The sequence below is a fragment of the Spirosoma endbachense genome, assembly GCF_010233585.1.
GTDB classification, from domain to species: Bacteria; Bacteroidota; Bacteroidia; order Cytophagales; family Spirosomataceae; genus Spirosoma; species Spirosoma endbachense.
In genome coordinates this window covers 4,029,386-4,144,728 of sequence record NZ_CP045997.1, presented here as the reverse complement: position 1 = coordinate 4,144,728, position 115,343 = coordinate 4,029,386, and the positions used below count along the sequence as shown (strand labels likewise).

Below are 115,343 nucleotides of genomic sequence, written 5' to 3'. Positions count from 1 at the left end.
AACAACAGTAACTGGTACTGGCCCCGATAGACCCTGCGATTTTTAGTACCAACATTTTGTGGCGAGGTGGTCACATTCCACGAACTAAGCGCCCCGTGTCCAGTCGCGTTTTTTGCCTGTTGCTCTTTCAAGCTCAGCGCCCGCTTGTTTATGTCTAGCTGTTGTTATCTTATCCCCGATCCAGCCCAACCTTGTTTGGTCCATTCGACTTCAAATGGATCAACCGCATTGAATTAATAATACACAGGCGAAAGCATGTACAGAGTTCTGCGCAAGTATTCCTGTGGATCCTGTCCGGTCAACCCTTCCGCGCCAACCAAAGCCGAAGCAATTTCCTGGGAAGTGGCCTGATCGGGCCGGAATTTTCTTAATGTGCCCACTCTAGGCTGACTGAAAGCGGCTGATCGCTATGTTTGTCAGGACTCGATTATTGATCAGGTCTCTGATTTAGTGAAGGACTTTGCGGCCATGGTTCGAGCTCGTCAAGCAGAATTATTAAACGATTGGTTAGGCCGTTGCCAAACTTGTTAGGCCATGTTACTCCAGCAGTTTGTCCGCGCCACGGTGGCCTTCGGCTTCATCGGAACGCCGAAGGCCACCGTGGCGCGGACAAACCGAAGGGCAGGTAACCAGACTTAAACTGATCAAACGGCAGATGTACGGGCGAGCCAACCTCGACTTACTGCGTCAACGAGTACTTTATCGGTGGTGAACCACACAAAGTGCGTAAGAGCCAACAGTTTGGATGTAGCATACCCAAAACGCTCGATTGGTCAGAGCATATGCCGCTTGAGCATCTTCAGAAGCGTTAAGCTCTGCTGTTTGACATCGGCCATAAATAGCCTTTCTGAGGTTATGGCCGAATCGGGATTCTTTACCACCGATTTTATAAAAGCCTGCTCCGTGCTCGTACCTCTGGCTTGCTTACGCACCATGGCTATATATTCTTCCCGATCCATTGTACCCCGGTTGGCGGCCAGGATTGTCCGTTGTCCATCAACCCCCATTTCGTAGTTGGATAGTGTTACCCGGTATCGCCCTGGCTTGGCTTCAATGGTTACTGTGTGGTAAACAGTTATAGTCTCTGTTGTTGGTTGATCCAGGTAATAACTGGTTCGGGTTACCGGGAATTGGGTTTTTACAACGAGGATGCCCGATTTGGAATTATACTGCTGGATGGGATTCTTTGTGCTTGGGTAAGTTATGTCGACCCAGACTTTGGCTTTCCAAATGATTGCCTCCGTATTCATATCTGGTTCCAGAAAGACGACTTGCTGAAACTGAATATGCCCTGATGTACTATCGATCGGCATTTTTACCGGGCCAGGGTTCAACTGGCTATAGCCAGGAAAATAAATAGGTAGACAGAGTAAAATCAAGACTGTTTTCATGAGGTAGGCGAGACGGATCAGCCCGACAAATTACCAAAACGACTAGTAGAGAAAAGCTGAATTTAGTGAAAGGCCACAAAGTCTAGTGGCTGAATGTAGTCTTGTTCATAAGACCTCTTGCTGACAAACCTGGCATACGTTCAGGGCTGACAAAATGAATACCTGACGGGGCTAAACTTCTGAGCAAGAACTTATTCGAGCGATTGCACCCGGTTGCTGGAGTCTAAGCCTTTAGGGTAAAACTGCCTAAAAAGCAGGGGTATTGTTACGAACGTCCGGATTTTGATGAGATTGGGTGTTTTTTTTGTTTTTGCTCGCTTAATCACTACCTGGTCAATAGCTAAGGGAAGGAAGCTTGCCTAATTTCTCCAGCAACACTTCGCCAAAATGAGATTCAACAAGTATGTTAAGATTAAATAACCTTATACTTGTATTAGTACGAGAAAAGTTCCACCACATTGATCAAGTTTGATGCTATCTAATGGATTAGTGTTAATGAATGATCCTCTACCACTTATATAGCGTACTACTATGAATCAATCTTTTTGTTGTCTATTCGGGCAACACATTTGGTGCCTACTATTTGTCATCTTTTCCATTCTTTCAATTGTAGCTTCACTGTTGCACAGTCATAGTTATTTGTTGAAACTACTACTTTAATTTCTGACCCACCTGCTTTAAATTTTAGCTCAGCAGCTTGGGGCGATTATGACAATGATGGACGACTCGATTTGCTGCTCAGTGGCAAACTTTATCATAATCAAACTCTATCAAGCAATACGCCCCCTACAGCGTCCACCAATTTAACAAACACTTTCTCGTCAGATGGAAAGACGGTAACATTCTCCTGGAGCAAACCCACTGATAATCTAACGCTACAGGATGGCCTACAATACAATCTGTATGTACACATCTCTACGGGTGACCAAAATATAATAAGTTCGCTGGCAGATAAAAGTACTGGTTTTCGACGGGTAGTTCGTTTGGGTAATAGCCAGTCAACGAGCTATGGTTTGACTGGCTTACTCCCTAACCAGACTTACTATTGGGGTGTTCAGGCCATCGATGGCGGGTTTATGGGATCTCCTTTTTCTAATCAGCAACACTTTGTTACGCCTTGCACCAGCGCTCCTATGCTAGAGCCTAACGCACTAATTACGACCTAGCAGCCTATATCTGTAACAGCTTCAGGGTGCTCTGGAACCGTTAATTGGCTACCACAAGGAGGAGAAGGTTTGGCAACTGGCAATATATATAGCTTTTCCCACCCAGGCCAGGCAGCTATACGCTATCAGCTAGCTGTACCGTGGGCAATTGTACTGGAGATAGCTCAGTCGCATTAGCCCTGCAAATTCTGTCAGGCGACTTTGCCATTACTATCATTAACACTCTTAACTGCCAGGCACTGGATGAGGCAAAAAGTAATTATCTGGTTAGCTTTGCGCCCCAATATAATGGCCAGAGTAGCCAACCTATCTCCTTTTCAGTGGTCAATGAGTTGATTACTACGCTATCCCCACCTCCTTACGTACTGCATTTATAGATGTTAAGGAAACTTGGTTAATTTGATTCTACTAAAAATACTATGGTATGCCTCAAGTCGATGAACCCGCTCGGTTGCAAACCTTTATGAATAATCGGAGCCAATACAGCGACGATTTCAAAGCCCTCGCCCTTAAACTGATCCATCAAGGGCAATCCGTCGAACAAACTGCTCAACTGACAGGAGTCAGCCAACCCACTTTGTATGAATGGCTAGCCAACTGGACCGGGTCGCCGGAGCGATAAAAAAAAGAAGCTGGACTGACCAATCGCCAAGGACAGACAGGCGGAGCTAGGTGCCGACTGGATGTCAGCCAACAAGAGCACCTGCGCCACTTACTGAGCCAACAAGACTTCTGGACCTTGGCCCGCATCGCCCAACTTGTCCAGGATAGCTTCCACTTCAGCTACTCCCACCAAGGCCTTCGCCAACTCCTCAAACGCATGAACTTATACTACTACAAGCCCCAACCTCGGGATTACCGCCAAAGTCCGCTGGCTCAAGAGCAACTCCAACAACGGTTACGAGCTACGGTGGATGGGCTGACCTTGCGGGCTGAGTCGCTGAGCCAGTTGGCCTTTGGCTTTGCCGATGAATTTGCCCCGCAACTTCACCAGAATCGCGCTCGATTGTGGAGTTTATGGCCGGGTAAACATCGCTCGGTTAATACCAACCGGGTGAGTCAGTCCACGTTTGGCTTCTATGCCCTGCAAGGCCAAAGCATTGTTGAATTCATGGTCAATGGCAAAGCGGACACCATCAAAACCATGCTTCAATCGGTTCGTACCGTCAATCCGACCGCTCATCGGATTGTGCTCATTTGGGATAATGCCCGGTCTCATCTGGATCAGCAAGTCCAGCGTTTTGCCTGGCAGTTAGGTATTTATTTGGTGGCCTTGCCTCCCTATTCGCCTAATCTGAATCCCATTGAGCGTATCTGGAAATCTATTCGCTACCGCTTGTCACAAGTGGGCTTGATTGATTCGGTCACCAGTTTACAGGTACAAATCAAAGCCATTTTTGAGGAACTCAGCCAGAGTCATTCGTTTGCCAAGAGTTGGATTGAGCAGTTGCTGAATCCCCTTTATGAGTTAAGTCCTGTTCTGGCCTAAACCAAGTTTGTTTAAACTCTATATACAGTGATAACCCATCCATCGTTTCACAGGCACGACAAGGTGACAAATCTACTAGCTATACCTATAACTGTTTGGCTGCCTGTACTTCTACTGGTTCGTTTTTCATTAAGGAAGTAGAAATGGTAAGCTGTCTGAGTATCACAGCGAGTGAGCGCCAGTTAACGTTTTTACCTACCTATAGTGGCCAGACGAGTGCTTCAATCTCATTTTCAGTCGTTAATGTAATGCTTCCCACCACCACCGCTGGACCGTATAGTTTGCGTGTGTACACCGACAATCCCGGTATTACCCTGACTGCCCAACAGGGCAATTCTACGGCCAGCTATGTCTACAACTGGTTAGCGATGTGTAATAGCCCTGCCCGATTAGGTACGGGCGAAACAAGTACTGGTTTGCAGGTCAAGGTGCTGGGTAATCCCGTGGAGGGTAAGTCCGTAGAGGTAGAAATTCAGGGTGTAACAGGTCAGGCCGTACAATTGAATCTGGTGGACCTGAAGGGCAAAGTGCTGCATCAGCAACGGCTTGAGGAAGCGGGGTCATTGGAACGGGTGAGTGTGCCAGTTGGTACGGGCAAAGGGCTATTGCTCTTGCAGGTCAATACGGCTACCCAGCGGCAACAGGTGAAGCTACTTAAACCCTGATTAGTTAATCAATCGGGTGATCATACTCACTGAAGGCTACGTAGAAAATCTAGCCTCAAAAAGGCCGCGAGTTTCAGGTGTAGCCCAATGTGTTTATTAAGAAGCGAGCGCTGGATTTGGAGGATAAGAAAAATAGTTGCATAGTTTTTCTATCTAACGCCGTTAGACTAGTTTATCTATTATTTGCCTGTATTCTATGGGTAGTATCGATTAATGAAGAGCGTGTATGGCCACTCTGGTGAAAAAACATCCTAACGGATTGATCAGGGACTATTAGCCTCCTGTATCATACATTTATCCAATTGACAGCTGGGCTAACGGATGCTAGTTTTGACCCTGGCTACGGTTAATTCTAATCTGCCATACATATGCGCTTATGCTTTATGCTTTATTTTTTCACTGTTTCTGGTTTTCCCTTGCAGCTTATAGGCTCAGTCGAACTATGTGGTTACCACGCCTAACTCGGCTATCCCAGGTCATGCCAAGATTGAGGAATTAACGTTATACAGTATTCAACTGGAAAAGGCCAACAAACAACAGGCTGATGAGTTGCAGGTCGTTAAGCAAAAGCAAACCGAGCTAGAGCGACTTCTGAAACAGGTGCTAAAGCAGTCATAAACGCTTATTTTTTCTATGACAATACGCCACCCGCTTTCCACTTATTGAGGGAGTTCCACCTTGATTTGAAGAGAGCCCCAATTGCCCCGATTAGGTAGCGTCAGAGAATTGCTCAACTGTGAGTCTGGTGTAAACAAAAGCTGGGCCGATCCTACCGCCGAGATCGGTTTTAAGCCAAAATAAGGGGATACACTTGCATAGCGACCAACTGCTTCCAGACGAAGTTGTGGACCGTTCTTTAAGTTGGCTTTAAGGGTATAGCTGCCTACCGGCACATTCATCACCAGAAAGTTATAATTCAGTTGACTGGCTTTCTTGGTAATGATAAACGTCTTTTTCTCCCCATACAAACCCGCCCCATCCGGAACAAGAGTTACCTGAATTTCGGCATTGTCAGGAATATAGGTCGATGGATTATAGACTGAGGAGGGGTCCGCCACATTGTAGGTAATATAAAAGGATCCACCTGCATAATTGGTTGGATCGTTAGGTTTCTGACCTGCCAGGTCTTTATTCAAGACTCCATACGATAACAGAACGAAGTTTTTAACCAGCCCATCTTTGGAGGGAAAGCTTTCCAGTTTACCATCGGCAGAATACAGACTCATCGTAACCCGGCCCTGGCCGTAATCAATCGTATAGCCAGCCGCATAAAAATCGGCCGCTCCCCAGGGAACCGTCAGCTCATAGTAGCCCTTAGCGTCTGTCTGTGCGGAAACACCTGAATAATAGCCACCGGTAGCGGTTGATCGAACGCCAATTGTAGCTCCCTGAAGCGGTTTGCCACTTAGATCGGCGACATACCCCCGCACAAGGCCGGTCTTGGGTTGTAAAGCAGGAAAAATGGGCATTCTGGGAAGTGTATTCCCCATCACATTGACAAAATAATCCTGGGCCTCGAGGGTGAACCTGGCTTCGCCATTGACTACTGGAAGTTCAGGTTGCTGTCCCCATTGTGCCGGTTGTCCCGCATCCGTCGATATGGGCTTTTTACAGCCGAAGGCCACAAAAAAAATACTCATCAAAAGAAATTTAGTCTTCATCACCAAGCAGAGCTGTTAAGAAATGTGACTAAATCTATCAGCTCCCTGCTCAATAGGCTAAAGAGATGAAGCTCAATTGAGTGAAACGTGTGATGAACGAACGATTCGTGAGGATGAATTTTTCAACTCAATTGCCATACTTGAAGCAGTTCAACTATCCGTCAAACCTGGATCATCTTAGTAGGCTATATTTTTAGAAAAGGCCATACATCCACCACCCACATCCACCATGCGAAGTCGATAGAAACCCTTATTTTTATTGCCAGTACTGCCTGATTATTTTCCTGATCGTTTCGTTGACCTCCTCTTCGTCACCACTTGCATTTTTAAGTGCACGAAGACGTTCTTTAAGGGCTATGATTAGTGTTTTGTACTGAGGGTCATTGATCGCATTATGATCTTCTTTCGGATCTTTTTGTAAATCGTAAAACTCCTAGCCTGGGGCATATTTCATTTGATCCCGTTCGGTTTTCGTTCTTGATTGTCCATAAAATAGAGCCAGCTTATACCGATTTGTTCGTATCCCGAAATGAGCTGGCCTACTCGATTCATTTGCCCAATAGCGGTAATACATGTCTTTCCGCCAATCAGCCTGCGTTTTTCCGTGCAAATTCTTTCGAAAACTCCTGCCCTGCATGGAGGCTGGCTTATCAATCCCGGCATAATCTAAAAACAGAGGAGCAAAGTCGATATTGAGAATAATATCGTCAAGTCGCTTCCCGCTTTTTATTTCTTTAGGGTAACTGATGACAAAAGGGATTCGAAGCGAGGGTTCGTAAATAAATCGTTTGTCAAAAAAACCATGTTCTCCCAGAAAGTAGCCCTGGTCGTTCGTATAAATAATGATCGTGTTTTCCAGCTCTCCCGTTTTTTTGAGATAGTCAATCAACCGGCCAATGTTATCAACTATAGCGGCACCACATCGTAAAAAATCCTTGATAAACTTTTGGTAAATCTTCTTCCGGGCCGCCAAAGAATCTAGCCCCTTTAAAGTGAATTCCTTTCCGGGATACTGCTTGCCAACACTTTGTTCATAGCGTTCTCCAAGTAAATTTAGTGGCCAGCCATTATGTGTCCGGCCAGTTGTTGCCGCGCCCTTATCAGCAAAGTGTGAAGGGTAGGGGACTTCGGTGTTCTCGAGATAACTGGTATACCGCTCCGGGTAATCAAATGGCTCGTGGGTTGCTTTAAAGTGTGTAGAAAGATAGAAAGGTTTCGTCTTATCTCGACTCTTCAACCACTCAATGGATTGATCGGTGATTACATCGGTGGAATATCCTTTGTACACTTCCCCGCTGTTCTGGTCATCCTTCCAATTCGCTTTGGTCATCAAAATTGGATCCCGATAGCGTCCTTGTCCGGGTGTGTCCAGATAATAGTCGAATCCTGAAGGCTCTTTGCCCAGGTGCCATTTACCAACCAGGGCTTTCTGGTAACCGCCTGATTGCAAGAGCCTTCAAGATCGTAGACCCCGTTTTTATGACTGTATTGCCCGCTCAAAATCGACGCCCGGCTTGGAACACAAATCGAGTTGGTGCAAAACGCATTATTGAGCACGACACCGTTGACCTCCAGCCATTTAATATGGTCATTTTTAACGTAATCTTTTAAAATGTCACCATAAATCCCCTAAGCCTGGGAAGTGTGATCGTCAGCCATGATAAAGAGGATATTAGGCCTTTTCTTTGTTTGTGCAAAACATAGAAATGGAATGAAAGTCAGGAAAATAATGAGTCTGGCAATCATAATGATTGTTGATAGTGCCCAATCAATAAGGGTTATTTTTAATCGCATATGTTCAATTCCTACACCTTTATAGTTGTGATGTCCTTTTCCAGTTCCTGACTGGGTTGCTCCACAATTTTTCAAGCTTAGCTACCATTTCAGGGTATGTTAGAAACACATCGTATTGCTCACTGAGTAACCTATGGTTTAGGATGGAAGCAACTACCAGCCCGGATTTTGTTTAAGGTTAGGATTCAATGTTAGTTCATTTGTAGGAATAGATTCCAGATAATCCCGGCCTGCATTGAAATTATAGCCAGCGGGCAGATTGGTTTTAAATGGATCGACTAGTCCATCAGCATTGGTCGGTACAACTAGGTTTGCTGCATATTCGGACTGTAGAAAAGGAAAGCCGAGCGGACGTTTTCCGGTAAACAGGGCATGAGCTCGCCAACGTCGCCAATCGTCATAGCGAAAGCCTTCGCAGGCCAGTTCGACAGCACGCTCCCGGCGGATTTCATACAGTTCGTCAGTAAGACTGTACCCAAAATTGGCATATTTAGCCCGATTAGGGTCTGATTGAACCGTAAAGTCCGGCATTCCGGCACGCTTGCGTAATAAATTGAGCGAAACGCTGTAATCGACAACTTCACCCAGTTCACTTTTGGCTTCGGCATAGTTTAATAAGGCTTCTGCATATCTGAAAATTACAGCCCCTGTTTCGCACGCTGTGCTAAAACCCTGAGCTCCTCCAGCTGTTGGGTCTTTAGGATCAGCTCCTTTGTGCAACTGAAAGCCACTGCTGTTCGACAGATCTAAAAACGGCTTTGAGAATACCGATTTCCCGGCTGAGTTGTCCCACATGGTCTGGCCAGGCACCCATACAACCTGTTTGAGTCTGGGATCACAAGCGCTGCCGATTTCATCCAGAAAGGCCGACCCTTTCTTGACCTTGGCTAATCCCGCGTAATCGTAGAACTTACCGTCTTTTCCTAGGTAATTCTGAATAAGTTCATACGTAACGCTTATCGGATTGGTATAGGCAGTCACGGACTGCTGGAAATTGTGTGAAAGGGTATTCAGATTTTTATCAAATTTGGCCCAGAGTATAATCTCATTATTGCCAGACAGGTTCGTCGAAGAAAAAAGCCTGGAATAATCGTCGGCACTAGTTCCGGTAATCCCAACTTTATATTTGCCGGGTTTCATCAACTCGGCGGCTGCCTGTGCTGCCTGGGTGAAGTATTTTTTAGGATCGCCCCCGATGCTGCCAAATGCAGTTCCGGCATGATATTTCTGCCAGGAGCCTTCAAAGAGTGCCACTCTGGATTTGAACAACAAGGCCGCTTCTTTGCTCAGGCGGTTGTTTCCTCCACTGACCGAACTTAACGGGAACAGCTTATCGACAGCCTGATCCAGGTGCCATAGGATCGAGTCAACCACACCCGTTCTGGGTGTTCTGGGGTTATACAGCTCTTTTGAGTCAAGTTGTAAAGACGTACTATAGCTGGGTACGTCGCCATATTGCCGTACTTTTTCAAAATAGTACCATGCCTTAAAAAAATGCGCTTCTCCTACATATTGCCTGATATTTTCGGCTGGGGCATTAACCTTCGTATAATTTTCGAAAAAAATGTTGACCCCACGAATGTTATCCCAAGTCCAGTTTCCGCCCGAAAGAACAATGCTTTGAGTGCCGTTTAGGGCATTGACTGGTGTTTGCGTAATCTGATGATCCGAACCCTGAACGGCGTCCCTGCCGATGGTACCCAGAACGTTATTGGAGATACTTCTGTACGTTGGAAAACTTGGATAAAACTGATACATGTAGTTTTCAAGATCGCTCGGTGTTTTCCAATACTGATCATTAGAAATTTTATCCAGAGGTGGTTGATCCAATACTTCGCAGGAAACCACCATCGTACTTAAACAGATGAGTATAAAAAGTTTATTTCTCATAATTCCTGGATCGAAGGGAGTTAAAATTTAAGATTGATGCCCATTGTCAAAGCTTGTTGCGAAAAGTACGATTTACCGTTGCCTCTTACACCAACATTTGCCGTTTCGGGGTCAAAATGAGGGGGTAATTTGGTAAGGGTGATCAGGTTTTCGCCCGATAGATAGACATACACCTGCCGGAGTTTAATTTTTTCAAGAACGGATGCTGGCACTGTATAGCCCAGTTGAATGTTCTTCAATCGTGCATAGGCCCCGTTTTGCAGGTAGCGAGTCTGAATAAGCTGGTTTTTGTTATTCATATCCGCATTGAGGTAAGGGCGAGGGAAATAAGCGTCCATATTTTTTCCTAACCCTGCATACTTTGTAGCATCCGAATCCCGGTAATAATCCAGATGATCTGGGAAAATAGACCCTTGAACCGTGGTGGAGAATCCGTAAAGGAAATTGCCAGATAAATCGAGGTCGCGTTTGGCACTGCCTTGCCAGAACATCGAAAAATCAAATCCTTTCCATTTGGCGGCAAGTGTTAGTCCAAATTGATAGCGAGGGGTATTATTCCCAATTATTTTTCTATCGCCCGGATTATCGACGGTGTTATTCCCGTAGTTAATCACGCCATCGGCATTCAAGTCGCCGTATTGCATATCGCCTGTGTTCCAGACCTGACCTGAAATTGTCTTCTGCGTACCATTCCTGTTAATCAGATCGGCCTGTTCCTGCGTTCGAATAAGTCCTTCTGAAACGAGTCCCCAAATTTCGCCCTGTGTTTTTCCCGCATACGGATTCGTTAACAATTTAGTCGGGTTGTTGTATTTGGTAATTTTTGTCAGGTAATCGAACATCATACCCGTTATGGAGTAGCTAAAATCTTTGCCGATCCGGTCATTCCAGGTCAAGTTGAATTCCCATCCGTTGGTGGCTGTTTCCATGTTATTTGATTGGGGGATTGTCGCACCAAGGACCGCTGGTAAGGCTTGTGAAGGGCCTAACTGATCGGTTGTTTTCCGACGATATACTTCGGTGGTCAGTTGTAATCGGTTTCTGAGCAGCCCGATGTCGATGCCTAGATTGGAGGTCGTAACGGTTTCCCAGGTAATATCGGGGTTTATTAGATTGGGCGGAGTCGTATAACTTGGCCTGACTCCATTGATAATATACGCAAGGTTGCTACTGGTTCCAATGAGTGGAATATCCTGATAAGCAGCCGCCGTTAACTGGTTACCCAGTTGTCCCCATGATCCGCGTACTTTAAAGTTATTGATCGCATTGGCAATCGGCGACCAGAACCGCTCTTCCGACATATTCCAGCCAGCCGATAGCGACGGAAAGAAGCCCCACCGTTTGCCCTGAGCAAATTTGTAGGTACCGTCGTAGCGCGAGTTAAACTCGAACAGGTATCGTTCTTTAAAATTATAGGTAAGTCGGGAAAAGAATCCCTGTGTACCGTAGGGAGCAAGTGAATCGATGGCATCAACCGGCCCGGTTGATGTCCGTATCGAGGGAACTTCTGAAGATACCAGATTATTCCGTTTGGCATATAAATAGGCAGTTTTTGATTTCTCCTGCTGGTAGCCCCCCAAAACAGACACATGATGTTTATCCGCTATATCGAATTTATACGTCGTAAAGGCATTCAAGGTAGTATACAGATACAAATTCTGCGCTTTGGCAACGTAGGCAGGTGCGGTACTGCCCGACACAATTGGGGTCCCATTGACAGCATCTTCGTATACCGTAAAATTGTTCGATGTGAACTCACTGGCTGTTAGTTGGTATGTAAAATCAGCGTTTACCGTCCAGTTTTTGAGGGGAGTCAGTTCGAGAGCAAAACGTTGAACAAAATCGTTGATCCGTGTAGTCTCATTACCGGCGTTATTCGTCCAGGGAATCTTCGACTGGATCGAATAGACACCATTGGGCGATTTCATGTACTGAGAAGGAAAGGTTCGGGCAACCTGATGAAATAACAAATCGTAATTGCCCTGGTTGTCATAAGCCGGAACCTGGCGTGCCGTAGTATAATACCGACTATTGGAAGAGAGCTTTAGCCAGTTTGTCAGGTTAGCCTCGAATTTGGCAATGGTATTATAGCGCTTGTAATTGTCGGTTGCCACCTGAAGAACCCCCCCATCATACTGCCGACCAGCGGATAAGTAAAAGTTAAACGTCTTCGAACCACCGCTCAGTGCAATATTTTGCTGGTTACGATTTCCCTTGCCATAGTACACATTGAACCAATCATAATTGGCATTACTTTCATACAGGTTTGCCCAAAGTGCGGCATTGGCTGCACTCGGGACCGTTTCCGGCGTGTTTATTGGGTCTTTCTGATAGGCCAGAATCCGTTCAATCGTTGCATTAGTATAGATGGCAGGTACTTTCGTATTGGCAGCGGCTTCATTTAAAGCCAGTGCTGTCGTATAGGAGTCGGCCAAATGCGGCATACGATAGGGGGTAATACTGGTTGTACTGGCCGAAAATTCAATGTTTATTTTATTGCTGTTACTCCCCGATTTGGTTGTGATTAGGACTACGCCGTAAGGGGCACGGGCGCCATAAATGGCGGAAGCCGCTGCATCTTTTAATACAGAAATCGACTCAACATCATTTGGATTCAGCCCATTAAGTGAACCTACTACATTGTCGATCAGCACAAGTGGAGCGCCTTGTCCACGGATCTGAATGCCCAAAGCGGCTCCGGGTTCGAATCCATACGAGCCCGCGGAAAAATTAACACCCGATGTTTTACCCTGCATTGTCTGCGACAGAGTAGTGGTCGGTCTGTTGATCAACGCGTCGCCCTTAATGACATCAATGGCTCCCGTTTGATTGATCTTTTTCTGCGTACCATACCCAACGACCAGCACTTCAGTCAGGTTTTTATTATCCTCGGCCAGGAAAACCTCAATATCGTCGCGATTCCCAACGGGGACTTCCTGCGTCCCATAGCCCACAAATGAAAAAACTAGGACACTGTTATCGTTGTCGATGTTGATGCTAAATTTTCCATTTTTATCCGTTGTCGTACCCGACCGTGTTCCTTTTAGCAACACATTGACTCCCGATAAACCCGATTTTTTTTCGTCCATAACGGTGCCATTCACTAGTCTTCCTGTTGTTTTTAAGGAAGGGTCAGGTTCTGAGAGGCTGGATGATTTCGTATTTTTTCGGTCACTTTTCAACATGATCCGATTCCCTACCACACCATAGCTAATCGACAATGGTTTTAAGAGGTCATTCAGGACCGATTCGAGCTTCGTATTCGTTACTTTCAGGCTTACCGTCTGATTGACATCAATGTTACTGGTGCTGTATACGAAATGGATTTTCGCCTGATCTTCAATTAGCGACAGAATGCTTTTTAGGCTTGAGCTCTCAACCTCAAGTGAGATCGGTTTAGTCAGGATTTCCTGACCCGACACGTGATGGGCCATTGCCAATCCACTGCATAACAACCAGCATATTATCTGCTGTAACGATGTTTTCATGATTTTCCAAAATAAAGTTGGAAAAGATAACTTTTTGATCATAAGCTGGCTGACTTTCAGGTTTAGACGGAAAAGAAGTACGATTGGACAAAATTCAGATTGTTGTTGAGGCAACAAGGGGCCTGCCCGGCCACGATATGCATGGTCGACTTAAATAGTAGTAAGAAACGTAGGGCTTTAGATGGGTTCGCTATTGGGTAGAGCACCCATCCCCGGAGATAAATATGGTGGTGCCTCTGACTTCGAGCTGAGCATTAATTGCTCCACAAATAAGTTCAAGTTGATCGTACATGGGTAAGCCAGTTAAATTTCCGGTGAATACACACTGTTTTAAATTTGGATTAGCTACGACAATCTCAACCCCATATGCCTTTGATAGTAAGGGCAGTATCGTCTCGATCGTTTTTTCATTAAATGTTAGAACAGGTAGTAGGGTGGCGGCATTGATTAGCTCGGGATTGTCAATCAGATTGGGTGTAATCGTTTTACTTTGAGCGTCGTACAATGCTTTTTGATTCGATGTTATTATAACACCATTCAATTTTTTAGCATCTTTTCGATTGATTGTATAAACAGACACTTTCCCCGTTTTTACAATCACTTCAACTGTCTTTCCTGCCAATTGGGGTTTAATATAAAAACTGGTACCAAGGACCTCCGTTACCAGCTCGCCCACATGCACCAGAAACGGAAGCTGAGTGTTATGTTTGACATCAAAGAAGGCTTCTCCAGTCAAATAAACCGTACGGGTTTGTTTGCCATAACTCACATCCGTTGTAATACTGGCATTTTTGCCCAGAACAACAATACTGCCATCGGGTAGTACAGTGGTCTGTCTGGAATCCGCTACATTTTTGGTTTCAATACCACGTTTGGAATCAGTTGATTGATTTTGAAACAGATAAGGGAAAGCGAAAAAGAATAGCATTAAACTGGCAGCGATGCCTACTGCCCAAAGGTTTCTGGAACGTGTGAGCCAGTTTAATTTCCTTATGGGTACGGTATTCGACTGAATCCGGTCCCAAAGTTTACGTTCAGTTTGCTGGATGTCGGTCTCATTCTTAAATGCCAGCGTAAGATTGTCAGCAGTACAGTGCAAATCTGCCCATTCCTGCAAAAGAGAAATCTCATCTGGAGAGCAGTTTCCGGCTAAATAGCTTTCGGCAATTTTATCAAATTCTTGTTGAGTCATGGACCTTTTATTAATTATCGGAATTAAAATTCTGAAGTTGTTGACGTAAGATTTTTAGGGACTTTGTAATATGATATTCAACCGCCTTATCGGTCAGTTCCATTTTTAACGCGATGTACTTAACGGGCATATTGTCCATTTTGCTCATCCTAAAGATAGTCGCTGTCTTCTCTGGCATTTTTTTTACAGCGTTCTCAATTGCCTGATGTAACTCGGTGATATTTGAGAATTCATTAGGGCCAACCGTTTCAAAAACATCGTTTAAATACTTGTATTCAAGATATTTACGGAGGTTGATCCGGGACTTGATAGATTTGTTGACAAGATTTCGAGCCCCAATGAATAAATAGAGTTTCAGGTTCTGAATCTGGGACAGGGCTCGATTTTGCCATAGGCTTAGCATCAGATCATGTATGATTTCCTCGCAATCCTCTTTTGAGCCTAGTTGTTGAAACACAAATCCATAGAGCTGTCTCCAATACCGTTGATAGATTAATTCAAAGGCTGTTGGATCATCCTGCTGCAACAAATCGACCAGCGACTCATCAGATAGATTTTGATACTTCATCTACAAGATTTTCTTCATTTTGTGTAAGGTTCACTTAACCTAGCCAATCCCTAAAGAATTTTTTTATTTTTTTTGCGGTCACTGAAGGACGAAAGATGGTCCAGGCAGATTGTTCGAAATGGCTGATTTAAAGATAACTTGATAAAAGCCTGTATAATCGTATTGAAATGGTCAATTTGGGTCAAATGCATTCCATTCCCGCCCAGTGAATCATGGTCTCATTAGTAAAAAATAGGTTAAGTCTATGTGTATAGTGGCCCCTGAATTTGAACCACCACCTTAAGTTACCGGTATGATTCTAACCTGGTTAATCGCTCAGGCGGCCAACCAGTGATGCGCAATGATCGAACAAATTCATACTGAGCCAGCTATGGCGTACAAACGCTCAAGCAGCGTACTTGCCAGGAAGTCAATACCGAACGTACAAGATATACGTTGGCTTGTTTTCATATATATAAAATTCCTGCGATCCTACTCAAAGGTGAAAGAAGTAAATTCAAACCGTTTTGCATATCCGAGCAAAAGCCTCACCCGGTTGGCTTTACTGACCTTGAGAAATTTATGCCTATATTCTTTAAAAAGCTGCGTTTGATAGGAAACTCCTGCAAGGCAGACCATAATAAAAGCACCGCAGGGCATACGGTGCTTTCCAGGGATGATGCATAAATAGCTATTCGGTACGTAGACTCTTGACCGGATTCAGCAAGGCGGCCTTTATACTCTGGAAACTGACGGTTAGTAAGGCAATGCCCATCGCCAGCAGGCCTGCCAGTCCGAACATCCACCATTCGATATCGATTTTGTAGGCGAAGTCGTTCAACCAACGGCGCATGGTATACCACCCGATTGGGGTAGCAATAACCATCGCAATCACAACAAGTTTGAGAAAATCTTTCGACACCAGAGCGGTGATACTCATCACGGACGCACCAAGAACCTTGCGGACACCGATTTCTTTGGTCCGTTGATTGATCACGAAAAAAGATAAGCCAAAAAGACCTAAACAGGCCACGAAAATCAGCAAACCGGAAAATAACAAAAGGGCTTCGCCTAAAAGTTGGTCGTTATTGTATTGTTGATTAAACCGTTCATCAACAAACGCGTAGCCAAATATATCTTGCGGAAAGAAGGACTTGTAAACTGACTTAATAGCAGCCAGGGTGGCTTCAAGGTTTTGTGTTTCCACTTTCACCGAAATCGGAAAAGAAGTGCTATAGGTGGGTATTAGAATCAGCGGATCAACCGCGCTTCGTAGCCCTTTTTGATGAAAATTATCAACTACCCCCACAATGTCCCAATTTCGCCCAAACAGCTTTAGCTGTTTCCCAATCGCATCGTCAGGTTTGGAATAGCCCAGTTGTTTGATCGCTTTCTGGTTTAAAATTACGTTATGAAGCAAATCGAACTTGTAATTGTAATCCGTGAAAACAAAATTTCTTCCGGCCAGTAGTTTTACCTGGTAGACCGATAAAAACTCTCGACTCACGCCAAAATGCCGCATTGTCAGTTTGGTATTTTTATCGCCCCCTACGTTTTGTACATCAAATGTCCGGGCCATATCGCCCCCGATTTCCCGGTCGGTATAAGCAACCTCCATCACCCCACCGATTTGTTTGAGGCTTTGCTTGAAGGTTTCGGCCCGGATTACCCGCGACGAATCGTTGGACGCCAGGGAAGGAGCCGTAACCGAAAGAATTTGGCTGAAATGAATGCCCAGGTCTTTTTCACTCATGAATTTCAGTTGGCGAAACATCACGATCGAGGCAAACAGCAAGAAAATAGTGGCCGTAAACTGAAAGACGACCAAAGACTTTCGCACAGTAATCCCTTTGGTAGTAGTCATAAATTTTCCTTTCAGCACCGCCAGCGGCTGAAAGGAGGACAAAATAAAAGCTGGGTAATAACCCGACAGCACTACGCCCAATCCGAACGCAAGTAGTAAATAGAACGGAAAATAGGGAATTGTCAGACTTTGATTGAACAGGTTAGCCAGCGATAAGGGCAGGTTAGTCAGCCTGTTAAAACCCGTTTGACTGACAGCCAAAAACAGCAGGGTGAGGATCAGAGCAATCAAATTGAGGCCAAACGATTCAATCAGAAACTGCCTGATAAGTTGGCCACGTTGTGAACCTGCCACTTTGCGTATACCTACTTCTTTGGCTCGTTCTACGGCTTTGGCAGTAGACAAATTGACGTAATTAATCCAGGCAATTACTATCATGAAAACGGCGATGGCAAACAAGCCCCAAACCATTTGTCCGTTAGCAACCTTACCGATTTCATACTCAAAGTCTGAATATAGATGCACTTCGCTGAGGGGTTGCAGATAAAACTTTTCATCGCTGCCGGATACGGCGTTGCCTTGGAAATGCCGTTTACTAAACGCGTCGAGTTTGGCTTGAACGGCTCGATAGTCAATGTTGGGTTTGAGTTGTATATAATGCCAGAAATCGGAATCGGTGAAATTATAGTCAGCTTCTTTGTAATTGAAATTCCCACCGCTGTAAAGGCTCGAATAGGACATCAGAAAATCGAAATCTAAGTGCGAATTTTCAGGAATATCCGAACAGACACCGGTAAGCTTATAGGGATTGGGCGAATTATCAATTTTGACAGTTTTTCCTAAAATGGATTGGTAATCATTGTTTTTTATACCAAACATCCTTTTTGCCAGCCGTTCTGTAAGTACGATTGTATTGGGGGCTACCAATACACTTTTTTTATCGCCTGCCAATAATGGAAACGAAAACATGGAGAGGAACGAGTTATCAACGGCGATTTTGCTGGCTTTGTGTTTCGTATTATTGACATCAAGTACCATATCTCCCCACTTGACCACCCTGGAGTGGGTTAACACCTCATCCGGAAAATCATCTTTCATTGCTTTTCCAACGCCCGAATAAGTAATGGTGCCATGCTGAATAAGCTTGCCCTGTTGATAGCGGTCGTTTACGACCCGATAAATATGGTTAGCGTTCGTATGAAACGTATCGAAACTAAGCTGGAAACTCACCACCTCAAGAATGAGAAGGCAGGTAGTCATTCCAATGGCAAGTCCGAAAATATTAATCAGGCTAAATACGCGGTTCTTGGCGAGATTCCGCCAGGCGATTTTTAGATAATTACGAATCATGATCGGATGGAGTGATGAGAATTGAGGATACTTGGGTAGATTGTTGGTGCGGTAGTGCGGTTTTGCAAAGAAGGGGTTCAGGTAATGCAGGACGGCCCAGCCATACTCACGCCGAGCTTGCGCAATACCCACCTGAGCGACACGCTTATGAAAAATCTCCTGCAAGTCACCCTGCACATCTTCCAGCAGATAAGGCGAAACGAACCGTTCCAGGAGTCGATCAGCCCAGCGGGGTGGCTGCCGGGCCGACGTTCTGCGATCTGGTGGTCCAGTCTGTTCTTGGTTAGTAGCCATCGGTTGCGTCAGGAGTTGGGTTATTGACCAATCAATTGAAGTTTGCCATCCGGAATAGCCTGCCAGAGTTGTTGACGCATGGCCTGAATCTCCAGTAGGGCTTTACTGCCCAAAGCAGTCAGGGCAAAGTACCGCTTTCGCCTGCCACCCCGTTCGGCGGTGGCACCACCCAGCTGCGAGGATAAATAGCCCTTTTCTTCGAGTCGGTACAGCGTGGCGTGTACGGCACTAATGGTAATGCTGCGGCCGGTCTGCTGCTGAAGTTGCTCCCAGATAACGACTCCATAGGCATCGTCAGCACAGGCGGCTAAAACCAGCAGGACTACTTCTTCAAACTCCCCCAGAAAAGTTCTTTTCATTGGTTAAGTTAACGAGAACACTTAGTTATAATAAAGCAAAACAAATCCAGTGCCAATCCAGATGATAGGTCGATTGGGCTAAGTGAGACCATATTTATTGGAATTAAACGGACTATGTCTGTCCAGAAACGGACAGGGAGCGTACTATTGTGGACAGCAAAAGCGAAAGAGGTAGAGGGCGTGGTACCCCTTAATAACCGTATATAGTTGAACCGGAGACTGGTTTGAGTGGGGTAAAAACACGCTGTATGTAGTGGAGGTCAGCCAGCTGGCAGCGAGTTCGGGTGATTAGGTTTGCACACAAAGGCTACCAAATAAATGGCGATTTTTTGTTACCTCTGGCCGGACAATGGAATTAACCTATCGAGATGCAACTCACTGGAGTTCCCATCTGCAATTCTTTATTCCAAAATCAATCGACTAAAATCGTGAACACTAAAATTGTGTATAAACTTTTACCATTCTTCCTGTTAATGATTATTTGGGGTTGTTCAAAAAATGATGATGCCTCGACCATAGGGCCTACATCGACTGAATTAGCAACTGCGGCAAAAGGGGTATATCAGATAAGTTCGGTTACAGTGTCTGGTAATACAACCACGGTAACACCCAGCAGTACGAACACGATAGAAATCATTCCGATGGATACAAATCTTGTCTATATAGGTGTAAACGAAGGGAAGAATGTCATTGCGATGAGCAGCGTAAAGCTTACCGGAACAGAAAAGGCAATTAATTTTCAGGAAACATTCACTGCTGGAAGCACCAGTGGCAACATTACCAATGGCACCATAACGATTCGTGTTGCTACAGGGACGGTTACGGGTAATGCCCGATCTGCGAGTTACGAAGCATCAAAATAGGATTTGTTAGCATGAATTTTCTGCTGTATGATTGCTGTGGACAGTGGAGTTTTCAAGCCATGAAGGGGGATTGTAGCCGCTGATTTGGATTTGAACGGGTTCGGTTAAACCCGGTGTCTGGCCTTCCACTTTTCGTACTTTCCCCTTAATAGGTGGACGGCGTTCCGGCCACTTCGCTGCTGGCCAAAAAACTCCAGAAATAAAGTCGGCCGGCCCCGCTTATCCGTGGGTTTAGCCATACGAATGAACGCACAGCTAGCTCGTTGCTCGCCACACCGCCGATCACCACCTGCCGTAGAACCGGCCTCTAATGCGAGCATCAGAATTTCCTCGATCGGCAGGTTTTCGTTCTGACCTTTCACCACTGCCTGCATCACAGCGGCTAATACGTCCTGGCTAGCCAGCGTGTTTCCCTGGATGGAAACTCCCTTCATGGTAAGCGCTCCCGTATACGAATTCGTTGCTGATCCTGTATAGGTGCTGGGTTGCGCTAGGTGGTTTAGCGTAACAACCGCGTATTGTTGCTCTTCAGGGGTAAAAACTGGACTCCTTAGCGCCTGGATGATAGCTTGGGGCGTGTGTCCCGCCTGTATCATTTCGACGCCTTTTCGTCGGGCGTCAGCATTGCTCATTGCCTGAACAATGATTGCTCCCTGGCCCGGTATTAGTTGACCAATGCCGCTGCAATTGTAGGTGCAGGAAGCACCCGCCATCCCAATTGCTCCTGTTTTCGGATCAATGATAATAATCGACCAGGTGGCCCATGACCAGTTGGGCACGAGAAAAAGAACAACACAGGCGATGAGGAATCTCATTCAGGCTTTTTATGTAATTTTCTTACAGATGCCAGTTAGGAACTATAGGTTGCATTGACCGTTTTGTTGATGAAATCACCGCTCTGGCTGGCTGTACATTGATTCTGTTCTGTCGGTTCGGGCAAAACGTAGGGGCTTAGTCAAAAAGCCCTGTATTGTACTGCTCGCGCATGTGCCTTTCCACCACATCCCAGATTAAGCGTGTCACCTGTTCTGTCGTTAACCCATACTGCTTTGCCAACGCTTTGTTTAACGAATTACAAAGAAGCGAGATGGCACGAAGTTGCGGTTCACCAATCATAGGAATCGATCGGTTTACTACCTCTTCATAGGTCAGAAACGAAAAGTGGGTCTGAGGCTCGGGAGTGAGTTCTTCCTGATTGGTCAGCCAGGTACTTTTTCGGGTATAATTCAGCTTGGAGAGGCTGGCAAATTCGCTTCGATAGCCAGCACAGGCATAGACCTCTTCGACTAACTGTTGGTGTAAAGTGCCTATACTCGCCACAACTTCAGGGTTTGACAAGTCCCAAAACATCCAGTTGGCTGGATTTTGCTTTTCAGCTTCCAATTGCCGTTGATAGACTTTCTTAAAGAGTTGTAATAGTAACCGATATGACCGGTCAAGCTCAGCGTGTGCCAGACTTATTGGTAAACTTCGCTGTAGCCGATGGCCCTTGAAGACTAAATAGGAAAGAGCGGGAGCTGGTAAGCGGCTAGTTGCCAGGGCCTGCTCCAGGTCGGTATCGTCAGGCTTTGATTGCTGTACTAGGTCAAATAGCTCCACGACTCGTTGGATTTTTTTGAGCTCATCGAGTTGGTTAAATTGATCCAGCAGATCACCATCCGCACGATGCCCTTGCCCGAATTGGTAGAGGGTTATTTCTTCCGCTAAGCTCATGCCAGATAGGGTTAGGTGAACTCGCCAGGTCAATACAGGTCTTCTAGTGAAAGCCTAGTATTGAGTGAACTTACTCTTATTCAGCTTACAGGTTGGTTCTAGTAACCCTATTGGTCATAAACTCACCAGAACCCGTATCGTGAGGACAATAGGTCATCCCATTGACCGGATACGATTCGGTCTGGGCCAGCAAGTCAAATGTCGAACCCGAAACGGCGACTTGATAGGATCGTTTTGTGACGGGAAGCGGTATCCATTCGTTGAAAAGAGAACTAAAATAGTAGAATAGAGCCTTCAACTGATTTTATCAACAGTTCATCATTTACCCAAATCCCAGTTATGCGCACAGTTGCATCCTATGTGTTCATGAGTTTACTGGTATTCATCTTACCCATCGCTTGTATTGATCCAGAGGAAACGACCTTGTCTTCGACAAAGACAATTCTCCTGGTTGAGGGTACGCTGACCAACCTGGCGGAGCCCCAGATTATTAAGCTTAGTCAGGCACAGGCGGATCGACTAACCGGGCAATTCACGACAGTGCCCGTTACGAAAGCATCTGTGGACATCATGGTCGATTCTTCGCAGCTCATTACCTGTCATGAGACTCTGGATGGCAGCTATCAACTGCCTGGCGATTTCAGAGGGCAGGTGGGCCATGCCTATCAACTTCGCTTTACCCTCCCCGACGGAACCCGCTATGTATCCAGCCAGCAGGTAATGCCATTCGTCGCACCGATTGACAGAATAACCGCCCGCTTTAATCCTGCCAGCTTATCCCTGCAACAACTAAACGGCTATACGGCTGCTCATGACATATTTATTGACAGCCAGGACCCTGGCAGCGAGCGCAATTATTACCGTTGGGAATGGAAACTCTGGGAGCGTCAGTACTGGTGCCATAGCTGTCGGCAGGGTGTTTACTCAAAATACAAGGTGCTGCCTAATGTTTACAGAGCTCGTGATTACTTTGTAACAGGCACAGAACTGTATGAAGATTGTTTTAGTCCCCCGGCGGGTAAGGCAGGGGAAGAAGCGCCTGAAGTTCCAAAGGAGAACTGGATTTATGATTATGGATGCCAGACGCCGTGTTGGCAACTGATTTATGGGTATGATATTTTGGTATTTGACGATCAGTTCACCAATGGCAGACCTATCATCCAGCAACGCGTGGCTCAGATTCCCTATTATGATAACGGCCCTGGTCTGGTCGATGTACGCCAGTTATCCCTGACCGCTGATGCTTACCGGTATTATAAGCTCTTTCAGGAGCAGACCCAGCATACAGGTGGCTTGGCCGATACGCCACCTTCGGCTTTAGGGGGTAACGTGTATCAGGCAGATCAACCACAAAGTCGGGCAGTGGGCTACTTTTCGGCGTCAGCCATTTCGCTGGTTCACTATTGGCTGGATCGTAAAGATACGAAAGGTGTATCCTATGGTGCGACTGGGCCAGTGGATACGACGCGGGCCAATGGCTCCTACGGATCAGTCAGTGATGGTTTGTTCTATGCACTCAACGCCCGTCAGCCTACTTTAGAACCTTCTCCACCGTATCTGGGCGAGCGACAAAAAGCCAAGGTTCGCTTATGGCCAAACGCCGACCGGCCTCCCCTGGCACCCTGCCTGCAAAGTGACCGACAAACACCGTTCAAGCCAGAAGGGTGGAAGGACTAAAACCTGTCCTCTACTTAGCGTGGTTGTTATATGGACTAATTCGATCCGGTCAATATCAGTCGAAAGTGAAAGGTAGACTTTACATTTGCAATAGCTACCGCACGTAGATAACAGAAAAGTAGCCAATACCCGTATTCCTGATTTTAACTGGCAATACTTGTACTGCTTATAGTAGGATAGGTACAATCCGCGATGAATTGGAACGATGATTCGTAAGTCAAAGCGGTTGGTCTGATCAACCCAAAGAAATGCGGGTGACTCCCTAAAAACTAGTGCCCCAAAACATCAGTGAAAGCAGAAGTATGCCACTGCTCAGCATTAAACAGGAGGTTAATAAATTGCCAAACCGGGCTGGATGATCTAATTTATCGGAACTGAGCATGCTTTTGAAGAGAAAAGCGCCGACTAAAGCATCTACGATTCCGACACAGATAATAATGATTGTCATAGCAGAAAGCAGAAATAACAGGTAGTAAATATAATGTAATTCTCGGTTGATCTACTTGTTGAAATTCACTGGGGCAAAAACGTACCCACTCGGCTGTAGAGGGTAGTACCATCTTTTAGGATGATATAAGCCCGGAAATAATGGATTCCTTTTTCCGCAACGGTTAAGCTTATCCATGTGGGTAATACGAAGTTACCAACATTTTGGTATGTATAGCTGTGTGTATCCCATCGTACATAACAATTTTGCGTCCAGACTGACACTGGATTATTAAGATCTTGCCCAATTGGTACTGGCTCCAAAAGCAAATGCCGGATAGTGCTAATTGAGTAAACGGTAAATAACTACACGACAGAAAAGGTTAGCCAGAGACTAGCTATCGCCAAATGAGAGCAATGCCTACAGCTTACTGCAAACAGTGTTTCAACTATATATTCTCTATCTGCTGAGGGAGACTACACGAAAAAGAACAACAGGATGGAGATGACCAAAAAGAGGAATAGAATGCCGATAAAGACAAGCTTCCTGAGTCGGGTGTAATGAACGTAGCGGCTGTTGCCCGCCAACAGGTTCATCAGCTCGTTAATCCAATGGGAAATCATAGCCAGCAGTAATTACCCTGATTTGACTAGTCAAATTCCTGGCTGTCACCCCAAAACTGGTTATGAAATTGTTATGAAAATGACGCTTTTCTACATATTTACTTCCGAATGAAGTGAGGCTACAAGTTGATCTGTCGGTATCTAAATCGGGTGGTTCAGGCGAATTTTCCATTTTATAATATAGGCTTAACGTAGCCTTATTGGGAGCCAGCTACCTTTGCTGCGTAAACGACATGATGATTTACTATGCGCTTTATCGCTGTTTTTAATCAACTGCAAACCGTCCGTAGCCTTGGGTTTGAGAGCTTAGTTGACGCACTGGATTTTTTATTCTGGGGTTATGAAGACCATGAACTGATGCCACAGGGCATCTATGACGGTCTGACCGACAAGGCTACGCTCTATGACCATGCTGGCCAATTCATTGATGGAATAGCGTTGGATTCGATCCGTAAGATTGCCCGTGAATATTTGACCGCAATTTCTCCATTCGCGGGACTTATGCAGCCCAGCGACGGCTAGGCGTACAAGTAAGGCCGGTAAAGTGAGAATAAATGCAAATCACGTCTTCATCTTTTTCAATAAATGCAAGTACCGATGGCTCATCGAATGAAAGTAACTATCAGTAATATTATCGGGCTTTGGTTTGGGGCCGATACACCCATTCGCCAGTACAAAATTGTTACAAATCCGGAAGTTTGGGCAGCCTGCCTACACATTGCCGATGATTTTACGCCCGATTCAGGAGCTTTGTCTCCGGAACAATACCGAAAATCGGACAAAGTATCGTTTGCTCGGGCAGTACAGGCGAAACTGAGCGAGGCCGATGCAAGTGTAATGGCTTAGTTTACTATAAAAACACATACCGGCCTGTTTGCCGCAAATCAGGCCGGAAAAATTTATCCGTGCTTCAGTAAACCGAAAGCGCTCTGACCGTTACTGCTTTATCAGTAGGACGGCTTGCTAATCACTCAATGAAAAGTCCGCTGCTTTTGTCGATGCTGTTCTGGGCTCTCGTCGTTTCCAACGGCAGAGCCCAGTCAGCTAGTCGCTATACACCTGCCCAGGCCCACTCGCATAACGACTATGAACAGACGATTCCGTTCTGGCAGGCTTATGACCAGAAATTTGGGTCAATTGAAGCGGATGTTTACCGGCGGGACGGGCAACTCTACGTGGCCCATGATTCGGCCGATATAACCGCCAGTCGGACGCTGGAGGCTTTGTACATCAAGCCAATTGTGGAAAAAGTCCGGTCGGGTAAAGGACAAATTTATCCGGGAGCTACCTATGGCCTTCAATGGCTGATCGACCTGAAAACACCGGCTCGGCTGTCTTTACCACTATTGGTACAGGCGCTGAGTGCTTATCCAGACGTTTTTGGTACGGGTGGTCCGGTGCGGGTTGTCGTGAGTGGCAATGTGCCTGCACCTGATCAATTTAAGCAATACCCTGACTGGATTCTTTTCGATGGTCGACCTGAGGTCGATTATACGCCTGAACAGGCAGGCCACATTGGGTTAATTAGCCAGAGCTTTACCCAGTACAGCCGTTGGAATGGAAAGGGACTTATTGTCAAAAAAGAACGGGTCAGGATTCAGCAAGTAATTCAGCAGGTTCATCGTCAGGGGAAGAAGATTCGATTCTGGGCTACGCCCGATAACATCAACACCTGGAAAACGCTGATGAATCTGGAAGTTGACTTTATCAATACCGATCAGATCGCTCCGCTTGGTCATTTCCTGAGTTTACGCCCAACCGCCGAATATCAGAATCCTGCACCCTACCCGGTTTATCAGCCCATTTACCGCAACAATGATAGCCGTAGTCGTGTCAAAAATGTTATTCTGCTGATTGGTGATGGGATGGGTCTTGCCCAGATCTATGCCGGACTCACGGCTAACCGGGGAGATCTTAATCTGGCAAAACTGCTCAATATCGGGTTCTCTAAAACGAGTGCCGCCGACACGTATATTACCGATTCGGCCGCCGGAGGAACGGCCATGGCTACCGGTCAGAAAACCAACAACCGGGCCATTGGTGTCGATTCGACGGGCAGGCAGTGGCCTGCCATTCCGACTCTCATAAAAAAATGGGACATGGTCAGTGGCCTTGTTTCTGCGGGACCGATTACCGATGCAACTCCGGCAGTTTTTTATGCACACCAGCCAGACCGTGCCTTTGAACGGGAAATTGCGGGCGATTTTTTGAGAGAGCCCGTGCAAATTCTGATTGGTGGTGGTTATCGGTATTTTCAGGAAGAAAAAGTATTGGATACACTTCGTCAGCGAGGATACCAGATTGGTACGAGCTTTAACCAATTGGAAGGACTCAAACGCCCCTTCGTGCTGCTCGATGATCAGGCGGTCGTTCCGATAAAACAAGGTCGCCAGGATTTTCTGGTCAAAAGCCTTCAAAAAACGCTTACGGAGTTAAAAGAAAATAAGAATGGCTTCTTTATTATGGCTGAAGGCGCTCAGATCGACTACGGTGGTCATGCCAATGAAATGAGCTATGTCGTTCAGGAAATGCTGGATTTCGATCGAACCATTGGGGAGGCCATGCGTTTTGCTGATTCCAATGGCGAAACACTCGTAATCATCACCGCAGATCATGAAACGGGTGGATTGAGTTTGCTCGATGGCGACCTGAAGCGCGGTTATGTGGATGGTCATTTCAGTACCAATGATCACTCGGGAATAATGGTGCCTGTGTTTGCTTACGGCCCTCATTCACTCGACTTCCGGGGCGTTTATGAGAATACCCAGATTCACCATAAGATCATGTCTATTCTAAAGCGCTATCATTCCCGACCTCAAAAGCTAACGAACAAGGTCACCCACTGACTAGACGTTTTGGTGAAGTCGACTTAACCGGGATGCTGAACGTTAGCATGTCTGGTATTCACTAAGTCATTGATGATGCACAGTTTAAGTTGTTGGCATTACTGCCAGATCACGGCCGATTGACAACGTATTAATTTGTGAAATACGGTATATCGCCATCGCTGTGGCGTTGATTTCTGTGATGTGATATCGGTTTCTTAAAACCAATTGACGAGGTTTCTCAAAACCGCAGAGGCCAGGTTGAAGAACCTGACCTCACGTCAATACCCGCTAAACGCTGTTAAAGAAAGTAACGACCTCATCAACTTTACCGATTTAATCAACCATCAGTAAGTGCAGGAAGCCGATACAAGCAGGATAACTCGTCAAATGCGACTCCAAATGTTCAGTATAGAACTGTAGAATCATAACTGAACCTGGCAAACCAGCCATTGACTAAATACGAAAGCCCGACTTGTGCCGGGCTTTCGGGTAATGTGTAGGTGGAACTATAATGTCTGTCTTATTGCATGGCCACAACCCGGCTGGCTTGCTGCACGGGCTGAGAAGACAGATTCAATTGCTTCCGGATGCTGCCTTCTTTTGAGGCTACTTCCAGCTCATACTTGCCATCGACCAACTCATCAACATTTAGCTTCACTGCATATTTTTCGGCTTTCTTATCGATGCTCTGACGGAAAACAATCCGATGGTCTGAACTACGAAGCAGGATAACAACGGGGACGTCGGCAGACTTGACGACTGCAACGCGGATCTGGTTGTTGATCGTTACATAGGCACTTGCATCGAAAGAGAGTGTTTTTGGCGTAGTAGGGTTTACGAGGGTGGCAGTGCTCATCAGAATTGAAGCGGCCAATTTGTTCATCAATGGTAGTAACATGGTTGTATTGTTGTTTAGTGTTTGTGAGATTGAGTTGTTTATCTGTTCATTATAGATAAGCCAAAGGTTGTGCCAATGTAAGGCAACTGCTGATTATCAGTTAGTTGCGCTTTGTGCCAATACTTGCTACTGTCCGCATCTGGACAACCGTTGTTCACTTGCGGACAAAAGTAGATCAGGAATAGACCACGCGAAAAACTGCAACTGGTGAGGTGTAGAAATCAGGTAACTGGGCGTCGATAATGCTACACCAACTGTTTTATGGACTACACCAATTTACCTGGATAGGGTCAACCGTTCTGTGTATCCGTTGGATCGGTACCTGAGCGAAAAAAAATTAGTTAGCTACAACCCTTTCACATTTAATAAGGTCAACACATAAATAGATGACACAAGTAGAATACTGGACTTGTAGTCATTAATTGAGAAGACAGTCATTAATCAGAAACCGTTATGAAGTATCAGGTAATCTCAATGAGTTGGTCTCAGGATGTACCAATGGGAGAGAAGCGAACGGTAGTTCCTTTCGCAAATGGGTTAGATATGCTGTCGGCTTGCCGGCAATATGCCAATGAACATGGGTACAAGCTTCTGGCAGAGCGGTCTGATGGACATGTTGCTTTATACTGGAATGAGGTTGGAAGGTTGGTACGGCTGGCGATTGAGAAAGCTGACTAAGAAACGACAACGACATGCCATTTCAGGAATGATCTCTCCCTAAACAAAAAGCACGAATAGAATCCTGTAAAAAAAGCCAGCTTCTGACAGAAGCTGGCTTTTTTTACAGGATTCTATTCGTGATCTATCAAACGCTTCGACCCTGAATGAGTCGGAGCACAACGGCAATAATGGCGATAACCAGTAACACGTGAATCAGGCCGCCCATGCCAAAGCTATTAAACCCTAAAAAGCCCAGCAGCCAGATTATGATTAAAATGACAGCGATGGTGTACAGTAAATTGCCCATGACGTAAAGAAGCTTAAGTTGAGTATCAATGTGATATTGAAACTAGAACTTTCTCGTTACTCAAATGGCTAAAAACCTGAGCGAATGGGACAACTATCTGTACATATAGTCATGTTTTAACGGACATGCGATTAAATTATTTCCGAAAATTAATCGCATGTGATTGATTTACAGTACGTTGATTTTTCCGGCCCGGTAGGGTGCTAGTTGGACTGAATCAGCAGAGAGCTCCGTGACCAGATAATCAATCTGGCCCAGATCAGCTACTTTCATACGCATCACGCTATTCATTTTCTCGGAAATAGCCAGTACGGCCACTTTCTCAGCAGCCCGGATCATGGCTTTTTTTGCCTGCACCGTTTCCCAGTCTGAGTCAGTGAGACCTTCTTTCGGGTCGATGGCATTCGTACCCATAATACACAGGTCTACCTTCAATTCGGATAATCGCTGATAGACTTCACCACCAACGCTCATCTGGCTGTAGCGGGAGATTTGGCCACCAATCATAATGATTTCCAGGTTCGGTTTATCGAGCAGTTCAACCGCTGTCAGTGGATTCACCGTTATGAACGTTGCTTTTAAATCGGCCGGAATCATTTTGATAAACTCCCGGATAGTGGTTCCACCACCCATCAGAATCAGCATGCCATCGTGCAGCAGAGTCAGGGCTTTCTCGGCAATCGTAATTTTGCTTTGATGCGCATACGTTTCCTGCAATTGTGAGGAGTGATGGTAAGCCTTCGACATGGCTCCCCCGCGTATTTTTATCAGCTTCCCCTCATCTGACAAATCGTTAATGTCGCGCCGAACGGTATCTTCTGAAACGTTGAGTGTAGCGGCCAGATCAGTCAGACTCATGCGAGTATGAAGGCTTACCTGCTTTATAATCAATTCTTTACGCTCGTCCTTTAAAAAAGCAATTGACATAGAGTGATCGGAGATCAGTTATTCGACGTAAAAGCAAAAATAGGGCTAAATCTTACCCATCCGTATTATATCTTAACAAAAAGCCTGACACTTTACCGCAGTTTTTGCTATGAAGTTCGTAAATATTTCAAATGTCTTCTATAAAACATAAGTAAATCGTATCATTTGCATAGAATTGGTTGATTTGATGCAAAAAAATAAAATATTGTTTGCATATACTAGTTTTAGCTCCCTATATTGCGCAAAAATTGCAGATTAATATTGCAAAATTTGCAAACAGCAGTTGCTTTCGTCAGTATTAACCTATCTAGTCAACCATTAATGTGGCATCTCTATGAAATGTAAGTTACTACCCAGGCTTGCTCGTTTGGGCAAGCTCTTAACGGTACTTCTTGTGCTAAGTGCGCCAACCTTAGCACAGACGATTTCCGGTAAAGTGACGAATGCCGGTGATGGCGCATCATTACCGGGCGTTACAATAGTTGAAAAAGGATCGACCAAAGGCACTGTGACCGACAGCGATGGCAACTACTCGATCAATTTATCGAGTCCACAGGCAACGGTAATTTTCTCGTACATCGGATTTGTTGCGCAGGAGATTAGTGCGGCAGGACGTTCGACGGTCAATATCGGTCTGAAGGAAGATGCCACACAACTCGGTGAAGTCGTTGTGACGGCGCTCGGGATAGCCAAAGACAAAAAAGCGCTGGGGTATTCGGTTACGGAAGTAAAAGGAGCGGAATTTACCCAGGCTCGGGAAAACAACGTTGCCAATGCGCTCTCGGGTAAAATTGCGGGCGTCAATGCAACCGGATTATCAACGGGGCCGGGTGGCTCAAGCCGGATTATCATTCGGGGAAATGGCTCCCTGACGGGTGATAACCAACCGTTGTATGTGATTAATGGTATGCCCATCGATAATACCGTTCCGGGTGGTAGCGCGACGCCCAACGGTGGCCAGGGGAACGTGGACCGTGGCGATGGAATCGCCGGGATTAACCCCGATGATATTGAGTCGATCAGCGTATTGAAAGGCGGTACTGCTGCGGCATTGTATGGCTCCAGAGCAGCGAATGGGGTCATTTTGATTACGACCAAAAAAGGGAAAGCGCAGCGTGGTATCGGCGTAGAGTATAATTCGACGTTTACGATGGAAAATGCTGCCGTTTTTCCCGACTGGCAGTATGAGTATGGCCAGGGCGACGGAGCAGCCAAACCGACCACACAGGCACAAGGCATTGCCTGGGGACGGCGGTCCTGGGGTGCTAAAATCGATGGGTCGGATTTCGTAGCGGCCGATGGATTGACGCATCCGTATTCGGCGCAGAAAAATAACATCAAAAACTTCTACCAGACCGGTAAAACATTTACCAATACGCTGGCATTTACGGGTGGTAATGAGAAAGTTAACTATCGTTTTTCGGTTGCCGATCTGGACGCAAAAGGGATTCTGCCGACCAATACGTATAATCGTAAAACCGGCAACCTGAATATAAATGGTGCGTTTGGCGAAAAAATAGCCATTGAAGCATTGGCTCAATACACCCTGGAAACCGGCCATAATAAGACGGGCGCTGGCGATGCACTGGGTAATCCTAACTGGACTCCGTACATGATCGGAAATACCTCCGATATTCGGTGGTTAAGCCCGGGATATGACGCCAGTGGCAATGAAATAGCCTGGAATGACGCCGACATAGCCTCCAATAGTTATTTTGTTGTCAATAAATATAAGCAGGACGATACCAAAAATCGCTTCATCGGCCAGTTAGGACTGACGTACAAAATCCTGAAAAACCTGTCAGCGAAAGGGACCGTTAGCCGTGATTTTTACAACTACAATTATACATACGTCCTGCCAACCGGAACCCGCTATATTCCGAACGGACAGTATAATCAGCTAAAAACCGACGTGAGCGAAACAAATACGATGCTCACGGCTAATTACAATACAACATTTGGGCATTTTGGCCTGTCGGCACTGGCTGGTATGAACCAGCGGAGTTTCAATTATAATCAGTTGAATTTGTTCGGTTCGACCTTCACGATTCCCTATTTCTACAGCTCTACTAACCTGGCAACGACCAGTACCGTACCGCTCAATCAGCATACCCGGACCAACTCTGTATTCGGATCGGTTGACCTCGACTATAAAGGCGTGGCCTTCCTGACCATGACCGGGCGGCAGGACTGGTTCTCGACGTTGAGTCCAAAAAATAACACGATATTCTACCCATCCGTTGGCGGAAGTTTTGTGCTGTCGCAGGCGATTCAACTACCCCGACTGATTGATTATGCTAAAGTACGGGCATCCTGGGCGCAGGTGGGTGGTGCTACTCCTGATCCGTACGTGGTAAACCTGACTTATTCAATGGTGCCAAGTTCAGGGCAGCCACTTCAGAATGTAACCACCAATACAGTTGTGAATGGAGGGCTCACGAATTCAGACCTGAAACCATTGACTTCGACCACGTTTGAAGTTGGCGTCGACCTGCAGTTTTTAAATAAACGGCTGGGCCTCGATCTGACTTACTATAACCGGGCCACCACGAACGATATCGTTCAAACCAGTACGTCGCCAACTTCAGGTTACAACTCCGTATACCTGAACGTTGGGAAACTCAATAACCGGGGTATCGAAGCGCTGGTAACGGTCAACCCGATCCGGACGTCGAATTTCGGCTGGAACCTGAGTTACAACGTGGCTTATAACGACAGTAAAGTCATTAAACTGGCCGATGGCATCAGTTCGATGCAGATGGCTACATCGGTTGGGAACTGGGCTTACATTAACTCCATCGAAGGCCGCTCTTATGGCACAATCGTTGGAACCACCCGCGTTCGTGATGCGAATGGTAACATCGTGTACGACCCGACAACAGGGTTTGCCCAAAAATCGGCCCTTCAGGAATTAGGGAAAGGCGTTCCCCCGCTGACGATGGGTCTGACGAATGAGTTTCGCTACAAGAATTTCTCGCTGAATATTCTGCTCGATGGCAAATTTGGCAACAAGGTATTCTCGGTGATGGAGGTGTATGCCAACCGCATGGGTAAATTGAAACGGACGCTGGATGGCCGCGAAAACGGGCTGACCGTAACGGGTGTGACAGCCAAGGGCGATGTATACACAAACAAAGTTGCCAAAGAAAACCTGCGTACGTATTACGACAACGACAAAAACTACACGGACCTGTTTCTGCATGATGGCAGCTTCGTGAAGCTTCGTCAGGTGATTTTTAGCTACAGCATCCCGGTCAGTACGCTAAAGTTTGTTCGGCTTCAGTCGGCTAGTGTTTCATTCGTGGCACGTAACCTGTTGACCCTCTACAAACAGACCGACAACTTCGATCCGGAGCAGAGTTTCACCAACAGCTCGAACCAGGGCTTTGAATCCTTAGGATTACCGCGCACCCGTAGCTATGGCGTGAACCTCATCGTAAAATTCTAATGACACCCATGAAAAATCGACTTTATAAATTCACCTATTGCCTGGTGGCACTCTGCACACTGCAAAGTTGCGACAAGGGGCTGGAAGAGCTCAATATCAACCCCGATGCATCCAGTACGGTAAGCCCGGATTTTGTATTCACCAAAGCACAGTACGACGCCGTTGGGAACGTCATTACGGGGTTACAGGGAACCATGCAATACACGACCAGCTACAATGATGTTGCCAGCTGGGGATCAAAATACATTTTCAATCAGGGAACCGCGCCCTATACGGTTTTCAGCAATGCGTATCCGAACGAAATCAATGAAATAGGGGAGGTGATCCGGGGATTGGAAAAAGATCCGGCGATGGTGAACAAGCTCGCTATTGCTAAAATATGGCGTGTTTACAGCTTTTCCAAGATTACAGATTTATATGGTGACATTCCGTATTCGCAGGCTGCTTTGGGCTATACAAAAAGTATATTCAAGCCGACCTACGACGCGCAGAAGGATATTTACGCCGATATGCTGAGCGAACTTGAGAAAGCTATTGCTCTCTTCGATCCAGCGAAATCGAGTTTTGGCGCAGCTGATCTGGTCTACGGTGGCGACACGACGAAATGGAAAAGGTTTGCCTATTCGCTCATGTTGCGGATGGGGATGCGCATGACGAAACCCGATATGGCGCAGGCCGAAACCTGGGTGAAAAAAGCCATTGCGGGAAGCCTGATCACCGAAGACGCCGACATGGCCAGGATCACCTATCTTTCCTCCGGTCAGATCATTAACCAGAATCCACTGGCTTACTGGATGCTGAACAGCGATTACCTGAAAGCCGATGGTGTAAGCAATCCGGAAGGGGGTAAATACTACGACACGTTTATCAACTACCTCAAAAAGACGAACGATCCACGGCTCCCTGTTTTGTCGGTCGTTTATGTGAACGGTAAGCCCAACACCGATGTGAGCATTCAGAAAGGAATGCCTGCCAACATACCTAATACCAAACCAGCTGATTTTGTTACCTACTCAGAACCGAACCAGAATACGATTCTGAAGCTGAATTCACCCATGTTGATTCTGAGCAATGCAGAGGTTAATTTCTACCTGGCAGAAGCCGCGGTTCGGGGTTGGTATTCGGCCAAATCGGCGACGACATTGTATGATCAGGCCATAAAGGCAGCCATGCGGCAATGGGCCCTGTATGGGGCCGATGGCGTAATTCCTCAGGCCAGTATTGATACCTATGCTGCGGCTAATACTCTGGTAACCAGCGCTACGGTGGCAAAACAGCTGGAACAGATCTATACGCAATTCTGGGTGTCGGTTTTTCCTAACTCGCAGGAAGTGTTTCTGAACTGGCGTCGTACGGGTTATCCGGCATTGATTCCCAATAATTACGTCGGGAATATAACGGGTGGGAAAATCTTTCGCCGGATGCTTTATCCAGCAACCGAAGAGAACCTGAACAAGGAGAACTATAATAGTGCCGTTTCCCGGCAGGGAGAAAACAATTTCCTTACCCCGATTTGGCTGGATAAACAGTAGTCTGTTTAGGCACGGTTCTGGGCGTAAGTCCGAAAGATAGTTAATGACAATTATTTGGTGTAGTAGTGAGCAAATGGATAATCCACAAAAATTTAATCCCTTTTCTCATGTATAGTATTGGCTGGACCGTCTTGAGTCCAGCCAATTTCCTAACCGTGAAATGAACGAAGTATAAATGCGCGTTTCGTTAACGATAGTAATCATATTGCTTAATGCAGGGAATCTGCTCGCACAGAGTGGACTGATCCCTGAGCCGGTAAGCTATAGCCTGAAATCAGGTGAATTCCTGCTTACGAAAACTGTAGGAATTTCGGCTGGTCCTGGCGTGTCGCTAGAGACAGTAGCGATCACTCAGGCGCAGATTCGGGCCTGTACGGGTTTGACGCTGGTTGCGAAAAAGACAAAACAAGGCATTGATCTGCGGATCGATAGCCTTCAGGTGACACAGCCAGAAGGCTATACACTGCAAATTCGGCCTCAGGGAATTAGCCTGACCGGCCACGATCAGGCAGGTCTATTTTACGGTTTGCAATCCCTAACCCAACTTATTGCTCAATCGAAATCAGCAGACCTTGCGGCTTGCGACATCAGTGATTACCCCCGATTTTCGTATCGGGGAATGCATCTCGATGTCAGTCGTCATCTGTTTCCAATTGCGTTTATTAAGAAATACATCGACCTGCTGGCGTTGTATAAATTCAATACGTTTCACTGGCATCTGACCGACGATCAGGGCTGGCGGATCGAGATCAAACGATACCCGGAATTACAGCAGAAAGCCGCTTACCGGACCGAAACCCTCATCGGTCACAAAAAGGAACTGCCTCACCGGTTCGATGGAAAGCGTTATGGTGGCTATTACACCCAGGCCGAAATCAAAGACATTGTTCGGTATGCAACCCAACGCCATGTTACGGTCATTCCTGAAATTGAAATGCCGGGCCATGCGATGGCAGCGTTAAGCGCCTATCCGCAATTCGGCTGTCTCAAACCCAGTGGACAACCGGGAGGGCCCTACCAGGCCGCAACGTTCTGGGGTGTATTCGATGAGGTATTCTGCGCCGGGAATGATAGTACGTTTACATTTCTGGAAAACGTACTTGACGAAGTTGTCAGCCTGTTTCCATCAACGTATATCCACATTGGTGGCGACGAATGCCCAAAAACCCGCTGGAAGACCTGCTCAAAATGCCAGGCTCGTATCCACAAAGAACACCTGAAAGACGAAGACGAACTACAGAGTTATTTTATTCGACGGATTGAGCAGCATCTGACTAAAAAAGGCAGGCAGGTGATTGGTTGGGACGAAATTCTGGAAGGGGGACTATCTCCGGGAGCTACAGTTATGAGCTGGCGTGGGATCGAGGGTGGTATTGAGGCTATTCGGCAAAAGCACAATGCCATTATGACGCCCGAAAGCCATGTCTACTTCGACTACTACCAATCGCTCTATCCGGAAGAACCGTTGGCCGCTGCTGGCTATACACCCTTAAGCAAGGTTTATGGGTATGAACCCGTTCCTGCCGATCTCCGTGCGGAGGAAGCCGTTTACCTGAAAGGCGTTCAGGGTACGGCCTGGAGTGAGTATCTGACTAGCCCGGATCAGGCTGAATACATGATTTTCCCGCGGGCTATTGCCGTAGCTGAAATCGGCTGGAGCCAACGGCAGCATCGGAACTACTCCGATTTCTTACGACGATTACGGCAACAGGTACCCATGCTGAAACGCCTGAATGTCCACTACGCCAATTGCTTCGACGAGCTAACCGACACCGTGACGGTTGACCCCAATGGTGCGGTACAGTTGACACTTTCGACCACATTACCTGGTTCAACCACTCGCTACACGACCAATGGATCGGCTCCGGCACCGACCAGTCCGGCCTATACCCAACCGCTTTCAATTAAGCAGACCAGCGACGTAAAAGCGGCTGTATTTCAGGGCAGTCGGCAGGTAGGCCGGGTGTTTCAAAAAACGCTGACGATCAGCAAAGCGACTGGCAAACCCGTAACATTTACAACCGAACCAATGGGCGGATATCGGCCTTCCAGCCCGCTCGTGGCAGTCAATGGGGTTTCCGGTACAAGTCGTTACAACTCCGGCGAATGGATTGGGTTTCAGGGTAAAGATGCTGATATACAGATTGATTTACAACGGATTCAGTCCATCTCCAGCATTAGTACTCACATCCTGAATTACCACTGGCAACGGATGTGGGCGCCCGATACGCTTCGGTTCTCGGTTTCGGAAGATGGAGTAACATTTCGTGACGTATATCGACAAACGCAATTTCCAGTCAATGGCATCAATCCGGTACTGGGCACATTTCCACCGACTCAGGCGCGTTACGTGCGAATACGCGCTTCAAACAAAGGGGTTATTCCGGTTGGTGAATATGGCGCAGGCGGGAAGGCCTGGCTACTGCTCGATGAGTTTCGGGTTGAGTAAGTGTTTAACGATCGTTTGGTTAAGCAAGGCTAAACGATCAATTGGTTATAGTTCAGTTATTTATGAGAATTTTAAGAATCATTGCCTTACTCGTTCTTACGCTAAGTGCAACCAGTCTTTTTGCGCAGACTGGGGCGAATCATAATAAACCACAACGGGAAGAATGGCTGAAAGATGCGGGTTTTGGGATGTTCATTCACTGGAACGTCGATACGCAGCTGGGTATCGTCATTAGTCATTCGCTGGTCGGGGCGTCGCCAGAGTACATAGACCGATACATCAATGAATTACCTAAAACGTTCAATCCAAAGGATTGGGACCCGGAACGTCTGGTAATACTGGCCAAAAACGCGGGCATGAAATACATCATGTTCACGACTAAGCACCACGCTGGGTTTTGTATGTGGGATACCAAAACCACTGATTTTGGGGTGATGAACACGCCCTACAAAAAAGACATTGTTCGTCAGTATGTCGATGCCTGCCGAAAGTGGGGATTGGCCGTTGGGTTTTATTACTCGCCGGAAGATTTCTCGTTTGCGTATCGCAATGGCATGAAAGACATCACCCGCGACGATCACTGGGAAAAAGCCCTGCCCTTTCAGACTAAATACAAACAGTTCGTGGAGGCTCAGTGTCAGGAGCTAATGACAAAATATGGGCCGGTTGACCTGTTTTTTATCGACAGCGACGTATTACGGGAAGAAGTGAAAGCTGTCGTCTGGAAATACCAGCCAAACTGCCTGATCACTCGCGGAGTCCTCGAAACGCCTGAACAGTACCTCCCCGGTGAAACACTAACGACTGCCTGGGAGAGCTGCATGACAATGGGGACGGACTGGAGTTACAAACCCACCAACGATCACTACAAATCCGGAACCGAACTGATCAACATACTGATCGAATCACGAGCCAAGGGCGGGTCGTACCTGCTCAACATTGGACCGACGCAGTGGGGCGATCTGAATGAAGGCCAACAGGGGCGGCTGATGGAAATTGGCGCGTGGCATTTTATCAACCAGGAGGCTGTCCATAACGTGCGGCCCTGGATTGTCCGGAACGAGGGCGATATCTGGTTTACGAAACAGAAGGACGAAAATACGGTCTACGCCTATCTCACCAATATGCCCGACTGGCCACGGGGCGAACGCCGGACGTTTCTGCTCAAATCACTGAAAGCAACCCAGTCAACGGAAATAAGCGTGTTGGGCCAAACGGGTAATGTTGTTGAATACCAGCCAGCAAATGATGGGAAAGCTCGCTTTGAGCAAACCCCCGAGGGACTCCGGATTTCGGTAGTTCGGGCTCAGCGAATTTATAACAATCACAAATGGCCGAACCCGATCGTGGTAAAATTGAAGAACATCGAGGCCGCTATCGAGCCCGCTCATTTTAAGACGGTCAAAGCAGAAAAAACGCCGGATGGTAATCTGAAACTAACGGCAGAGCTGACTAAGACTGGTAGTGGAAAAAACTACCGGATAGGCTTCGAGTATCGGCCCGTTCAAAGTTCGCTGAATGAGGAGTTCAACCAGAAATGGACGGAAACCGATGTGTATCCAATCCTGCAACCCGGTGAGAAGACGCTTGAAATCGTAAGTAGTAACATCAAAACGTACGACGAAATCGAGTACCGGGCCATTCTGTATCAGGATGGCCTGAAGATTGAAGGTAACACGCAGAGAATTAGTAAGTTAAGACTGGATTAAAAGCCAGTGGTAACCAAATTGCCACCCGCAGAACCACAGTAAATCATTCCATAAACGCTCCAGATTCGCTCATGAAAGCACAACGCAGATCCATCCTAAAACGCCTTTTCGCTTCCGTTGCCGGGGTTGCCGGACTAGGTGTAACGACCAAAGCGTCTACCGAACAAATAGCCAGTGAGTCAACAGCTTCCAAAGAAGTCTTCAACGTAGTGACTCAGGACGATGTGCCCCTGTTTTCGGGCTCAACCAAACTTGGTAACCTGGTATTTGTGGCAGGTAAAGGCTATCACAAAGAAGGAGACATTAAAGTCCATACCGATGAAGTTCTCAAAGAATTGGAAAAAGAGTTGATCAAGGCAGGCTCCTCGATGGAAAAAGTGCTGAAAGTAAGTGTGTTTCTGCACGATCTGAACGATTACAAAGGGATGAATGAAGTCTACAAAGGCCGTTTTGGCAGCAAGCCTCCTGTGCGTACAACGGTAGCCGTTTATGGCGGTGTGCCGGGCGATTCACTGGTTGAAATGGACTGCATTGCCTATATCTAAAATCATACTTCCTCTTTCTTTTCTACTCAAATGTTAAGCAGACGAAAACTCATTAAGCGTTTGTCGAGCGTTCCGCTCGTGAGCGGATTGGCTGTCGGCGGTTTTCCGTTACAGTCGCCAGAAACCGCACCAGCCACCCCCAAACGCGACCTGTTTAAGGAACTGGGCGTGCGAACCTTTATCAATGCGGCCGGTACACTGACCTATATGACTGGCTCCCTGATGCACGACGAAGTGCTGGATGCCATTAACGGCGGAGCTAAAGAATTTTGCCTTCTCGATGAGATTCAGGATAAAGTGGGTGCTAAAATCGCACAGATGGTACATGCTGAAGCGGCCGTTGTAACGTCGGGCGCTTTCGCAGGAATGACCCTTGGACTGGCTGGTATTCTGACCGGTATGGACCAGAAAAAAGTAGAGAAATTGCCGCATCTGGAAGGAACCGGTATGAAAACCGAAGTCATCTGTCAGAAAGCTCATGATATCGTTTACAACCATGCGCTGATAAATACGGGCTGCAAAATAGTAGTGGTAGAAACTGCCGAAGACGTTGAAAAGGCCATCAATGAAAAAACAGCGCTGATGCACTTTCTGCACATCGAAGCCGACAAAGGCAAGATTATGCACGAAGAGTGGGTTGCGCTGGGCAAAAAACATAACATTCCAACGTCCATTGACATTGCCGCCGATGTGCCGCCCGTTGAAAACCTGTGGCGTTTCAACGATATGGGCTTCAGCTTTGTGGTAATATCGGGCGGCAAAGCCATGAGAGGGCCACAAAGTGCGGGTATTCTGATGGGCAAAAAAGATATCATCTCGGCGGCTCGTCTCCACATGCCACCTCGCGGGTTTAATATCGGTCGGGGTATGAAAGTCAACAAAGAGGAGATTCTGGGGATGTACGTTGCCCTGGAGAAATTCATCAACGAAGACCACGACAAGGTTTGGAAAGCCTGGGAAGAAAGTACCGCTCACATTGAAAATACGGTCAAAACTGTCAATGGTGTTCAGGTCGAGGTACACGTGCCCCCACTCGGTAACCACACCCCGACGCTACGGATTTCCTGGGACCCCGGCAAGCTGCGTATCACAGGTAAAGACCTTCAGGAAGCCCTGCGGAAAGGCGATCCATCGATTGAGGTCGGTGGTGGTGGACCCAGCAACATAGGGGTCACTGTCTGGATGATGAAACCCGGTCAGGAAAAAATCGTAGCCAGGCGGATAAAGGAAGAGCTTTCTAAAGCAGCTGCTTGACCAGTATCCGTATCAGCTAACAGAAAATAGGTACTCCATCCCGCAATGATTTGGTAGTGAAGAAAATACAGTTTTTACTTTTTGTGATCATCAGCTCGTTGGGCAGGCTGGCTTATGCCCAAACGACTAGTATTGTGATCAAGGGGGGGCATGTTATTGACCCTAAGAACAACCTTAACGAAGTACTGGATATTGCCATACTGGATGGTGAAATCAACCAGATTGGTAAAAATCTGGACACCAAAGGGGCTGATCAGGTTGTCGATGCCAGGGGCTTGTATGTTACGCCCGGCCTGATCGATATCCATACCCACGTTTTTTTTGGAACAAACCTGGATCAGGCATACAGCAATGGTCCTAACGCGCTGCCCCCCGATGGGTTTACGTTTCGCAACGGAGTGACTACCATCGTAGATGCGGGTAGTGCTGGCTGGCGCGATTTCGAAACGTTCAAAAAACAAACGATCGACCGTTCGCAAACGCGCGTGCTGGCCATGCTCAACATTGTCGGGAGCGGTATGCGGGGCGGAAAGTTCGAACAGAACATCGATGATATGGATGCCAGCCAGACGGCGGCTTTGGCGAAACAGTATCCCGATTGGATAGTCGGTGTCAAGCTGGCGCACTATAGCGGCTATAACTGGACACCAACCGAACGTACTGTCGAAGCCGGAAAACTGGCTAATCTGCCTGTTATGATTGATTTTGGGGGCAGTACACCCACACTGTCCATTGAAGACCTGTTTCTGAAATACCTTCGACCGGGCGACATTTACACCCACTGCTTCGGGCAATTAAAGTCGCGTGAGCCCATTCTGGATGTGTCTACGAGCCAAATCAAACCGTTCGTCTGGGAGGCAAAGAAGAAGGGAATCCTCTTCGATGTAGGTTATGGAGGACTTAGTTTCGCGTTTTCACAGGCTATTCCAGCCCTGAAAAGTGGCTTTTATCCAAACACGATCAGTACGGATATTCATAACGGAAGCATGAACAATGCCATGAAAGACATGCTGAATGTGATGTCGAAATTTATGGCTATGGGAATGGATTTGCCGGGTGTCATCAAAGCGAGTACCTGGAACCCAGCACAGGCCATCAGACGTCCGGAGTTAGGTCATTTATCGGTCGGTTCGGTAGCCGATGTTGCCATTCTAAACGTTCGTGGTGGTAAATTCGAAGTGCGTGATACGGGTTATTTCGGTTTCTTTGACTACACGGGCCATAAGATTGAAGGCAGGCAAAAGCTGGAATGTGAAATGACCATTCGAAAGGGGAAAATTGTCTATGATCTGGATGGTATTGCCAGTCCGGTTGTTGTTACGCAAAAGCCACGCTCGTAAGTAGCATTCCTGAATAAAATAGCCTGGAGAAACCAACGGATTAACTGATTTAAAATCAATAATTTAAAATGCAGGGTTCTTCGACGCTTCATGTTCGCTGAGTGGCATAGCGTAAGTAAGGAATATTTTAATTTAAATTTGGACGATACAAACCGGTCCTGACCGTTGTCTCTCTGAAGGGGGGACTTTCTCCTCAATCATTTCGTTTAACATTCGTTCGATTCATTATGCAAGCTGACGTATTGACCCCTGAAATAGCCTTCGCGCAAACCGGTCTCTCGTTGCCCCCCGCTCCCCAGCCGCTGGGCGTTTATAAGCCGTATCTCATTGACGGGAAATACCTGTATATATCGGGCCACGGTCCGGTTCGGGATGACAAAAGCCTCATTATTGGCCGTATTGGCGCCGATCTGGATATCGAGCAGGGGAAATTAGCCGCCCGGCAGGTAGGATTGGCCATCTTATCGACAATTAAAACCCATTTAGGTAGTCTCGATCGGGTGAAACGCGTCATTAAAGTGTTGGGCATGGTCAACTGTGTAGCCGAATTTGAGCGTCATCCATACGTCATCAATGGCTGTAGCGAATTGTTCGCCGAGGTCTGGGGAACAGAGAATGGAATTGGCGTTCGATCGGCCGTGGGTATGGGGTCATTACCCGACAATATTCCGGTTGAAGTCGAGGCATTATTTGAACTGGCCTGATCGATGCAACAAACCCCTTGGTACTGGATTGACGATGTCTCGCATCTCGACACGCCTTCATTGGTGCTGTACCCCAACCGGGTGCAACAAAATATTGCATTGCTGATCAAGTCTATTGACGACATTAACCGGCTGCGACCACACGTAAAGACGCACAAATCGCGTGAAGCAACCCGACTGATGCTGGATGCGGGTATCCGCAAGTTCAAGTGTGCGACGATTGCCGAAGCCGAAATGCTGGCGCTATGCGGGGCTCCGGATATTCTATTGGCCTATCAACCCAATGGTGCTAAAATGCATCGGCTGCTGGTGTTGATGAAAGACTATCCAACGATTCAGTTTGCCTGTCTGGTCGATAATCTGATTACGAGCCGTCAGCTTTCAGAACTGGCCGTATCGGCCGGGTTGATCGTGCCCGTTTATATCGATCTGAACGTGGGAATGAACCGCACAGGTATCGCACCAACAGACGAGGTACTTACGCTCTTTGCCGAACTCGACCAGTTGAAAGGCGTTCAGCCTGTCGGATTGCATGCGTATGATGGTCACCTTCGTAACCCGGATTTCGCCGTTCGTACCGCCGATTGCGATGCCGCCTTTGCGCCAGTGCAACGACTAAGCGACACGCTGGTAGCTCGTGGTTTTCCACAACCCAGTATTGTTATTGGTGGAAGCCCGACTTTCCCGATTCATGCCAAAAGACCGGGCGTGGACTGTAGCCCAGGTACGTTCATTTATTGGGACAAAGGCTACCAGACCGGCTTACCTGAACAACCGTTTCTGACGGCCGCGCTCGTTGTGGCACGGGTAATTTCATTGCCCGACGCCACCAAAGTTTGCCTGGATATAGGCCATAAATCAGTTGCCGCAGAGGGCGATCTGGCGCAACGCGTCACGTTTCTGAACGCACCCGAATTGAAAGCAATTGGCCAGAGTGAAGAACACCTGGTTGTTGAAGCGGGATCGGATCATGCTTATCAGATCGGTGACGTGCTGTATGGATTGCCCAATCATATTTGCCCAACGGTTGCGCTTTATGAGCGAGCTTATACCATCGAAAACGGTGCGGTTACGAATGAATGGCTAACCATTGCCAGAGATCGAATGATTTCCGTATAGTATTTTCCAGTATTCGGTTTGCCGTTTTTGTGGCCTATACACGGGGTTGTGTGTCAGCGTGTTAGAAAGTTACAGAATTTATTATGTCGAACTCGACCATCCCATTTTCTCCTCCAGATAATGTTTACAATTGATGCCCACCTCGACCTGAGTATGAACGCGATGGAGTGGAATCGTGACCTCCGTCAGCCAGTCGGGCGATTGCGCGAACGCGAGCAGGGTATGACCGATAAGCCTGATCGGACGAAGGCGACTGTGTCGCTGCCCGACCTTCGTCGTGGCAATATTGGCCTGGTGGTGGCAACACAGATTGCCCGCTTCGTTGCACCCGGTAATCCATTGCCGGGCTGGCAATCGCCGGAGCAGGCCTGGGCACAGACGCAGGGCCAGCAGATCTGGTATAAAACGATGGAAGAAGCGGGCGAAATGGTTCAAATCTGCGATCTGACGAGCCTTGAAAATCACTTGGCCCTTTGGAGTGACGGTACACCGAACGACCAGAAACCAGTCGGTTACATTCTGAGTCTTGAGGGTGCTGATTCGATTATTACGCCAGCCTACGTAGAGCGGGCGTATGCGTATGGGTTGCGGGCCATCGGGCCAGCGCACTATGGTCCCGGTCGCTACGCGCAGGGTACGGACGCAACGGGTTTCATGGGGGCCGCCGGACAGGCGTTACTCAGCGAGATGGAGCGCTTTAATATTATTCTGGACGCGACCCATTTGTGCGACGATAGTTTCTGGGAGGCACTGGATTATTTTAATGGGCCGATTTGGGCCAGTCACAATAACTGCCGCGCCCTGGTTAACCATAATCGTCAGTTCAGCGACGAACAAATTCGGGAACTCATCGTGCGCGACGCGGTCATTGGCGGAGCGCTGGATGCCTGGATGATGGTGCCTAACTGGGTGCGGGGCCAATCGACCCCCGAAGGTATGAATTGTAAGTTAGCCGTTATGATCGACCATCTCGATCACATTTGTCAGATTGCTGGCAATGCCAATCACATCGGTATCGGTTCTGACCTAGATGGTGCATTCGGGAAAGAGCAGTGCCCCTACGATTTGGAAACCATTGCCGATCTCCAGAAAATCCCCGATTTATTACGTCAGCGTGGCTATACGGAGGAAGACGTGGCTAAAGTTATGCATGGTAACTGGCTCCGTTTTTTGAGGAAAGTGTGGCGTTGATTTTTGTAGAGACGCAAGTAAAGGTATACGACCCACTGATGCGGTACTGCGTCTCTACGCTTTATTAATCGGCAAATATGGTTGCTCCACATAACTGCCTGACTTTATCGCGTGAGCGTTTCAGCCGCATTTTTACGGCACTATCCTTCAGTTGAAGCAGGTTGGCAATTTGCCGGATATCCATGTCGTCCTGATATTTCAATCGTAAAATCATCGCTTCTTCCTGCGATAGGGAGTTCATTGCCTTGGTGAGCTGTTGCATGCTGTATTCCAGATCAACAGGTTCATCAGTGCTTATCGCGTGACCCTCAGACTCGTCCTCCTCTTCTACCAGGGTCGTCATCGTCAGCCGATTGCCCAATCGGAGCTGATCCATACAGTAATTATAGGAAATAGAATATAACCAGGTCGAAAACGTTGACCGTTCTTCAAAACGATCGAGGTACGAAAACATCTTGATGAAGATATCGTGCGTAAAATCCTGTGCTTTCTCGGAGTCCTTAGTTAAAGAATAACACCGATTGTAGACTTTATTGACGTAACGATTGTAAAGGGTTTCAAAGCAATCATTAGGACTTGAGGTAAGGTATTGCCGGATTACCTCTTCGTCATTCAGTTTAAGGTTCATGATACTGTACAAGTGTGAAGAATAGAAACAGAGATTTATGTCACTTTTTGTCTGCTGACGATGTAAAGTTGTCCCTGTTATCTGGCTTTATGCACCATAATTCGATGAACTGTATGTTTCACCCGTTTTTTGGTAGAAATTAAGATTTACAGTTTCTAATAGAGATTCTTTTTATACGAATAATAGTATATTTGTTACCAAAATTTTATTTAATATTACAATATATATAATTGATAATTTCAATGAAAGGAATTGTATTTACCGAGTTTTTAGAGATGATTGAGGAGAAGTTCGACTATAAATTAGTAGATCAATTACTGACAGAGAGTGACCTTCCTTCGGGAGGAACCTATACGACTATCGGTACTTACGATCACCTCGAAATGGTCACATTAGTTAGTAAGCTAAGCGAACACACGCACATTCCGGTACCTGACTTACTTCGATCCTATGGTCGGTACATGTTTATTACCTTCACAAAAAGTTACCGGCCTTTCGTCGATCGTTCTGATTCAGCGTTTAGCCTCCTCAATTCCATTCAGCATTATATTCATGTGGAAGTAAAAAAAATATATCCAGACGCTGAATTACCCCATTTTACGGTCGAACAACCAACCGAGAATCATTTGCGTATGTACTATGAGTCTGAGCGAAAACTGTCGGATTTTGCGTATGGACTGATCGACGGCTGTTTAGCTTATTTTGGCGAAAAGGCAACCATCACGAAAACGAATCTCACGGACGACGGTAGTCATGTACTTTTTGATATTGTGAAGGAATGACACAAACAGGTGATGCCGATTTATTTAAAAGGCGTTTTGAACGCGAGAAAGCTGCCCGAACTCAGGCTGAAGTTATTTTAGAAAAAAAAGCGCTGGAGCTTTACGATGCGAATGAACAGCTTAAGCACTTAAATGAAAATCTTGAACAACAGATTCGGGATAAACTGGCTGAACTTCGTGAGAGTGAACAGCGCTATCGTCAGCTCATCGAGTCCGTTCAGGATATCATTTATAAGATTGCGCCCAATGGTGTTTTTACCTTTGTCAGCTCTGTCGTTGAAAAGCTGCTGGGCTATACAGAACAGGAGTTTGTCGGTAAGCATTTTACGGATTTTGTAGCGCCTGGCTATCGAAAACAGCTCGTCGAGTTTTATCAGACGATGCTGCTTGAGCGCCTGGATAGTACCTATACTGAGTTCCCGGTAGTTGCCAAAGATGGGCGTATTGTCTGGATCGGTCAGACGGTTCGATCGATTAATAACAACAACGAAATAAGCGAACTCGTGGCCGTAGCGCGCGATGTGTCCGATCGTAAACAGACCGAAATAGAATTACAGACCACCCAAACCCGACTCTCGACGCTTATAACCAGCCTGCAATCCGGGGTGCTGGTTAAAGATGAACAACGACGTGTCATTCTGGTCAATCAGTTGTTTTGCGACATTTTTGATGTTAAAGAAAGTCCGCAGCAATTGATCGGGCTCGATTATTCCCAATCGGCCGAGCAATTCAAGCATTTGATGGAAGATCCGAACGGATTTGTTCAGCAGATTGAACAACTGGTTCAGAATCGCCAGGCAACGGTCGGTGAGGAAATCAGGATGGTGAATGGCCGTATTCTGGAGCGCGATTATGTCCCCATTTACTTCGGTGAGGAGTTTATGGGGCATTTGTGGAAGTACAGTGATGTCACCGAAAAATACCTGGCTCGCGAACGTATTCGCCGAAGTGAAGAAAAGTACCGGGGGATTATGAATAACATGGAACTGGGGTTGCTGGAAGTAGACAATGACCAGAGGATTATTCGGTCTTACGAGCGGTTCTGTAAGATGATCGGCTATACAGAAAACGAGCTGATTGGTAAAAAAGCCGATGAGTTTCTGGTTGCTCCCGAATTTAACACTGTTATTAACCAGCAGCAACGCGAGCGGCAGCAGGGAAATGCGGGGTCTTACGAATTACAGCTTGTGAAACGGGACGGTAGCCGCATTTGGGTGCTGGTCAGTGGCGTTCCCATTCTGGACGAAGAGGGATCAATTGTTGGTTCGATGGGCATTCACTATGACCTGACTGAACGTAAGCAGCTGGAAGAGGAACTGGAGAAGGCAAAACAGATTGCCGACGATGCCCGGCAGGCTGAAAAGCAGTTTCTGGCTAACATGAGCCATGAGATCAGAACGCCCCTCAATGCCATTATTGGCATGTCGCACCTGCTCTTTGATACGCAGCCAAGCCGTCAACAACGGGAGTACATTGATATTCTGAAAACATCTGCTGATTTTTTACATAGTCTAATCTCCGATCTGCTGGATATGACCAAAATAGAAGCCGGCCGAATTGAGGTATATGCCCGACCATTCGATCTGGGGGGCCTGCTCAGGGCTGTTCAAAAAGTGTTTGAAATGAAAATTCAGGGCCGCCCGATCGACATTGATGTGATGCTCGATGCCCGAATCACCGATAATTTTATTGGGGATGATGTGATGTTAAACCAGATATTGATGAATCTGGTTGGAAACGCTGAAAAATTTACCGAGGAAGGAAGTATTCAGATTACGGCCCGGATCAGAAAGCAGGATGAAACAAATTACTGGATCGAATTTACGGTCGCTGATACCGGTATAGGTATTCCGGAGGAAAAACTGGAGGTAGTGTTTCAGAAATTTAAGCAGGTAAATCCACAGGGGCATAAGCACAAAGGAACCGGCCTGGGCCTTGCTATAACGAAGGAACTGGTTGAAATTCAGGGCGGTACTATAGCTGTCAAGAGCCGGGAGGGAGAGGGCAGCCAGTTTACGTTTATGCTCCCATTTCGCAAAGGCGACGCATTGGCTGAACCCGCACCATCCGCTGTCGGAGATGCCTCGATGGCTGACGAACTAAAGGTTTGTCATATTCTGGTTGTAGAGGATAACCTCATGAATCAGAAGTATATCAGTAGCCTGCTTACCAAATGGAACATGCCCTATACGCTTGCACTGGATGGTAAACAGGCCGTTGAAGAAGCTAAAAAACAGCGCTTCGATATCATTCTGATGGATATACAGATGCCCATTATGAATGGCTATGAAGCAACTGTTGCCATTAGAAGTACGCACAATCCCAATCAGCATATCCCAATTATCGCTTTAACCGCATCGGCCATGCTCGATCATAAAAATATAGCGCTGGAGGCAGGAATGAACGATTTCCTGACCAAGCCATTTGAGCCTGCCCAGCTTCGTGATTTACTACAGCGGTATGCGCCAGCTGAGCTTCAGGCCGATGCCGAAAATGTAATTGATCGGGAGCGATTAACGCTTTTATATGGAACCGATACCGCCTACGCAGCTGAAATGTTCTCAACCTTTCTGACAGATATCATCCCTGAAATCAATGAGTTATCAACACTGTGCCTGGAGCAAAACCGTACCCTATTGTCGCGCAAAGTACACAAGCTAAAACCGACCTTTGGCATGGTGGGTTTGTCGATACTTGAAGAAAAAATGGTTCAATTGGAAAAGATAATAAAGCAAGGATCTGAAAATGAAATATTGCAAATATATTGTAACGATATTATCGTAAAAACTAATGAAATGATTCCTGTTTTGGAAGAAGAAGCACAAAAGCTATCGTAGTTATAGACCATGGTTTTGACCTGTATTATTGTTGAAGATGAACTGATGTCTCGCAAGTCGTTGCAACGACTTTGTGAACAACACGGTTCGTTAGAAGTTTTAGGTGCTTTTGACAGCGCCACTACCGCATTGGATTTTCTGGCTGAACAAATGGTTGATTTGATTTGGCTGGATATTGAATTGCCAGGCTTAACCGGTTTTGAGATGCTGGAAAAGCTGCCGTCGATCCCGTTTGTGGTTTTAACGACCAGTAAAACCGAATACGCTTTCGACGCCTTTCAATACCAGGTGACCGACTACCTTAAAAAACCAATTACGCTGCCCCGTTTCAACATAGCCGTTGAGAAAGTATTGGAACTGAATAGCCGCGCTAAACCAAATTCAGCCATTGGGCGACAGGAGATATACATTAAGTCCGAGGGACGATATATTCGACTGCCGTTTGATACAATTTCTTACATCGAAAACACGGGTGACTATGTGAAAATTTTTACTCCAACACAGACGCATATTGTCTATACAACAATGAAATACCTGGAAGAAAAACTAGGTAGCCAGTTTCTTCGCGTACATCGATCCTTTATCGTTCATCTGGATAAGATCGTTGATATTGAAGAAAATACGCTGGTAATCAGCAATAAAGTGATTCCGATCAGTCGAGCCAATAAATCAGAATTGATGAATCGGCTCAATCTGTTATGAACATACGGCCGAAGTGAACGGGTAATCGGTGGGTTATCGAAATTTGCTGAACACCAGGATTAATTACAAAATCAGAATCGTTTTTGGCTGTACTAACTACTCAATAAGTTAGTCACTGCTTACTTTTATTGGCTACCGGGTTGGAATTCATTCCGCGAATAGCGACGTTTGCCGCCGTTCTCCTTTCAATCTATTTTTTATGAATGATTCTCAGCTAGCCAGTCTTTTCCCATCGAATGTGTCGGCTATTCCGGCCGACTACCGTATTGAACCGATTCACCAGCGCGAATACCTGATTAATGGAGAAATGCGCCACTGGAGTGGTCCCGTTTCGGAGGTATACTCGCCCATCTGTATACCCGCCGAAGGGGGTACTCTAGAACGTGTACTCGTTGGGAGTTTCCCGGTCACGACCGATAAGGAAGCGCTCGAAGCTTTAGAGTCTGCCGTCAATGCCTATGACAACGGTAGGGGAGAGTGGCCAACCATGTCCATCGAGGGCCGCGTTCGGTGCATGGAAACCTTCATCGGCAAAATGCTGGAAAAGCGGCAGCTGGTGATTAATTTGATGATGTGGGAGATTGGCAAGAATCTGGCCGACTCGATCAAGGAGTTTGATCGGACGGTCAAATACATCTACGACACCATTGATGCACTCAAAAACATCGACCGCGCAAGCTCCCGATTTCGCATTGAAGAAGGAATTATTGGGCAAATCCGGCGGTCTCCGCTGGGTGTCGTCTTAGCAATGGGGCCGTTTAACTACCCGCTTAATGAGACGTATACAACGCTCATTCCAAGCATTCTGATGGGCAACACCATTCTGTTTAAGACGCCTAAACACGGTTCCCTGCTACACTATCCGTTACTGGAAGCCTTCCGTACGAGCTTTCCGAAAGGTGTTGTCAACTCGCTCTATGGTCGTGGAGCCAATGTGATTCCGCCCGTTATGAAGTCGGGTAAGATCAATGTACTGACGCTGATTGGCTCTAGCCGTGTAGCCGATGAATTACAGCGATTCCATCCGAAGCTCAACCGGCTCCGGTCGGTAATGAGTCTGGATGCTAAAAATGCGGCAATTATTCTGCCCGATGCCGACCTGGATGTAGCCGTAAAAGAATGCCTGCTCGGATCGCTTTCGTTTAATGGTCAACGGTGCACAGCCATCAAAATCATCTGGGTACACCGTTCAGTTGCCGACGAGTTTCTGCGTCGCTTCGGACCGGAAGTGAGTAAGTTGAAACCAGGAATGCCGTGGGATGCCGGTGCTCAAATCACGCCTTTGCCTGAACCTAGCAAACCTGATTATCTGGCTGAATGTATTCGTGAAGCGCAGGCCGGAGGTGCAACTGTCATAAATGAAAGTGGTGGACAGATGGCTGGATCGCTGTTCAAGCCCGCCGTTGTTTACCCTGTTCTGGAAGGAATGAAACTGTATCGTGAAGAACAGTTTGGCCCCGTTGTTCCGGTAATACCGTTCGACTCTATCGAGGAGCCCATCAATTACATCATTACTGCCGACTATGGCCAGCAGGTGAGTATTTTTGGAACCGACACCGATCAGATTGCTGAGTTGATCGACCCGCTTGTCAATCAGGTAAGCCGTGTCAATATCAATGCTCAATGCCAGCGCGGGCCCGATACATTCCCGTTTACAGGGCGCAAAGATTCGGCCGAAGGAACGCTGTCTGTTGAGGATGCACTACGATCGTTTTCTATCCGAACGGTGGTTGCAACCAAAGATACAGTTTCCAATAAAGAGATACTGAATGACATTATTAGTGAGCATAAATCGAAATTTCTGTCAACAAATTTTATCTTTTAGAATTTGTTTGGAACCACAGGCAATTTTCGGTTGAAATACGACTGGGTCATTTGGCCCGGTCGTTTGTTTTTTGGTTATTGCCAGCTTATAAAACGTTTACCTACGATTGCTCGAAGCACATAAACTCACCAAATTATTTGGCCCGATAGCGGCTGTTCATGGCGTATCGCTGAAGCTTGAACCGGGTACTGTTATGGCACTTGTTGGGGCCAGCGGTTCCGGAAAAAGTACCTTATTGAGTATGTTAGCCGGTCTGACAGATGCCGACGAAGGCGAAGTCCGGCTCAATGGTGAACGGGTGCCGGGGCCATCGGAGGTACTGGTTCCCGGTCATGAAGATATCCGGCTTGTTCATCAGGAATATCAACTCATGCCAAATGTATCGGTTCGCGAAAATATTACCTATGCACTGCGTTTTTTTGAGAAAAGCTACCGCGAGTTTCGGGTCGATGAACTGCTGAAGCTCTGCCGATTGACGGATGTGCAGGATCGTTTGCCGCGCCAGGTTTCAGGTGGCGAAAAACAGCGTACGGCCATTGCCCGCGCTATTGCCGATAAGCCTGCGGTATTGCTTCTGGATGAACCATTCAGCCACCTCGATTTACCCAACCGACTCATTGTTCGCGATCTGCTAGTTGACCTGGTTCGGCACGAAAACACAGCCTGTCTTCTGGTGACCCACGATGCCAGCGATGCGCTATCAATTGCCAATTCGTTAGGAATTTTGCGCGATGGCCGTTTGGTTCAATTCGGACCCCCGAAAGAGGTTTACCGGCGACCTGCAACAGCTTATGCCGCCCGAATGACGGGTTCGGTCAATATTTTGAAAGCAAAGCACCTGCCCACTTTAGGCTTGTCCGGAGTTGATAATCCCGAAGCCTTATTGTGCCTGCGTCCGGAGCAGATTCGATTGGATGATATGGGCCTAAGTGGGACAATTCGGGCCTTGTTTTTTAAAGGTAGCCATTACGAAATAGACGTTGAACTATCGCGTTATGTATGCCTGCGTATGCTATCGACCCGCGATGACCTACAGGTTGGCCAGCTTATTGGAATCAAAATAGCTGGCGAATCGATCTGGAAGCTCCAACGCTAACTTTTCTAACCCCGGTCGTTTTTTTGCGTTGTAAGTGTAAACAAACGAACAAAACGTTATGGAACAGCCACAGCAGGAAGATGAAAAAGAAAGAGGCACCGACCCGTCATCCAGACCCGATAAAAACTTTTTAGTAAGCGAAAAACACGACGATGTTGATGCTTCGGGCGTAGACGACAACTCGACAGGAAAAAAAGATGATTACCTGGGTAAATCAAATGATTACGAGGACTAATCATACGCAAAAAGCCGATCTACGAGAATAGATCGGCTTTTTGCGTATGATTAGTCCTCGTAATCAGAGCATTCGTTTGATCAACTGCTCAACGGATATACCCTCAGCTTCTGCTTTAAAGTTGCGAACAACGCGATGGCGAAGTATCGGTAAAGCAACGGCACGAACATCCTCGATATCGGGTGAATATTTGCCATTCAGCAATGCATTGCATTTGGCCGCCAGAATCAACGCCTGTGATGCCCGTGGCCCAGCCCCCCATTCCAGATATTGATTCGCATCCGAAGCGGCTAATTCGGTATTCGGGCGGGTTTTGTGAACGAGTTTAACCGCGTATTCAACAACATTATCGACAACGGGCACCCGACGCACCAGGTGCTGAAACTCCCGGATTTCTTCCCCTGTAATAACCTGCTGTACTTCGTAACGCTGATCGCTCGTGGTGCTTTTTACAATGTCCAGCTCCGACTGATAAGACGGATAATCGAGGTATATGTTAAACATGAACCGGTCGAGCTGAGCTTCGGGTAGGGGATAGGTTCCTTCCTGCTCGATGGGGTTCTGCGTGGCCAGTACAAAGAACGGACGGCCTAGGTTATACTTCTGACCCGCAATGGTAACCGCATATTCCTGCATCGCTTCCAGCAAAGCCGACTGCGTTTTAGGAGGTGTCCGGTTTATCTCATCGGCTAGAATGATATTAGCGAAAACGGGCCCTTTTATGAATTTGAAATTTCGTTCCTGATCGAGTGTTTCGGAGCCCAGAATATCCGACGGCATCAGGTCGGGCGTAAACTGGATCCGATTAAACTCCAGGTCAAGTGCGCCGGCAATGGTCTGAATAAGCAGCGTTTTAGCCAGCCCCGGCACACCTACCAACAGGCAATGCCCCTGACAGAAAATAGCCGTTAACAGCAGTCTTACGGTATCATCCTGACCAATAACAACCTTAGAAATTTCAGATTTTAGTTTTTTGTAAGAGGTAGTAAGGGCTTCTGCAGCAGCAACATCCGATGAGTAAGGCACAGGTGAAAAGGGGTTAATGATGAATACTACATGATGAGACGGTTTGCCGATGTGGATGAGTGATGAAGCAGTTGCGGTCACCAGTCATCCACATCGGCAAACCGTCTCATCACTAATTTCCGCCCTGACCGAGGGCGGCCGCACTATTTTGGGTAGTACCAAAGATGCGACAGCTTTGAAATTCAGGATCGACGGTGATATAAACATCAGCAACCGACTTTCGGAACCACTCATCAATAGCGCGGTTCTTTTTGTTGGTTAACACAATGTTCTGGAGTTTTTCAAAATCAATCTTGAAATCGGCCGTGTGGGGCGCTACTTTACTCTTGAAATACAATATTCGTACCGCACTTTTACCGTCTTCAGTACGGTAAGGCAGTGGAGCCGAAATACTACCCACTTTCATCGTGTCGAGCATCTGAAACATCGCGTATTCCATCGTGCCATCCATAGCCAGACGGCTGCTTCCCGATTGTGCATCGCGAATAAGGCCACCAGCGTCGGCTGTGCTTTTGTCTTCTGAAAAATCGTGGGCAGCCTTATCAAACTTTATCGAATCGGCAACGATAAGTGTCCGTAAACTATCCAGATAATGGGATGGACCTGTTAAATCCAGTCGATTATAATCGGGCCGGATCAGGATGTGCCGGGCGTGATATTCGGCTCCTCGGGTTTCCAGTAACTGAATGAGGTGAAGACCAAAATCAGATTCAACAACATCTGAAATGTCGTTCGGTTTTAGTTTCAGAGCTGCTCCTTCAAAAGGGGCTACCATCGCTCCCCGCTTGGCAAAGCCGAGGTCACCGCCGTTCTGGGCAGAACCAACGTCTTCTGAATTTTCTTTGGCTAATTTGGCAAAATCTTCACCCGCCTGAACACGCTTTTTGAGATCCAGCAATTTCTGGCGCAGCACCTCTTTTTGCTCTTTGGTCGGTTTCGCAAACCGAACAATTTGCCCAACTTCAACGTCGGCAGGCATGTAAGGCAGACTGTCTCTCGGAATAGCATCGAAGAATTTTCGAACGTCACGAGGAGTTACCTTCATGTCGGTCGTGATCTTCTGCTGCATTTTCTGAACAATTTTCTGATCTTTCACCTGCTGGCGAAGTTCACTTTTGAGCATCTCCAGGCTTTTTCCGTAGGCTTCAATGATGTTTTTCTCGGAACCAAACTGCTGGACCATGTATTGCATCCGCTGGTCGAGTTCGCTATCTACGATCTTGTCATCGACTACAACGGAGTCAATTTCCGCTTTCGCCAGCATCATTTTGTTGATAACCAGACTTTCCAGTAACTGACATTTCTGGGGAGGAGTTTGATTCTGGCCAACATAAGATTGGTAAGATTCTTCAAGATCAGACCGAAGAACGTAGTAGTTATCGACCTTTGCAATGATCTTATTCAGGCTTACACCCTGACCCTGGCCAAAGACCGGTGCGGTCAGAAACCAGCCCATCAAAACGATGTAAGCACTACAGATTACTTTTTTCATGATCTAAATATACGCACAGAACCCAAATAGCTCTGAGTTTTAAGGAAATTTAAGACGTGATTCTTGATTTAAGTGGTTAGATTTCGGACGTTGGACACTGGACTTTCCGTTTCTACTAATAGAAATTTAACCGCTGTTCTTTTATCGTTTACTTCGCTAGTTTCCGGATTTCGTCTTCGTTCACTTTCACGGGATACTTTTGTCGAAGCTGAGCAATCCATTGTTGTTCGAGTACCGTCTGATAGTCGTTAATGACTGCACCCCTGGCCTCAGCAAACGTTTTACCCCGCGCCTGGTCAAGGCGACTGATCGTTATCGAAACAGATTTTCCATCCCGATTAAACGTTGTTGTGCCTTCCTTCCACTGATCGATACTGTCCAGAAATGGATTGTTCCCTTCCGCAAAAATGCCTTCGGTAACCGTTACGGCTGGATTGCCCGAGGGAATCTGATGGTTACTGTTCAGAACTTTCGCAATGTCGGCCTTGGCATTCGAAAAATACTGAAACGAAATTCGGCGCTGAACCCCTGTGTCTTTGGTCGCATCAGTTGTTCGACGGGGTGGCGCGCCCTGGTAATCCTTCTCCGCAATGCGATTCAGCGAAATACCGCTCTTCTGTAAATAACTGACAACGGCTCGAATCCGACCCGCCGAAACAGAATCGCGTTCTGTCGCATCATGTGCCCCCGATACTTCAACAACATAGTCGGGATTGCGGGCAAGAGTCACCAAAACGTCATACATATTATCCCGCTGCAGGGCAGCCAGAGCTGTTTGGTTACGGTCATAAAGCAAATCGGGCGCCGACCGTTTGAGTTGGTAGGGCGGTTTGCCGGCCAGCATTTCGCGGGCTTGTTTCAGCAAATCGTCGTTCTGAGCCACGATGATCGTTGCGACAGCACGTTCGGGGAAACGGTATTTATCTTTGTTTTGGTCAAAGTACTGCCGTTGCCCTGTTGAGTCCGTCATCGATCGTTCCCATACGTTTTGCTCCATTACCTGCGAGAGCAGGACACCATCCCGAATCTCGTTGAGCAGCGAACGAAATTCTGATGATTTTTTGTCCAGATTCGCTTCTTCAGTAGCAATTAACTGATCGCCTTCAAACCGGTCGAGTAATCGGCGCATCGAAACCGCAGGTGAGCCCGTAGAAGGTGTGACGGGATTCGTAGTGGCTAAAGCCGGATTGCGTTGGGGCAGCTGTTTCTGACGCACATAAGCGAAAAACTGGTTGGTTGTAACGGGCTTACCGGAGATCGTAAAAAGGGGTTTATTCTGCAAGGCAGGATCAAGTGGTTCAGAGTAGCGCCATTGGCCACGCAATAGATTGCTATCGGCTTTGGCTAATGCGGTTTCAACTACCACTTTATCCTCTTGGATCGCGTACTCTTTCTTTAGCCGTTGTACAGTCGCCTGCCGCAATACATCCGCGCGGGTATCGGTCATCACGCGCTGACGTAGCGAAGGGGCCAGATCTGCATAAGGCTCCAGCCCTTTACGTTCAACGAGCTTAATGATATGCCAGCCATAGTTTGTGCGGACAGGTTTCGAAAGCTCACCCGGTTTGGTTAAGCCAAAAGCAGCTTCTTCAAAAGCGGGGACTTGCTTATCGACGCCAAAGATTGGTAGCAATCCGCCGTTTGATCGGGAGGTTACATCGTCAGATACTTCCTGACAAACGGTTTCAAAGGCTTCTCCTTTTTGCAGGCGGGTATAGGCCGCATCGATACGATCCTGGGCGGCTTTTTGGCCCGCTTCGTCCGCACTGGGACTCAGACGGACCAGAATATGGGCAACCCGTAGTTTCCCACGGCTCGGTCGGCGGTTGTTGACCTTAATCAGATGATACCCCGATCGTGACCGAACAGGCATCGAAACCTGGCCCACGGGCGTCGTATAGGCTACTGTTTCAAGTGGATAAACGAGCGAAAAGGCAGTAAGGTAGCCCAGATTTCCACCATTGGGCGCTGTCTGGCTATCCTGTGAATTATTGCGGGCCAGTGTAGCAAAATCAGTACCAGCCAGTGCCTGTTTGCGAATTGACACCACCTTTTGGTAGGCTGCAAGTGTATCGGCCGGAGCGGCATCTTCTACAACCGAAACCAGAATATGCGAAGCATTTATTTCCTCCTGCATCCGCTGGTAGGCTTCGGCCGACAGGGATTCGACCAGCACTTTGTCGGTCAGATACGACTGGGCCAGTTGCTTTCGGTAGGTGTTCATTTCCTCCCGAAAAGCTTCGGTGGTGTCGCGTCCTTCTGTCTCAGCGGCCAGTACTTTAAGTTTCAGATTGGTGTACAGGTCGAAGTAATTCTTAACGTCGGTTCGTTGGGCAGAATCGGACGAGAACTGATTTTTAGTAAACGACTGGAAGAAATCGTCAGTGGTGAAAGCTTTGTTCCCCAGCGTCAGAATAATCGGCTGTGGGGGCGTTTGCTGAACCACTGGTGCGGTTGTTTTGCAGGCTGTTACGGCAAGTGCCAGCAAGATACCGCCTGTGAATTGGCGCATAGCGTCGGGATAGAAAATTGATTTATGGGGTTACTGTCTGCTACTAGCGGTAGTACTGATTGCATACCTCAGTAGACTAAAAACCAAGTTAATGACAAAAACATTCGTTCTTCTTAAGCAACGCTACAGGCGATTGCTTATTGGCGATTGGGCTGGATTTTCACGGTTTTAAGGACAATATCATAGTCGAGATGATACTCAAAGGCGTCGCGTAGGTTTTGGCCGGTAAACACGGTGGGTACATGCACAATCCGTTGCTTTTTCTGCCGTAATTCAGCTTCATGAATCTCAACGCTGCTTTGCCCGAGCAGATCGTCGTCGTCCAACTGATCGACAAGTTGCAGGCCGATGCCCGAAGCAACCAGGCCAGCCGCCACGTATTTCAGCGGGGTCAAAACTTCTGTGGCTGTTACGACCAGTGCTGCTGGCCCTGACACGATGTTATGCACCCGGCGAACCCGGTCCAGCAGTTGCTTTGCCCGATTGTAATCGTCCACTTCAATCAGTACTAGTGACGCAACAATACGACCGTTGCGAGGTAATTCCAGACTGATGGGCAACGCTTTGGCAGAACCGGCTGCCCGAAGGTCGAGCTGTTGGCCTTTCTGCATTGGTTCTACACCCCAACCGCCATTGACAACCGATACGGGTTTGTTTTTGGCGTCATAACTCGTCATGGAATAGGCCATCATCAATTCATCACGACGACTAACAGTTTCTTCCAGATTTACTGCTTTCAGCAAATGTGGTGTTAATTCGGCGGTGAACGCGGTTTGCCTGGCACATCCACTCAAAACGAGTGAAAGCGTGAACGAGATAAAGAGTGAACAGATTCGCATAAATTAAGTCGCTCAGGAGGGTATTTCGTCGACGATGGACTCGCCCGACGATTCGTCACCACTGGTCCATTGCCAGCGTTCATGCAGCCGAATGCGGCCATCTGGCAGTTTTTCGGGTGTTGATCGACACCGACCTGTCATCAATTCGCCCTGTGTGTTGACATGCTGGTAGCGCATATCCAGGCTTTGATCGTCCTGAACAGTGGCAATCAGAAACCCTTTCACAATGGCTCCACCCTCATAATCTGCCCAAACGAGCTGGCCTTGCTGGTGGTAATGGAACACGGTTTCACCACTGACTTCGCCATTATCGCTGTTGGCAACGGATCGAAACGTTTTGTTATCGTACATAGATTCGTCAGACACTAGGTTCCTGTTGGCTCAGACAATGAAAACTGCCCAGACCCCAGACAATATCGGTCGAGTCGATGCCAATTACCTGGCGGTCGGGAAAACACTGGCCGATGATGTCTAATGCTGGCTGATCTTTATTGCAGCGGAACGTTGGAACAATAACCGATTTGTTGGTTATGAGAAAGTTGGCATACGAAGCCGGTAGCCGCAGCCCATCGCTCACTACCGGATCGGGCATGGGCAGCTCAACGATGGTCAGTTGTTTGCCATTCAGTAACCGCATCTGCTTTAGTTCCTGATGGATTTCCTGAAGAAATGGGTAATTGGCGTCGTTTTGATTTGGCTCATAGGCAGCCAGCACCGTATCCTCGTTCACAAAACGGACCGTATCGTCAATATGCCCGTCGGTATCGTCGCCAACGATACCCTCTTCTACCCAAAGCACTTGCTGAACACCGTAGTAATCGCAGAGGTATTGTTCAATTTTAGCCTGCGTCAGATGACTGTTGCGATTTTGGTTGAGCAGGCAGGCCCGACTCGTTAGTACAGTTCCGGCTCCATTGAACTCAACCGAACCGCCCTCCATAATGATGCCTGGAGTCACGTAGTCCAGACCACGATAATGGGCAATCTCAACTGGAATCAGATCGTCACGGTCGAAAGGTGGATACTTGCCCCCCCACGCATTATAACCCCAATTCACGATCATCCGTTGTTTATTCGCCGGATTGATCAGAAACGCGGGGCCATGATCACGACACCACGAATCATTGGTCGGGTGGGGCAGGAGCGTGATCCGATCCATGTTTACACCAGCCGCCAGCAGACGCAGTTTGGCCGCCTGAATCACAATGTCGTTGTGGGCATTGATGCAGACCTGTTCGCTGTCAGAAATGGCCTTAATGAAATCGATGTAAGCTGGAAACATCAATTCCTGGCGCTCGTTGGTCCACGACGCTTCGGTATGTGGCCAGCTCAACCAGGTTGCTACGTGGGGATGCCACTCGGCCGGAAAGAAAAAGCCCTCACGGGCAGGAATCAGGGACGTTTCGGATGAAGAGGTCAAAGACATGAACGTTGGTACTACAACAAATTGATCGGGCAAAGGTACGAAATACGGGTGGGTCAATGAACCGTTTTATTGACCACTTCGCGTATAGCGTCTACAGTTAGCCCAATAAAGTCATCGACAATCAGCGATGCTCCGGAACCGGCTAGCTCATTGCGGGTTAGGGTAGTTGCAACGGCGATAACAGCCATACCCGCCCGAAGTCCTGCCTGAATACCCGCAAACGCATCTTCGAAAACCACACATCGCGCGGGTTCAACGCCTACTTTTTCGGCTGCTTTCAGATAAATTTCAGGATGCGGTTTGCCATGTTTAACCAGGCTTGCATCAACGACGGTGTCGAAATAAGGTCGGAGTAATAGGCCGTCAAGTGTAAAGTGCACATTGCTCATCGGTGCCGACGTACCAACGGCTGTCGGAACATTCCGGGCTTTGAGAGCCTCTAAAAGCGTGATCAGGCCTGGTGCTGGCTGGAGATGAGGGCGATAGAGCTCCCGATAAATGGCTTCTTTTTCTTCCGTTAGAACGATAAGTTCGCCGGGTTCAATTGGGCGCTGGAACACATAGGCCATGGCATCGGCCGATACGCGGCCGTTGATATGGTCAATGTATTGATCTCGGGTTAATGGAATGCCTTTGTGTTGCGCAAACTGAAGCCAGGCATTGATATGAAAGTCAGTGTTATCAACTATGACGCCGTCCATATCGAAGAGGGCGGCAAACGGAGCATCGGGCATGGGGAAGAAATGGATGGAGGTACAAAGAAAGCAGATTGTTGCTTACGCTGCATCGTCCATGGCTTGTGTTGCGGGGTTTTCCGGCAAAATGTCACCTGCCAGAACCGCTGCTTCGTGAAGTAATTCCGTCGCTACCAATTCATCGGTCACTGTTTCGATGCGGGTATCAAACAGGTCTTCGACCTCATCGGCTGACTTCAGACCAACCAGAAGCCGACCAACATACAGGAGGTTAAGCGAGAATCGGAGTTCGGGAAGGGCGCGGCTGTGCCGGGTTTGGGGTTCATGTTGCATGGTACCTGATTAACAACTGCCGCACCGAAAAAGTACCTTTAACGGAACAGACACCTATAATTCCTTAATTTTTAAGTTTCGGAAGTAAATAGGGGCTCCTGCATGTTTGCCCTGTAAACCAATGAACCCATGTAAAGGAAGGTCTGCAGCGGGTTTATTGAGCCAGGCCGGAACATCAGAACCATCAGGGTTTTTCTTTGTCGAGGTGAATTTTGTCAGATCAATCGTATTCACCAGTTGGTTGTTTAGGACGATGTAAATCATTTTGCCCTGGCAAGTCAGCGTATAGCGATTCCATTCGCCGGGCTTTTTAACAACGCTTTTGGTAGGGCCCTGATGGCCGAAGAAAGCCCCGCATTGCCAGTTTGTGGGCGATTCTGCCCATTTCTTGGCATGATCGTCGGCAATCTGAATTTCGACCGAGTTCGGAATCCAGTTGGTGGTGTCGCTGCAATGCACCACAACGCCACTGTTGGTGCCATCGGCCGTTTGAAAAAATAAATCAAGTATAAAGTCATTATAGGGCTTGGCCGTCCAGATTGATTTATCGGCGGTTGCGGTCAATACACCTTCCTCGAAACTCCAGACACCTTTCGGATAGCCAGCGTCAGAAAGATCGCGCTCAAAGAGTGGTTTCCAGCCAGCTCCGTTTGTATTTGGGTGGCCGGTAGGAGGTGTTTGGGCAAAAAGCTGAATAGTTAAGGCTACCAGCCAGCCCGTCAATAGCAAGCACTTCTTCATGGAGGTTAAGTTGTTGCAGTCTGATAACTGGGACTTTCGCTGTGAAGCGTGCCACCGCAGCCGCGGACGGTCGCAACGGCGGACCGTGGTTATTTGTTCGCCATTAGTAACCGTGGCATGCTTCACAGCGAAAGTCCCAGTTACAAAGAAAGTCGTTTAACTACAAAGGCCCATCGTATGCAGAGAATTAATTTCTTTACATACGATGGGCCTTTACCCGTGAGTGATGGTCAGATCAAGGTGAATCGATCGAGTATTATTGCACCCTGCATCGATTCAGGCTTAAACTAAGGCTACCTGGTCACCAGGTTGATGCTGACTTTGAGAAGCATCACTCTGGCGGAAGCTTTTCATAATCCAGCCACCGCCAATAACATCGTCGCCTTCGTAAAAAACAGCGGCCTGACCGGGTGCAATTGCCGAAACGCCTTCATGGAAAAGCACTTCGATTTTATCATCGGAAAGCTGCGAAATAGTGGCTGGCGTACCCGCATCTTTGTACCGTACTTTGGTGACCGTTTCGAGCGGACCAGCAATATGATCGTATTTCTGGAGATTCAATTTGCTGACAAGCATTCCATCACGATACAAATCTTTATCTACGCCTAAAACCACCTCGTTCGTATCTTTCCTGATTTCAGTCACGAACATGGGCTGACCAAAAGCCATGCCCAGGCCTTTTCGCTGGCCAATGGTATAAAATGGATAACCCTGATGTTTGCCCAACACTTTGCCGGTGCCTTCCAGCACGAAATTGCCGCCAGCTACCTCCGTTTCCAGACCAGGCACTCGACGTTTCAGAAAACCACGGTAGTCATTATCGGGCACGAAACAGATTTCATACGATTCTGACTTTGTGACAAGTTCAATAAAGCCCCGTTCTTTAGCCATTTCGCGTATTTCGGATTTGCGAAGGTGCCCTAGTGGTAGTTTTGTCCGGCTCAGGCTTTCCTGCGATACACCCCAGAGCACGTAAGATTGATCTTTGAGGGTATCAACGCCTTTTGAAATAATATGCCGGCCATTTTCTTCCCGAATGTGGGCGTAGTGACCAGTGGCAATGGATTCGCAATCAAGCCGATCGGCCCGACGAAGCAGGGCATCCCATTTAATGTGGGTGTTACACAAAACGCATGGGTTCGGGGTTCGGCCTTCAAGGTATTCGCCCGTAAAGTGGTCGATCACATAATCGCCGAACTCTTCGCGAATGTCCAGAATGTAGTGTGGGAATCCCAGACTTACGGCAATGTTGCGGGCGTCGTTGATGCTGTCGAGACTGCAACAGCCGGTTTCTTTCTTTGTACCGCCCGACGAGGCATAATCCCATGTTTTCATGGTCATGCCGATTACTTCATAGCCTTCTTCGTGCAGCATAACCGCTGCCAGTGAGGAGTCAATGCCGCCACTCATGGCGACTAAAATGCGTCCGTGTTTGCTCATAAAGATCTGCCAGGATTCAAAGTCCTGCGATTTGTCGTTTTATATGGGTCTATTTGTGTCAGTATGGATTGATTATCAATAAGTTGAAATTCTTGCCGAGCCATATTAAAGCAAGAAAAACCATACTTTGTTGTACCCAAAAGTGTTATCTTTGATCTGGTTGATCCTTACAACAGATACGGGCTAACATTAGCCAACGCATATTCATTCAAAATAACGCAATAATTTTATGGCGTCCTCATTCAACGTTGTCTTGCGGTAAGAGACCAATAACGGTTGGGTGAACTGGCCAAGTATAAAAAAATGTCAGTGTCGGGCCTCGAGTGACAGGTTGCACGTTTCAGAGGTAAGGTTTTTTGCTCGTTCGGCAGGTCTCGACTGACCGGACAGGTTTAGAATTAGTTAAGTGGTAATTCAAGCTCATTCAACCAGGCAAATCAATGAAAATCAAACACATTTACCTGCTTTTAGTGCTGATCGCCGTAGCCTTTGTCGTAGGCTGTTCCAAAAAGAATGACGATCCTGTTGCACCCGACTTGGCAACTTCAGCCGCCGGAACCTACGTCGTAAATAGCATAACTCAGTCAACATCAACAGTTGCTATACCATCCAGTGCAAATTATACGATGACTTTAAACCGCGTAAGTAATAACGTGGTGGATATGGTATATAAAACATCCTTAACGGGTTCCAGCCTTATACCAAGCGTACCACTCAGTGGGACACCGGCTGTGATCACTTTTCAAAAATCATATTCCATCACGGCTACTGCGAATGGAAATGCGAATGGTGACATTACGAATGGTATACTAACCTTCAATACAGTTGAGGGGGGAGTGACGTATAAAATTGTTGCCAAAAAGTGAAGATTGCCAGGTTCTGGCAGCTAGTAGGAGAAATGGACGAGGCTTGACTCCCTATGCCAGCTAAGTATGTTGATTTTTAATAAACCCTAAAGAAAGCAGCTTTGGATTGAACTATTAAAAGACCCTTTTATTCGACGACTAGTTGCGCTTTTTGGCTCTAATCACAAATTGTTTACTTTGGGGTTAGGGCAATATTTTTTCGGGCGATTCAGAAGAAAAATAGACCGATATGGAACAACGCTCCCTTTTGAGACGAAGGAGTTATCAAATAGCTGCTACTTTAATGGGGCGTATAAAGCGACAGTGAAATAGGGAAAGGTAGCGTCATTTTAATTAGTTATCCCATATTGAAGCGCTAAGGGTATACCTGTGGAATGTTTGGAAGCAAAGGCCCCTGGCGATACATATTCGAAATCAAGTTTACGGCCACCCTCCTTTTGAAAATATTCCTGTCGGATGTGGTAAAAGCCTTTCTTTAACGGGACGATATACGATGCGCCCAGTGCTTCTCCCCCGTGTTGCCCGTCATAATCGATTAGCAAGCGATTTTCCAGGTAAAACTTGAAGCCATCGTCCGCATCGATAGCGAAAAGGTAATACCCATCTTCTTGTATTTTGAGTTGCCCCCAAATGGCCAGCCCAAAATTGATCTGCCGGGGCAACTTGTCAAGGCCGAAGCTCGTATCGATCCTGCCTGTTTTTACAGGCTTGAGGATTGTAAAATCCGGCAATTTGCTCCATGAGCCCTCATAATAGGCATAATTGAACCCTCCCGGTTTCATAAAGCGATCCAGCTTGCCTGGCGGTAAATAATCACTAGTCACGAAATTCCCCGAAAAAGACTCGTCGCTACTGGGCCGCTGGGTCATACGCCGGATGATAACTTTGGCTGGACCGGTTAAGATGTTTTCTTTTTTGAATTGAGCAGAGGATCGCGTTGGCTCAGTCCCATCGGTGGTATAGCGTACATTGGTCGTATCGGAAAGTTCCCAAAGGCTGATCGGCTTGTTCTTTAACAGCATCCCGTTCATCGGATGAAAGACGATCCCGCCCTTATGATAGTTCGGGTAACTAAATTTGAGCCCATCATAGGCACTTTTAAGTCGTACAGTGCCGTGCGATTCATCCGGGTAGGCGACTAGTTTCCAAGTAAGTGTGGCCGGTGCATACGTTTTGAGTATACTATCCATTTGCGGGATGCGCATATCGTTCATTCCCGATCCTTCTCTGCCCGTAACGTACAACATTCTGTCGGATACCTTCAAGGTGGTCAATTTGGGTGGAACCATCTTGAGTATCACGTTATTATCCCACCAATAGCTGGGATCGGCCGCGATATATGAGTTGAAAAGCTGCGGCTCAGCCAGCAAAGCATAGGTGACAAAAAGCCCACCAAAGGAGTGGCCAAACAAGGTGTTTTCGCCGTCGGATGGATACGTTTTATTGATGTAGGGTATCAGCTCCTTCTTGAGAAAGTTTAGAAACTGATCCGCACCACCCGAGGTCTGGTTACTTTGGTTATGAGTGGGTAGAAAATCCCGGTTCCGATCTGTATTGAATATACTGACAATGATATTGTGCGGGATTCGACCTTCTTCACCAAGAAGCTGCTCTACATCAGAGAGGAGTTTGGTGTTCCAGTCCCCGTCGAGCACATAGATCACGTCATATTTTTTCTTTGAAGCCGCATCGTATCCTATTGGCAGAACCACCTGAAAATACCGTTTCTCCTTTAGTATTTCCGAGTGGATTGAATCCCGTTTTCCGGGAACTTGCTGGGCCATTATCTGGCAGCTCCCCAACCAAACTAGCAAAAAGAGGGTAACGGCCTTTTTCATCATCAACATCATGTTTACGGGCTTTTTCGAGAAGATGCTACGAGTACTAGGTTGGTTGCATATCAGCATAATATGAAACACATTCCTTTGTCTGACACTCTATCAGGCTTAAAATGATTTTGTATAGGATAGTTACTTATTCTCAAATAAGGCACTTCCTCGCAACGAAGGAGTCTTCATGTATCTACTTCTCAAATGGCCATAGAGAGACGAATCAGCAGACCTGCTACTACAAACGTAGCAAGTCCAATCTGGTGCTGATTCTGTAGCCGGTGAACTAACTCATGGGCTTTGATCAGGAGGAAGTCATCGAGCAGGATAAGGCGCCGGGCTTAATTGTAAAGCAGGGTACTGAAACGCAAAGTGCCCGCTGGTGCGTGTTGCTATCGGGCATTTGGCTTCCTAGCTCAGTCAGTAATAAGCCTAAGCTGTTCTATAGAAAGCAAATGAGGTACTCATGCAGGGCTTGAAAGGGCTCCACGAAGCTCCGGTCAAGGAGTCGATCTAACCGCTGCGTGAGTGTGTAAACGAATTCTTGCAGTCGCCGGTGAAAATACGGTGCTTGCTGACTGACATCCTGGGTTGAGATACCGATTTTTTATCGAGTCCTTGGCTATAAGAAAACCTTCCGGTTAGTAGTTGGCACGGCACAGGTCGCCCTGCACTACTTTCGGAAGGTTTTCGCTTTTGAGGCAATCCCTCAAGCTTCGGGATGACTTAGGTTAGGAGCGTAAAACCTTGACCTGACGGCTATGCGGTAGTGATGCCGGGCTTCTTTGTTTACTAGACCTATCAATTGTTTATTTTTCCACTAGTTCGGGTTTTTTCAGGCAAGCAAATACTTCGCGATAAAATTCGGGATGCGATTGCCAGGTCTGCCCTGTTACTATGTTCCGATCACGGATGGCCTGTTGGGTAGAATACGTTCCACCACCCATTTCAATTTCAGTGCGTACATGTTCGTAGGCTGTTAGCGTTCGGTTGTTCGCTAAACCGGCCGTGACCAGAATCTGTATCCCATGACAGATGGCAAAGATCCATTTACCCTGCCGGTCAAATTCGCGGACTATCTCTAGCAGAGCAGCATGGTTACGAAGGTATTCAGGGGCGCGGCCACCTAACAGTAAAATCGCGTCGTAATCATCTACTATTACCTCCTTTATCGTCAGATCTGAATCCATACAATAGCCGGGCCGCTCGATGTAAGTATCCCAACCAGGCTCAAAATCGTGCATAACCAGGTTAAGTCTACGTTTGCTGGGGGCGGCAATCACGGCCGTATCACCTTCTTCCTGAAAGCGGTGAACGGCATAGAGGGTTTCGTAACTTTCGCCACCATCGCCGGTAACGATTAAAATTTTTCGATTCATAGATGTAAGAATTTAGAACATAGGGTAGAAATATAGCTATTTTGCCAACTAACTTTCTACTCTTTGCTGGCGTAAGCCTTTAGGTTTGTCATTTTATTTTCGGCAAAAAATACCTGTCTTTGCGGATTAAGGGGTACATTGATTAAAAAAAAGCAGGGTCCTTTCAATGTGTGTTTGCCAGTAATCCCAGGCATGTGCCCCGGCAAACTCCTCGTAGATGTGATCAATGTGGTGTGCAACCAGCGATTCGTGTAGGCTCCGGTTGGCGGACAATAACGGATCGTCTTCGCCACAGTCGAAGCGGAACGGTGGCAGAATTGCCTTGTTTTTCAGCAGCCAGTCCAGTACACCATCCTGCTCCAGGGCATCGCGTTGTAAAGTGGCAAAATTGGCTACAAAACCATGTAACTGATCAAAATGCGTAATGGACGACAAGCCACTGAAACCCCGGAAGACCTGCGGATATTTGGCACCTAATCGTAACGCGCCAAAGCCACCCATCGACAAGCCCGTAATATAAACAGGTGAAGACGCCGTAACGTCTGAAAATTGCTCCCGAACCACTTCGATGACATCCTCCACAATCCAGGTTTCATAATTGTCATCCCGGTGAGGAACATATCCTGACCCGTCCCCAAAAAGTCCATCGGAAGGCATTACCAGCACCATTGGCCTGATTTGCCCAGCGTTAATAAGCGCTTGCGTCGTTTGATGAACGTTTCCCTGCGCCACCCAGGACCAATGGCTGCCATACACGCCATGTAACAGAATCACCAGCGGAATTCCCGACATACCTATGGCCTGAGCGGGTTGAAAAACGGTCAAGTCGGCCCGCCGGTTTAAGGCATTGCTTTTGACCGTGATAAAATGCAGCCCCTCAAAAGCTGCGATTTTAGTCGTGAAAAAACGGCTCATGATTCGAAAACGATAACGCCTTTAGCATTGCGGCCCGCGTGCATATCCGCAAAGGCTTGGTGTAAGTCAGTTAGGGCATAAGTACGGGTAACAAGCTGGTCCAGCAATAAATCGCCTTTGGTGTAGAGTTGCTGGAGAATCGGGAAGTCGATCTGAGGTCGGCATTGGCCATAAAGTGGGTTGATATAGACCTTATCCCATTCAAACAGATTCATGTCGATGCTGATTTCCTGTTCGACGCCACTAACCTGCACGGCCACGCCCGCGTTACGAACCATCGCCAGTGGAGCGGCTCCCAGAGCGGGAATGGCCGTACACTCAAAGGCATAGTCAGCCCCGCGTCCCTGCGTCATCGTTTTCACCTGTCTGGCGGCTTCCAAAAGGTTTTTATCGGATTTGTCGGCCAGCACCGTTTCGGTAGCCCCGTAGAATCGGGCCATCTCCAGCCGGCCCGGATTCACATCGACTGCGATAATTTTTGCGGCCCCGGCGATGCGAGCCCCCTGGATAACGTTCAGGCCCACCCCCCCGGTGCCTAGTACTACGACCGACGACCCGGCTTTGACCTTGGCAGCATTGACCACGGAACCATAACCGGTCATCACCCCACATCCCACAATGGCGGCAGACGGAAAGGGCATGTCCACTTGCAGGGTGACACAGGCGGCTTCCCGCACCAGTGCGTATTCGCTCATGGTGCCCAGGCCAAATGACCGCTCAATGGGTTGGCCGTTATACTGCGTAGAGGAAAGAGTGGCGTGTCCCTGGCTAACTTTATTGCCGGCGGTGACGGCTGAATTGCGTTCGCAGATGTGCTGATTACCTTCCTGGCACTGAAAGCATGTGTAACAGGGAATGGCCCAGTTAAGCATTACGGCATCGCCCACCCGAAGAGTAGTTACGGTTGGGCCGGTTTTGACGATGATTCCAGCGCCTTCGTGTCCCATCACTAAGGATTTGGCCCAGGATTGGGAATCCCAGTCGGTATGGCAGATACCAGCGGCCTTGATTTGTACCAGCACTTCATCGCCCTGCGGGTCGGTGATGGTGATGGGTTGAATCGTGTGGTTACCAATTCCATCGGCAATAGCTGCCTGACATTGAATCATGTCTTTACCGTTTTTTATATAGTGATCTTGAATTTATTCGACTATATACGAATCTATCTTGATTGCTCGGCTAACTGAGTCATCAAATTTTTAGTTGAGCGGGTCATCATCGTGTTTATGTCCTAATTCTCCTGTAAAATTCTCCTCTGTTAGCCAGATTCCTATCCTGCTATTTACCCCGAAAGTATGTTTTTTTGTCATGAGTAGCGATAGTGGCTTTCGCCTTCAATCTGAAGGTCACTACTAAGTCCACGATTAACCAAGCAACAGCCCTAAAAGTAGAATGGTCAATGGTTTCTCAAGAAACCTTTCTGGGCTTTGTAGAGAGCAGAGTTGTGCAACAGCCACGGGCGTTTTAAAAAACTTAACTCATTTTTTATAAATAATATGTCCGCAGGGTATTAATGCTGAATCAAGCTGACCGCCTATGCTAACTTTATAAAAAAGGTCTTTGTCGTTTAAGACAATTCCTGTTCGTACGGGTCCATTATCAGGCACGTGCATAAGCAATGCGGTATAGAAAAGGTACTCCTCTTTAGGATTGACCGTTTTTTGCAACCTGGTCGATTTATGAAGGCTAGTATCGAAAAAAGTTAGTAACCCTGTTGCGCCGTAGTCATACAAAGATTCTTTGGCGAGTGTCATTGTGTCTGGAGGCAGAAATAATTTAAAGTAGGAGCCGGCTGAAGATGGAATTGGGAATGAATCCGCAGGAAAATTAATGGTGAGTTCAACCGGAGAATCCGTTTCATTACTTACACGAGTCCTGAATATTCCTCGTCCAAATCGTTCCCCTGTTGGATGAGTGTAAGGTCCGCCTTTGGGTCCGCTGTTTTGTATGACGACGCCTTTGTCTTGTTTTTTACCGGAAGTGTAAAAAACAAATATCAACAACAATGCATATACGGGTAAGTATTTTATCATTAGTTCTTTTTTTATGGCCAAGGGTTTCAACAAACCTACACGTCTTGGTGCAGGGATCTAGTTAATGGTTTGTAAAAGAATGTTAATGAGATGAAAAATTCTCCAAAAGTGTACTGTCTGACCCCTCGTGAAAAGCGACCGAGCATTGGATAAAGGTCTCGTAAAAACGCTCTCTTTAATGAGAATAAGTAGCTTTAGGGATAAACTATGTTTTTTCACGGGTTGCCCCGCGCTGGCAATAAGAACCTCAAGTAGTAGAATGAGAAAAGTATTGATTTTTAAAGTCCTTACCGTTTTAGCCGGCGTAATTTTTCTTTTCAGCGGCTTTAAAGCAACAAGCCAATCGATGGGCCTGAGATCGAAGCTTGGATCAAATACTATTACATTGTCCTTGAGCAAAAATGGAGAATTGCATTACCAGGTAACACGCCGAGATAAAATCATTATTTCCGATTCTCCACTTGGCCTCAACTGTGACGATCAGAATTTTACATCTGGACTCTCAGTCGTTAACGTTTCACCCATTGAAGTAAGAAGGGAGAAATACGACTCGAAGGTAGGTAGCTTTAAAACGATAGATCATGTTTTTGAACGTAAGAGCATAACGTTTAAAAATAGGTCAGGCGCACTCATGATCATTGATTTGGTTACCGGAAATGAGGGCGTTGCTTTCCGTTACCGTTTTCCAGATCAGGATAAAAAAATTCGGGTGATCAACAATGAGATTACTGGATTTCAGATTGAAAAAAATGCGAAGGGATGGTTGCAGCCTTATAATAAAGCAGGAAAGTACACCCCAGGCTATGAAGATTTTTACCTTAAAATACATCCCGGCGACTCAATAAGCAATCCCCGTAATCCTTCTGTGGGGTGGTGTATGCCTGCCCTATTTCAGGTAAATGAAAGTAAAAACTGGGTTTTAGTTGCGGAGTCCGGAACAGATGGTTCGTATCCAGGCTGTCATTTGCAACCTGATTCAAAGGGTGGACTGTATAAAATTGCGTTTGCTGAAACAGACGAAAAATATACCCTTCCCCTGGGTGAAAACAATCATCCAACATCCAGTCTTCCCTGGATTATGCCCTGGCGAGTGATCATCGTTGGTGAACAGGCGGGGGACATCCTGTTGTCAACATTAATTACAGATTTAGCACCTGCTTCTAAAATTGACGATACCTCCTGGATCGAACCGGGCAAAGCCACCTGGTCATGGTGGTCCCATCCTGATGATCATTCACCAGAAATTTATAACCAATTCACTACTCTTGCCGCTTCTTTCGGTTTCAGCTATACGCTGTTTGATGCTGGCTGGGAGAAAGCCGACAAAGAAGGAGGGATCATAGCCAAGGCTACCTCCCAGGGGGTCAAACCAATGGTGTGGGGCTATTCGGCAGCGTATTTCGACCCAGAAAAACGAAAAAAGAGATTTAAAGAATTGGCGGCTATGGGCGTCAAAGGGGTTAAAATTGATTTTTGGTGCTCAGACAGGCAGGAGGTGATGGCTTGCCTGCAGTCACTTTTTGAGGATGCCGCTAAAGAACATTTACTGGTAAACCTTCATGGATCTACCGTTCCAAGAGGCTGGCATAGAACATGGCCAAATTTCATGACAGCGGAAGCTGTTTTAGGAACGGAGAGTTATTTTTATGAACCTAGATATCCTGATAAAGCCGCCGAGCAGAATACAGTATTGCCATTCACCAGAAATGTAGCAGGCCCGACGGACTACACACCGTTTGCACTAACCATCCGAAAATATCCCCGGTTGAACACAGCAGTTCATGAACTAGCTACTGCTATGATATATACGTCCGGCATTATTCATTTTGCGGATTCAAAAGAGGTGTTCGATTCACTCCCTGTGCCGGTTCGACAATTATTGAAAGACATGCCTGCCAGCTGGGATAAAACTGAAAGCATTGTGGCTGAACCGGGTGAGCAACTTATACTCTCTCGTCAGAAGGACCGCCTTTCTTACATTGTCGGAATAAATGGTACGAATAAAGTTGTACCTGTCAAACTTAATCTTGCCAAGTATGCAAAGGGCTTTTCTAAATTTAGAGTAATTATGGAAGGCGAAAATCCATTGATGTCGTTTAAAACGGAAACCTATCCAATCCCGTCTACCTGGCAGTACGCTTTTGCTCCCAAAGGAGGTTTTATTATCCAGTTTGTTAATGAGTAAGACTGGACGAGTTAGGCATATCGCCTTTACTGAATAATTATCTTACAAAAACGCTCCCGTTTGAGATGAAAGAGGGATCAGGTAACACTTAACTTTCGGCAGGAATTTGAGATGATCCTACTATCCGCTACGACAATAGAACGATTGCATTTGTCGTCATTCGTTCCTTCACTGTTTCAGGTAGTGAAGCGCTATAGAGCCGGATTTGAAAACGATCATATCAACCAGCTTTAACGTAAGGTTCTGCTGAAGGCTGCCCCCATCGAGCAATAATCTCCCATTCCCCACCATCACCGGATGGACAACCAAATGAAATTCATCGATAAGGCCTGCTGAGATTAATTCCGGAAGCAGACTTACACTGTCTACGGAAATTTTTTTGCCGGGTTGCTGCTTCAGTTTCAGAAGTTCTTCGGCTGGGTTACTACGAACAAGTCGCGTAGTATACTCCACTTGGTTTAATGAACGTGACATAACCACTTTATCGATAGCCGTAAGTCGTTCAGCAAATCTATTTTCATCGGCTGTGCCAGATTGGTTTTTTGCCACATCGGCCCAATAGGGGAACATGAGCTGATACATAACACGGCCGAAAAAGAGCAGATCAACATCGTTCAACAGGGTGGAGAAATAATCATGCACCTCTTCACTGGGATTGAAGATAGTGTGATCACAATAGCCATCCAGGCTGATATTCATAGCGAAGGTTACCGTTCTCATTTTATTGGTCTTTGTTTTTAAGAAATATGCCAAAAATAAGAGATGACATTAATTGTCATTAGGGCGATTGATTCATGGCAAAAAGGTTGCCACTACCAAAGCGGGCTACCTGGGCGCAGTTGGGCGTTTGAGGAGACAGGCAGATCACCTAAAATCAAGTTTAGGCACTTGTTTCAATAAGCCAATCTTGCACAATTTTAATTAAGGCATTCTCAACTAAAATGATGGAAGACAGACTTACAAAGCTCGCAATCGCCCGGTCATTGCCTTTCCAGAGCAAAATGCCAGCACCATCTTGTATCGGTTGTTCCTCTGGCTGTTCTTTAACTTTTACACCTCGATGAACTATTAGTTGGATTTGTTTTGGTGGCTGAATCTTCATGGTAATTCGATCTTCGGCATCAAGCGAGTAGTTTGGGCCATTCCACTTAATATTCTCTGCTAGTCGATTCTCTGCCTATAAGATTATTGCGCGTAGTGCTTCGATTTCCTTGCGAAGGGGGTGATTAAGCTGCTCTAAAAATTGCGTTACATCTTTATTGACTGGCATTGATGATCGCTGTTTAGTTTGGACAAAGCTACTGCCATCGTTGGTAATAGAAAGATGCCATTTACGCCGAATTAGGGGGTTAATTACGACAAATGTTACTTTGTGACAGCTGCTTACACAACGATCAGTCATCTCACCAAACCTCGTGCTTTAGACAAAGAAGCTTTCAGGTGTATACCTCTTAAATAGGGTGAATAAATAGACTGTGGACCAGGAAGAAAGATTGGAGCAAAGTGTCATGCGAAGTCTTGTCTATTACGGTTGAATGAATGGATTGGTGCTGGTATGGGTTTACTTTGAAAATTTCAGGTTTCCTCACTTACTATTTATTTAGTCGTTAACTTTATAACCATATAATTATTAAGGGTATGATATTCAGATAGATATAGTTATTTCAGTATGATGATATTCTTGTTATGGGATGTACGTTTCTCCTTACACGTCTTGGGCCGCTTGTATCAGGTCTAGTGACCATCTTTGTCATGGCTGGATATTTGGCAAATGCACAGCCTGGCAGAGCGGAGTATAGCGACGTTGCCAGACAGCGATTGTTAATCCGTATTACGGCGCAATACATTCATACCATTAGTCAGGGTCAGATCGATATGGACAGCGCCATACGTATTCCCTGCAAAGTGTATGAATTAAGCCCTTTGCTTGCCTATAATGAGGGATATAGTGACGGAGACGGAAAACCGTCAGTGGGAACCAGGTTGCTGGATGCCGGAAGAATAGCGGAAGCCAGGGCATTGCTTAGCAAGCAGCGTCAGGAAGAACGGCTTCGGTTATTGCTGGAATTGGGCAGTTATTTCGTTTTCAAGCCGGGCACCGAAAAGGCAGATCTTGATCAGGCATCAACATACATAAACGAAGCTTTAATTCTGAGTACGAAAGCGCCCATTCAATGGAAAGTTGAAAGTATGGCACTTCGAGCCCATTGGCTTGATCAATCCGGATTTGCTGCTGAAGGCCAGCGAGTATTTGATGAAATAGTAACCTTATGCGATCGATCGGGAAACGAACTGGCATCCGCCCAGATATTGCTGCGTGCCGGTGAATTACTTCATTACGGAGACCCTGCAAGGCTTATGAAATTAGAAAAAGCCCTTTCCATTTTCAGAAAAGCAAACGCAAAAGAAAAGGAAATTGAAACCCTTTCTCTGATAAACATTGACTATTTTGTTTCTAAAAAGTATGATGTAGCAGAAAACTATTTACGCACAATTGTCAAACTTCAAAGCCGAATAAACTTTCGGCATCAACAATACCCATACGATGCATTATCCTGGCTGGCTTACCGAAAAGGGGCACTTACCGATGCATTATCTTATTCCAACAAAAGTTTGGCAAGCCTGGCCTCCAGGGCCGATTCCACATTTATCAGTTACTTCCATACGCGAAGGGGACTTGTCTATGAACGACTACTTAAATTGGATGAAGCCCTTACCTGGTATGACAAAGGATTAGAAAACAGGGCACCCGGAACAAGGTTGTTTTGGTATAGAGCCGTGATAGGCAAAGTGCTAACGCTTAATGAGATTGGTAGAGCAAAAGAAGCTTTGTTCCTTCTTAAAGAAACAAAAAGAAATTATCCGCCCAACTCATACTTTGACAAGATGCACTTTACCTTTCTGCTTGGAATGACGTATGGCAATTTAAAGAAGTTCAGTTTCGCGGAAAGCAATTACAAAGTCTTTTTGACCATGGCGGAAAAATTTCCGGAGGAATATATCCATGACGAATTCCCTACGGCATTTTTCCAGATTTCGACCTTTTACCGCACAATTGGTAAAACCAGGCAAGCGAGAGACTATCTTGAGCGGGGAAAAGGCTACACGTCTCCATTCGATATACTGGCTAAGGACAATTATTATTATAATCTGTTCAAAATTGATTCTATGGAGGGGCGTCACCTGGATGCGATCAGACACCTTAGGCTTAGTTATGAGTTTGCCGACTCTATGTTTAGCTATGACCAGCGGAAACGAGCAGAAGAGTTAATAGTGAAATACGAGACAGAGAAAAAAGACAAAAACATCCAATTGTTGAACAGCCAGAATCAGCTAGAGCGTATAAAGACCGAGCAGGCGCACCGGACCAGAAATATAACGTTGGCTGGTTTGGTGCTAATGCTGATCATTATCTCATTATTATTTAACCGGTATCTTATCAAACAAAAAACGAACCTTAAACTTGTAGCGAGTCAGCGAGAACTGGATCAAAAAAACTTTTTTTTAGAAACACTAAATACCGAGCAGGACAAACTCCTCAAAGAAAAAGAATGGTTGTTGAAGGAAGTTCATCATCGTGTTAAAAACAACCTTCAGATGGTAACTAGCTTGCTTTATTCACAATCGGTGTATTTACAGGATGACACAGCCAGACTGGCCGTAAAGGATAGCCTTCGCCGGATGCAGGCGATGGCCTTAATTCATCAAAAGCTTTACCAGGATGAAAATACGTCCAGCATTGCCATGCCCGAATACATTAATGAGCTGACGCTTTACCTGCAAGAGAGTTTCGATGACGAGCACCAGATCACTTTTAGACAGACTATTGAGCCATTATCTCTTGATGTATCACAGGCAATTCCCCTTGGATTGATCGTCACCGAAAGTATTGTCAATACCATTAAGCATGCTTTTCTAAATGGGCAAAAAGGCGTTGTGAGTATAGAACTTCAACAGGACGGACCTGATTTTTTAGTGCTAAAAATAGCTGATAATGGTATTGGCCTGCCCGCAGGACTTGACATAAAGGAGTATAACTCGCTGGGGCTTGAACTGATGCAGGGGCTTGCGAAGCAATTGAATGGTCACTTCAAGATTGAAAACAGTAACGGTGTGCTTGTGACCGTCAGGTTTATTTCATCAAGTAAGCAACACCTGGAAACGACCTTGCCTGCAAAAAATTCGTAACCAACTTATATGAGCGCCAGGATACTGATTGTTGAGGATGAGTTTGTGGTAGCCAATTCGCTGCGTATACTTTTAAGGCAGGCCAGCTATAGTGTGAGTGGGATTGCAGCTTCGGCAGAGGAAGCCTATGAGATTTTGCAAAACGATAAACACGACCTTGTGCTGCTGGATATCAGATTGAATGGAAGCGAGTCTGGCATTGATCTCGCCAGAAAACTAAAAGCTGAAGATATTGCCTTTGTTTACTTATCCGCCAATTCAAGCCAAAAGGTACTGGAAGAAGCGAAAAAAACGGAACCTTACGGATTTCTCGTCAAGCCATTCAGGGAGAAGGACTTACTGGTAGCATTGGATATTGCCATGTATCTCCACAAGAACAGGCTCGAATCAAAATTGCGGCAGGAAGCACTTTTGCAAAGGCAACTGCTGGAAATTAGCCATGAAGGCTCGGACGCCAGGCAGAAGTTTTTGAAGATTGCCCAGGCAATACGAACGTTTATTCCATTTGATCTCATCGTATGCGAAACCAGACCATATACGGCTTCCCAGATTAGTGATTACGGCTATTTACGCGTCGGATTTGATGAATATCAGTTCATCGGTAAGGAAGAGTTACTAACAATTTCAGGGTTAAAAACCGATGCCTTATCCAAACTCATTGAAAACAGTTATACCGATACCCATGTGGCCACTTTTAACAATGGAGGAACGACTGATTCTGCACCGCTCACTCCATTGCAAAAGTTTGGTTAAACTGTTTCAATATCGAGTCATACCTGGTATTTCCGGTCGCTCTTAGCAACGGATCCTGGGTTCACTATACTTTTTATAGCCGTCGGCGTGATATGTATGCTCAAAGTCACCTGGCCGTGTTGAACCTTTTCACTAGCTATTTGACCAACGTTACTGAAAAATTAGTTCAGTTTGATGTGCCACCGACTTCCACGATAGGGCTATCTGCCGACAGGAAGCATAATGACGCTGAGGATCATCCAGGGGCGGTTCCGGAATTTAATAGCATTATCGGGAAGCATCCGCTTTTATTGGCCACCTTAGATCTTACGACGCAGGTGGCGCCTTACAAAACTTCAGTGCTAATACTTGGTGAAAGTGGTACCGGAAAAGAAAGCATCGCGCAGGCCATTCACGCTCTCTCTGCACGAAGCAACGGTCCCTTTATAAAACTAAATTGTGCGTCTATTCCGGCGTCATTGATTGAATCCGAGCTATTTGGCCATGAAAAAGGAGCATTTACCGGTGCTATTGAAAAGAGGAAAGGAAAATTTGAGCAAGCCCATGAAGGAACAATATTTTTAGACGAGATCGGTGAAATGCCATTGGACATGCAAGTGCGGCTTTTGCGGGTTTTACAGGAAAAGGAAATTGACCCGGTAGGAGGCAGGTCGCCCAGGAAAGTCGATGTGCGTATTGTTGCAGCTACTAACCGAAATCTGGAACGTGAAGCTGCCGAAGGCAGGTTCAGGCTTGATCTTTATTATCGCCTTAATGTTTTCCCGATAACATTGCCGCCACTTCGCGAACGAAAAAGTGATATAATGGCACTGGCGTTTTATTTTGCCAACCGGTTCTGCAAAGAGTTTAACAAGGATTTCAACGGAATAGCGGCCTCAATGATTGAAGAATTGCAGGCTTATAACTGGCCAGGAAATATTCGTGAACTCGAGAATGTGTTGGAGCGGTCGGTAATACTCAATGACGGGAAATCCGAACTGGAATTAAAGCAAAGCCTCGTGGGTATAATAGCCAACTTATCTGACAAGGTAGAGATCGAAACGCTCGGGGATGTTAGGCGTATTCAAAGAGAGACAGAAAGGGAATACCTGATCTCTGTTCTCAAAAAAACGAACGGCCTAATACGAGGTAGCAATGGGGCCGCCGAATTACTGAAAATAAAGCCGACAACCCTGGAAGCTAGACTAGCTAAGTTGGGTATTCAGCGGGGTGATTTAGGCACCTGACTGGGCCTTATAGGCTTTGCGTAACAACATCACCTCCAAAAGTTTAGGAGCCGGATCGTATTGCCTCCAAAAATATTGGAACGGGAAGGTTCCGTTTTCTATTTTGTAAATTATATTGAAAAATTGCAAGAATTTGATCTTCAGGTTATTACGTTGATTACTTAGTTATTTTATCTTCTTGATGATTAAATGGTACGAAATTGTTTATAGTCGGATTATCAATGATAGGGTAGTTCAAGCTGTTGACAATCGGTTTTATGAGTTCTAGAAAAACCCAAACGACATCCGTTTTCCGTAACAAGGAGGGCCAGGCTATTTTTTACAGAAACTGGACAACAAGTAGCGAACCGAATGGTATTGTCCTGATCGTTCATGGATTGAATTCCCACAGCGGATATTATGAAAAGTTCGCTGCTCAACTCACTGAAAACGGATATGATGTTTACGCAATGGATATTCGAGGCAGAGGAAATTCTGAGGGTGAACGGTATTATATCGCTGATTATCATGATAGTGTAGAGGACATTGATTTGATGGTAGATATTGCAAGATCAGCCCATCCAACTATCGCTATTTTTTTATTGGGCCATAGTGCGGGCGGTGTGTTTGCTTCGGTTTATGCGGTGGGAAATCAGGGAAAGCTGAATGGGCTGATTTATGAAAGTTTCGCATTTCAGACTCCTGCGCCAGGCTTTGCCCTGGCTATAATGAAGTTCCTGGGTTATATCATTCCACATACACGACTGATCAGGTTGAATAATGAAGATTTTTCCCGCGACAAGGCTATTGTGGACAAAATGAATAACGACCCCTTGCTGGCAAACGAAAAGCAACCGGCCAAAACAATGCAGCAACTCTTACTCGCGGCTGAATACTTGAAAAAGGAAATGCCTCAAATTAAACTTCCGCTTCTGATACTTCATGGAACCGCTGACAAAGCCACAAAGCCCACTGGAAGCCAATATTTTATGGAGCACACGTCCTCGACTGACAAGCAACTGAAATTGTATGAGGGATATTATCACGATTTGCTCAACGACAAGTACAATACAATAATCATCAAGGAAATCATACGTTGGCTGACCGAAAGAGGTTGATTTACCGACTCCTGGGGGTTGCGTTCGCGACACTGTACCCCGGAATCTTCACTTCTTCAAGCCTGCGTCCGCCAGATGGATTCAATTCATCAACGGGTTATGAGCTTATGCATTGATCTGTATGAACTGAACATTGGTTTGAGAAGCGATACTTGGGGATAAGCCTGGCTCAGGAGCTGCTGGACCTTATCGGAAATGCTATGATCGTTTCGAAATTAGATTATTGGAAACAGAGTATGTTGAAAGGAGCTAAACAGGAGACGGCCAGGCGTAAGTCGTAAATGACCGTACAAGGAAAAAATCACCCAACAGCTACTAGAAGTCGACTACGTATATGCATTACCGTTCGTGTTCGGCAGTTAGTAAAATAAGCACAGTTTTGCACATCGGTATCGAAAATTGATTGGAAGTGTATGCGCATGTATGCGTCAGAACTGCCTGATTGTCATAAAAGCTCCACGCTTCATCAACACTTATTCAGTATTACCCTTAATATCTTCTTATGAAAGCGAGTAAATCACTTCTGGCCGGGTTGGCCAGTGTAACCCTAATGTCTATGATTTCTTCTATCGAGCCCAGTGCAGACTATCTGCCACAATACCGGTCGTCCGGCGCGGACGAGAAACCGACAATTATCCTCGTTCACGGTGCTTTCGCCGACGGTTCGAGCTGGAACAAGGTGATACCGATTTTGCAGAAAAAAGGGTATCAGACCATCGCCGTCCAAAATCCGTTGACCTCGCTAAACGACGACGTAGTGTTCGTAAACCGGGCGATTGCCGAAGTGAGCGGAAATGTCATTCTGGTCGGGCATTCGTGGGGTGGCGTTGTCATTACCCAGGCCGGTAACAATGAAAAGGTTAAGGCGCTCGTATATGTGGCCGCCTATGCCCCCGACGAAGGCCAGAGTATCGAAACGATCTCCAAGGATGCTTTCGAAGTCCGGAAGTTGCCGAATGTGCCGGGTTTAGCCGACCCGATTATTGCCGACGGCTTCATCAGGCTGAAAGAAGAAACCGTTTTAAAGCATTTTGCCCAGGATTTACCCCTGAACGAGGCAAAGTTAATCGCTGCGGGACAGGGTAGGTTTCATGTAAGCACGATATCCGCCAAAGTGTCGAATCCAGCATGGAAAAACAGACCGAGCTTCTTCATCGTGTCTGATAACGACCACATTATCTCCCCTCAAGTAGAAGCCGAAATGGCCGCGAACATTAAGGCAAGCGTCGTTCACCTGCCCAGCAGCCACGTGGCCATGCTTTCACAACCTGAAAAGGTGGCAGAGGTAATCCTTAAAGCCGCTGGTGGCAACTAATATTGACGACACACCTCCTCAGAAAGAGGACTTGTATTCATTCTGTCACGGCAACGAAATTAAAACTTATGCCGAGTTGAACCAGGATCACATCCGGGAAAAGTGGCGCAGGTGCAACGAGAACTTTCAGACAATCTGATGGCGACATCATTTGGCCTTCTCAGTCCGAATGGCAAAAAGTAATTCGTGACCTTTTGATCAATTGACAACTTAAATTTCTCAACAATGAAAAGAAAAATTTTGTTTATGGTAACTAGTGCGGGCATCATTGGTCCCAAAAATCGTAAAACCGGAAGTTTGCTCACCGAATTGGCTCACCCCTATGAAGCTTTTAAAAAGCAAGGGTATGACATCGACATTTACAGTGTCAAGGGAGGAGAGGCACCAATAGATTTAGTAGAATTAGACGATCCGGTCAATCAGGCATTTCTGAATGATGAGGGACTTGTCAAAATGAAAAATACCAAGAGCATAGACAATTTGTCGATTGGCGGCTATGATGCCGTGTTCGTTCCGGGCGGGTTGGGACCGGTCGTTGATATGACGGACAATCCGCCAGTACAGAAAATCCTGTCAACTTTTTATGATAGTGGCAAAGTGGTGAGTGCGGTATGCCATGGACCCGTGTCCCTGGGCAATGTCAAGCTGAAAGATGGTTCGTATTTGGTCAAGGGCAAAAATGTAACAGGTTTCAGCGCTGTCGAGGAAGAGAACTATGCCAAGGAAGATGTCTCGTTTGAGCTGGAAGACCTATTAAAGGAGCGCGGGGCCAATTATAGTGCCATCGACCCATGGCAGGCTTACAGCATTACCGACGGACGATTAGTTACCGGACAAAATCCGGCTTCCGCTCAGGGCGTAGCCGAAAAGGTGATCGCCATATTGGAAGCCTGAAAAAGAAGTGCCATACCTTCTCCCATCGTAAGGGAAGGTATGGCCTAAATAGCCGACGTATTTTTTCTGACAAGCAGCTATATCGTCAACGTCAAACAATAAAAAAATGAGTTCTAATGCGATTACTACTTTTGCCAAATGGCAGGTTAAAGAAGGTAAGCTTGAAACCGTACTTGCCCTGCTTGCAAATTTGTCTCCCCAGAGCAGGGAAGAAAATGGAAACCTTTTTTATAATGTTTATCAGAGCACTACCGATCCTAATGTGATCGTACTGCTTGAAGGCTATACCAATGAAGTCGCACTCGCCGAGCATCGCAATTCGCCGTATTTTCAGAAGATTGTAATCCAGGAAATCGTTCCGCTGCTCGAAAACAGGGAAGTCATCCTGACTACTGAGTTGAAATTGAAAGACATTTAATCAAGGTAATCGGCACGGGATAGCTCTGAAGAACATGAAATGAATGAGCGAACAGGTCGCCAATGGGAAATCCCTGGCTACTGACCCCGATAAATAATGAGACAACAGGTAAAATGTAATTGACTGGTTTTGAATTACTTATAGGTAACTTCCGTGTCATTCACAACACGCCTTATTGTTCGGCCATTACCGGTACAATTACCTCGTTCCCTTTTACACTAAAGGTGTAAACACCGGCTTTTTCATCCCATTGTTTTACTACCGGCACGATGCGTGTCCTGCGTGGGCTTACTTTGTCTGATGAGTTGTGAATGTGGTAGACGTAATACAATTGTTTGTCTACCCCTTCAAACAGGTCACCATGTCCTGACCCGTTCTCACCAACGATAGAACGGTGAACGATAGGGTTATTTTTATATTTTTCCCAAGGCCCGTATGGCGAATCGGCTACGGCATAGCCAATAGCATAATCGATGTTCTGGAAATGGTTGGCCGAATAAAACAGGTAATATTTATTTTTTAATTTTATAACGGTAGGGCCTTCCATAATGGGTGCTGATTTATAATTAGGCGTTGCCTCCCAAGGCTCTGTCTGGTCAAAACATCGTTTCAGTGTTTCGGGTTTTATCTTTCCGCTTTTCATGTCAAACTCGGCGACATGCAGATAATTGCCTTTATTAAAACGGACACAGTAGAGGTAATATGTACCATCGGTATCCTTGAAAATATAGGAATCGATATTTTTCTCAGACCCATCAATTGGTCCAACTTCTTTTTGCCGGTATGGACCCAATAACGATTTTGACTCAGCCAATACGGTTTGTTCATCGGCCGTATAGGTAATATAATAGGTGCCCTTATCTTTGACAATTTGTGGTGCCCAGAAGCCCTTGGTGCCGAATGTGTGGTCGCCCTTGGTAAGGATCATCCCCAGCGAATCGTTTGATTTAGCAGGCACTGCCCATGTTTTCAGGTCCTTTGATTCTAAAAAGGCAAATCCCTGCGGACCACCGCCCCCGCCTTTTGACCCGGTAAGGTAATATTTGCTCCCCTCAACATATATGGTTACATCTGCAAAAAAAATCTCTCGCTTTGCCTGTGCTGATGCCTGTAGTGCAGCGAATAAAAGGATCGAATAAATAAGAATTGATTTCATTTTTGGGTAATAATTGATCAGTTTATTGTGTGTTGGTCCCGACTTGCCTTGACAGTTTTTGCTTACTGACTGTTTGCTGCCATTAATTGCCCGATCTCATCATTCCTCCTACTCGATACGAAAGAAATCTCATGTATTTGCTGCTTAAACGGGTGTTTCTTGGACCTCCATTTTTCGTGCTATTCGATGAAGTACGAAAATAATTCCATTGGAATCCTGGATTTTCCTGTCCTGATCCAGAAATAGATAAGCACGTTTCGTACTTAAAGAAGAAAAGTACGAAACGCCATCATGATGGGATATCAACACAGCCCTAACAAGACTAAATTCGCTTCTATCAATTAAACGTTATAACCGCTTCATCATCTGCCAGGCTCCTTTCAATTCTTCTTTAAAGTAAGGTAAGTCCATACGCGTTTTTTTAAGTAACGAAAAACCATTTCGCTCATAAAAGCGAATAGCCGCCTGATTCGTATCAATCACGTATAGTAGCAATTCTTTTTTGCCCATTTCTTCAGCTATTTGGATGACCATGTCCAAAACGGTTTTACCAATGCCGCTTCCTTTTTCGGTGGGCAGCATATAAATTTTTTCCAATTCTAACCAAAGTTCATGCGGTTCAGTCAGCTTGCTGTATCCCAGCTTACAAAAACCAACGGGTAGCTTATCTTTAAAAATGAGATAATAATCTGTCTCGGCGCTTTCAATGGCTTGTCTTAGCTGACCAGGACTAAATTGCTGGTCAAGGTACCAATCCAGCCCGCCCTTATGCCAATGATGGGCAAAATTTTGACTATATGCGTCAACACAAATTTGTTGAAGTTGCTCAAGATCTGCCAATTGTGCTTTATGGATTTCTACTAACATCCCTATACCCTTATTATATAAGTGGCATTACATTCACCTTACCGGGTAAATACAGGTTTTTGACTTAGATGCGGACCCGCGTCTAAAGACGATTTTGCAGTTCCAAAATAGTTTACTTTCGTACTTTACCTACCAAAGTACGAAAGTGGCAGATAGCCAGTAAACGGTTGTTGACTTTATCTCATAACACCCTCTTTTTGAGAAACACTTACACAATGCCCGGAAGGGAGTTTATTTTACCCGATCTTGTTCTGGTGTACCCGTTTTTTTTAGTTAAAAATAGTACTGGCTTTCGAAAAGCCAAATAAGAAAGATAAATGTCCTCTCGCTCAACGTATCAATACCACTAAACCGTAGTTTAACGAAAAGGCAGGCCTGGTTTCAGTCAGTCTTGCTGACCCGTATGGTCTGGGAACGATCTCTGCTGATGGCCCGCAACAGTAAAATACCATTCGGTAGGCTTCGTATATCAAACTGATGCCGTTCGAGCGCCTGGGCGTTTTCAATGCTTTTTGAATCAATAGGCTGACCTAACAAAGTAACCAATTGCAGCGAAAGCGGTTGGCCATTTGCCCCGCTCACTTCTACTCGAACTGCATCTGGTGTCGGGTTGTGCAATAGCGTCAACGTCAACTCTGTAGGAGACTCCTCACTTATACCCTCCCGGCTACCGATTGGGCAGGCGGTACAGGGTGAAATTTTATATAATTCGTAGTCAGAGCCGCCTGAGTTCGTATTCTTCGCCGAAAAAAGAACTTTAGTGCCCAACTTGATAAATTGATTGGAGTCGTAACCCAGATTGGCCAGGGGGCCTAATTGCCTGGTTCCTTCGCTTGTGCCGTCCGACCGCCAGGGACCGCTATGGTCAAAGTACAAATAGTTGCCAGCAACCGTAATAAATACCGGTTCTACGGTGCTTACTTTCTGCGTGCCGGTAGATGTCCCATCGGATTTCCAAAGGGCTATCGCATCGCTATCGAAAGCACCGAAGAAAAGTTGATTTTGAAACGATACCAAACCATACGGACTCGAACTTCCATTTGGATTGATGTTCCGCACCTGCACCGTACCCGTGCTGGTTCCATCTGACTTCCAGATTTCAGTTCCGTAGAATGAGTTTCTGGCAGTGAAAAAGAGGGTAGTGCCCACCGTCGTTAGGAACTTCGGCGAATCTGGATTAGGCTCCCCACTGGTCCATATATCTTTTACCAGGGTTGTACCGGCGCTGCTTCCATCCGACTTCCAGAGCTCCTGACCATGGACACCATCGTCGGCGACAAAGTAGACCAGGCCATTGCATACCTGAATTTCAGCCGGGAAACCCGCGAAAGCACTGCCTGTTGGGTTAATCTCTTTGACCCGTTTTGTACCGACCTCGGTGCCGTCTGAAACCCAAAATTCAATATTACCCTCTGCTTCCTTGGCGGCAAAATATAATTTGCCGTTTAACAGAACGGGCGAAGGGAAATCGCCCACCTGACCCGTTGGGTTGATCTCTTTGACCATTCGCGTGCCGTTGGCAGTCCCATCGGTTTTCCATAATTCCCGACCGTTGGTTCCGTTATTGGCGAAAAAGAAAAGCATCGAGCCATTCGCTACCAGGTAAGATGGATAGGCATGGGCACCCGCCGGATTGATGTTGCGAACCAGTTGGGTACCACCGGGGGTACCGTCAGTCTTCCATAACTCATCGCCATTGACTCCATCATCGGCCGAGAAGTACAGGACTCCATTCATGATCGTAAACTTATTCGGACTGGAGTCCCCGCCTTGGTTAATGTTCTTGAACAGAACCGTACCGGCTTCCGTACCATCGGTTACCCAGAGTTCGTTACCGTTTATACCGTCATTGGCTGAAAAATAGACCTTTCCTCCGAATTCAATGAAGCGGCTGGGCACACCGCTTCCCGTTGGATTGATCTCTTTAAGCTTCGAGATATAAACGGTGGTAGGCGTTGGTGAAAATTGAGCATAGACTAGACTAGCAGGCAGGCTATAGGCTGCTATAAACAGACAGATCAGGAATCGATAAAGTTTATCCATAACAGGTGGCTGGAAGGCCAGGCTAAAAAAATTTATGCATAAACTTATTGATAGACAGTTATTTTGCTGCTGATTTTTGAGTTTACGGACAACCGATTACCGTCTGGGTATATCGGGAAATAAGGATGCAGGGTGAAACTGTGAAACCGATTTTTTAGCTGAACACGCGGTTTAACTGACCGGTGCCAGAATATGAGGGGTATGGTTGAGTTCGACCTGTTTTGCCAGCTGACCCACTCAATCATTGGGCAAACACCCTGAAACTTCTTCCCAGGTCAAAGGTATTTTTTCATGTAGGAAATGAGATTGGGCCAATCGGTGGGCAGAACCGTATGACCACCCTCGTGCATAAAGTAACCCAGGGGATTCAGTAGCAAAGACGGATCGTTGGCCGAGGGTGTGTCGGTGGGTTGCGGACCGCTTTCTCCGAATAGCTTGTAGACAGGGGCCGCTGCCACCGCCGACAAAAACTCACCTCTTGGATCTGACCAGTAATCCGTGCTGCCCGTCTGGAGAAGTAAAGGTCGGGGGGCCATCAAAGCCACTAAGGTGTGGCCATCGATCGGTAAACTATTTACCTTGTTTCCATATGTATGATAGTTGGCGGCAAACTGATATTGGTACCGGGTGGAATCGGTAATATGATTGATCGTTTCCCCAAAATTACGCCGACTTAAGGCCGCTCCCCCTTCGCCGGAAATACTGGCAATGACCAGCTTGAACCGGGTATCATGGATGCCTGTCCAAAGGACCGCTTTACCTAAACGGGAAGCGCCCTGGAGAGCAATCCGTTTCGAATCAATCTGCTTATCGGTTTCGAAGTAATCCATAGCCCGACTAAGTCCCCAGGCCCAGGCCGAAATGGCTCCCCATTCGGTTGGGGCAGGTTCGGCTTGATCAGGCTTTAAATACTTTCCCCGAATACCATAGCGAATTCCTTCCTTAAAATCCGGCTCAATATCCCCGTAATAGACTGTGGCAAAGCCAATACCAGCCTCTAAAAATTGGTCAACATTCATTTTGCCAAAGTTGCCGGGTTTGTCGGCCTTTATTTTTTTGCCTTCCCGGTTCCAGATCGAACCAACCAGTAACCCCGGATCGTCAATGATCTGGTTGTAAGCTGAGAAAGAAATAGTCATCAATAATGGAGCGGGTTGTTTGACGGCCTTTGGCAGATAGATGACCAGATTCATCTTATAGTCGGATGTATCGCGGGTAAAATACACCGTCACCTGTTTCCGAATTGCCTTACCCTGAAAAGCAGGTGTTGCCTGATCAAAGACCCGAAAGCTCATTTCCGTTGGGCGAGGGGGCATTTTCCCAAACTGAATTTCTTCAACGAGTTTAAGCAGTTCGGGTCGCCGTTTTTGTGTCCAGATTTTGGCATTGGTTACTGGCTGACCGTCGGCACACGTCAGTAAATCAGGGAGTATGTAGGAGCCCACCGAGTCTTCCTGATAATTGACGGGAATTCCGGCCACCAACGTTGGTCGATTGGCGGGTTGTTGCTGGGCGGTTCCCTGAAAGGAAAACGCCATCAAAAGGCCAGAGAGGAGGAATCTTTTCATCGGTTCAGGGGGAGACGATTGTACTACGAATGGACCAGGGCAGTGACGGGTGCGTAAGTGCCGAACGAATTAGCAGGACGGCCTGCCTCTAAAAGTATAAATGCCTCAATCCATACTTCAGCCTGTATTGACTCTACTCGGATGAAATCAGCTTTAAAATACGTAACGCTATACGTGTTACTCCTGTGTGGTAGTGGTTCACTTCAGGCGCAAGAGCGATCCATCAAGATCACCAAACGATACCTGAATCTGCCCGTTTCTCAAACGCAAAGCAGGGAAACCATGCAATTTAAGGTAGGTGAGAAACTGGAACGCTCCTTCAAAATAAGGCTGGCTGGCAGCAAACCTGATTACTGGGTGTTTTGTGACATGGCTGCTCTACAAGGGAAAACCATTACCATCAGCTACAGGGCCATGCCAGAAGGATTGAGTAAAATTTATCAGGACGATCAAATTGCCGGTCAGGATTCGCTCTATCAGGAAAAGAATCGTCCGCAATACCACTTTTCCACCCGCCGGGGCTGGATCAACGATCCGAACGGCATGATCTTCTACGAGGGGGAGTATCATCTGTTTTACCAGCACAATCCATACGAACGGGAGTGGGGGAACATGTCCTGGGGGCATGCCGCCAGTACGGATATGATCCATTGGAAAGAATTGCCAACCGCCCTGGTACCCGATAGCCTGGGAACGATGTTTTCGGGGTCAACCGTGATCGATTATGCCAATACGGCTGGCTTTAATCAGGGTACGATACCGGCAATGGTCGCTTTTTTTACCGTCGATAATCCAGAAAAACAAATTCAGTGCATGGCCTATAGTTTGGATAAAGGCCGCACGTGGACAAAATATGCCAAAAACCCGCTGATCGATTCGAAAGCCAAATGGAACAGCAAAGATACCCGCGACCCGCGCGTGTTTTGGTATAAACCCGGCAATCACTGGGTGATGGTGCTAAATGAGCGGGATGGTCATTCGATCTATACGTCAAAAAACCTCAGGGAATGGACGTATGAAAGCCATGTGACGGGTTTCTGGGAATGCCCTGATTTATTCGAGTTGCCCATCGATGGCGATAAAAGCAAGACAAAATGGGTCATGTATGGCGCTTCAACCACGTATATGATCGGCTCTTTCGATGGGAAAACCTTTACTCCCGAATCCGGTAAACACTCGTATACGACCGGCACCATCTATGCGGCCCAGACCTTTGCCAATATGCCGGAAAACGATCCCCGACGCATTCAAATTGGCTGGGGCCGCGTTCAACAACCCGGAATGCCCTTTAACAACATGATGCTGCTGCCAACCGAACTGAAGCTTCGTACGAGCAAAAATGGCCTGCGATTGAGTAGTGTACCGGTTCGGGAAACCGAGCAGCTGTTTGAACCGGTTCATGAATGGTCGTCACTGAGTGCCGCCGAAGCGAATGAGAAGCTGAAATCGTTTCAGCCGTTGGACCGATTTAGAGTAAAGACAACCATTAAACTGTCGCATGCAACCAGTGCGGGCCTTTCTCTTTTCGGCCAGCGGGTGCTGGACTACGATCTGAATGCCAATCTGGTCAATGGAGTTTTCTATTCGTCTGAAACGATGACCAGCATGGAACTGACTGCCGACCTCTATGTTGACCGAACCTCCATAGAGGTGTTCATCGATGGCGGGGCCTATTCGTACTCGATCGAAAGAAAACCGGTTTCGACGGCTAAAGAAGCCCTTCAGTTTTGGGGTAATCGGATTGAGGTTAAGGATCTTAAGCTATATACGGCCAAATCGATCTGGAAATAGAGCCTTCTGCTGAACTAGCTTTCGGCCAGGTAGTGTCGAAGAATTGTAAAATCAGGCTTTTCGTTGAGAGCCGTGCCACGGTTTTAAACCGTGGCACGGCTCTCAACGAAAAGCCTTCTGCTAATTTCGACTTCAATTCCCCACGGGACCGCCATAGGGCGAGTTCATCACCAAACCGATTGTCAATCACCTCGCAGTTGACACCAATGCGCATCGTGGGCCGAGGCTTGAGGTTGTAAACCGGCCTCTGAGGTACGACTTTAGCGGCTGGTTTATCCGTTCGGGCGAAGGTTGTCCATAGCTCGGCAAAGTGACGCGAAGCCTCGAACTGTTCCGGCCGATTGCCACCGAAGAAACTTTCATTGGGTTCAGATCCGTCACGAGGGGGAATTTCGTTGTTAAATTTGAACGAAATATCCATCGCGAGGGGCGTTCCCATCGGATAATCTGTACCGGGAGTCTTCTTTTCGGTTGAACCATTGAGATCTTTGGTGTGCTCATAGAGGAAAGTCAGGTCGAGTGTTTCCTTGAGCCGCCGATAGAACCAGGCCGCTGAAGCCGTTATCTTTCGGCATGCGGCTGGAAAGTTGAAAACAAGTGACGAGTTTTTCGTGGTCGTACTTTCTGTCTTGCATAGCTGACGATACAAAAACTCTACCTTTTGGGGTGTTATGTCATGACTGAAATAATAGTACAGCCACGCTCGCGATAGTAATGTAGAACAAATAAAAATGAATTCTGTATTGGGGATAAAAGGGTATGATGATGTCGCTCAAAAATTTATTGAAGCCACAATAACCATTGGTTTTACGGAATTGCATCAAGATTTTCTACCGTTTATTCCTGAAGTTCCAGGTTACATCTTGGATCTGGGAGCAGGAATTGGCCGGGATGCCTTTGAATTTTCAAAAAGGGGGCATTCGGTTATCGCTGTTGAGCCTACTGAAGAATTTCGAATTGCTGGAGAGAAATTATACCATTCGCCAGCTGTTAAATGGATTGATGATTGCTTACCGAAACTAAGCATACTTGGCCATCCAGCTATGCAATTTGACTTTATTCTAGCATCAGCTGTGTGGCATCACCTTGATGAAGCAGAGCAGACGATGGCCATGGAAAGAATTGCCTCCTTGTTAAGGACAAAAGGCATTTTCGCTCTTTCCCTTCGGCATGGTCCACCGGGTGTAGGGTGCCACGTTTTTCCCACAAGTAGTAAACTAGCCATACAGGATGCTAAACATCTTAACCTAACAACATTAGTATGCATTGAAAATCAGCCAAGTTTGATGGCAAACAAAGAAAATGTGTCTTGGACAAGACTAGTATTTCAAAAACAGAAGCGCTAGACGCCAGTACTTGCCAGGGCAGGTCTGCCCTATATCCTTATGGAGTTGTGCAACAGCCACGTAGGCTTTACAGAACGGTGGCAATAGTCACCCCTACAAAATCTGTAAAAATGGTAGTAACATCCGTAATCTGTATACCAGCCATTATTAGTTTAATAGAGACCTTTGTCAGAATACCACCCTGTTTAAACAAGTGGATGATTGACTGCTCGAGTCCGTTCTAGTGAGTTTCTGGCTACCATTCCATCGAGTGCGCAAGACATGAAAGAAATCAACCGCATACTGACTGTTTATGAGCAAATTGACCATTTACAGCGTAAGGTGGCGCTGGCAACGGTCGTGTACGTAGAAGGGTCAGCCTACCGACGGCCTGGTGCCCGAATGCTGGTCACTGACGATGGCCGCTGGGAAGGGGCCATCAGTGGCGGTTGTCTGGAAGGTGACGCCCTGCGCAAAGCCCGACAGGTCATGCTCGATGGAAAACCAATGGTTGTGCGCTACGATACGATGGACGACGACGCCAACAGTCTGGGCGTAGGACTGGGTTGCAACGGCATCATCGACGTGTTTATGGAGCCGATCGATCCCGCTGATCCAACCAATCCCATTGCTTTGTTAAGCGAATTCAATCAGCATCGCGACCGTCGCGTCATCGCAACGATTTGCCGGAGAACACCGGGTACGGGCTTACGGGAGGGGAGCCGCTTTGTGCTCACCGAGAAACAAACAAATGCGATTCCAACCTGGCTTCAACAGGATATGAAACTGGTCATGCAGGTCGGCAAACCCCTGACATCCATTATTCCGGTAGCCAGTGGTTTCGCTGAGGTCTTTATCGAGCGTCTGGATCCCGGTATCGAGCTGGTGATTTTCGGTGCAGGCTACGATACGATTCCGCTTACCCGGCTGGCCACCGAAATCGGCTGGCGGGTCACGGTAACCGAAGACTGCATTGCTCACTTAGCTCCCAAACGCTTTCCGGAAGCGACCTGTTTGCTCTACGCCGATGCCGATGCCGTGACCGACAAAATTGCCTTCACGGATCGGACAGCCGCCGTGCTGATGTCGCACAACTACAACTACGACCTTGCTGTGTTGACCAGGCTACTGAAAACGGATGTGCCCTATATCGGTATGCTGGGTCCGCGTAAACGGTATGAAAAGATGAAGAACCAGTGGGAGCGAACGGGGCGGTCGTTTGCCCCAACGGCCCTGAAACGGGTTCATTCACCCATTGGTCTGGATCTTGGCGCCGAAACCCCCGATGAGATAGCGCTTTCCGTTCTGGGCGAAATCAAAGCCTTTTTCAGCCAGCGGTGCGGTGGGTTTCTGACCGACAGACCTGGACCCATTCATGACCGCTTAAATGCCGAACAGAACACTATTTTCGTTTAATTTACACCCGTATTGCCTTGCCAGTCAAACGCTTACTATAACGAATAAACCCTATCAAAGTGGCCACCTATAATCTAAAAATTAACGGAAAAATCAGGCAGGTAAACGTCGATCCTTCGACGCCCATGCTTTGGGTATTACGTGATCATCTGGACTTGCCCGGCACCAAATACGGCTGTGGTATCGCCCAGTGCGGAGCCTGCACCGTCCATTTGAGCGGAACGGCGGTTCGATCTTGCCAGTTGCCAGTTTCGGCCGTTGGAAAAGAGGCCATCACCACCATTGAGGGGTTGTCGGCCAAAGGCGACCACCCTGTTCAGAAGGCATGGCTGGAACATGATGTAGCTCAGTGTGGCTACTGCCAGGCGGGGCAAATCATGAGTGCGGCTTCCCTGCTGAAGTCCAATCCGAATCCCGGTGATGCCGATATCGATGCGGCCATGAGCGGAAACATCTGCCGGTGTGGAACGTATCTGCGCATCAAAGAAGCCATCAAATCAGCGGCAAAAAAGTAAGCTAGCCGTCAACCCGTTAACAAAACCTTGACCATGACTACTACCAAATCGACATATAATCGGCGTTCTTTCTTAAAGGCTTCCTTGCTTTCTGGTGGAGGTATGATGCTCAGCGTAAGCTGGTTATCGAGCGCAAAAGCCGCCGATAAACTGCACGAGCTGAACGTGCCCGAGCAATGGGCCCAGCTCAATGGCTACATTCAGATCACAGCCGACAATGTGGTTAAACTCATGTGCCCAAATCCTGAATTTGGCCAGAACGTGATGACTTCGTTGCCCATGATCGTAGCCGAGGAATTAGACGTAGATTGGAAAAGCGTGGTCGTTGAGATGGGGCCACACGACAGCACGAAATTAGGCCCACAGTTTACGGGGGGTAGCAACTCGGTTCGGATGTATTGGAAACCTCTCCGGGAAGCCGGGGCAGCCGCCCGACAGATGTTATGCCAGGCAGCCGCCCAATCCTGGAATGTGCCGATAGAAGAGGTAACGACTAAAGCAGGTGTATTGCATCATTCGAGCGGGAAATCGGCGAACTATGGTGAAATGGCCAGTAAAGCGGCTACCCTGACGGTGCCCAAAGGCATGAAACTAAAAGCCCCGAAGGACTTCACTATTGTCAGAAAATCCAAGAAAAATGTAGAGGGCTTCAAGGTCGTTACCGGCAAACCGCTGTTCGGGCTGGATTATCGGGCTGACGGTATGCTCATTGCTATGATTCAGCATCCGCCAGCCTTCGGTATGAAACTGAAATCGTTCGATGCGTCGCAAACCCTCAAAATGCCTGGTATCAAAGAGGTGTTTAGCCTGAAATTATATGAAGACGGTTTCGAACAAGGTGGTTTCGATACCCGTACGTTCAACGATTTGCTGGTTGTGGTGGGCAAATCGACCTGGGAAGTCATGAATGCCCGCAAAAAGCTACTCGCCCAGTGGGAGCCTGCTGGTGATACAAAAGATACCATGATGGGTAGGGGCGGCAAACGAGAGATTATTGTTCCGGGCGGGCTTGAAAGCAGCACTGCCCAGCTGGAAAAAATACAGGAGTATGCCAAAAAACCAGCTCAGCAATTGAGAAAAGACGGCGACCCCGAAACGGCTTTCAAAAATGCGGCTCAGGTAATCGAACGCACCTATAATGCTCCGTTTCTGGCCCATAACTGCATGGAACCGATGAATTTCTTCGCCCATGTGACCGACGAAAAGGCCATACTGGTAGGCCCGTTGCAGGCACCGGGTTGGATCGAACCGACGCTGTCAAAAATCTTAAATCTTCCGGCCGATAAGATTGAGATTCAGATGACTCGGATGGGTGGTGGCTTTGGTCGTCGGGCGTATGGTCATTATCTCACCGAAGCGGCTCTGATTTCCAAAAAAGCCCAAGCACCGATCAAACTCATCTACACCCGCGAAGATGACATGACCTACGGGATTTATCGCCCGATGTACACGGCTACGTATCGTGCGGCTTTAGATGCGAATAAAAACCTGATTGGGTTCCATGTAAAAGGGGGCGGTATACCCGAGCATGCGATCCATGCCAATCGTTTTCCGGCCGGAGCCGTAGATAATTACCTGGCCGAAGGGTGGGAGATACCCTCCAATATTACCATTGGTGCCTTCCGGGCCCCACGTTCCAACTTTAACGCGGCCGCTGAACAATCCTTCCTGGATGAAGTGGCTGAGGCCATGGGTAAAGACCCCATCGAGTTTAGACTGGATCTCTTGAAACGGGCAAAGGAAAATCCCGTTGGTAAAAACAATGAGTACGACGCCGACCGGTATGCGGGTGTATTGACGTTGGTACGGGATAAGTCGGGCTGGAACAAACCGGGTAATGAGAAGTACCATCGTGGGGTTGCCGCTTATTTCTGTCATAACTCCTACGCAGCCCATGTGGTCGATATGGTGACCCGTGAGGGGCAGCCCTATGTGGAGCGCGTATTCAGTGCCATGGACTGCGGTATCGTGATAAACCCCGATGCGGCAACCAATATGGTGCAGGGAGCCGTGGTCGACGGGATTGGCAATGCGTTTTATGGTGCTCTGACGCATAAAAATGGGGCTGCCGAGCAAAGCAACTTCAACAACTACCGCATCATTCGTCATAACGAAGCGCCAAAACTGATTGATGTTCACTTTGTTGAAAATGACCTCGACCCGACCGGATTAGGCGAACCTCCTTTCCCGCCGGTATTTGGTGCCGTCGCCAATGCGTTGTATAAAAACACCGGCAAACGGCAATATAACCAGCCCTTTAAGCCCGCGCTGGACAAGCGGATTTAGGCGCATTATTTGCATAGGCTGGTCTTCCGATATATAGTCAAATCCGCCCAGCTTACCCGTTCAATGATCAATAATGACCATTGAACGGGTGCTGGGATCACCTACCCAATACTACCGGAAATAAGGCATTGATCATCGATCGGGCGAAGGGGAAAGTCAACCATCGCAAAGCACCATGTGGAATTGCGATGCGTCGGCTAAACGGATCAAGTAACTAGCTAAACGACAGTAGCGTGAAAAAAATAATCCTGGGATTTGCCTTCCTGATTACCCATGCCTTACAGGCGCGGTTGCTCAGATGATGAACACCTACTGGGCCAACTTCGCTAAAACAGGTGATCCGAATGGCAATGGACTGCCGCAATTACCCGTTTATGATCTAAAAAAGAATGAGGTTTTCGAGTTTCGGCCCGATGGATCGGCGACTATTACACCCGATCATCGAAAAGCAAGGCTGGACGTGATGGAGAAAGCCGCCACGTCGACGAAGTCAAACTAGTGGTATCCATGTGGTAATGAAAGCCGGGATAACGGATCTGGCTTTCATTGACTATACACGTAACCAATCAACGGACTATGAAAAATCGAATGCTGATTAGTATCGCCAGTACTTTGCTTGCATTTGCTTCCTGTAAATCCGATGTAGCCGATACGGCAACTCCTCCATCTACCGGGACACCTCCAAACAGCACATCACCGGTTGAGACAAACCCGCCCAATGCAACTTATAGCCCTGCTTTTGCGGGACAAACCCGAGTAACTGGTGTGCGATCAACTACCAGCTACGAAAGCAAGGTCCTGACGACAGCCCTGACTAGTCCATGGGGCATTACCAGCCTGCCGGATGGCAGATTACTTATTACCGAAAAAGCAGGTACCATGCGCATTGCCACGACAACGGGGCAACTTGGGCAGCCGATCACCGGTATACCAACGGTCAATCCCGCTGGTCAGGGCGGGCTGCTGGGTGTACGGGTCGATCCGGCTTTTGCAACCAACCGAACGGTCTACTGGGTATTTTCTGAGCCAATGGCGGATGGCAACCTGACGGCGGTTGCCAAAGGGCAATTGTCTCAGAATGAATCACGGATAGAGAACGTAACGGTCATTTACCGCGCCACACCGGCTTACCGGGGGACGGCGCATTATGGTGGTCGTATTGTGATCGATCAGACTGGCAATCTGCTTATCAGTACGGGAGAGCGGTCTGATCTGGTTACCCGGCCTCAAGCCCAATCGCTGAATTCGGGACTGGGAAAAATAATCCGCATCACCAAAGAAGGGGTAGCTACTACTGGTAATCCACTGGCATCGCAGGCAGGGGCCCGACCCGAATTATATACCTATGGGCATCGAAACCCACAGGGGCTGGCTCTCCATCCGGTAACGGGCGATCTGTGGCAAAGCGAACACGGACCAAGAGGGGGAGACGAAATCAATCGCATCCAGCCTGGAGCCAATTATGGCTGGCCAACCATTACGTATGGCCTCGAATACAGTGGCAGTCGGGTAGGGGATGGTATTCAGCAACGGCAAGGGCTGGAACAACCTGTTTATTACTGGGACCCAGTTGTGTCACCCAGCGGCATGACGTTCTACAGTGGTAATCGTATACCGGAATGGCAGAATAATCTGTTTATTGGGGCTCTAAGTGGAATGCACATTGTGCGACTGGTGATCGAAAACAACCGGGTTATCGGCGAAGAACGGTTGCTGGCGAATGAAGGGCAGCGTTTTCGCGATCTAACACAGGGCACAGACGGAGCCTTATACGCCATTACTGACGGGGGAAGGCTGTATCGAATCGATAGAAGATAAACGGCAATACATCAATACCGTAATCAGAAGCGGTCCCGTTGAGCACATGTTTGCTCAACGGGACCGCTTCTGATTAATGTTCATTAGAACTGTAGCCTGTCACATGTTTACCTGATGAGACAGTTCGTTCAGACTTGCCTGCTCTTCAAGCCATGATTTATTTCGAAATGTATAGGCTATTAATTGTTATGCAGCATCCGGTACTCATTGGGCGATTGTCCAACCCGTTGTTTAAATAAACGCATGAAATGCTGGGGATATTTAAAGCCTAATTCGTAGGCTAGTTGGCTAACGGATTTGCTTTGATCAAATATCCGTTCTTTAGCCACCTCGATTACTTTTGTCTGGATGTACTCCTGCGCGGTTTTGCCCGTTTCTTTCTTGATCAGATCGCCAAAATAGTTGGCCGACAAATTCAATTCACTGGCGCAGTATGCCACGGAAGGCAAACCAATAAGCTGTGGTTTATCAGCCTGATAATACTCATTCAGCAAATGTTCGAACCGTTCCAGTACCCCTTTATGGACAGTATCCCGGGTAATAAACTGGCGGTCATAAAATCGGACGCAATAGTTTAAAAACAGTTCAATGTTGTTCACAATCAGCTTCTTACTGTGCGTATCGATGGCGTGCTCTAATTCATAATCAATCTTAGAAAAGCAATCCATCACAATCCCCCGTTCCCGTTTCGACAAATGCAGGGCTTCATTCGATTGGTAGCCAAAGAAGCTATACTCCTGTATGTGACGCCCCAGCGAAGTGCCATGAATTAAATCAGGATGAAAGACCAGCGCATAGCCTTTGGGCTGATACGTCTCGCCGTTGCTATTTATGCCTGCCACCTGTCCTGGTGCCAGAAAAACCAGCGTACCTTCCTGATAATCATAGGTATGCAGGCCATACACAAGATCTCCGCATTTGACATCTTTTAAGAAGATCGTGTAGAAACCAAAATACATGCGGGAGCCTTGCCGTGGATCGGCCTTGGACAGATCGACGACACTCACCAGCGGGTGCAGTGTTTCATTATTATTGAAGGCGTTGTAGTCGCTTATTGTCTCAAATCGTCTTAGGGTAACCATAGTAGTACCGTTATAACAAAGTCAAAATTACCGCTTTCCTGCCAGCCTTCCTGATGCCTAAATCCGAATCAGTAATAATGGTTGTACTATCCGTAATCTGTATACCATTTGGGCGAAGAAATGAGGAGACCTTTGCCCTGTCAACGTAAAATACCTATGCAACAAGTGATTTTGAACAATGGGGTGGAAATGCCCATCCTGGGATTCGGCGTGTTTCAGGTGCCTGATCGAGCCGAATGTGAACGAAGTGTATTGGATGCCATTGCGACTGGTTATCGGTTGATCGATACGGCGGCTTCGTATGGGAATGAAGAGGCCGTAGGGCAGGCAATCAAAAAAAGTGGAGTTTCCAGAGAAAACCTGTTTATCACGACCAAACTCTGGATACAGTCCGATGGCTACAAGGGCACCAAAAAGGCATTCGAAGATTCGTTAAAAAAATTGCAACTGGATTACCTCGACCTGTACCTGATGCACCAACCCTTTGGTGATGTGTACGGCGAGTGGCGAGCCATGCAGGAACTATACAAAGAAGGTAGAGTTAGGGCCATCGGTGTTAGTAATTTCCAGCCCGACCGGCTTATCGACCTGATTGTTCACAACGAAATCGTTCCGGCGATCAATCAGATCGAAACGCATCCGTTTCACCAGCAGGTCGAAACGCAGAAATTTCTGATCGACAACAATGTACAGATTGAGTCCTGGGGCCCCTTTGCGGAAGGCAAAAACGACCTTTTTCACAATGAGCTGCTGCGGTCAATTGGTGAAAAATACAACAAATCGATTGCTCAGGTTGTCCTGCGCTGGCTAACCCAACGGGGCGTGGTAGCCATTCCCAAATCCGTTCGCAAAGAGCGCATGGAAGAGAACTTTAATAGCCTTGATTTTGAATTAAGCCAGTCAGAAATGGAATCCATTAAAACCCTGGATACAAAGGTAAGTCTCTTCTTCGATCACCGTGATCCGGCCATAGTAAAGTGGTTAGGTACGTATAAAGCTGGCGTTTAAATCAACAAAGAAATGAAAACAACAATGAACATAGCAATTCTCGCAATTTCCTTCCTGATGGCAGGTATGCAGGCATCCTTCGCTCAGGCACAAAACGCAAATACTGCTACAACGGGTAGCGCCAGTATGGAGCAGGAAATCATTAACCTCTCGAAGCAAAAATGGCAGTGGATGTCCGACAAGAATGTAGACAAGTTAGCTACCTTATTCGATGAAAAATCGATGTTTGTCCACATGGGTGGCAGTTGGGGCAAGAGCCGGGAACTGGAGGTCATTAAAAGCGGGAACATCTGGTACAGGAAAGCGAGTGTCTATTCAACGACCTTCCATATGATTGGCAATACGGCCATCCTGTTAAGTGACCTTGACCTGGTGGCCGTAGTGGGCGGAAACGAAGTGACCAATCCATTTATGGTGACGGAGGTCTATGTAAACGAAAACGGAAAATGGATACTGGGTCAACTCTCGTTCTCCAAGCTGATGCGGCCAGTTAAAAACTAGCCCGTTAACGACGTTCGTGGTAAACCAGAAATAGTCGTGAGCACCAAAATTTTCATTTACTGATAGTTAGTTAACCCTTTACTCAATCGCACTATGAACGTATCAATTCTTGGCCTGTGTTTCTTCAGCATGGGTATACTAGCGTCCTTCGCCCAAACAAACCAGACCAATTCTTCGGCAACCACCCCCACTAAGGCCCAACAGGAAATCATCGATCTCTCGAAGCAAAAATGGCAGTGGATGGCCGACAAGAATGTAGACAAACTGGCTCAACTCTTCGATGACAAGTCAAAATTTGTCCATATGAGTGGCACCTGGAAAAAGGACGAGGAACTCGAAATCATTAAAACCGGAAGCATTTGGTATAGAAAAGCGGATGTACACGACGTGGCGGTGGAGCTGTTTGACGACACGGCCATCATCTGGAGCCGAATTAGGCTGGAGTCAACGGTTCGGGGTAGTGAGGCAAAGGTTGAGTTTACAGTGACTGAAGTCTATAAAAAACGAGGCAATGCCTGGAAAATGTTAGCCCTGACCTTTAGCAGTGTTCGGGACACCCATGTGATTAAGCATTAATCAGGTATCTCGTTTTATACATACCTGACCATAAAAATCGGAACGCTTTAGCCACCCGTTCCCCATGCAACCTACAGTTACAGGCCGACACCGAGTTGGACCGTCGCAATGTATTGAAAACCAGGTTGGCGCTTTGGCGAGTCTTCATCCGGGCCTGAAAACCTTAAGTCGAATCAGGCTTGAGGTAGTTGCGAGTAAAAATCGGAACTAAATGAAAATGACCACTATGTTAATGCACAGCCTGTTGGCATTTCTTCTGTTGATCGGGGCTTGTTCTTCTCAAACGGAGAGTGTCCAGGTTACTGAAGTAGCTTCCATAGCGCCAAACAAGGTATTGATTGTGTATTTGTCCCGAACAACTAACACCAGGGCGATAGCGGAAATCATTCACAGGCATGTAGGCGGAAAATTAGTAGCCCTTGAGTTAGAAAAGCCCTATCCCGAAAACTACCGGGCTACGGTAGAGCAGGTAGCGAAGGAAAATGAAACCGGTTTCCTGCCTCCGTTAAAAACAAAAATTGACACCATTCAGCAATACGACGTCGTATTCGTCGGCTTTCCTACCTGGGGCATGCAACTGCCCCCGCCCATGAAAAGCTTTTTGCATCAGTATGATCTAAAAGGTAAAACCGTCATTCCGTTCAATACCAATGGAGGCTATGGTATTGGCAGTACGTTCCAGACGGTAAAGGAACTCTGTCCAAACAGTAACGTAGTGGAAGGGTTTACGATGCGGGGCGGCTCGGAACGGGATGGACAATTGCTGATTATCGAAGGAGACAAGGCAAAAGAAGCTGAAGCGAACGTGGTAAAATGGTTACGGACGATTAACGTACTGAAATAAGGTCACGCTGCTCTACAAAAAGAGATTATATACGTCAATGGAAACAAGAACACTGGGAACCAGCGGCCTGCAAGTGTCCGCACTGGGCTTAGGCTGCATGGGTTTAAGCTATGGCTATGGTCCGGCAACAGACCAGCAGAACGCCATTCAGTTAATTCGTGCCGCTTTCGATAAAGGCCTTACCTTCTTCGATACGGCGGAAGCCTATGGCCCATTTGCCAACGAAGAGCTGTTGGGTGAAGCATTACAGCCCTTCCGGGACCAGGTAGTGATTGCCACCAAATTCGGGTTTCAGAATGGCGATTCCACAAAAGGGCAGGACAGCCGCCCCGAACGTATCCGCCAGGTGGCCGAAGAAGCGCTGAAGCGATTAAGAACCGACCGCATCGATTTGTTTTACCAGCACCGGGTTGACCCCAATGTGCCGATGGAAGATGTGGCCGGAACGGTTAAAGAATTGATTCAGGAAGGTAAGGTTAATCACTTCGGGCTTTCCGAAGCGGGTGTGGAGTCGATTCGGAAAGCACATGCCGTGCAGCCGGTAACAGCCTTGCAAAGCGAGTACTCGTTGTGGTGGCGGGAACCGGAAAAAGAGATACTGCCGACGTTAGAGGAGTTAGGCATCGGTTTCGTTCCGTTCAGCCCGTTGGGCAAAGGGTTTCTGACGGGAAAAATTGACGAAAACACGCAGTTTGACAAGACCGATTTCCGCAATGTGGTTCCCCGCTTTTCGGAAGAGAATCGGAAAGCTAACCAGACGCTGGTAGACTTATTAGGTGACGTTGCCAGGCAAAAACAGGCCACACCAGCGCAGATTGCCCTGGCCTGGTTGCTGGCCCAGAAACCCTGGATCGTACCGATTCCCGGCACGACCAAGCTGCACCGTCTGGAAGAAAATATTGGAGCAGCAACTATTGAACTTTCCGCCGATGACATTAGCCAGATAGACACTGCCTTTTCCCGGATTCCGGTACAAGGCGATCGCTACCCGGCACATCTGCAAAAACGGGTAGGCAAGTAAGTGGTATGGAAAAGCCGTTGGGAATGCGTGGGTTAAGATCGGCTGTGGCCTTTAGCTCTGCTGGTCGGGCTGGTGTTTCTGGTAAGTGGAATAAGGGTTGATAGGGCCATATTCAACGGAAACAATCCCGAAAGCGCACGTAGGTAACAAACGATCGTATGGAAGCGCAGCCCAGAAAAGGTCATTTAGGGTTAGTTACTGATACCCGCCAGATCAGTGATTTTGGTAGAAAATACCGTAATCTATATACAAGCCCAAAGACGAAACCGCACGAACTTTGCACGACAGTACGGATAAACATACCGTAAGTATAAGCTGTTGTTACGATAACAACAGCCAACCGGATGGCTTTACAACTCATAACACTATGGCAATCATTAAGCTGACAATCAACGGCAAAGAGCAATCGATTGATGTCGATCCGCAGATGCCCCTGCTGTGGGCCATCCGGGACGTGGTCGGTCTGAAAGGCACTAAGTACGGCTGTGGCGTTGCCCAGTGTGGTGCCTGTACGGTCCATCTGAACGGCGATGCCGTGCGCTCGTGTGTCACCAAAGTAAGCCGGGCTGCTGGTCAAAAGATAGTTACCATTGAAGGACTGTCTCAAAACAATAACCACCCCCTTCAACAGGCCTGGCAGCAGATCGACGTACCCCAGTGTGGCTATTGTCACTCCGGGCAGATTATGTCAGCCGCGGTCTTGCTACGGGAGAAATTTAAATCCGACCGATGCGGATATCGATGCAGCTATGGCGGGTAATATTTGCCGGTGTGGAACGTATCCACGCATCCGCAAGGCGATTCACCTGGCCGCCGGAGCCGAACAGAAGGTTGGTAAAAACGAATAATCCAACCGGCTGCACTGTCCTAAGCACATTTGAACGCATCTGGAAACGAAAGCTATTCGTCTATGTCCTTAAAAACAGTCTATATCCTGGCCATTCTGCTGACAGTGACGGCAATTATGGCCACTACGTTCTCCCGTAGCACTGATCAGGTCAGTACGACACTGATGAGTACGAAAGCAGTGGCTGCACCTATCAAAAAAGACAGTGTGGCCTCGGTCAAAGCCTTTGCCAGTGTCTATAAAGTACTGATGAGTCCACGCTGTATGAATTGTCATCCGGCGGGCGACATACCCTTGCAGGGGGATGACAATCACCTGCACACGATGGCCCCTCGGCGAGGTACCGACGGCAAAGGCATTTACGCCATGAAATGTGCCAACTGCCATCAGCCGACCAACACGCCGGGCCTGCATACGCCACCGGGTAATCCAGACTGGCACCTGCCTCCTGCAACGATGCGTATGGTTTTTCAGGGTCGAACGCCCCAGCAACTGGCCAGGCAACTGGTTGACCCCAAGCTAAATGGGGGTAAGAATATGGAAAAACTGCTGGAACACGCCGACGACGGCCTGGTACTGGCGGGCTGGAATCCCGGCGAAGGCCGCACGCTTCCTCCGTTGAGTCACGCTGAATTTAAAAAAGCCTGGACGACCTGGCTCCAAACAGGGGCTTATGCACCTAAACCTTAAACGCCTTCAGCAACAATACTATGGACACAGAAACCGTATCCCGACGACATTTCCTCAAAGCATCCGGCCTGACCGGACTGGCGCTGTCGCTGGGATTTTATATCCCGTCGAATGCGGAGGAAGCTGAAATCATAAAAGCGGCAGAAGCCGACAATTTTGGTGTTGAAATGAATGCCTGGGTCCACATCGAACCATCTGGCAAGGTGACCATTTTCTCGCACCGGGCCGAAATGGGGCAGGGTGTTTATCAGGCCATTCCCCAGATGGTTGCTGAAGAACTCGAAGTAGACCTGGACAAGGTGAACATCGTTTTTGCCAAAGGTGACAATAAAAAATACGGCAATCAGGTCACCGGGGGCAGTTCGACGGTTCGGGGATCGTACAGGAACTTATTAACGCTGGGCGCTACCGCCCGCCAGATGCTGATCCAGGCAGCCGCAACCAAATGGAGTGTACCAGTATCGGACTGCCATGCCGAATCGGGGCAGGTCATTCACCAGTCAACCAATAAGCGATTCCACTACGGAGAATTGGTAGCCGATGCCATGAAGCTGGAGATGCCCAAGAACGTGGTACTGAAAAAGCGATCGGACTACAAACTCATTGGCAAGCCTCTGCTTCGGCAGGATACCAAACTGAAAACCAATGGCAGTGCTACATTTGGGCTTGATAAAGAAATTCCGGGGATGCTCTATGCAGCCGTGGAACGCAACCCCCGTCTGCGGGGCAAAGTCAGGAGTTTCGACGACACGGCCACCCGGAAAGTTCCTGGTGTTAAACACGTGTTCAAGACTAAAATGCTGGTTTTCAATACCTACCGGGAGGGCGTTGCGGTTGTAGCCACCTCGACCTGGGCCGCTTTGCAGGGTAAGAAAGCCCTGAAAGTAGACTGGGACGATAGCGGATTTGAGCACCTCAGCACCGACGAGATTGTCAAACGTCAGCAGGAAGCCCTTCAAACACAGGAGGGACTCTCGTTCAAGCAGCAGGGCGATGCGTCAGGTATTCTGGCTCAGGCGACTAAAAAACTCGACGTTGTCTATGAGACGCCCTACCAGTATCACGCCTGCATGGAACCGTTGAATTGCGTGGCGCACTACCAGGACGACAAACTCGAAATCTGGGGACCCATTCAGGCTCCGGAGTGGGTGCAGGACGCGATCAGTAAAGAAATGGGGCTGGATCGCGAAAAAGTGATCGTCCACATGACGTTTCTGGGGGGCGGATTCGGCCGGAAGGCCTTTATGGATTACCCGCATGAGGCTGCCGTGATCTCGAAAGAAATAAAAGCGCCTGTACAGGTAGTCTGGACCCGCGAAGATGATGCGACACAAGGCCCCTACCGTCCTGGTATTTCATACCGTTGCGAGGGCGTGGTCGATAACGGAAAAATCAGCGCTTTCAAGTTGCGCATGGCTGGCCAAAACAATGACCACTGGCGCGGAGGTCCGAAAGACAAAGCCAACCGGAGCACTTCGGAAGGTTTCCTGAAACCCTATGCTGAGGGTATTAAAAACCTGAGTATTGCGGATGTTCCCTTCGAAACGCCCATTCCAACGATGTGGTGGCGATCAGTGTATGCCTCCACTAACGGCTTTGCCTACGAAAGTTTCATGGACGAACTGGCACATGAAGCCGGGAAAGACCCGATGATGTTTCGCCGGGAACACCTGCCCGATGAACGGCTGCACCGGCAACTCGACAAACTGGCCGAGGTATCGGGCTGGAAGGCTCGCAAACAGGGTGAGGGATACGGTATGGCCATTACCGAGTGCTTTGCCAGTACCGTTGGGCACGTCGTAAAAGTATCAAAAGGTTCGGATGGTACGCTAAAAATTGACCACGTCTGGGCCGTTATGGATTGCGGATGGTACGTTAATCCCGATACGATCAAAGCGCAGGTGGAAGGGTCAATTGTCATGGCACTGGGTGCTGCCACGCAACATCAGGTGACGTTCAAAGACGGTGTGCCCGTTGACAAGAATTTCTACTCCTATCAGCTTCCCCGCATCACCGATATTCCACCCATTGATGTGTATGTCATGGACAACGACGAACCGGCGGGTGGTGTCGGCGAACCGGGTTTGCCTGCCTTTGCCCCGGCCCTGGCCAACGCCATATTCGACCTGACCGGCAAGCGTATCCGTAAGTTACCCTTTAGTCTGGCAACGGTTTAGAGGGAAGACCATGAGTTGTATGTTGATTGATTCGCTGAATGACCCAGCTCCATGAAACAAAAAATAGACGCCGTTCTGCTGTTAATCGGAGTCATGCTGTTCGTTTCGGCTTGTGCGACTAACACCGTAAACCAGAAATCGGGTTTATTGACAATACAACAACAGGGTAGTTTCTTGGTTGGCGGAACAACCCTTTCCGAACCGGGAAAATTTGATCTGTCTACTGCCTTAAAACCCCAGGGGCAAACCTTACATGGCGATCATGGGTATGTATTTTATCAGATTCCGCCCCAAGCCCGTAAGTATCCGCTGGTTTTTTTACACGGAGCCGCGGAGTCCAAAAAAACGTGGGAATCGACCCCCGATGGACGGGAGGGATTTCAGACGACCGTCCTACGACGGGGTTATGCGGTTTATTTGCTGGACCAGCCAAGGCGTGGCGAAGCCGGAAAAAGTACGGTTGCTGCAACGATTACCCCCACGCCCGATGAACAGTTCTGGTTTACACAATTCAGGATTGGGAACTATCCGGATTATTTCGCAGGCAGTCAGTTCCCTAAAGATACGGCTTCTCTGGAGCAGTTTTTCAGGCAAATGACGCCCAACACAGGCAATTTTGACGCGAATGTTGTCTCCAATGCCTGCTCCCAATTATTTGATCGAATCGGAGCAGGTATCCTGATCACTCATTCGCAGGGGGGAGGGCCGGGCTGGTTTACCGCTATAAAAAATGATAAAGTTAAGGCAGTTATCGCCTACGAACCCTTCAGCAGTTTCGTTTTTCCGACGGGAGAATTACCCAGGCCTATCCAGTCGGCAAGCCTTTTTGGCGAACTAAAAGGCGTTGAGATACCGGTGGAGGACTTCAAAAAGCTCACCCGGATTCCGATCATCGTCTATTATGGCGATAACATTGCCAGGGAACCAACGAAAGTGTGGAATAGCGATCACTGGCGGGCCGGGCTTGAGATGGCAAACATCTGGGCCGCGACAGTCAACAAACATGGCGGCAACGCTAAGGTGGTACACCTGCCTGAAATCGGCGTTTTCGGTACTACACACTTCCCGTTTTCTGACCTCAATAATCTCCAGATTGCAGACCTGATGGCCGACTTTCTAAAGGATAAAAAGCTGGATTGACCATCCAGCCTAGCTCCAGCCGAACGCTAATTTTTCAGACAGCCTTTAACTGAAATCGAATCACATGAAGATGAAAAAAATGAGCGTAGTTTACCTGATTCTCATCACGGTTAGTCAATCCTTTTACGGTAATATGGCATTGGCTCAGGAGAAAAAACAACTGGTAAGGCTGGCAAAACTTGTCATTGATTCCTCGCAGTTAGATCCGTATAAAGCTGCATTGAAGGAGGAAATAGAAGCGTCGGTGCGACTCGAAGCCGGCGTATTGACTTTATATGCCGTTGCGGAGAAGGATAAGCCTACCCACATCACAATTCTGGAAATCTATGCAGATACGGCTGCGTACAAGGCGCATATAAAAACCCCGCATTTCCTGAAATACAAAACAGCCACACAGTCCATGGTCAAATCCCTCGAACTGGTCGAGACGGTTCCTTTAATTCCCGGAATGAAGATAAAGTAACGACGAATCACCTGGACACTACTCTCCACCAAACACATGCGTATCACTTTCTGTAGTATGATCGTCGGCTTGTTCATCGCTTTTAACCCGCTCACCGCGCAAAACCAGATGAATCAATCAGCCACTTTGTCGCCAAATCAGCAAAGCATTGTTGCTATTTCAGCCCTCACCGCAACGGGAGAACTTCAAAAACTACAATCAGCACTGAACACCGGCCTGGATGCGGGCTTGACAGTCAACGAAATCAAGGAAGTACTGGTGCATTTGTATGCGTATTGCGGATTTCCCAGAAGTATCCGGGGGCTACAGACGCTCATGACAGTGCTGGACGAACGAAAGAAAAAAGGTATTACCGATAAGATAGGCAAGGAATCAACGCCGATTACCAGTCGTGAACCTAAATATGAGCGTGGTAAAAAAGTCCTTGAACAGCTGACCGGACAGCCTGAATCCGGGCCAAAACGAGGGTATGCTGCTTTCAGCCCGGAGATCGAAGTTTTTCTGAAAGAACACCTGTTTGCTGATCTGTTCGAGCGTGATGTACTGAGTTATACCGATCGGGAACTGACTACCATTTCGGTGCTGACCAGCATCGGGGGTGTCGAGCCGATGCTGCAATCACATCTGGGCATCTGTTTACACATGGGTCTGATCGAACCACAATTGAAACAGGCACTTGGCCTGATCGAGACTGCCGTCGGCAAAGCGGAGGCTGAAGCAGGCCGGGCAGTTTTGACGCAGGTCGTAGCGTCAAGACGGTAAGAAAAAGGATGAACAGGAAGTAGTTTAGTAGCCAACCCAATGAAAAACAAAGCGATAGGAGTAACCCTTACTGCCCTGCTGATCAGTTTAGCCAGCGTTGAGGCAAACGCCCAAACCCGAACGGAAAGCGTAACGGATACGGGTGCTATTTTTCCGAAAGGGCAGCGGGCTCCGACTACTAACTTTACCGGAACCGTCTGGGTGCAGCAATTGATTGAGCCCGATAGCGCCTTCAACATTCCGGTGGGTTATGTGACCTTCGAGCCGGGCGCCCGCTCTCATTGGCATAGCCACGCGGGCGGACAGGTGCTGCTGGCAATGGGGGGCATTGGTTACTATCAGGAGCGGGGAAAACCCATCCAGATCCTTAGGAAAGGTGACGCTATAAAATGCCCCCCGAACGTACCGCACTGGCATGGCGCTTCGCCAACGGTCGGATTTATGCAGGTCGCCATCACGCCCAACACCACCAAAGGACGAGTCACCTGGATGAAGCCAGTCACCGATGTGGAGTATAACAATGTAAAGAAGTAATCCTTTTTGGCAAAACTACCCTATTGACCTACTCGTTCCACTCCGCCCCGGCAGTGCAGTCTTCCAGTAGTTTGCTGTTCTATAGCCAGATTAACCCCTGTTTTCGTCCCATTAACCACAATTATTCCCAGGCTTCGATCGATTCGAATACATTTGCTATCTAGTTAACGAATTGAATGATAGCCTGGTTAAGAGCCTATAGCACCCATTTATTGATCGGAATTGCTCTGGTAATTCTGCCACTTTTTTATTTCGTCTACAACGGCCTAAGCCTGCATCCATTAAGGCCGCACGAGCATCTGGTGCAGAATGGACTAGCCTATATTCTGTTTGTTCTGTTTTCTTATTTGAACCATACTGTATTTGTTCCCCGTTGGTTTCTGACCAAACAATACCGAAAATACGCGCTTATCGCGGTTAGCTGTATAGTAGGTTCAGTTTATCTTCCGTATCGTATTGAGCAGTGGTTTTTCTTCAAAGTACCAGCAGAGAATACGCCACTGGCCTGGGTTCGACAGATCTTTGTGGAGGAAATGATGCTTGATAGGCGCTCCGGTCCACCGTTCGGGTCGCGCTCCGGTGATCGTAGGCCCCCTTTCAACGCATTCGATCGTCAGCGAGGGCCGCATCAACCGGATGGGCCTCCTCATCCTCCAGCTGGAGAACGGCCAGATGATGGCCACGGTCCCCCGTTTACACTGCTCCTTCCGGTGAAGCTGGCTATCTTCTTTTTGTTGGGGAGTGTAAGCACGCTCATCTCCATCTCGGTTCAGACAGCCAGCCGACTTCATCAGGTTGAAAACGATCAGTTACAGGCGGAGCTTCGCCAGCTAAAAGCGCAGATTCAGCCGCATTTCCTATTTAATACGCTCAACAGCATTTATGCACTGGCCATCCGACAGGATGAGCGTACGGCCGATACCATTGTTAAACTCTCGGAGTTCATGCGCTATATCATTCGCGATGCCCATCTGGATAAAGTGGATCTGGCTAAAGAGATCAACTACATTGCCAATTACATCGATCTCCAGAAAGCCCGGCTACGCGATTCAGTTCAGGTTAATTATCAACTGGAAGGCGATGAGAAACAATTGAAAATTGCCCCTTTACTGGTGTTTTCCTACATTGAAAATGCATTTAAATACGGCGTGAGCCCGGATGAAGATTCGCAAATAGACATTCATATACATATCGGGAAAACCAGCCTGACTTTATATGTTGCCAATAAAAAGGTTCAGGTCAACTCATTCGAAAATTCGACAGGCGTGGGCTTGCAAAACACCAGGGAGCGGTTACGGCTCCTGTATCCAGACGCCCATGAGTTAATCATCGACAATACGCCGACCGATTTCCACGTCCATCTAAGCCTGACCTTATCTGAATGAAAGCCATTGCACTCGACGACGAACGCCCTGCCCTGGATGTCATAGAGGCTTTTTGCAGCCGAATTGATTTTGTAGACCTGGCCAAAACGTTCACCCGTACCGGCGAAGCCCGCCTGTATCTGGAAATGAATCCGGTCGATTTGATCTTTTTAGACATCAATATGCCAAAGGAGTCGGGATTAGCTTTTTTTAAATCCATCACCCAACAAACCCTCGTTGTTTTTACGACGGCCTATAGCGAGTATGCGCTGGAAAGCTATGACGTGGAGGCCGTGGATTATCTGTTGAAACCCTACACCTTCGATCGGTTCAGCAAAGCGATGCAGCGAGCCCATGCGCGGTGGCGGGTTCTCCAACAAACGGATTCACTGGAAGAAACTGAACCCAAACAGCTATTCTTTCGGGCTGATTACGGACTGGTAAAGGTTACTGTTTCCGAGATTATTTTTATCGAGGGATTGGATAACTACCTAAAGATTCATTTACTTGATTCGCCTTCGCTGGTCTTACGGCTTACGATGAAAGCTATGCTGGATAAACTGCCAGCTACTAAATTCATTCGCGTTCATCGCTCCTTCATTGTCGCGGTCAACAAAATTCAGACGATTCGTGGGCGTATGATTTTGATAGGTGAGGAGGAAATTCCAATCGGGAGTAGCTATGAAAAAGATTTTTTTAGCCTGTTCATGAAATAGGACTTTCACCTGGAGCCACGGTTCACCGGTGCCGTGCCACCGCAGCCGCGGACGGTCGCAACGGCGATCAGGAGCAGCATCAATAACTGTGGCTCCAGGTGAAAGTCTTAATGAGATAAAAATCACCCTGGCTTTCAGTCCGTTTACTAACAAAAGGACCCGTTCACCCCAATTTGCAGACTCTTTACCCCTGGGCCCGACTTTGTTGAAACATGCAGGCAGGCTACCGAGTAAATTAATTTAAAACCAGTTTGCCTGAGCGAATAGACTACATTTATTATGAAAAGGAACATCGTGAATATTATCGCTCTACTATTGCTGATCACTAGCAGTTTAGCTGTGATAGAGTCCTGTAATACGCCCGACAACTTAGGGACCGTTACGCCTACTACAGCAACAGTCAGTGCATTGAGCTGTGGTTCTGCCACGTTTTCGACCTCTGCCGTTAGCGGCACGGCTTTTACCGGAACGGCTACGGTTCCTTTTACAGGGGGTAATGGGGTCGCCTATTCCGCAGGTAGTGCCGTTGCGTCAACGGGCGTAACCGGTCTGAATGCAACATTGCAAGCTGGAACCCTGGCCAGCGGAGCCGGTAACCTGACGTACGCGATCAGCGGTACGCCATCGGGAAGTGGATCGGCTACGTTCGCACTCAGTTTTGGTGGACAGAGTTGTAGTCTGGCCCTGACGGTGAGCGGAACCAGTTCTGGAACCACAACAACGACCAATTCCAGTACTGTCACCACCGCGCTATCAACAACGACGACTTCGACTACCTGCGCATCCACGGGTGTGGCCCAGATCGTCTGCCTGACCGAAGCCTTTAAGGCTACGCTAAGCAGCACCCAGTTAGCCACCACTCAGCTAACCTACTCAAAGACCAATGCCCAAAAATGGTCCAATCTGCCAGCAGGCCTTTCTGCCCGAATCGGTATCAATCTGGGGGCACTCAACGCAACACAACTTGCCGCTTTTCGCAACCTGATGGTGACGGTACTGGCCCAGAATGTCACGAACGAAGGCTACGACGAAATGATGGGTAACCTGGTGGCCGACGATTATCTCAACACCATCGGTGGAGGTTCTGACTACGGGGCAGGCAATTATTACCTCTCCATTCTGGGTACGCCCAGCACGACAGGTTTGTGGTCGATTCTGTTTACGGGTCACCATTACACCCAACCGTACACCTTCAATGCCGGGGCCATCACTGGGGTGACACCTGCCTTTCGGGGAGTCGAGCCCCAGGCAGCTGTGACGGCTGCTAACCGGACATACCAGGCGTTTGAACAGGAACGGGTGGCCTTTGCGGCTATGCTAACGGGCTTGAGCACCGCTGAGCAAACGACAGCCAGGTTGTCGGGTACGTTCTCCGACTTAGTGCTGGGGCCGGGTCAGGATAGTAAGTTTCCAACGACCAAAGTGGGCTTACAGGTAGGAAGTCTAAGTTCGGATAAACAGACGCTGGTGCTGAATGCCATCAAGCTTTACGTCAACGATCTGGATGCAACCACGGCGGCCACCATTCTAACCAAATACACCTCGGAGCTAGCGAACACATATGTAGCGTTTTCGGGGACAACCGCTATGAGTTCTCAGGGTGATTATGTACGCATTGATGGACCGAGTGTGTGGATCGAATTTTCGTATCAGGGTGGGGTCATCATCAAAAACACGCCCCATTCCCACTCCGTATGGCGCGATCATACCAGTGACTATGGCGGTAATTAGAGTTCCATCTGGCTCCTGCCTATTTGGTATCCGCTGAGGGCCTACTCCGGTAGTAGGAGTGTAACGGCACAGATTGATTACATTCGTATTGATGGGTCGAACGTATGGATCAAGTTTTCGTATCAGGGAGGTGTAAGTAGTCAGGGACTCCCGCATCCGCACACCTCTGGCTTGCCCGGCAGACTATGCCGGTACGAAATAATTGAAAAATAAAATGATGGTAACGTATTTTTTAAAGAACCAGCTATGCCTGATCAACACCCGTTTATCCGGATGGTTGTTGTTTTTCATCGTACTTGGGTTGGTGGTAGACCATCCTGAGTCGGCTTTCGCTCACCCCATGCCGAACTCAGTGGTGCTGCTCAACATCCACGCCAGCCGCATCGATGTGGAACTGCAAATTCCCCTGGTCGAACTGCAATCAGCCTGGGGGCATGCAGTCAACGATTCGTCGGCGGGGCTGGTGTCGCGGTTGGGACCACAACTGCGGGCGTACCTCAAAACGCATGTTCGCCCACAAAGCCCCAGCGGGCGTTTCTGGAACGTATCGGTCGGTGAGTTGATCGTCCATGAATCTCAGAATCCAATTAACGGCGTATACCGCGAACTGACAGCTCAGGTGCAAATGGTGCCCCCGTCGGGAGAAGACGTTCGGCAGTTTACGTTCTACTACGACGTCGTATTGCATCAGGTGATGACCCATAAAATTCTGGTGTCGGTACGGCAGGACTGGGAACGGGGACAACTGGCCGAAGTCGAACCGGTGCAGGTCGGCACGATCAGTTTAGATATCGTCAACAACCGGATTCTGCCTTTGCCGGTCAGCATCGCGTCGGGCAGTAGCTGGGCGGGCTTTACGGCTATGGTAAAGCTGGGAACCCAGCATATTGCTGAAGGCACCGACCATTTGCTGTTTTTGTTCGTGTTGTTGTTGCCCGCTCCCCTGCTGGTGGCTGGGCAGCGTTGGGGACGATTTGGGGGAGTTCGATACAGCCTGAAGCGGCTGCTGTTGATTGTTACCGCCTTTACCGTAGGGCATTCTATTACGTTGCTGCTGGGCTCGCTGGGGTGGGTCCGGTTGCCGTCGCAGCCGATCGAAATTCTGATTGCCGTATCGATTCTGGTGTCGGCGATCCACGCTGTACGGCCTATTTTTCCAGGCCGCGAAACCTGGATCGCGGCTGGTTTCGGGCTAATTCACGGGCTGGCTTTTGCCAGTACGCTGGTGAACCTTCAACTTGATGCTGGACCGATGGCATTGAGCATTCTGGGCTTCAATCTGGGTATTGAACTGATGCAGCTATTGATTATCGTACTGGTCATTCCCTGGTTAATGCTGTTGAGCCGAACAAAAGCATACACAATCGTCCGGCTAACGGGGTCTTTCCTGGCTGGTATTGCCGCCCTCGCCTGGATTGTCGAGCGCGTAACAGGCCAGGCAAACGGTCTGACGCAGGGCATTGAGACGGCCGTCGGATATGCACCCTACGGCCTTATCGTATTGGCCCTACTAGCTCTTTACCTGACCTGGCGATCGAAGCAATTGCCTGCTGCGTATCCTGATTGATCGGATCTTTCCTTAACCTAGTTCAGGTTAAAACTCTTGGGAGACCGATAGTTAAAATACGGCGATTTGGCTTCCCAGTTCGGGATGAGCCAAAAAATAGGGTTTTAGTTGAAAAACCGTCTGGATGGCATCTTCCGTCAGTACATCTTTTGGGCTCCCCGCTCGAAAAATACAACCATCATACATCAGTACTACTCGATCAGCATATTGAAAGGCCAGGTTAAGGTCATGGACAATAACGAAAACAACCATATTCTGCATTGCCAATTCCTTGACCAGCCTGAGGATCTGATGCTGGAAATGTATATCCAGCGCTGAAATCGGCTCATCAAGAAACAGGTATTTTGTCGATTGATCATCGGGATTCCGATACAGCTGAGCCAATACACGCGCCAGATGTATTTTTTGCTTTTCGCCCCCAGACAACGAAGCAAACGCTCTATTTTTAAAGGACTTCATGCCTGTTGATGCCAGACACTCGTCGGCAATCTGCTTGTCGTGACTAGTGGGGTTTAAGTCAAAAT

General features: G+C 47.4%; 95 protein-coding genes and 3 pseudogenes (1 of these 98 cut by a window edge). 58 read left to right on the top strand and 40 right to left on the bottom strand.

What is annotated here, in order from left to right:
* Positions 1–773 precede the first annotated feature (773 nt).
* Positions 774–1,391: a DUF4468 domain-containing protein gene (locus GJR95_RS16720; RefSeq protein ID WP_162386952.1), complete on the bottom strand. Its 618-nt coding sequence runs from the start codon at positions 1,389–1,391 to the stop codon at positions 774–776.
* 731 nt (positions 1,392–2,122) lie between these two features.
* Between GJR95_RS16720 and GJR95_RS42810 the strand changes: the two genes are divergently transcribed.
* The 5 genes from GJR95_RS42810 (at position 2,123) to GJR95_RS16700 (ending at position 5,329) form a co-directional block, all read left to right on the top strand.
* A complete protein-coding gene (locus GJR95_RS42810) occupies positions 2,123–2,557 on the top strand; it encodes a fibronectin type III domain-containing protein (RefSeq protein WP_394369995.1) in 435 nt (144 codons plus the stop codon).
* A 424-nt stretch (positions 2,558–2,981) separates the two neighbouring features.
* Positions 2,982–3,179: a helix-turn-helix domain-containing protein gene (locus tag GJR95_RS16715; RefSeq protein ID WP_162386951.1), complete on the top strand. Its 198-nt coding sequence runs from the start codon at positions 2,982–2,984 to the stop codon at positions 3,177–3,179.
* Positions 3,180–3,194: 15 nt separating this feature from the next.
* Positions 3,195–4,046 carry an IS630 family transposase gene (locus GJR95_RS16710; protein ID WP_162391739.1) on the top strand — a complete coding sequence of 284 codons (852 nt, stop codon included), beginning with the start codon at positions 3,195–3,197 and terminating at the stop codon, positions 4,044–4,046.
* 95 nt (positions 4,047–4,141) lie between these two features.
* Positions 4,142–4,711: a hypothetical protein gene (locus tag GJR95_RS16705; RefSeq protein ID WP_162386950.1), complete on the top strand. Its 570-nt coding sequence runs from the start codon at positions 4,142–4,144 to the stop codon at positions 4,709–4,711.
* 444 nt (positions 4,712–5,155) lie between these two features.
* Positions 5,156–5,329 (top strand): hypothetical protein, encoded by a 174-nt coding sequence (locus tag GJR95_RS16700; RefSeq protein WP_162383928.1) that lies wholly within the window; start codon positions 5,156–5,158, stop codon positions 5,327–5,329.
* A gap of 41 nt (positions 5,330–5,370) precedes the next feature.
* On the opposite strand, the gene GJR95_RS16695 is transcribed toward GJR95_RS16700, so the two are convergent.
* From GJR95_RS16695 to GJR95_RS16660, 8 genes are all read right to left on the bottom strand, one after another.
* A complete protein-coding gene (locus GJR95_RS16695) occupies positions 5,371–6,372 on the bottom strand; it encodes a carboxypeptidase-like regulatory domain-containing protein (protein ID WP_162386949.1) in 1,002 nt (333 codons plus the stop codon).
* A gap of 433 nt (positions 6,373–6,805) precedes the next feature.
* Entirely contained in the window at positions 6,806–7,822 is a 1,017-nt protein-coding gene (locus GJR95_RS41845) for a sulfatase/phosphatase domain-containing protein (protein ID WP_394369994.1), read from the bottom strand.
* A 497-nt stretch (positions 7,823–8,319) separates the two neighbouring features.
* The gene (locus tag GJR95_RS16685) at positions 8,320–10,056 is read right to left on the bottom strand and encodes a RagB/SusD family nutrient uptake outer membrane protein (protein ID WP_162386948.1); all 1,737 of its coding nucleotides are present in this window, start codon (positions 10,054–10,056) and stop codon (positions 8,320–8,322) included.
* 20 nt (positions 10,057–10,076) lie between these two features.
* Positions 10,077–13,544: a TonB-dependent receptor gene (locus tag GJR95_RS16680; protein ID WP_162386947.1), complete on the bottom strand. Its 3,468-nt coding sequence runs from the start codon at positions 13,542–13,544 to the stop codon at positions 10,077–10,079.
* Positions 13,545–13,734: 190 nt separating this feature from the next.
* A complete protein-coding gene (locus GJR95_RS16675) occupies positions 13,735–14,736 on the bottom strand; it encodes a FecR family protein (RefSeq protein ID WP_162386946.1) in 1,002 nt (333 codons plus the stop codon).
* Between the two features lie 10 nt (positions 14,737–14,746).
* Positions 14,747–15,304: an RNA polymerase sigma factor gene (locus GJR95_RS16670; protein ID WP_162386945.1), complete on the bottom strand. Its 558-nt coding sequence runs from the start codon at positions 15,302–15,304 to the stop codon at positions 14,747–14,749.
* A 670-nt stretch (positions 15,305–15,974) separates the two neighbouring features.
* A complete protein-coding gene (locus GJR95_RS16665) occupies positions 15,975–18,731 on the bottom strand; it encodes an ABC transporter permease (RefSeq protein WP_198424847.1) in 2,757 nt (918 codons plus the stop codon).
* Between the two features lie 20 nt (positions 18,732–18,751).
* Positions 18,752–19,090, bottom strand: a complete 339-nt coding sequence (locus GJR95_RS16660; RefSeq protein ID WP_162386944.1) for a PadR family transcriptional regulator — start codon at positions 19,088–19,090, stop codon at positions 18,752–18,754.
* Positions 19,091–19,518: 428 nt separating this feature from the next.
* On the opposite strand from GJR95_RS16660, the gene GJR95_RS16655 reads away from it, so the two are divergent.
* On the top strand, positions 19,519–19,953 hold the full coding sequence (locus tag GJR95_RS16655; RefSeq protein ID WP_162386943.1) for a hypothetical protein: 435 nt from the start codon (positions 19,519–19,521) through the stop codon (positions 19,951–19,953).
* Positions 19,954–20,057: 104 nt separating this feature from the next.
* Here the strand turns inward: GJR95_RS16655 and GJR95_RS16650 are convergent, their stop codons facing one another.
* Together GJR95_RS16650 and GJR95_RS16645 are read right to left on the bottom strand one after the other, a co-directional pair.
* Positions 20,058–20,768 (bottom strand): DUF1028 domain-containing protein, encoded by a 711-nt coding sequence (locus GJR95_RS16650; RefSeq protein WP_162386942.1) that lies wholly within the window; start codon positions 20,766–20,768, stop codon positions 20,058–20,060.
* Between the two features lie 136 nt (positions 20,769–20,904).
* Entirely contained in the window at positions 20,905–21,666 is a 762-nt protein-coding gene (locus GJR95_RS16645) for a DUF5958 family protein (protein WP_162386941.1), read from the bottom strand.
* Positions 21,667–22,005: 339 nt separating this feature from the next.
* Here GJR95_RS16645 and GJR95_RS16635 point away from each other — a divergent pair, with 339 nt between their 5' ends.
* A complete protein-coding gene (locus GJR95_RS16635) occupies positions 22,006–23,343 on the top strand; it encodes a DUF4249 domain-containing protein (protein WP_162386939.1) in 1,338 nt (445 codons plus the stop codon).
* A 903-nt stretch (positions 23,344–24,246) separates the two neighbouring features.
* On the opposite strand, the gene GJR95_RS41700 is transcribed toward GJR95_RS16635, so the two are convergent.
* Positions 24,247–24,393, bottom strand: coding sequence for a hypothetical protein (locus GJR95_RS41700; RefSeq protein ID WP_174260212.1), 147 nt, complete (start codon positions 24,391–24,393; stop codon positions 24,247–24,249).
* Positions 24,394–24,639: 246 nt separating this feature from the next.
* On the opposite strand from GJR95_RS41700, the gene GJR95_RS16630 reads away from it, so the two are divergent.
* The 3 genes from GJR95_RS16630 to GJR95_RS16620 all read left to right on the top strand — a co-directional run bounded on the left by GJR95_RS16630 (position 24,640) and on the right by GJR95_RS16620 (position 27,239).
* On the top strand, positions 24,640–24,915 hold the full coding sequence (locus tag GJR95_RS16630) for a hypothetical protein (protein WP_162386938.1): 276 nt from the start codon (positions 24,640–24,642) through the stop codon (positions 24,913–24,915).
* 75 nt (positions 24,916–24,990) lie between these two features.
* Positions 24,991–25,239 (top strand): hypothetical protein, encoded by a 249-nt coding sequence (locus tag GJR95_RS16625; RefSeq protein WP_162386937.1) that lies wholly within the window; start codon positions 24,991–24,993, stop codon positions 25,237–25,239.
* A 128-nt stretch (positions 25,240–25,367) separates the two neighbouring features.
* Positions 25,368–27,239 (top strand): alkaline phosphatase, encoded by a 1,872-nt coding sequence (locus GJR95_RS16620; RefSeq protein ID WP_162386936.1) that lies wholly within the window; start codon positions 25,368–25,370, stop codon positions 27,237–27,239.
* Positions 27,240–27,741: 502 nt separating this feature from the next.
* Here the strand turns inward: GJR95_RS16620 and GJR95_RS16615 are convergent.
* Entirely contained in the window at positions 27,742–28,119 is a 378-nt protein-coding gene (locus GJR95_RS16615) for a hypothetical protein (protein WP_232541216.1), read from the bottom strand.
* 453 nt (positions 28,120–28,572) lie between these two features.
* On the opposite strand from GJR95_RS16615, the gene GJR95_RS16610 reads away from it, so the two are divergent.
* Positions 28,573–28,797, top strand: coding sequence for a hypothetical protein (locus tag GJR95_RS16610; RefSeq protein ID WP_162386935.1), 225 nt, complete (start codon positions 28,573–28,575; stop codon positions 28,795–28,797).
* A gap of 127 nt (positions 28,798–28,924) precedes the next feature.
* On the opposite strand, the gene GJR95_RS16605 is transcribed toward GJR95_RS16610, so the two are convergent.
* Positions 28,925–29,086, bottom strand: a complete 162-nt coding sequence (locus tag GJR95_RS16605; protein ID WP_162386934.1) for a lmo0937 family membrane protein — start codon at positions 29,084–29,086, stop codon at positions 28,925–28,927.
* Positions 29,087–29,254: 168 nt separating this feature from the next.
* Complete coding sequence (locus GJR95_RS16600) at positions 29,255–30,013, bottom strand: DeoR/GlpR family DNA-binding transcription regulator (RefSeq protein ID WP_162386933.1); 759 nt, start codon at positions 30,011–30,013, stop codon at positions 29,255–29,257.
* A 334-nt stretch (positions 30,014–30,347) separates the two neighbouring features.
* Between GJR95_RS16600 and GJR95_RS16595 the strand changes: the two genes are divergently transcribed.
* The 10 genes from GJR95_RS16595 (at position 30,348) to GJR95_RS16550 (ending at position 45,304) form a co-directional block, all read left to right on the top strand.
* Positions 30,348–33,461 carry a SusC/RagA family TonB-linked outer membrane protein gene (locus GJR95_RS16595; RefSeq protein ID WP_162386932.1) on the top strand — a complete coding sequence of 1,038 codons (3,114 nt, stop codon included), beginning with the start codon at positions 30,348–30,350 and terminating at the stop codon, positions 33,459–33,461.
* A gap of 8 nt (positions 33,462–33,469) precedes the next feature.
* On the top strand, positions 33,470–34,993 hold the full coding sequence (locus GJR95_RS16590; protein WP_162386931.1) for a SusD/RagB family nutrient-binding outer membrane lipoprotein: 1,524 nt from the start codon (positions 33,470–33,472) through the stop codon (positions 34,991–34,993).
* Positions 34,994–35,168: 175 nt separating this feature from the next.
* A complete protein-coding gene (locus GJR95_RS16585) occupies positions 35,169–37,442 on the top strand; it encodes a family 20 glycosylhydrolase (protein ID WP_162386930.1) in 2,274 nt (757 codons plus the stop codon).
* 62 nt (positions 37,443–37,504) lie between these two features.
* Positions 37,505–39,151 carry an alpha-L-fucosidase gene (locus GJR95_RS16580; protein WP_162386929.1) on the top strand — a complete coding sequence of 549 codons (1,647 nt, stop codon included), beginning with the start codon at positions 37,505–37,507 and terminating at the stop codon, positions 39,149–39,151.
* Positions 39,152–39,222: 71 nt separating this feature from the next.
* Entirely contained in the window at positions 39,223–39,696 is a 474-nt protein-coding gene (locus tag GJR95_RS16575) for a RidA family protein (protein WP_162386928.1), read from the top strand.
* A gap of 30 nt (positions 39,697–39,726) precedes the next feature.
* Positions 39,727–40,950: an aminotransferase class V-fold PLP-dependent enzyme gene (locus tag GJR95_RS16570; protein ID WP_162386927.1), complete on the top strand. Its 1,224-nt coding sequence runs from the start codon at positions 39,727–39,729 to the stop codon at positions 40,948–40,950.
* A gap of 56 nt (positions 40,951–41,006) precedes the next feature.
* Entirely contained in the window at positions 41,007–42,290 is a 1,284-nt protein-coding gene (locus GJR95_RS16565) for an amidohydrolase/deacetylase family metallohydrolase (protein WP_162386926.1), read from the top strand.
* 227 nt (positions 42,291–42,517) lie between these two features.
* On the top strand, positions 42,518–42,994 hold the full coding sequence (locus GJR95_RS16560) for a RidA family protein (protein WP_162386925.1): 477 nt from the start codon (positions 42,518–42,520) through the stop codon (positions 42,992–42,994).
* Positions 42,995–42,997: 3 nt separating this feature from the next.
* On the top strand, positions 42,998–44,113 hold the full coding sequence (locus GJR95_RS16555) for a D-TA family PLP-dependent enzyme (RefSeq protein WP_162386924.1): 1,116 nt from the start codon (positions 42,998–43,000) through the stop codon (positions 44,111–44,113).
* A gap of 120 nt (positions 44,114–44,233) precedes the next feature.
* Positions 44,234–45,304 (top strand): dipeptidase, encoded by a 1,071-nt coding sequence (locus GJR95_RS16550; RefSeq protein ID WP_162386923.1) that lies wholly within the window; start codon positions 44,234–44,236, stop codon positions 45,302–45,304.
* A gap of 64 nt (positions 45,305–45,368) precedes the next feature.
* Here the strand turns inward: GJR95_RS16550 and GJR95_RS16545 are convergent, their stop codons facing one another.
* The gene (locus GJR95_RS16545) at positions 45,369–45,932 is read right to left on the bottom strand and encodes an RNA polymerase sigma factor (protein ID WP_162386922.1); all 564 of its coding nucleotides are present in this window, start codon (positions 45,930–45,932) and stop codon (positions 45,369–45,371) included.
* Positions 45,933–46,174: 242 nt separating this feature from the next.
* On the opposite strand from GJR95_RS16545, the gene GJR95_RS16540 reads away from it, so the two are divergent.
* The 6 genes from GJR95_RS16540 to GJR95_RS41695 all read left to right on the top strand — a co-directional run bounded on the left by GJR95_RS16540 (position 46,175) and on the right by GJR95_RS41695 (position 53,409).
* Entirely contained in the window at positions 46,175–46,714 is a 540-nt protein-coding gene (locus GJR95_RS16540) for a heme NO-binding domain-containing protein (protein WP_162386921.1), read from the top strand.
* Positions 46,711–49,551 carry a PAS domain S-box protein gene (locus GJR95_RS16535; protein ID WP_162386920.1) on the top strand — a complete coding sequence of 947 codons (2,841 nt, stop codon included), beginning with the start codon at positions 46,711–46,713 and terminating at the stop codon, positions 49,549–49,551. Before GJR95_RS16540 ends, GJR95_RS16535 begins: the two co-directional genes overlap by 4 nt.
* A 9-nt stretch (positions 49,552–49,560) precedes the next feature.
* Positions 49,561–50,253: a LytR/AlgR family response regulator transcription factor gene (locus GJR95_RS16530; RefSeq protein WP_162386919.1), complete on the top strand. Its 693-nt coding sequence runs from the start codon at positions 49,561–49,563 to the stop codon at positions 50,251–50,253.
* 199 nt (positions 50,254–50,452) lie between these two features.
* Positions 50,453–52,078 (top strand): NADP-dependent glyceraldehyde-3-phosphate dehydrogenase, encoded by a 1,626-nt coding sequence (locus GJR95_RS16525; RefSeq protein WP_162386918.1) that lies wholly within the window; start codon positions 50,453–50,455, stop codon positions 52,076–52,078.
* Between the two features lie 106 nt (positions 52,079–52,184).
* Positions 52,185–53,174: an ABC transporter ATP-binding protein gene (locus GJR95_RS16520; RefSeq protein WP_162386917.1), complete on the top strand. Its 990-nt coding sequence runs from the start codon at positions 52,185–52,187 to the stop codon at positions 53,172–53,174.
* 58 nt (positions 53,175–53,232) lie between these two features.
* A complete protein-coding gene (locus GJR95_RS41695; RefSeq protein WP_174260211.1) occupies positions 53,233–53,409 on the top strand; it encodes a hypothetical protein in 177 nt (58 codons plus the stop codon).
* A 63-nt stretch (positions 53,410–53,472) separates the two neighbouring features.
* Here GJR95_RS41695 and GJR95_RS16515 read toward each other — a convergent pair whose 3' ends face one another.
* The 10 genes from GJR95_RS16515 to mnmA form a co-directional block, all read right to left on the bottom strand.
* Positions 53,473–54,435, bottom strand: a complete 963-nt coding sequence (locus tag GJR95_RS16515) for an AAA family ATPase (RefSeq protein WP_162386916.1) — start codon at positions 54,433–54,435, stop codon at positions 53,473–53,475.
* 112 nt (positions 54,436–54,547) lie between these two features.
* Positions 54,548–55,927, bottom strand: a complete 1,380-nt coding sequence (locus GJR95_RS16510) for a peptidylprolyl isomerase (protein ID WP_162386915.1) — start codon at positions 55,925–55,927, stop codon at positions 54,548–54,550.
* 148 nt (positions 55,928–56,075) lie between these two features.
* The gene (locus GJR95_RS16505; RefSeq protein ID WP_162386914.1) at positions 56,076–58,439 is read right to left on the bottom strand and encodes a peptidylprolyl isomerase; all 2,364 of its coding nucleotides are present in this window, start codon (positions 58,437–58,439) and stop codon (positions 56,076–56,078) included.
* Positions 58,440–58,576: 137 nt separating this feature from the next.
* Positions 58,577–59,278 carry a hypothetical protein gene (locus GJR95_RS16500; RefSeq protein WP_162386913.1) on the bottom strand — a complete coding sequence of 234 codons (702 nt, stop codon included), beginning with the start codon at positions 59,276–59,278 and terminating at the stop codon, positions 58,577–58,579.
* A 12-nt stretch (positions 59,279–59,290) separates the two neighbouring features.
* The gene (locus tag GJR95_RS16495) at positions 59,291–59,629 is read right to left on the bottom strand and encodes a n-acetylglutamate synthase (RefSeq protein ID WP_162386912.1); all 339 of its coding nucleotides are present in this window, start codon (positions 59,627–59,629) and stop codon (positions 59,291–59,293) included.
* Between the two features lie 7 nt (positions 59,630–59,636).
* Positions 59,637–60,704 carry an agmatine deiminase family protein gene (locus GJR95_RS16490; RefSeq protein ID WP_162386911.1) on the bottom strand — a complete coding sequence of 356 codons (1,068 nt, stop codon included), beginning with the start codon at positions 60,702–60,704 and terminating at the stop codon, positions 59,637–59,639.
* A 53-nt stretch (positions 60,705–60,757) separates the two neighbouring features.
* Positions 60,758–61,438 carry an HAD family hydrolase gene (locus tag GJR95_RS16485; RefSeq protein WP_162386910.1) on the bottom strand — a complete coding sequence of 227 codons (681 nt, stop codon included), beginning with the start codon at positions 61,436–61,438 and terminating at the stop codon, positions 60,758–60,760.
* A 42-nt stretch (positions 61,439–61,480) separates the two neighbouring features.
* On the bottom strand, positions 61,481–61,732 hold the full coding sequence (locus GJR95_RS16480) for a hypothetical protein (protein WP_162386909.1): 252 nt from the start codon (positions 61,730–61,732) through the stop codon (positions 61,481–61,483).
* 54 nt (positions 61,733–61,786) lie between these two features.
* Positions 61,787–62,473, bottom strand: coding sequence for a 3-keto-disaccharide hydrolase (locus GJR95_RS16475; protein WP_162386908.1), 687 nt, complete (start codon positions 62,471–62,473; stop codon positions 61,787–61,789).
* Positions 62,474–62,755: 282 nt separating this feature from the next.
* The gene (mnmA, locus tag GJR95_RS16470; RefSeq protein WP_162386907.1) at positions 62,756–63,913 is read right to left on the bottom strand and encodes a tRNA 2-thiouridine(34) synthase MnmA; all 1,158 of its coding nucleotides are present in this window, start codon (positions 63,911–63,913) and stop codon (positions 62,756–62,758) included.
* A 440-nt stretch (positions 63,914–64,353) separates the two neighbouring features.
* On the opposite strand from mnmA, the gene GJR95_RS16465 reads away from it, so the two are divergent.
* Entirely contained in the window at positions 64,354–64,779 is a 426-nt protein-coding gene (locus tag GJR95_RS16465) for a hypothetical protein (RefSeq protein ID WP_162386906.1), read from the top strand.
* A 329-nt stretch (positions 64,780–65,108) separates the two neighbouring features.
* Here GJR95_RS16465 and GJR95_RS16460 read toward each other — a convergent pair whose 3' ends face one another.
* The 5 genes from GJR95_RS16460 to GJR95_RS16440 form a co-directional block, all read right to left on the bottom strand.
* Positions 65,109–66,563, bottom strand: coding sequence for an alpha/beta hydrolase-fold protein (locus GJR95_RS16460; protein WP_162386905.1), 1,455 nt, complete (start codon positions 66,561–66,563; stop codon positions 65,109–65,111).
* Between the two features lie 854 nt (positions 66,564–67,417).
* Positions 67,418–67,987 (bottom strand): DJ-1/PfpI family protein, encoded by a 570-nt coding sequence (locus tag GJR95_RS16455; RefSeq protein WP_162386904.1) that lies wholly within the window; start codon positions 67,985–67,987, stop codon positions 67,418–67,420.
* Between the two features lie 126 nt (positions 67,988–68,113).
* Positions 68,114–68,902: an alpha/beta hydrolase gene (locus GJR95_RS16450; RefSeq protein ID WP_162386903.1), complete on the bottom strand. Its 789-nt coding sequence runs from the start codon at positions 68,900–68,902 to the stop codon at positions 68,114–68,116.
* Entirely contained in the window at positions 68,899–70,011 is a 1,113-nt protein-coding gene (locus GJR95_RS16445) for an alcohol dehydrogenase catalytic domain-containing protein (protein ID WP_174260210.1), read from the bottom strand. The genes GJR95_RS16450 and GJR95_RS16445 overlap by 4 nt, the downstream gene beginning before the upstream one ends.
* Before the next feature lie 369 nt (positions 70,012–70,380).
* Positions 70,381–70,935, bottom strand: coding sequence for a hypothetical protein (locus GJR95_RS16440; protein ID WP_162386902.1), 555 nt, complete (start codon positions 70,933–70,935; stop codon positions 70,381–70,383).
* Positions 70,936–71,194: 259 nt separating this feature from the next.
* Here GJR95_RS16440 and GJR95_RS16435 point away from each other — a divergent pair, with 259 nt between their 5' ends.
* Complete coding sequence (locus GJR95_RS16435) at positions 71,195–73,120, top strand: glycoside hydrolase family 97 protein (protein ID WP_162386901.1); 1,926 nt, start codon at positions 71,195–71,197, stop codon at positions 73,118–73,120.
* A 168-nt stretch (positions 73,121–73,288) separates the two neighbouring features.
* Here the strand turns inward: GJR95_RS16435 and GJR95_RS16430 are convergent, their stop codons facing one another.
* Complete coding sequence (locus tag GJR95_RS16430) at positions 73,289–73,840, bottom strand: dihydrofolate reductase family protein (RefSeq protein WP_162386900.1); 552 nt, start codon at positions 73,838–73,840, stop codon at positions 73,289–73,291.
* Positions 73,841–74,000: 160 nt separating this feature from the next.
* A complete protein-coding gene (locus GJR95_RS42150; protein WP_232541215.1) occupies positions 74,001–74,222 on the bottom strand; it encodes a hypothetical protein in 222 nt (73 codons plus the stop codon).
* Between the two features lie 803 nt (positions 74,223–75,025).
* Between GJR95_RS42150 and GJR95_RS16420 the strand changes: the two genes are divergently transcribed.
* From GJR95_RS16420 to GJR95_RS16395, 6 genes and pseudogenes are all read left to right on the top strand, one after another.
* Positions 75,026–77,308: a sensor histidine kinase gene (locus GJR95_RS16420; RefSeq protein ID WP_232541214.1), complete on the top strand. Its 2,283-nt coding sequence runs from the start codon at positions 75,026–75,028 to the stop codon at positions 77,306–77,308.
* Between the two features lie 9 nt (positions 77,309–77,317).
* Positions 77,318–79,287, top strand: a pseudogene (locus tag GJR95_RS42805) (sigma 54-interacting transcriptional regulator).
* 257 nt (positions 79,288–79,544) lie between these two features.
* Positions 79,545–80,384, top strand: coding sequence for an alpha/beta hydrolase (locus GJR95_RS16410; RefSeq protein WP_162386898.1), 840 nt, complete (start codon positions 79,545–79,547; stop codon positions 80,382–80,384).
* 556 nt (positions 80,385–80,940) lie between these two features.
* Entirely contained in the window at positions 80,941–81,699 is a 759-nt protein-coding gene (locus tag GJR95_RS16405; RefSeq protein WP_232541211.1) for an alpha/beta fold hydrolase, read from the top strand.
* Between the two features lie 225 nt (positions 81,700–81,924).
* Positions 81,925–82,593, top strand: a complete 669-nt coding sequence (locus tag GJR95_RS16400; protein WP_162386897.1) for a type 1 glutamine amidotransferase domain-containing protein — start codon at positions 81,925–81,927, stop codon at positions 82,591–82,593.
* Between the two features lie 106 nt (positions 82,594–82,699).
* Positions 82,700–83,011: a putative quinol monooxygenase gene (locus tag GJR95_RS16395; RefSeq protein WP_162386896.1), complete on the top strand. Its 312-nt coding sequence runs from the start codon at positions 82,700–82,702 to the stop codon at positions 83,009–83,011.
* Between the two features lie 172 nt (positions 83,012–83,183).
* Here the strand turns inward: GJR95_RS16395 and GJR95_RS16390 are convergent, their stop codons facing one another.
* The 4 genes from GJR95_RS16390 to GJR95_RS16375 all read right to left on the bottom strand — a co-directional run bounded on the left by GJR95_RS16390 (position 83,184) and on the right by GJR95_RS16375 (position 88,645).
* Complete coding sequence (locus tag GJR95_RS16390; protein WP_162386895.1) at positions 83,184–84,167, bottom strand: glycoside hydrolase family 43 protein; 984 nt, start codon at positions 84,165–84,167, stop codon at positions 83,184–83,186.
* A 348-nt stretch (positions 84,168–84,515) separates the two neighbouring features.
* Positions 84,516–85,034 carry a GNAT family N-acetyltransferase gene (locus GJR95_RS16385; protein ID WP_162386894.1) on the bottom strand — a complete coding sequence of 173 codons (519 nt, stop codon included), beginning with the start codon at positions 85,032–85,034 and terminating at the stop codon, positions 84,516–84,518.
* 381 nt (positions 85,035–85,415) lie between these two features.
* Positions 85,416–87,077: an ELWxxDGT repeat protein gene (locus tag GJR95_RS16380; protein WP_162386893.1), complete on the bottom strand. Its 1,662-nt coding sequence runs from the start codon at positions 87,075–87,077 to the stop codon at positions 85,416–85,418.
* Positions 87,078–87,352: 275 nt separating this feature from the next.
* Entirely contained in the window at positions 87,353–88,645 is a 1,293-nt protein-coding gene (locus GJR95_RS16375; protein WP_162386892.1) for a glucuronyl esterase domain-containing protein, read from the bottom strand.
* A gap of 141 nt (positions 88,646–88,786) precedes the next feature.
* Between GJR95_RS16375 and GJR95_RS16370 the strand changes: the two genes are divergently transcribed.
* A complete protein-coding gene (locus tag GJR95_RS16370; RefSeq protein WP_162386891.1) occupies positions 88,787–90,436 on the top strand; it encodes a DUF4980 domain-containing protein in 1,650 nt (549 codons plus the stop codon).
* On the opposite strand, the pseudogene GJR95_RS42135 reads toward GJR95_RS16370, so the two are convergent.
* Positions 90,402–91,071: pseudogene (locus tag GJR95_RS42135) on the bottom strand (hypothetical protein). The gene GJR95_RS16370 and the pseudogene GJR95_RS42135 overlap by 35 nt on opposite strands.
* Positions 91,072–91,167: 96 nt before the next feature.
* Here GJR95_RS42135 and GJR95_RS16360 point away from each other — a divergent pair.
* The 6 genes from GJR95_RS16360 (at position 91,168) to GJR95_RS16335 (ending at position 97,796) form a co-directional block, all read left to right on the top strand.
* Positions 91,168–91,782 (top strand): class I SAM-dependent methyltransferase, encoded by a 615-nt coding sequence (locus GJR95_RS16360; RefSeq protein WP_162386890.1) that lies wholly within the window; start codon positions 91,168–91,170, stop codon positions 91,780–91,782.
* Between the two features lie 201 nt (positions 91,783–91,983).
* Complete coding sequence (locus tag GJR95_RS16355; RefSeq protein WP_232541209.1) at positions 91,984–93,177, top strand: XdhC family protein; 1,194 nt, start codon at positions 91,984–91,986, stop codon at positions 93,175–93,177.
* A gap of 59 nt (positions 93,178–93,236) precedes the next feature.
* Entirely contained in the window at positions 93,237–93,692 is a 456-nt protein-coding gene (locus GJR95_RS16350) for a (2Fe-2S)-binding protein (protein WP_162386889.1), read from the top strand.
* A gap of 33 nt (positions 93,693–93,725) precedes the next feature.
* Positions 93,726–95,978 carry a xanthine dehydrogenase family protein molybdopterin-binding subunit gene (locus GJR95_RS16345; RefSeq protein ID WP_162386888.1) on the top strand — a complete coding sequence of 751 codons (2,253 nt, stop codon included), beginning with the start codon at positions 93,726–93,728 and terminating at the stop codon, positions 95,976–95,978.
* A 298-nt stretch (positions 95,979–96,276) separates the two neighbouring features.
* Positions 96,277–96,477, top strand: a complete 201-nt coding sequence (locus tag GJR95_RS16340; protein WP_162386887.1) for a carboxylesterase family protein — start codon at positions 96,277–96,279, stop codon at positions 96,475–96,477.
* 77 nt (positions 96,478–96,554) lie between these two features.
* Entirely contained in the window at positions 96,555–97,796 is a 1,242-nt protein-coding gene (locus GJR95_RS16335) for a PQQ-dependent sugar dehydrogenase (RefSeq protein ID WP_162386886.1), read from the top strand.
* A gap of 179 nt (positions 97,797–97,975) precedes the next feature.
* On the opposite strand, the gene GJR95_RS16330 is transcribed toward GJR95_RS16335, so the two are convergent.
* The gene (locus GJR95_RS16330) at positions 97,976–98,878 is read right to left on the bottom strand and encodes a helix-turn-helix domain-containing protein (protein WP_162386885.1); all 903 of its coding nucleotides are present in this window, start codon (positions 98,876–98,878) and stop codon (positions 97,976–97,978) included.
* A gap of 156 nt (positions 98,879–99,034) precedes the next feature.
* On the opposite strand from GJR95_RS16330, the gene GJR95_RS16325 reads away from it, so the two are divergent.
* From GJR95_RS16325 to GJR95_RS16250, 16 genes and pseudogenes are all read left to right on the top strand, one after another.
* Positions 99,035–99,886 (top strand): aldo/keto reductase, encoded by an 852-nt coding sequence (locus GJR95_RS16325; RefSeq protein ID WP_162386884.1) that lies wholly within the window; start codon positions 99,035–99,037, stop codon positions 99,884–99,886.
* A 12-nt stretch (positions 99,887–99,898) separates the two neighbouring features.
* Entirely contained in the window at positions 99,899–100,387 is a 489-nt protein-coding gene (locus GJR95_RS16320; protein WP_232541208.1) for a nuclear transport factor 2 family protein, read from the top strand.
* A gap of 93 nt (positions 100,388–100,480) precedes the next feature.
* Complete coding sequence (locus tag GJR95_RS16315; protein WP_174260209.1) at positions 100,481–100,963, top strand: nuclear transport factor 2 family protein; 483 nt, start codon at positions 100,481–100,483, stop codon at positions 100,961–100,963.
* A gap of 217 nt (positions 100,964–101,180) precedes the next feature.
* Positions 101,181–101,807, top strand: coding sequence for a flavodoxin (locus tag GJR95_RS16310; RefSeq protein WP_232541207.1), 627 nt, complete (start codon positions 101,181–101,183; stop codon positions 101,805–101,807).
* A 37-nt stretch (positions 101,808–101,844) separates the two neighbouring features.
* Positions 101,845–102,828, top strand: coding sequence for an aldo/keto reductase (locus tag GJR95_RS16305; RefSeq protein WP_162386883.1), 984 nt, complete (start codon positions 101,845–101,847; stop codon positions 102,826–102,828).
* Positions 102,829–103,195: 367 nt separating this feature from the next.
* Positions 103,196–103,676 (top strand): annotated as a pseudogene (locus tag GJR95_RS16300) ((2Fe-2S)-binding protein).
* A 62-nt stretch (positions 103,677–103,738) separates the two neighbouring features.
* Positions 103,739–104,365, top strand: a complete 627-nt coding sequence (locus tag GJR95_RS16295) for a cytochrome c (RefSeq protein ID WP_162386882.1) — start codon at positions 103,739–103,741, stop codon at positions 104,363–104,365.
* 20 nt (positions 104,366–104,385) lie between these two features.
* Positions 104,386–106,542, top strand: a complete 2,157-nt coding sequence (locus GJR95_RS16290; protein ID WP_162386881.1) for a xanthine dehydrogenase family protein molybdopterin-binding subunit — start codon at positions 104,386–104,388, stop codon at positions 106,540–106,542.
* Positions 106,543–106,593: 51 nt separating this feature from the next.
* Positions 106,594–107,682, top strand: a complete 1,089-nt coding sequence (locus GJR95_RS16285) for an alpha/beta hydrolase (RefSeq protein WP_162386880.1) — start codon at positions 106,594–106,596, stop codon at positions 107,680–107,682.
* A gap of 64 nt (positions 107,683–107,746) precedes the next feature.
* Positions 107,747–108,145 (top strand): putative quinol monooxygenase, encoded by a 399-nt coding sequence (locus GJR95_RS16280; RefSeq protein WP_198424846.1) that lies wholly within the window; start codon positions 107,747–107,749, stop codon positions 108,143–108,145.
* Positions 108,146–108,181: 36 nt separating this feature from the next.
* A complete protein-coding gene (locus GJR95_RS16275) occupies positions 108,182–108,907 on the top strand; it encodes a carboxymuconolactone decarboxylase family protein (protein WP_162386879.1) in 726 nt (241 codons plus the stop codon).
* 39 nt (positions 108,908–108,946) lie between these two features.
* Positions 108,947–109,441 carry a cupin domain-containing protein gene (locus GJR95_RS16270; RefSeq protein ID WP_162386878.1) on the top strand — a complete coding sequence of 165 codons (495 nt, stop codon included), beginning with the start codon at positions 108,947–108,949 and terminating at the stop codon, positions 109,439–109,441.
* Between the two features lie 176 nt (positions 109,442–109,617).
* A complete protein-coding gene (locus tag GJR95_RS16265; protein WP_162386877.1) occupies positions 109,618–110,826 on the top strand; it encodes a sensor histidine kinase in 1,209 nt (402 codons plus the stop codon).
* Complete coding sequence (locus GJR95_RS16260) at positions 110,823–111,521, top strand: LytR/AlgR family response regulator transcription factor (RefSeq protein WP_162386876.1); 699 nt, start codon at positions 110,823–110,825, stop codon at positions 111,519–111,521. The genes GJR95_RS16265 and GJR95_RS16260 overlap by 4 nt, the downstream gene beginning before the upstream one ends.
* A 279-nt stretch (positions 111,522–111,800) precedes the next feature.
* A complete protein-coding gene (locus GJR95_RS16255) occupies positions 111,801–113,252 on the top strand; it encodes a DUF3500 domain-containing protein (protein ID WP_174260208.1) in 1,452 nt (483 codons plus the stop codon).
* A 214-nt stretch (positions 113,253–113,466) separates the two neighbouring features.
* Positions 113,467–114,819, top strand: a complete 1,353-nt coding sequence (locus GJR95_RS16250; RefSeq protein WP_162386875.1) for a HupE/UreJ family protein — start codon at positions 113,467–113,469, stop codon at positions 114,817–114,819.
* 51 nt (positions 114,820–114,870) lie between these two features.
* On the opposite strand, the gene GJR95_RS16245 is transcribed toward GJR95_RS16250, so the two are convergent.
* A protein-coding gene (locus tag GJR95_RS16245) for a heme ABC transporter ATP-binding protein (protein ID WP_162386874.1) crosses the window boundary here: on the bottom strand, positions 114,871–115,343 show its 3' portion. 307 nt of this gene lie beyond the right edge of the window; 473 of the gene's 780 nt are visible here — the last part of the coding sequence; its start codon lies off the right edge, out of view — the gene reads right to left on this strand; the stop codon is at positions 114,871–114,873.

Excerpts from the sequence above, each read along its gene's own strand:
- GJR95_RS16720 (WP_162386952.1), bottom strand. The coding sequence starts at position 1,391 with ATGAAAACAGTCTTGATTTTACTCTGTCTACCTATTTATTTTCCTGGC.
- GJR95_RS16715 (WP_162386951.1), top strand. The coding sequence starts at position 2,982 with ATGCCTCAAGTCGATGAACCCGCTCGGTTGCAAACCTTTATGAATAAT.
- GJR95_RS16695 (WP_162386949.1), bottom strand. The coding sequence starts at position 6,372 with ATGAAGACTAAATTTCTTTTGATGAGTATTTTTTTTGTGGCCTTCGGC.
- GJR95_RS16685 (WP_162386948.1), bottom strand. The coding sequence starts at position 10,056 with ATGAGAAATAAACTTTTTATACTCATCTGTTTAAGTACGATGGTGGTT.
- GJR95_RS16680 (WP_162386947.1), bottom strand. The coding sequence starts at position 13,544 with ATGAAAACATCGTTACAGCAGATAATATGCTGGTTGTTATGCAGTGGA.
- GJR95_RS16675 (WP_162386946.1), bottom strand. The coding sequence starts at position 14,736 with ATGACTCAACAAGAATTTGATAAAATTGCCGAAAGCTATTTAGCCGGA.
- GJR95_RS16670 (WP_162386945.1), bottom strand. The coding sequence starts at position 15,304 with ATGAAGTATCAAAATCTATCTGATGAGTCGCTGGTCGATTTGTTGCAG.
- GJR95_RS16665 (WP_198424847.1), bottom strand. The coding sequence starts at position 18,731 with ATGGCTACTAACCAAGAACAGACTGGACCACCAGATCGCAGAACGTCG.
- GJR95_RS16660 (WP_162386944.1), bottom strand. The coding sequence starts at position 19,090 with ATGAAAAGAACTTTTCTGGGGGAGTTTGAAGAAGTAGTCCTGCTGGTT.
- GJR95_RS16650 (WP_162386942.1), bottom strand. The coding sequence starts at position 20,768 with ATGAGATTCCTCATCGCCTGTGTTGTTCTTTTTCTCGTGCCCAACTGG.
- GJR95_RS16645 (WP_162386941.1), bottom strand. The coding sequence starts at position 21,666 with ATGAGCTTAGCGGAAGAAATAACCCTCTACCAATTCGGGCAAGGGCAT.
- GJR95_RS16635 (WP_162386939.1), top strand. The coding sequence starts at position 22,006 with ATGCGCACAGTTGCATCCTATGTGTTCATGAGTTTACTGGTATTCATC.
- GJR95_RS41700 (WP_174260212.1), bottom strand. The coding sequence starts at position 24,393 with ATGATTTCCCATTGGATTAACGAGCTGATGAACCTGTTGGCGGGCAAC.
- GJR95_RS16630 (WP_162386938.1), top strand. The coding sequence starts at position 24,640 with ATGCGCTTTATCGCTGTTTTTAATCAACTGCAAACCGTCCGTAGCCTT.
- GJR95_RS16625 (WP_162386937.1), top strand. The coding sequence starts at position 24,991 with ATGGCTCATCGAATGAAAGTAACTATCAGTAATATTATCGGGCTTTGG.
- GJR95_RS16620 (WP_162386936.1), top strand. The coding sequence starts at position 25,368 with ATGAAAAGTCCGCTGCTTTTGTCGATGCTGTTCTGGGCTCTCGTCGTT.
- GJR95_RS16615 (WP_232541216.1), bottom strand. The coding sequence starts at position 28,119 with ATGTTACTACCATTGATGAACAAATTGGCCGCTTCAATTCTGATGAGC.
- GJR95_RS16610 (WP_162386935.1), top strand. The coding sequence starts at position 28,573 with ATGAAGTATCAGGTAATCTCAATGAGTTGGTCTCAGGATGTACCAATG.
- GJR95_RS16605 (WP_162386934.1), bottom strand. The coding sequence starts at position 29,086 with ATGGGCAATTTACTGTACACCATCGCTGTCATTTTAATCATAATCTGG.
- GJR95_RS16600 (WP_162386933.1), bottom strand. The coding sequence starts at position 30,013 with ATGTCAATTGCTTTTTTAAAGGACGAGCGTAAAGAATTGATTATAAAG.
- GJR95_RS16595 (WP_162386932.1), top strand. The coding sequence starts at position 30,348 with ATGAAATGTAAGTTACTACCCAGGCTTGCTCGTTTGGGCAAGCTCTTA.
- GJR95_RS16590 (WP_162386931.1), top strand. The coding sequence starts at position 33,470 with ATGAAAAATCGACTTTATAAATTCACCTATTGCCTGGTGGCACTCTGC.
- GJR95_RS16585 (WP_162386930.1), top strand. The coding sequence starts at position 35,169 with ATGCGCGTTTCGTTAACGATAGTAATCATATTGCTTAATGCAGGGAAT.
- GJR95_RS16580 (WP_162386929.1), top strand. The coding sequence starts at position 37,505 with ATGAGAATTTTAAGAATCATTGCCTTACTCGTTCTTACGCTAAGTGCA.
- GJR95_RS16575 (WP_162386928.1), top strand. The coding sequence starts at position 39,223 with ATGAAAGCACAACGCAGATCCATCCTAAAACGCCTTTTCGCTTCCGTT.
- GJR95_RS16570 (WP_162386927.1), top strand. The coding sequence starts at position 39,727 with ATGTTAAGCAGACGAAAACTCATTAAGCGTTTGTCGAGCGTTCCGCTC.
- GJR95_RS16560 (WP_162386925.1), top strand. The coding sequence starts at position 42,518 with ATGCAAGCTGACGTATTGACCCCTGAAATAGCCTTCGCGCAAACCGGT.
- GJR95_RS16555 (WP_162386924.1), top strand. The coding sequence starts at position 42,998 with ATGCAACAAACCCCTTGGTACTGGATTGACGATGTCTCGCATCTCGAC.
- GJR95_RS16550 (WP_162386923.1), top strand. The coding sequence starts at position 44,234 with ATGTTTACAATTGATGCCCACCTCGACCTGAGTATGAACGCGATGGAG.
- GJR95_RS16545 (WP_162386922.1), bottom strand. The coding sequence starts at position 45,932 with ATGAACCTTAAACTGAATGACGAAGAGGTAATCCGGCAATACCTTACC.
- GJR95_RS16540 (WP_162386921.1), top strand. The coding sequence starts at position 46,175 with ATGAAAGGAATTGTATTTACCGAGTTTTTAGAGATGATTGAGGAGAAG.
- GJR95_RS16535 (WP_162386920.1), top strand. The coding sequence starts at position 46,711 with ATGACACAAACAGGTGATGCCGATTTATTTAAAAGGCGTTTTGAACGC.
- GJR95_RS16530 (WP_162386919.1), top strand. The coding sequence starts at position 49,561 with ATGGTTTTGACCTGTATTATTGTTGAAGATGAACTGATGTCTCGCAAG.
- GJR95_RS16525 (WP_162386918.1), top strand. The coding sequence starts at position 50,453 with ATGAATGATTCTCAGCTAGCCAGTCTTTTCCCATCGAATGTGTCGGCT.
- GJR95_RS41695 (WP_174260211.1), top strand. The coding sequence starts at position 53,233 with ATGGAACAGCCACAGCAGGAAGATGAAAAAGAAAGAGGCACCGACCCG.
- GJR95_RS16510 (WP_162386915.1), bottom strand. The coding sequence starts at position 55,927 with ATGAAAAAAGTAATCTGTAGTGCTTACATCGTTTTGATGGGCTGGTTT.
- GJR95_RS16505 (WP_162386914.1), bottom strand. The coding sequence starts at position 58,439 with ATGCGCCAATTCACAGGCGGTATCTTGCTGGCACTTGCCGTAACAGCC.
- GJR95_RS16500 (WP_162386913.1), bottom strand. The coding sequence starts at position 59,278 with ATGCGAATCTGTTCACTCTTTATCTCGTTCACGCTTTCACTCGTTTTG.
- GJR95_RS16495 (WP_162386912.1), bottom strand. The coding sequence starts at position 59,629 with ATGTACGATAACAAAACGTTTCGATCCGTTGCCAACAGCGATAATGGC.
- GJR95_RS16490 (WP_162386911.1), bottom strand. The coding sequence starts at position 60,704 with ATGTCTTTGACCTCTTCATCCGAAACGTCCCTGATTCCTGCCCGTGAG.
- GJR95_RS16485 (WP_162386910.1), bottom strand. The coding sequence starts at position 61,438 with ATGCCCGATGCTCCGTTTGCCGCCCTCTTCGATATGGACGGCGTCATA.
- GJR95_RS16480 (WP_162386909.1), bottom strand. The coding sequence starts at position 61,732 with ATGCAACATGAACCCCAAACCCGGCACAGCCGCGCCCTTCCCGAACTC.
- GJR95_RS16475 (WP_162386908.1), bottom strand. The coding sequence starts at position 62,473 with ATGAAGAAGTGCTTGCTATTGACGGGCTGGCTGGTAGCCTTAACTATT.
- mnmA (WP_162386907.1), bottom strand. The coding sequence starts at position 63,913 with ATGAGCAAACACGGACGCATTTTAGTCGCCATGAGTGGCGGCATTGAC.
- GJR95_RS16465 (WP_162386906.1), top strand. The coding sequence starts at position 64,354 with ATGAAAATCAAACACATTTACCTGCTTTTAGTGCTGATCGCCGTAGCC.
- GJR95_RS16460 (WP_162386905.1), bottom strand. The coding sequence starts at position 66,563 with ATGGCCCAGCAAGTTCCCGGAAAACGGGATTCAATCCACTCGGAAATA.
- GJR95_RS16455 (WP_162386904.1), bottom strand. The coding sequence starts at position 67,987 with ATGAATCGAAAAATTTTAATCGTTACCGGCGATGGTGGCGAAAGTTAC.
- GJR95_RS16450 (WP_162386903.1), bottom strand. The coding sequence starts at position 68,902 with ATGAGCCGTTTTTTCACGACTAAAATCGCAGCTTTTGAGGGGCTGCAT.
- GJR95_RS16445 (WP_174260210.1), bottom strand. The coding sequence starts at position 70,011 with ATGATTCAATGTCAGGCAGCTATTGCCGATGGAATTGGTAACCACACG.
- GJR95_RS16440 (WP_162386902.1), bottom strand. The coding sequence starts at position 70,935 with ATGATAAAATACTTACCCGTATATGCATTGTTGTTGATATTTGTTTTT.
- GJR95_RS16435 (WP_162386901.1), top strand. The coding sequence starts at position 71,195 with ATGAGAAAAGTATTGATTTTTAAAGTCCTTACCGTTTTAGCCGGCGTA.
- GJR95_RS16430 (WP_162386900.1), bottom strand. The coding sequence starts at position 73,840 with ATGAGAACGGTAACCTTCGCTATGAATATCAGCCTGGATGGCTATTGT.
- GJR95_RS42150 (WP_232541215.1), bottom strand. The coding sequence starts at position 74,222 with ATGAAGATTCAGCCACCAAAACAAATCCAACTAATAGTTCATCGAGGT.
- GJR95_RS16410 (WP_162386898.1), top strand. The coding sequence starts at position 79,545 with ATGAGTTCTAGAAAAACCCAAACGACATCCGTTTTCCGTAACAAGGAG.
- GJR95_RS16405 (WP_232541211.1), top strand. The coding sequence starts at position 80,941 with ATGATTTCTTCTATCGAGCCCAGTGCAGACTATCTGCCACAATACCGG.
- GJR95_RS16400 (WP_162386897.1), top strand. The coding sequence starts at position 81,925 with ATGAAAAGAAAAATTTTGTTTATGGTAACTAGTGCGGGCATCATTGGT.
- GJR95_RS16395 (WP_162386896.1), top strand. The coding sequence starts at position 82,700 with ATGAGTTCTAATGCGATTACTACTTTTGCCAAATGGCAGGTTAAAGAA.
- GJR95_RS16390 (WP_162386895.1), bottom strand. The coding sequence starts at position 84,167 with ATGAAATCAATTCTTATTTATTCGATCCTTTTATTCGCTGCACTACAG.
- GJR95_RS16385 (WP_162386894.1), bottom strand. The coding sequence starts at position 85,034 with ATGTTAGTAGAAATCCATAAAGCACAATTGGCAGATCTTGAGCAACTT.
- GJR95_RS16380 (WP_162386893.1), bottom strand. The coding sequence starts at position 87,077 with ATGGATAAACTTTATCGATTCCTGATCTGTCTGTTTATAGCAGCCTAT.
- GJR95_RS16375 (WP_162386892.1), bottom strand. The coding sequence starts at position 88,645 with ATGAAAAGATTCCTCCTCTCTGGCCTTTTGATGGCGTTTTCCTTTCAG.
- GJR95_RS16370 (WP_162386891.1), top strand. The coding sequence starts at position 88,787 with ATGAAATCAGCTTTAAAATACGTAACGCTATACGTGTTACTCCTGTGT.
- GJR95_RS16360 (WP_162386890.1), top strand. The coding sequence starts at position 91,168 with ATGAATTCTGTATTGGGGATAAAAGGGTATGATGATGTCGCTCAAAAA.
- GJR95_RS16345 (WP_162386888.1), top strand. The coding sequence starts at position 93,726 with ATGACTACTACCAAATCGACATATAATCGGCGTTCTTTCTTAAAGGCT.
- GJR95_RS16340 (WP_162386887.1), top strand. The coding sequence starts at position 96,277 with ATGATGAACACCTACTGGGCCAACTTCGCTAAAACAGGTGATCCGAAT.
- GJR95_RS16335 (WP_162386886.1), top strand. The coding sequence starts at position 96,555 with ATGAAAAATCGAATGCTGATTAGTATCGCCAGTACTTTGCTTGCATTT.
- GJR95_RS16330 (WP_162386885.1), bottom strand. The coding sequence starts at position 98,878 with ATGGTTACCCTAAGACGATTTGAGACAATAAGCGACTACAACGCCTTC.
- GJR95_RS16325 (WP_162386884.1), top strand. The coding sequence starts at position 99,035 with ATGCAACAAGTGATTTTGAACAATGGGGTGGAAATGCCCATCCTGGGA.
- GJR95_RS16320 (WP_232541208.1), top strand. The coding sequence starts at position 99,899 with ATGAAAACAACAATGAACATAGCAATTCTCGCAATTTCCTTCCTGATG.
- GJR95_RS16315 (WP_174260209.1), top strand. The coding sequence starts at position 100,481 with ATGAACGTATCAATTCTTGGCCTGTGTTTCTTCAGCATGGGTATACTA.
- GJR95_RS16310 (WP_232541207.1), top strand. The coding sequence starts at position 101,181 with ATGACCACTATGTTAATGCACAGCCTGTTGGCATTTCTTCTGTTGATC.
- GJR95_RS16305 (WP_162386883.1), top strand. The coding sequence starts at position 101,845 with ATGGAAACAAGAACACTGGGAACCAGCGGCCTGCAAGTGTCCGCACTG.
- GJR95_RS16295 (WP_162386882.1), top strand. The coding sequence starts at position 103,739 with ATGTCCTTAAAAACAGTCTATATCCTGGCCATTCTGCTGACAGTGACG.
- GJR95_RS16290 (WP_162386881.1), top strand. The coding sequence starts at position 104,386 with ATGGACACAGAAACCGTATCCCGACGACATTTCCTCAAAGCATCCGGC.
- GJR95_RS16285 (WP_162386880.1), top strand. The coding sequence starts at position 106,594 with ATGAAACAAAAAATAGACGCCGTTCTGCTGTTAATCGGAGTCATGCTG.
- GJR95_RS16280 (WP_198424846.1), top strand. The coding sequence starts at position 107,747 with ATGAAGATGAAAAAAATGAGCGTAGTTTACCTGATTCTCATCACGGTT.
- GJR95_RS16275 (WP_162386879.1), top strand. The coding sequence starts at position 108,182 with ATGCGTATCACTTTCTGTAGTATGATCGTCGGCTTGTTCATCGCTTTT.
- GJR95_RS16270 (WP_162386878.1), top strand. The coding sequence starts at position 108,947 with ATGAAAAACAAAGCGATAGGAGTAACCCTTACTGCCCTGCTGATCAGT.
- GJR95_RS16265 (WP_162386877.1), top strand. The coding sequence starts at position 109,618 with ATGATAGCCTGGTTAAGAGCCTATAGCACCCATTTATTGATCGGAATT.
- GJR95_RS16260 (WP_162386876.1), top strand. The coding sequence starts at position 110,823 with ATGAAAGCCATTGCACTCGACGACGAACGCCCTGCCCTGGATGTCATA.
- GJR95_RS16255 (WP_174260208.1), top strand. The coding sequence starts at position 111,801 with ATGAAAAGGAACATCGTGAATATTATCGCTCTACTATTGCTGATCACT.
- GJR95_RS16250 (WP_162386875.1), top strand. The coding sequence starts at position 113,467 with ATGATGGTAACGTATTTTTTAAAGAACCAGCTATGCCTGATCAACACC.